We start from the raw sequence: 115343 nt of genomic DNA, 5'->3' as shown, positions 1-115343 counted from the left end.
GGCCCGCCTCGGCGGGGGTGCGGTCACCCTTGCGCTGGTTGCAGCCGGTGCAGGCCGCAACGGTGTTCTTCCAGGTGTTCCGGCCGCCGCGCGAGCGAGGCAGGATGTGATCGATGGTCGTGGCCTCGGCCCCGCAGTAGCCGCAGCGGCGGCCGTCGCGGGCATGGACGCCGGCGCGCGACCAGGCCGGCCCGCCGGTGAAGCGCCAGCGGGTGACGACGTAGGACACGAGCCGCACGACCCGCGGGAGCGGGTAGACCCCGATCGACCGGTCCGGCTCCGCCTCATGGATGACGGCCACCTCGCGCAGGATCATGCGGATAGCGTGGCGGAGAGTGACCCGGTGCAGGGGTCCGAGGTCGGCGTTGAGTACGAGAACCGCGGTCACCGGGCCTCCTCCCTTCATCTGCACATACGGTGAAACCGACATACGGAACCAAACGATCTTGCGTGCCGCGAGCGGGAGTCGAACCCGCACTGACCCTCTTTTGAAGGGGGCGCCTCTGCCTTTGGGCTACCACGGCGTGCTACCGATATGCATTTTTCAACGAACCAGTTCAATGCGCTGGGCACGGGAATGCACGGGCGGTAGGAATCGAACCCACAACCGCCGGATTTGGAGGCCGGTGCTCTGCCGATTGAGCTACACCCGTATGTGATTCGAGGACACGAAAAAGCCGCCCGGACGAGGCCCGGGCGGCTGGCGAGACTGGGAAACCCTAGCCTCGCCACCTACCCGAAGACTCCGACAAGCCGCTGAGCAGCCAGGACCGAGCTCCGGCGGACAGCATGGCGCGACGGCGCGCGCTTGGCGTGTCCAGCGCTTCCAGTCGCGACTCGCGGTGCCCGTTCATCGTCCGATCCCTTCGTTGCCGCCTTGACGTATTCAAAGATAGGCGCGCCACACAGAGGGCGCAAGAGATTAAATAGGGGCCGTGTAATGCGCGAGGTAGAGGTTCATCTCGTCGGTCGACTCGTCGCCCTCGTTGACGCTGAACCACAACGAGTTCTCCAGCCAGAAGCGGTGGATGAACTGCTCGAATCCGTCGGCGGCGCGGACCATGTTGGCGATCAGCGTGTCGCGGTCGACCTCCTCCAGGCCGACGATCTCCAGCAGCCACGGCGAGGCGATCACGAACGGCTGGCCGCCGGGGCGCAGGTAGAGGTACCAGATGACGGCGTCCTGCTGGTCGCGCAGGAACCGCACGAGCTGGGCGCCGGGCTCCACCGGGCTGGGGACCGGGCGCGGGGCCAGGTCGAAGTCGCAGCCGGTGCACGACGGGATGGCGTCCATCAGCACCTGACTGCTCATGAAGCGCTTGAACGGGGCCGGCAGCGCGACGTGCTCAGCGAGGGCGCCGACCTCCATCGCCCGCAGCGGGTCGTGCGGGGCGTCGGAGACCAGCCAGGAGAAGGAGCCGTCGAAGCGTGACTCGTCCACTACCGGCAGGCTCTCGGTGGGGTAGAGCTCGTAGGTGCCCACGCTGGCCCGGGCGGCGCCCAGGTCCGTACCCCACCAGCCGTTCGGGAAGTCGATCGTCATGTGTCGCACGGTAGTTCGGCGTCTGGGGTTCTTCCGTCGCCTATCGGACCAAGAACATTGCGTTTCAGGTCAGGATCCCAGATCAGGCAACTCACGGCGTGCTCCGCGCCGGCGAGTTGGACCAGTCCCGGATACGTCAGCTTGTCGACGATTGCCTCCACTGTGAACGGTTTGATCACATACTCGCGCGCCCTGGCTGTCAGGGCTCGCACGATCTGTCCGTGATCATCGCTCGGAGGGACCTCGATCCACCGTGGCGTCCACTGTGGAGACGGCCCTCGCCGGCTCGCGGCGATGGAGCGGACAGCGGAAACGGCCCGCAAAATAGGGAGACCGGCATCCACGGGGGAAGACGCCGGTCTCGTTGAGAACTGTAGAGCCCTCCGCCGATTTCCGCCAGCGGTGGAGGGGGTCAATCCACCGGAACGGGTCCCGGATTTCCGGCCATGACGTTCGTTGATCCTCCCGGCCGCTCTGCTGCGCAACCGCGCGGTGACGGTGCGCGCCGTTCGGGCCGCCAGCGGCGCCACGGGGCGTCCTGCACGTGGCGGGCCGGTATGGTGTCGTGCCAGGCGGTCATTGGGAGGAGGCGGATGTCGACCCTGTTCGTGGCCGGGCTCGGCATCGTCGGCCTGGTGCTGCTGACCGTCGGCGCCGACCAGCTCGTGGTGGGTGCCGGACGGCTCGCCACGGTGCTGCGCGTGGCGCCGGTGATCGTAGGGGTCGTGGTCATCGGGCTGGGCACGAGCGCGCCCGAGTTCGTGCTCTCGGGGACCGCCGCGGTGCAGGGCAATGCGGGGCTGGCGCTGGGCAACCTCGTCGGTTCGAACATCCTCAACGTCACGCTGATCCTGGGCGTGGTCGCGGTCGTGTCGCCGGTGCTCGTGCGCTCCTCGGTGCCGGTGCGCGAGGCGCCCCTGATGGTTGCCGGGGTCGCCGTGTTCGGGGCGTTCGCCCTGGTCGGGCTCAAGTTCGTGGCCGGTGTACTGCTGGCCGCGCTGAGTATCGGGGCACTGGCGCTGCTGGTGCGGCTGTCCCGGGTACCGCCGGATGATCCCCTGCCGGACGACGTCGCCGCGTTCGTCGAGCCGCCACCCCGGCCCGGCCGCTGGTGGGTGGAGGTGACGCGGACCGGGCTCGGGCTGGCCGCGACGCTCGGCGGGGCGCAGCTGGTCGTCGACAACGCCTCGACGCTGGCGCACCGGTGGGGCGTCAGCGACACGGTCATCGGCTTCACGCTGGTCGCCGGCGGCGCCGCGCTGCCGGAGCTCATGACGTCGGTCCAGGCGCAGCGGCGCGGCGAGGGCGACCTGATGGTGGGCAACCTGCTGGGTAGCAACCTCTTCAACAGCCTCATCGGCGGGGCGGTGGTGGGGCTCGCGGCCGGCCGGGAGACCATCGCGCCGTTCGGCTTCGCCGCGGTCAGCGCGATGGTCGGCGCCGGGGTGCTCGCGTGGCTGCTGCTCAAGCGGGGCAACCGAATCACCCGCCCGGAGGCGTGCGTGCTGCTGTGCGCCTACGCGCTCATGCTGCCGTTGTTGATCTCGGCCAACCCGTGACGTTTCCTGGCTCGCGGGCTGGGTACGCGAGCCGGATGGGCGACGCGATGGTCCGGACACACCGCTCCGGTGACGTTCCGGGCGGCACGATCGTGGTGGAAGTGCTGGGGCCGCTGGAGGCGACGACCGTGGGAGCGCTCCGTTCCGTGGTGCTGGACGCCGTGGAGACATACCGTCCCCGGGTGCTGACCGTCGACCTGCGCCGGGTGCCGTTCATGGACTCCATCGGCATCGGGACGCTCGTCGCCGTCGACAACAAGGCGCGCGAGGTGGGCGGAATGATGGAGGTGAGCAGCCCGTCGCCGTTCGTGCACCGGCTGTTGCAGATCACCGGACTGACGGAGCTGTTCGGGCTGCCGGACATGCCCGAGGACGCCCCGGTGTCGGGCGCGCCCGCGGATCTCGGTCGTCCCCGCAAGTGCTGATCGTTCGCACCGCCCGTTGCCCGCTACGGCATTGTGCGCACGCTCCAAGAGAACGCACCCACGGCGACGACGAGGCACGGTGCGGATCGTTCGCGGTCTCGCGGCACACAACGACGCAAGCCTATGAAACCAAGGACCGGGGCCGCCGCCACGGGGGAAGCGGCGGCCCAGGCCGTCCTTGGGTTGCAGGAAATGTACTCCCCCGGCGCGCCACTGCACACCCCCCAATTCGTGCCGTCTTCCCCCGACCGTGTGAATCCGTCCAATGTGGAGCACAGGACCACACACGATCGCACAAGCCGTTGCGTCGCCAGGGTTTCCGGCCGCCGCCGTCTCGAAATTCGCCGGCCGACGCCGCCCGCGATCGCGGCCGGCCGGGGTGGTGGGTCAGCTCAGCTGGGCGGCTCGGTGACCGGCCTCGGAAGGGGTCAGCAGTTCGCCGTCGAGGACCACGGCCCAGAACGCCTCCAGCGGGATGCGCTCGAACAGGGGCGAGCCGAGGCCCTCGAACACGTCCTCCGGCACGAGCTTCAGCGACGTCGTGACGACGATCGTCGGGATGCTGGCGGCCAAGGCCAGGGTGCCCTTGATGTTGAGGACCCGCGTGGGGCTGATCGCGTCGGCACCGGCCAGGCCGGTGACGGGCTCCAGGCCCTCGGTGCCGGGAGCGTCCACGGTACCGGCGGGCAGGCCCGCGACCGTGGCCTTCACCAGGGCGCTGCTCGGGGCGGTACGCACCCAGCCGCCGCGCTGTTGCAGGACGCGCGTGGCCACGGACACCGAGCGTTCGACGTCCTGGTCGAGCTGCTCCCGGATCGCACGCAGGGCGGGGCCCTGGTCGGGGCCGTTGGCCGCTCGGGCGATGTGCCACATCGACGCATATCCGGGCAGGAGTCCCGGCAGCGGCGCCACCATCGCGCGCAGGGTCGCCGGGTCGTGCACGAACTCGGCCAGGCCGTCGAGCACCTGCCGGGCCACGCCGGTGGCACCGGACGTGCGGTCCTGCACTGCCGCGATCAGTAGCGGCGACAACGTTGGCGCGCTCATGCTGCTCCGAATGCTCCCTGTCAAAAACGGACAACGACCCCAGACGGCCTCATGTATGAGACAGCTGGGGTCGATCTCCGTCAAGTAGACAAACGAGCAAGAACCGCTCCGCGCAGCGGGTCTTTACCGAGCCGAAATCGGGGTGTAATCCCGGGCGCCGTAGCCGGTGTAGACCTGCCGGGGACGACCGATCTTGGTCTCCGGGTCCTTGATCATCTCGCGCCACTGGGCGATCCAGCCGGGCAGCCGGCCGAGCGCGAACAGGACCGTGAACATGGTGGTCGGGAAGCCCATGGCCTTGTAGATCAGGCCCGTGTAGAAGTCGACGTTCGGGTACAGCCTGCGGGAGACGAAGAAGTCGTCCGCGAGCGCGATCTCCTCGAGCTGCATCGCCAGGTCAAGCAGCGGGTCGGGCTGCGACATGCGGCCCAGGACCTCCTGGGCGGCCTTCTTGACCAGCGCGGCGCGCGGGTCGTAGTTCTTGTAGACCCGGTGCCCGAAGCCCATGAGCCGGACGCCGTCCTCCTTGTTCTTGACCTTGCGTACGAACGAGTTGACGTCGCCGCCGTCTGCCTGGATCTGCTGCAGCATCTCGAGCACGGCCTGGTTGGCGCCGCCGTGCAGCGGGCCGAACAGCGCGTTGACCCCGGCCGACACCGAGGCGAAGAGGTTGGCGTGGCTGGAGCCGACGAGGCGGACCGTGGAGGTCGAGCAGTTCTGCTCGTGGTCGGCGTGCAGCAGCAGGAGCATGTCGAGGACCTTGACCGCGACGGGGTCGATCTCGTAAGGCGTGGCGGGCACACCGAAGGTCATGCGCAGGAAGTTCTCGACGTAGCCCAGGGAGTTGTCCGGGTACAGCATGGGCTGGCCGATGGCCTTCTTGTACGCGTACGACGCGATGGTCGGCACCTTCGCCAGGAGCCGGATGGTGGAGATCTCCACCTGCTCCTCGTCGAACGGGTTGAGGCTGTCCTGGTAGAACGTCGACAGCGCGCTGACCGCGGAGGAGAGCACCGCCATCGGGTGCGCGTCGCGCGGGAAGCCGTCGAAGAACCGGCGCATCTCCTCGTGCAGGAGCGTGTGGTGCTGGATGCGGGTGGTGAACTGTTCGAGCTGCGTCGGGCTGGGCAGCTCGCCATGGATGAGCAGGTAGGAGGTCTCGAGGAAGGACGAGCCCTCGGCGAGCTGCTCGATCGGGTAGCCGCGGTAGCGCAGAATACCCTCGTCGCCGTCGATATAGGTGATCGACGAGACGCATGAGGCCGTGTTCACGAAGCCTGTGTCGAGTGTGACGTGACCGGTCTTGTTGAGCAGTGAACCGATCTCCAGCCCTGACGGTCCCTCGGTCGCCTTGCGAACCTTGAGCTCGAGCTCACCGTCCGGGTATGTGATGTTGTACTCACTCATGCGCGTCGTTCCCGTCTCGTCCCGCAGTCCGGCTCCTGGCCGCGGCCCCATTGCCCGCGACCGGCGCTTATGGCGCCCCCGGGCAGGATTTCAGATGAGCGCGCCCGACAGGGAGCCGGGGCGCGTCACTGCGACATTTCCAACTCGTAAGAGCCCTGTTCCAACGGTTGCACCCCGAATACGGCCGCTGGGATTGGTCGCCCTGGGTGGGTGTGCGGCTTTCACCCGGGTTTCCGGTGAGATGTACGACATGCAGACTCTCCTCGCTGCGCTCGGCGCCGTCGTCCTCGCCCCTTCGGCCGGCCCGAGCGGCGCGGTCACGCCGAGCACCGTCACGCCGGGCAGCCCGGTCACGTTCAGCGTCGTCTGCGCCGACGGCGTGCGCTCGGCCGACGTGGCCGGCACGGCGCTGGGCCTGGCGGAGCGCATCCCGATGGAACCGGGGAAGACCTCGGGCGCCTTCTCCGTGACGGTCAACATCCCAACCAGCACGCAGGAGGGGACATTCAACGTCAGCATCGACTGCGGGGACGGCACGTCGACGGTCGTGCAGTTGGTGGTCTCGCCGTCGGGCGGGGTGCCCACCGGCGGTGGCGCCACGGCGCACGATCCCAACCACATGCTCATGGCCGCCGGCGGTGGGCTCCTCGTCATCGGCGCCACGGGCGCGTTGCTGCTGCGGCGCCGGCCGGCTTGAGGTTTCTCGTCCGGCCGGACGGCCGGTGGCACGGGCTGCCCGCGCTGCTCATCATCGCACTGGTCGTCGCCGGGGTGTGGATGATCGGCAGCTCGCTCGGCTCGTCGCCGCCGTTCGTGCCGGCCGGGTCCGGATTCTCCGGGGTACCGGGGGCCTACATGACCCGATCGTCGCCGCCGGTCCGGGTGTCCATCGGGACGATCGGGGTCGACGCGCCCGTGAAGCGCGTCGACGTGAACGTCGACGGCATACTCGAGCCGCCGTCGCTGAAAGAGCCGAAGATCGTCGGCTGGTACGGCAGGGGGCCGAGCCCCGGCGAGCGCGGGAACTCGGTGCTCGTCGGGCACGTCGACACCGCCGCCACCGGCCCGGCGGTCTTCTACGAGCTTGGCCGGCTCAAACCCGGCGACGCGGTGACGGTGGCCCGGGAGGACGGTTCGTCGGCCACGTTCCGGGTCGACGCGGTGCAGTTGTTCGACAAGACGGCCTTTCCGGCCGGGCAGGTGTACGGACCGGTCCCCGACGCCCGCCTGGAGCTGGTGACCTGCGGGGGCACGTTCGACCGGCAGCGCGGCGGATACCTCGGCAACACCGTCGTCACCGCCTCGCTGCTCTCGGCTACGCCGAGCTGACCGGCTCCGGCGCGGAGCGGGTCGCCGTCGCCGCCCCACGGGTCCGGCCTACGCCCTGGTCCCATCTATCCGGATAAATGCACTCTTCACCCGGTACCAAAAATGTCGTACGCGGCTCGTAGAGTGCCGTGCATGTCGTTGGATCTGCTGGAGCTCCTCCCCGCCGCCTGGCGTGACGTGATGAAGCCGCACCTCGACCTCGAGGTGGTGCAACGCCTGCAGACGTTCGTGGAGGGCGAATATGCGGCCGGCCCCGTCTATCCGCCGCTGCCCGACCTCTTCACCGCGTTCCGGCTGTGCCCGCCGGACCAGGCCCGGGTGCTCATCCTGGGCCAGGACCCCTACTTCAAGGAGGGCCAGGCCCACGGGCTGAGTTTCTCCGTGCGCCCCGGCGTGTCCGTGCCGCCGTCGCTGCGCAACGTCTACAAGGAGCTGCGCGACGACCTCGGCGTCACCCCGCCCGCCAACGGCGACCTCACGCCGTGGGCGGCCGACGGCGTGCTGCTGCTCAACGCGGTGCTCACGGTGCGCGCCGGCAAGGCCGCCTCACACGCCGGGCGCGGCTGGGAGCACTTCACCGACGCCGCCATCCACGCCCTCAACTCCTTCGAGCGGCGGGTCGTGTTCGTGCTCTGGGGCGGATATGCGCGCAAGAAGGCCGGACTGGTCACCAACCCGCAGCACCGGGTGATCGAGGCCGGCCACCCCAGCCCGATGAACCCGGCCGGCTTCCTGGGCTCCCGCCCGTTCAGCAAGATCGACGCGGCGCTCGACGAGGCCGGCCTGCCCCCGGTGCACTGGGTCTGACATGGTCCGCGGGGGCGAGCGGGACACGGTGCCGGGCCTGGAGGGCCCACTGTGGCGGGCGCTGATGGTCTTCCGCATCACCGCGCTCGGCTACGCCGCCGCCCTGATGATCAACAACTTCCGCCACTACGCGTGGCCCTTGGGCGGTTGGCTGATCATCGGCGTCATGGTCGTCTGGACGGCGGTGAGCAGCCTCGCCTACGCGCGCCCCGAGCGCCGCGGCTGGCCGCTGCTCACCGCCGACCTCGCGGTCGCGGCCGGCTGCCTGCTCGCCTCCCGCTGGATCGTCAACCCCGACGGCCTGGGCGTCGGCGCCCCCACCCTGCCGATGGCCTGGGTCGCCAGCCCGGTGGTGGCCTGGGCCATCTCCGGTGGCCGCCGCCGCGGCGCGATCGCCGCGATCCTGCTCAGCGCGGCCGACGTGGTCGTGCGCGACGGCCTGAGCCAGGCCACCGCCAATGGCCCGGTCCTAATGATCCTGGCCGGCATCGGCGTGGGCCACATCGCCCGCCTGGCCATCGACGCCGAGTCCCGCATGCAGCGGGCGATCGAGCTGGAGGCCGCCACCCGCGAGCGCGAACGCCTGGCCCGTGGTATCCACGACTCGGTCCTGCAGGTCCTGGCCCTGCTCCAGCGCCGCGGCGCGGAGCTGGGCGGCGAGGCCGCCGACCTGGGCCGCCTGGCCGGCGAGCAGGAGGCCGTGCTCCGCGCTCTGGTCACGTCGGCACCCCCACCGCTACGCCGGCCAACCCACACCCCCATCGCGACGCTCTCCCAGACCCCGTCGCCATCCCCCGCCCCATCGCCCGACCCGGCCGGGTTCCCGGGCGCCCCCGCGTCCACCGACGTGGCCGGAGCCGCAGGCGCCGACCGGCCGGTCGATCCGGCGGGATTCGCCGGCCGCACAGCGCCCGATTCGCCGGTCTCGGGTCCGACCCGGGCCGCCGGCGCCGGCCGCCGCGGAGCTCGCTCGGGCCGGCTGGTCGCGTTGCGCTGGGGTGGCCGGGGCGCCGTTTCCCGCACGGCTCCCGCTCCCTCGCCGCCGGACCTCGTCGACCTGCGCACGCTGCTCGACGCGCACGCCTCGACCGCGGTCACGATCGCCTCACCGGCGACCCCGGTGCTGCTCCCCGCGCCGGTCGCCGCCGAGATCGCCGCCGCCGTCGCCGCGGCCATGGACAACGTCGCCCGCCACGCCGGCCCCGAGGCCCAGGCCTGGCTACTGCTGGAGGAGCTGGACGACGCCGTCACGGTCACGGTGCGCGACGACGGCCCCGGCATCCCGGACGGCCGCCTGGTGGAGGCGGAGCGCGCCGGCCGCCTCGGCGTCGCCCAGTCGATCCGCGGCCGCATGCGCGACCTGGGCGGCACGGTCACCGTCACGTCGAGCCCGACCGCCGGCACAGAGGTGGAACTGCAGATCCCTCGCTGATCCCTCGATGATCCCGGCCTGTCCCGCCGTGGACCGCCGCGAGCCGGGAGCTGTGGTCGCGGGGCTCAGTGAGCGGGCGCTCTCGCCGCGTTTATGGTGCTTGGGTGGACATCGGGGCGAAGCTGCGGGTGATGGTGGTCGATGACCATCCAATGTGGCGCGAGGGAGTTGCCCGCGACCTCGCCGAGGGTGGATACGAAGTGGTCGCGGCCGTCGGGGAAGGGGCTCAGGCGGTGCGGATCGCCGGATCGGTCCGGCCCGATGTCGTGGTGCTCGACCTGCAGCTGCCGGACCGGTCCGGGGTCGAGGTCATCCAGGGCATTCTCGCCTCCTGCCCGGACGCGCGCATTCTCATGCTGTCCGCGAGCGGCGAGCGGCAGGACGTGCTCGACGCCGTCAAGGCGGGGGCCACGGGCTATCTGGTTAAGTCGGCGGCCCGGGCGGAGTTCCTCGCGGCCGTGCGGCGGACCGCGGATGGTGATCCGGTCTTCACGCCGGGGCTGGCGGGGCTCGTTCTCGGCGAGTTCCGGCGGCTGGCGAGCGTCACGCGGGCCGAGGACCCCGGCGCGCCGCGGCTGACCGAGCGCGAAACCGAGGTGCTACGGCTGGTGGCGAAGGGTGTGACGTACAAGGAGATCGCCGAGCGGCTGGTGCTGTCCCACCGCACGGTGCAAAACCACGTGCAGAACACGCTCGGCAAGTTGCAGCTGCACAGCCGGGTCGACCTGGTGCGGTACGCGATCGAGCGCGGGCTCGACGAGTGACCGGTTACCCGGAAGAAAGGCCGCCGGTACTCAGACGGGGTTGAGTAGCCCACCCGATTCGCCTGGTCACAGCCAGGCGTCATGCTGTGCGGCATGGTGAGCTATCCCTGCCCGTTCTGCGGCGCGCCCGCCGGGCTCGAGGCCGGCTGCAGCGGCTGCGGCCGGCCGCCCTTCCCCGACGCCGCCGAGGTCGTGCGACTCAACGAGCGCACCGTCGAGTTGTACGCCGAGGTCGAGGCGGCCCGCACCCGCTACGGCGCCGCCGTGCAGCGGTTCAACGCCGTCCAGTCGCAGCGCAACATGCTCGCCGCCCGGGTGAAGGCCGCCGTCGCCGCCGTGGGCCCGACGAAACCGCGAATTCCGGCAATAGCGCCTGATATCGCGAAATTTCCGGTCTATGGGACCGGCGTCGCGCCGACGCCGGCGGCAGGACCTAGCACCGCGCCCGCACCAGCGGCGACCACCGGCGCCGCGTCGGCAAAGACCGCGGGGACAAGCAACGCGCCCGAACCAGGGCCGGCGGCGACCGGCTCCGCTTCGGCAAAGACGGCGAGGAGAAGCAACGCGCCCACAGCAGGGCCGGCGGGGACCGGGCCCGCTCCGGCGAAGGCAGCCGGGGCCGGCGTCGCGCAGACGCCGGCGGCGGTGGGGAGCCCGGCCGGGCCGGTTCCGCCTGGCGAGACGATCCTCGGGCAGCGGCCCGAGGCCGCCCCGCGCACCGTCCAGAACATCCTGTTCATCCTCGGCGGCCTGCTGCTGGGCAGCGCCGCCATCGTCTTCACCGCCGTCGCCTGGGCCAGCTTCGGCGTCCTCGGCCGCGCCGCCATCCTCGCCGTCGTCACGCTCATCACGCTCGCCGTGCCGCCGGTCGCGCTCGCCCGGCGGCTGCGGGCCACCGCGGAGACGTTCGCCGCGCTCGGGGTGCTGCTGGTGCTCCTCGACGGGTACGCCGCCTGGTACGTCGACCTCGCCGGCCTCGCGCGGGCCGCGACCCCGACCGCGTACGCGGGGCTGACCTTCGCGTTCGCCGCGGCCGTCGCCGGCGGGTACGCAGCCCTCACTCACCTGCGCGCGCCGCGCCTGGCCGCCGTCGCGGCGCTCCAGCCCGTGCTGCCGCTGCTCGCGGTGCACCGCGGCTTCGGGGCGGCCGGCTGGACGCTCGTGTTCGTGTGCGTGGCGGCGATCGGCGTGCTGCTGGGCCGTACCGTGGAGAAGGTCGCCTGGATCCCGGCGGGCCTCGCGGTCCTGTCGGCGCTGCCTCCCGCGCTACACGCGCTGGCCACTGCGGACGGTGTGCCCGCGGCCGCGCGCGCCGCGGGGGCCATGGTGCTGCTCGCCGCGCTGGTCGTGGTGGCGGGGCTGTCCCATGAGCGCACCGCACAGGTGGGTGCCGGAATGGCGACGGGCATCGTCGCGGTGGCCGGGGCGCGGCTGGCCGCGGAGGTGTTCCCGCACCAGCGCTACGCCGCGTTCGCCGCGCTCGCGCTGCTCGTCGCCGCGGCCGCGATCGTCGTGCCGCAGCGGGTCCGCCGCGGTGTCCGGGTGGGCGCCCTGGTGGTGGCCGGCGGGTTCGCCGCGCCGTACGCGTACTTCGCCGTCCTCGCCGCCGTCCAGACCGCCGCCCGCGCGCTGCCGGCGTGGCGCCCGCAGGAGGCGCCGCTCGGGGGCCTGCTGTCGCAACGCCTGTTCGACTGGCAGGAGCCGGTCGCGCTGGTCCTGCTCGCCGTCGCGCTCTGGCTGCCGCTGCGCCACCGCGCGGTCGCGTTGACGGCCGCCGTGCTGGTCGCCTTCGCCGCCCCCGCGGCGCTCCCGGCCCCCAGCACCGCCCTGGTGTCCATTGTGGATGCCGTGGCACTGGTGGCGCTGGCCGCGATCGCGCTCACGTCCGCCCGCGGGGCCGCCGCGGCGATCCCGTTCGTGGCCGCGCATCTGGCGCTCGCCGGCCTCGCCACCCCGCTCGCCACCCTGTTGGTGTACGCCGTCCTCGGTGGAGTGTCCACAGTGGTCGCCGTCCGAGCGGCCGAGCGTCGCCTGAGCCTCCCGGCCGCCGTCGTGGCCCTGCTCTGCCTGCCCGTCACGGCCGCCGCCGCATTCCGCCTGCTCCACCTCGGTACCGCGGAATCGGGCCTCCTCCCGCCCGCCCTCCTCGGCGCCACGGCCGGCCTGGCGGCGCTGATCGTCGCGGTCTTGCTGCTGGGCAACCGCGCCCGCGTCCCCGGCACGGTCGCCACCGCCACGGCGGGCGCCGGCGTGACGCTCGCGGCGACGTTGTTGTCGGCGGGCAACGACGGCACAACGTGGTTCGGCACGTACGCGGCGGTCGCCCTCGCCGGCACCTGGCTCGCCGCCCGCGGATTCCGCTCACCACTGACGGCGGCCACCACCGACGAGACCGTGGTGCCACTGCCCGCCACACCACCGCGGGCCGCCGCCGATGCCACCAGAACACCGCCCACCGGCGACGCGGCCTGGACGCCACCGATCGGCGATCCGGCCCGGACACCACCGACCGCCAGCGACGCCCAACCGCCGCCCGGCATGACGCCACCTACCGGCGACCCGGGCCGGGCGCTGCCGGCCGGCAGTGCGGTCGGACCGTCTGTCGCCGGTGACAGGGGCGCCGAGCCCTCGCCCGGCGAGACGCCGCCGCTCGCCGGGGACGGCCGCGGGGCGGTGCGGCTCGGTCACGCGGCTCCCGCGCTGGTGCCGGTGGTGCTGGCGGTGCTCTCGCTGCTCCCCGCAGCCGCTCAGGCGCTGCTACGACCGCTGGCCTGGCTCGGTGCCATCTGGCATGGCGCACCGGCGGGCGTGGGGCTGAGCCCCAGCAGCAACGAATGGTGGGCCGACACCCCGGCAGCCTTCGGCCCGGCCGCGGCGGCCGCCACCCTCGCGGTGCTGGCCGTGCTGGCGGTGCCGGTCGCCCGGCGGGTCGGCGCGGCGGCCTGGAACCTCGCGGCGCCGCCGGCCGCCCTCGGCCTGGTCCTGGCGTGCGTGGCGGCCGGGGCGCCGTGGCCCGTGGTGCCGGCGGTCACCCTCGCCGCGGGCCTGGCCACCGCGCTCGCCGCGGCCCTGCGCCGCCCCTCCCCGGGCGCCGCGCTCGGCGCCGTGACGTGCTGGTCCGGCATCGTGGCCGGCCTGGCCGGCTGCCTGGCCGCGCCGGCGACGACACTGTCCGCCCTCGGCGCGGTCGTCGCCGCCGCGGTGCTCGCCGGCCTGCTCGGGCGCACCACCGTCGCCCGTGTCCTGGCCTGGCCGGTCGCCGGCGTGAGCGGCGCGTGGCTGGCGTTCGCCGCCGCGCGGGCCGCGGACCTGCCGTTGCGCGCGTCGGCGTACTGGGTGTTGCTCGCCGCCGCGATCGCCCTCGCCGCGGGCCGGCTGTTGCGGGGCCGCCCGCTGCCGGCCGGGTCCGTAGACGGGCGCGGCGCGTGGACGACGGGGGTCGAGGGGCGCCTGCTCGACGCCGTCGCGCACGCCACGGCCCTGGTGGCGGCGCTGCTCACGACCGGCGACGCGGCCGCGGCGGCCGGGGTCGCCGGGCTGTGGGGCGTGGCGCTCGGCCTGCGGGCGCTCGCCGGCGTGGCGCGGACCGCGTACACGGCGGCGGCGATCGTGGCCGAGCTGCTCGCGTACGAGCTGGTGCTCGTCGCCGGGGACGTGTCCCTGACCGAGGCGTACACGGCGCCGTTGGGGGCGGTCGCCGTGGCCGCCGGATGGTTCGCCGCGCGGCGCAACCCGGCGCTGACCAGCTGGTCGGCGTTCGGGCCGGGGCTGCTCGCCGGGTTCGTGCCCAGCCTGGCCCTGGTGCTCGTCACGCCGGGCGATCCGGGACGGCGGCTGCTGCTCGGGACGGCCGCGATCGGCGTGGTGCTGGCCGGCGCGCGACTTCGGTTGAAGGCGCCGATCGGGGTCGGCGGGGTCGTGCTCGCGGTGCTCGTCGGCCACGAGATCCGGTTGTACTGGGACTACCTGCCCCGGTGGGCACCGCTCGCGATCGGGGGTGCGCTGCTGGTCGGGTTCGCGGTGACCTACGAGCGCCGCCTGCGCGACCTGGCCCGCCTGCGCGCCACGATCGGCCGGATGCGGTGAGGCGGCTCACCCGTCCACATCACCCTTGTCGATCTTGCAGTTGTGGTGCCGAGACGCTCCCTGAATGTCCGGTTTGGCAGGCACCACAACTGCAAGATCGACGCCGCTACTAGACCGCGACGATCGTCGACGTGCTGCGTGCCTTCTCGGCGGCGGCGAGGATGCGCACCACCTGCGCGCCGAAGGCGGCGTCACACACGTGCGGCACGCCGGTCGTGGCCGAGTCGAGCAGGGCCGACACCGCGGCCCCGAACGCCTCGACCTGGGTGATGTCCGACTCGGGCAGGGTCGTGGCGCCGTGCTCGCCGAAGTACGAGAAGCCGAAGCTGGTGGCGTCCAGCGCGGCGTCGAGGGTGAGGGAGAGCGTGCTCGCCGCCCCGCCCTCGTGGCGCAGCAGCAGGTGGACGGTGTCGCGCGGCCCCTCGGCGGCGGAGAGGTCGACCACGGGCCCGAGCAGCGGCAGTATCACGGACAGCGCGTGCGGGCCGAGGTCCCACAGGCCGCCGTGCTGCTTGCGCCAGACCGACCCGGCGTAGGGGTTGCCGGGCTGGAAGATCGAGGTGTAGATCGTGCCGTGGGCCGCATACCAGCCGCCGAGGGCCGCGTTGTCGCGCAGGAACGCGTCGATCGACGGCACGAAGCGGTTGGTGAAGAACACGACGGAGGCGACCCCCGCCTCCTTGGCGGCGGCGACGACCTGGTCGGCGGCGGCCGGGTCGAGGGCGAGCGGCTTGTCGAGCAGCAGGTGCTTGCCGGCCTTGGCGGCACGCACGGCGAGCGGCGCCTGCACGTCCGGCGGCAGCGCGATCGCGACGGCGTCGACGTCGCGCAACAGCGCGTCGACGTCGTCATACGCGGGCACCCCGTATCGCGACGCCAGGTCGGCCGTCTTGTCAGGGCTGCGGCCCCAGACGCCGGCGAGTGTCGCCGAGGGGTGTGTCGAGAGCCCGGCCGCCTGCGTGACCGTCGCCCAGTGTCCCGTGCCCAAAACGCCGAATCGCATCAGACCATTGTCCCCCATGCCGCAGCGCCGCCGATCACCACCCGCGATGATCTCCGGCGGCCCCCTTCGGCCTCCGGCGGCGCGGCCCGGCGGATCGTCCCGGGCCTCACCTCGGGCCCGGCTTGCGGCGGGCGCGCTGGGCCGGCGAGGTGGTCGCGACGTAGCCGGTCGGCGGGCCCGGCTGGCCGGTGCGGTGGCCCGGGTCATTCGGGTCGCCGCCGGGCGGCGGGCCGGGGTTGTTCGGGTCGCCGCCCGGCGGCGGGCCCGGATTGTTCGGGTCGCCGCCGGGCGGGCCCGGCTGGTTGGTCGGCGGGCGCGACCGCTCCACCGGCGCGTCGACGATCTCGGTGATCGCCGGGAGCGAGTCCTGCGGCCCGCGATGGGCGGTGCGCTGGTCGCAGGGGACGTCGTTGAGCACGAAGTCGCTCGGTGGGCGCGGGGCGCCGCCGTGGCCCCATAAACCGAAGGTGACCGCCTTGCCGGGCGGCAACGGCACCAGCCCGGTGACCACCTGGCCGCCGACTCCGGGCTGATACTGGCTGACGCCCTCGACGCGGTCGACCGTCTGGCCGCCGCGGAAGACGAAGCGCAGCGTCCACGGGTCCACGGTGCGGTTGCCGACGTTGGCGACGGTGACCCGGGCCTCGAACGGCTTGTCGACCTTTGGGGCGAACTGCGGGTGGATGTAGAAGTCGACGTTGCACCCGGGCTTGGGCGCCCACGGCTTCCACGCGATCATGCCGGTGGTGGCGCCGGCCGCGGCCATGGTCGCCGCGATGGCCACCCACGTGCGGCGGGCGTTGTCGCGGCCGCGGCGTGGCCGGCGGGGACCGGGCAGCGCCCACCGGGACTCGGGATCGACCGGCCCGTGCACCTCCTGCGTGGAGGAGCCGTCCGCGCCGGGCAGCACGACGTGGATCCCGGTCGCCGCGGCCAGCACCCGGGCCACCTCGACCGCGGGCGGCCGGGCGTCGGGGTCCTTGGCCAGGCAGCGGCCGACCAGGCGGGCCACCTCGGGCGGCAGGCCGGGGATCTCCGGCAGCGGGTGCGGCGGCTCGTACACGTGGTTGGCGATCATCTGCGTCGGCGTGTCCGCGTGCCAGGGCAGCCGGTCGGTCAGGCAGCGGTAGGCCAGCAGCCCGACGGTGTACACGTCGGTGGCCGGGATGACGCCGCCGCCGAGCAGCCGCTCCGGGGCGAGGTACGCGGGCGTGCCGAAGACGGTGCCGTCGCGCTCGTCGTCGGGGTCGAAGGAGCCGGTGAGCCCGGCGACGCCGAAGTCGAGGATCTTCGCGCCGGCGGGGGTGAGCATGACGTTGCTGGGCTTGATGTCGCGGTGCACGACCCCGCGCTCGTGCGCGGCGGCGAGCCCGGCGGCGACCTGCGCACAGATCTGGGTGGCGCGGCGCCACGACATCGGCCCGGAGCGCAGCCGATCGGAGAGCAGTTCGCCCTCCAGCAGTTCCATGACCACATACGGGCGACGGCCGTTGCGCCCGCCGGCGAGGTCGCCGGCCTCGCCGTAGTCGTGCACGGCCGTGATGTTGGGGTGCTGCAGCCGGGCGACCACCTGGGCCTCGGCGCGGATCCGCTCGCGGTTGCCGGCCTTGCTCGCCAGCTCCCCGGCGAGCAGCTTGACGGCGACGTCACGGTCGAGCACGAGATCTCGGGCCCGCCACACCACAGCCATGCCGCCGGTGCCGACGGGTGCGATCAGCCGGTACCTGTTGCCGAGTACCTCATCAGCGCTGCCGCTCAACCCAGTTGCCGTCCTGATCGACTCCGGTCGCTGTACCTGGGAAACCGTACCGGGGAAGCAACGCCGTGGCGAGACCCGAAAAGCGAAATATGCGACCGGCCCCGGCGAATCGCATCACCGGGGCCGTCAGAAATTCGATCCGTCGCCGCTCGGTCACAGCGTCAGGAGATTACCCTCCGGTACGACGATCTGCGGCCGGCCGTGCTCGAGGAACGCGGCGGCCTGCTTCGCCGCGAAGCCGGGCGCCTCGGTGATCGCTGTGGTGTACACGTCGGCGGTGTTGTTCGCGATCGTCGACCAGCCGTAGCGCTCGCTGACCATCGAGCGCGCCCGCTTGGCGACCCGGCGCGCGAACGACTCGTCCTCCAGCAGGGTGCCGACGGACGCGGCCAGCGCGTCGGGGCTCTTGGCCGGGAACGTCACGCCGGTGACGCCGGGCTCGACGATCTCGGCGAGCCCGCCGGTGGCCGCGACGGCGAGCGGCGCGCCCGCGGAGGCGCCCTCCAGCGCGACCATGCCGAACGGCTCGTAGATGCTCGGCACGACGAGGGCGTCGGTGGCGGCCATGAGCGCGGGCAGTTCGCCCTCGCCCATGAAGCCGGCGAAGCTGACCGCGCGCTGCAGCCGCAGCCGGCGCACCTCCTCCTGCAGCTCGCCGCGGTGCGGACCGTCGCCGGCGATGACGACCCGCAGGCCGTTGTGCCGGGCGCGCAGCTCCGGCAGCGCGGCGATGAGGTCCTGCACGCCCTTCTCGTAGACCAGCCGCCCGGCGTACCCCAGCAGGGGCCCGTCGGCGGCGAACCGCGCCCGGGCCGCATTGACTGCCCGGGACGGCGCCCGCCAGACGCTCGCGTCCACGCCGTTGGCCACCACCGACACCCGCGCCGGCGCGAGGTCGAGCAGCCGCGTGACCTCCCAGCGCATGTACTCGGAGCAGACGACGACGCGGCACGCCTCGTGTCCGAGCCACCACTCGACGGAGTGGATGCACTTGTTCATCTCGTCGGGCAGCCAGCCCTGGTGCCGCCCGGCCTCGGTGGCGTGGATGGTCGCCACCAGCGGCAGGTCGAGGGACTCCTTGAGGGTCACCGCGGTGTGCGTGACCAGCCAGTCGTGGGCGTGGACCACGTCGTACTCACCGGTGGACGCGGCGCGCAGCGCGGCCCGCGTCAGCGTGTGGTTGAACGCCATGGTCCAGGCCAGCAGCGTCGAGGTCGTCAGCGGGAACAGCGGCGGGTCCTCGGCGGCCCGCACGATCCGCACGCCCTCGGCGTACTCCTCCAGCGGTGCGCCGGGCGCGTGCCGAGTCACGACCGTCACCTCGTGTCCCGCCGTCACCAGGGACGTCGCCAGGGCGTGGACGTGGCGGCCCAGGCCACCCACGACCACCGGCGGGTATTCCCACGAGAGCATCAGAATGCGCAACGGTTGTCGATTCCCGGTCCCGATGGTCTCACTCACGTGGCCGCCCCCACAGATCGTTGATCAAAACGCTCGCCTAGATACCCACGCACGGCAGCGGGTACACACGCGGTCTCGCCCCCGCGTGTGAGCTGTTGGGTGGGTTGAATCTCATCCTGCCCGGCGAGGGTTACCGCGGTGGCAAATCTGATTTCTTTGGTGTAACGGTCAGCCGACATTCCGCCGTACGGGCGGGGTGTTCCTTCGCACCCGAAGAGTCTCCGCGACCGACCAGGCCTGGAACGGACAGCCCGTCGCCCGGTGCGGCGGGTCCCCGTCCGCCGTCTCGCTGACCGAACCGACACCCCACTCCCACAGGTGCGCCTCGAGGCCCCGCAGGAGTTCGCCGTGCTGCCGCGCGGACGGGGCCGGGTGGGCATCCGCGTACGGGCCGATCATCCAGGGCCACACCGTGCCCTGGTGGTAGGCGGCGTCGCGCTGCGCCGGCCCGCCCGCGTGGGCACCCACGTACGCCGGGTCCGACGGCGCGAGGCTGCGCGGCCCGAGCGGCGTGAGCAGGGCCGACGCGGCCCCGGGCGCGGGCCGGCCACGCATCGGGCCGCGGGGCAGGCTCCACGCCAGCAACTGGTTGGGGCGCAGCGAGGGGTCGTCGCCCGCCGGGCCGTCGACGACGTCGTACAGCCGCGCCCCCCGATCCAGCGGGAAGCGCCGCTCGAAGCTCTCCCGCGCCCGGCGCAGCAGCGCGAGGGTGTCGCCGGCGTCCTGGCCGAGGCGCTCCCGCAGCGCCGCGACCGCGCCGAGCCCGTTGATCCACAGCGCGTTCACCTCGACCGGCTTGCCGGCCCGCGGCGTGATCGGGACCCCGTCGACCCGGGCGTCCATCCAGGTGAGCGCGACGCCCGGGGCACCCTGCGTGATCAGGGCGTCGGCGTCGGCCCGGATGCCGTAGCGGGTGCCCCGCAGGTGGGCGGCGACCACCTCGTCGAGCGCGGGGAGGATCTCCGCGGCCAGGTCGTCGTCGCCGCTGCCGGCCACGTGCCGCTCGACGGCGTGCAGGAACCACAGGGTGGCGTCGACGGTGTTGTGCTCGGTGCGGCCGGTGTCGGCGGTGTTGGCGAGCATGCCGTCGTCGAGCGTGGCGGCGTAGGCGCGCAGCAGCTCGCGGCCCTCGTCGTGCCGCCCGGTGGACAGGAAGAGGCCCTCGTAGGACGTCATCGTGTCGCGCGACCACGTGCCGAACCACGGATACCCGGCGATGACGTCGGGCGCGCCCGTGGCGCCGGCGACCACGAACGCGTCGGCGGCGAGCACCAGGGCGCGGTCCACCTCGTCGGCGGCGTCGTGGGTCAGCGCCTGGGCGCGCCGCCGGGCCCGCTCGACGATGCGTTGCGCGCCGAGCGCCGCGTCCGTCCCGGCCCAGGCCTCGACCTCGACGCTCTCCCCCGGCTCCAGCCGCGCGGTGAACTGCCCGGCGCACCACAGGTCCTCCTGCGCCGCCAGCCCGCGCTCCTGCTCCAGGCGGGCGTGCGCCCCGCGGTACCACTGCCCGATCCCGGTGAACCCGGGGCCGGCGAGGCTGAAGGAGCGCTCGATCACCGCCCCGGCGTCGTGCGCCTCGACGTGCGGGGCGGGGCCGCCGGCGGTGCGCTCGCCGTGCACGTCGCGCCAGGTGACCAGCGCCTTGAGGGCGAGCGTGACCGGGCCCGGCGCGCTGACGAGCCGGTGCACGACGCCGAGGTGCGCCCGGCCGTGCACCATGGCCAGCTCGCGCTCGATCACCACCGGGCCGATCCGCCAGCGCCAGCGGGGCAGCCCGTCGACGAGGTCGAAGCGCTCCAGCAGGGTGTGCCCGGCTGGGCCGATCGCTCCGCCGGCCCACTCGTGCACCGCGAGCTCGACGGTGGCGCCGGAGGGCAGGGTGAGCACCGGGTCGAGCGCGGCCAGGCCGAGGTGGCGCCGGGCGGGCTGCCCGGGCTCGGCGACGATGAGCAGCCCGTGGTACCGCCGGGTCCGCAGCCCCGGCACGGTGCCCATCGCGTAGCCGCCGGCCCCATCCGGGACAAGCCACTCACGCGTCGCTCCAAACGCCAAATCACCACATATCTGGGCACCGAAGACCACCATGTGCACAATCTTGGTGGCTGGGGGTGGCGACCGGCGAGCGGTTCGCCACAAAATTATCGATCAAGGGGCGGCTTGGTGTACTAACAAAAGCCACGTAAGGGGTGAAGGGGCCGGGCCACCACTTGACCGAAACATGAACGACGGAGAATGGGCCCGTGAGGAGAACAGGCGCGTGATCGAGGACGACGGGAACGCCGAGCGCCGGCGGCTGGCCGAAGCCGACAGCGGGGAGCGCCCATGGCGGGGCTGGGGGCCCTACCTGTCCGAGCGTGCCTGGGGCACCGTCCGCGAGGACTACAGCGCGCACGGCAACGCCTGGGACCACTTCCCGCACGACCACGCGCGGTCCCGGGTGTACCGGTGGAACGAGGACGGCATGGCCGGCATCTGCGACGACCGGCAGACGTTCTGCTTCGCCCTCGCCCTGTGGAACGGCAAGGACGCGATCCTCAAGGAGCGGATGTTCGGCCTCGGCGGCGACCTCGGCAACCACGGCGAGGACGTCAAGGAGTACTGGTGGTATCTGGACTCCACGCCGACGCACTCGTGGATGAAGTGGCGCTACCACTACCCGCAGCAGGCGTTCCCGTACGACGACCTGGTCGCGGAGAACTGCCGCCGCGGGCGTGCCGAGCCGGAGTACGAGCTCGTCGACACCGGCATCTTCGACGAGGACCGGTACTGGGCGGTCGAGGTCGACTACGCCAAGGCCGGTCCGACCGACATGTGCATCCGGATCCACATCCGCAACATGGGGCCCGACCCGGCCACCCTGCACCTCCTGCCGACGCTGTGGTTCCGCAACACCTGGTCGTGGGGGCTGCCCGGCCGCGACTACATACCTGAGATCCGCGCCAAGGACAACGGCCTGCTGGCCGAGCACCGGCTGCTCGGCCGCCTCGCGCTCACCGGCGACGGGGCGCCGCGCCCGCTGTTCTGCAACAACGAGACCAACGGGCAGCGGATCTGGGGCAAGCCCGGCCGCGAGTACCCCAAGGACGGTATCGGCGACCACATCATCCACGGCGCCGACAGTGTCAACCCCGCCGGCGTCGGGACCAAGGCCGCGCTGCACTACCAGATCTCGGTGCCCGCCGGCGGCTCGCACGAGATCCGGCTGCGGCTCAACCTCAACGCCCCCGGCGCCAAGGACCTCGCCCCGGCCGACCTGAAGGCCGGCTTCGAGTCCGCGATGTCGAGGCGGGAGACCGAGGCCGACGCGTATTTCGACGCGCTGGTGCCCGCCGCGGCCAGCGCTGAGGAGAAGATGATCGTCCGGCAGGCGGTCGCCGGGCTCATGTGGGGCAAGCAGTTCTTCCACTTCGACGTGGCACGCTGGCTGCAGGGCGACCCGGTCTCCGAGCCGCCGCCGGACAGCCGCCGCTACGGGCGCAACAGCCACTGGTGGCACATGAACAGCTGCGACGTGCTGTCCATGCCCGATCCGTGGGAGTACCCCTGGTATGCCGCCTGGGACCTGGCCTTCCACTGCGTGGCGATCGCCCGCGTCGACCCCGGCTTCGCCAAGGAGCAGCTGCTGCTGCTCCTGCGCGAGTGGTACATGCACCCCAACGGGCAGATCCCGGCCTACGAGTGGGCGTTCGGCGACGTCAACCCGCCCGTGCACGCCTGGGCCGCGTTGCGGGTGTTCGTCCTGGACGGCTCGCGCGACTTCGACTTCCTCGCCCGGGTGCTGCACAAGCTGCTGCTGAACTTCACCTGGTGGGTCAACCGCAAGGACGCGGAGGGCAACAACGTCTTCGAGGGCGGCTTCCTCGGCCTGGACAACGTCGGGCCGTTCGACCGCTCCGCCGCGCTGCCGGTCGGCGGCCGGCTCGAGCAGAGCGACGGCACCGCCTGGATGGCGATGTACGCCCTCAACCTGCTCGACATGTCGCTCACCCTCGCCGTGCACGACCGGGTGTACGAGGACATCGCCGCCAAGTTCCTCGAGCACTTCGCCTACATCGCCGACGCCGCCTACGAGTTCGGGCTGTGGGACGAGGAGGAGGCGTTCTTCTACGACGTGCTGCGCACCGCCGACGGGCGGCAGATCCCGCTCAAGGTGCGCTCCGTCGTCGGTCTCCTGCCGCTGACCGCGACCACGATCATCAGCTCCACGACGCTGCGCCGGCTGCCCGACGTGGCCGCCCGGCTGCGCTGGTTCCTGACCAACAAGCCCGAGTACGGCGACGTGGTCGGGGCGAAGAAGAGCCGCGGCGGCCAGCAGCTGCGACTGTTGTCGATGGTCGGGCCGGACCAGCTGATCCGCATCCTGCAGCGGATGCTGGACGAGGAGGAGTTCCTCTCGCCGTACGGGCTGCGCACCCTCTCCCGGGCGCACAAGGACGAGCCCTTCACGGTGCAGCTCGGCGACCACGCCTACACCGTCGGCTACGAGCCCGGCGAGTCCACGAGCGGCCTCTTCGGCGGCAACTCGAACTGGCGGGGCCCGATCTGGATGCCGGTCAACTACATCCTGATCGAGGCGGTGCGCCGCTTCGCCGAGTTCTTCGGCGACGACCTGCAGGTGGAGTATCCGGCGAACAGCGGCCGGATGGCGACCCTCGCCGCGGTGGCCGACGACCTGTCCCGCCGCCTGGTCCGGCTGTTCCTCGACGACGAGCACGGCCACCGCCCCGTCTTCGGCGACGTGGAACTGTTCCAGAACCACCCGGAGTGGCACGACCTGCTGCTGTTCTACGAGTACTTCCACGGCGACACCGGGGCGGGACTGGGCGCGGCGCACCAGACGGGCTGGACGGCGCTCGTGCTGGACCTGATCCTGACGCTGCGCACGCCGCCCCCCGACGACGCCCGGGCCTGAGCCGCCCCCGTCGCGGCTCGGCGCTGCCGAAGGGGCGTGCCGCTACAGCAGCGGGATGCGGTGGTGCTCCAGGTAGGCCTCGACGTGCTCGGCGTGGTCCGGCGGGCTGATCAGGAAGCCCTGGCCGAGGGGGCAGCCCGCGGCGCGTACCACGTCGACGTGCGACTCGGTCTCCAGGCCGCACGCGATCACGTCGATGCCCAGGCGCCGCGCCAGCCCCACGACCACGTCCACGATCGGCGTGGCCGGGCCGCGGCGGCCGGCGGGCTCGCTGAACAGCGCCTGGTCGATCTTCAGCACGTCGATCGGCAGGCGGCGCAGGTGGGCCAGGGCCGTCGGGCCGGTGCCGAAGTGGTCGAGGGCGGTCCGCACGCCGAGGGCGCGCAGGCCGGCCAGCGCCTCGACCGCGAACGCGTCGTCGGGCAGCGCCGCCTCGGCCACCTCGACGACGAGCGCCTCGGCGGGCACGCAGTGGGTGTCCACGGCGGTGGCGACCGCGGCCAGCCAGCCGTCGCCGGTGAGCTGGCGGGCCGTGACGTTCACCGAGATCCACAGCTCCCGGCCGTCGCGGCGCCAGCGGGACAGCTGCCGGCACGCGCTGTGCAGCACCCACTCCCCGATCTCGTCGGCGATGCCGGCGCCGAGCTCCTCGGCGATCGGCAGGAACTCGGCCGGCGGGATCGAGCCCAGCCGCGGGTGCCGCCAGCGCAGCAGCGCCTCCACGCCGACCGGCTGGCGGGTGGCGAGGTCGGCGACGGGCTGGAAGACCAGGTCCAGCTCGCCGCGGCCGATCATGCCGGGTAGCTGCTGCTCGATCTCGGTGCGGCGCACCAGCGCGGTCTCGAACGACTCGTCGTAGCACTCGACCCGGCCGCCGCCACGGCCCCGGGCGAGCTGGCGAGCCCGGCGGCGGGCCACGTCGGCGTGGCGCAGCGCCTCCTCCGCGCTGCCGGCGCCGAGCAGGTCGGCGACGCCGACGTCGGCGGCGAGGTGCACGGTGTGGCCGGGCAGGTGGAACGGCTCGGCCAGGGCCGTGGCCAGCCGGGTGGCGAGGGCGAAGGCGTGTACCAGCGGCGCCTCCGTCAGCACCGCGAACGCCGCCGTGCCGAGCCGGGCCGGCAGATCGTCGCGGGCGGCCACGGCGCGCAGCCGGCGGGCGGCCTCGATGAGCACCGCGCCCGCGACCGCCGGGCCGTGCAGATCGGCGACGCTCTCGAAGCGCTCCAGCTCCAGCGCGAGCAGCGAGCCGTTGCGCCCGCCGGCGCGGGCCTCGCTCGCGGCGGTGACGAACCTGCGCCGGTTGGCCAGGCCCGTCTGGTCGTCGGTCCAGGTGACCTCGTCCAGGCTGCGCTGCAGCTGGGCGCGGTCGCCGATGTCCCGCACGTGTACCACGAGCCCGCCCACCTCCGGCGCGCCACGCTGGTCGCTGACCGTGGACTCGGTGTCCCGCCAGCGGCCGAAGCCGTCGCGCAGCCGGGCCCGGATCAGCGCGTGCTGGTGGCCATCAAGGACCACCGCCCGCAGAACCGCGGCGGCGGGCGCGGCGTCGGCTGGGTGCAGCAGGTCGGTCAGGGGCCGGCCGAGCGTGTCCTGGTCGGACAGGCCGAACTGGCGGGCGGCGGCCGGCGACTGCCAGCGCACGACGAGGTCCGCGTCCAGCACGATCGCCACGTCCGTCGACCCGGAGACGAGGGTGCGGAAGCGCGCCTCGCGGCCGGCGAGGGTGTGCGCGTAGCGCCGGATGTCCCGCGCGGCGAGGAACTCCCGCACCGCGAGCGCGGCGAAGGCGGCGCTGCCCAGGGCCACCGACGTGTTGTCGAAGTGCCCCCCGGTGAGCAGGTGGAACACGGACACCGCGACGGCGAGCAGGGCCGGGCCGATGAACAGCGGATAGCCGGCGAACGACCCGCCCTCGTCGGCGGCGTGCGGCCTCGTGGGCTCGTCGTCGGCGCGGCGGGCGCCGGCCGCGATGAGGAAGGGGCCGGCGACCATCGCCAGCCCCGCGACGACCAGCCCGGCGCTGACCACGCCCGGCGCCTGCGGCCAGGCGCGGTGGTGGCCGAGCAGCAGCAGGGCGTACACGTCGACGCCGACGATCGACAGGGCCGCGCCGCCGCTACAGCCCAGAGCCGCCCGGGGGTGGCGCACCGCGCGCAAACCGGTGCAGACGGCGACCGCGACGGCGACGCACCCGGTCAGCGCGACCGCCAGTCGCAGCGGCGCGGCGGCCGGCGCCGAGCGGCCCAGCGCCAAGACCCAGGCGCAGTAGAACAGGCTGACGCCGATGCCGGCGCCGTCGAGCAGGCGGCGCAGCCGGGCGCCGAGGCTCGGCGCGGCGCCCGGAAGCAGCAGCAGGCCCAGCAGGTACGCCGGGACGGCGGTCAGCGCCGTCCCGGCGGCGACCGGTCCCGGGTCGAACCACGGCAGGCCGGTGACGCTCACCCCGGCGCCGGTGAACAGCGCGCCCAGACCGAGGAACCCGGCACCGCGGCACGGCCCGAAGCCGCCCCGCCCGCGGTGGATGCGTAACGCCAGCCGGATCAGGCCCCCGGCGCACACCAGCGCGACCGAGCCCGCGACCGCGGCGACGGTGACCAGGCCGAGGACGGGGTCGATGGCGGCCGCGGCGGCGAGTGCCGCCGCCGTGGTGAGCAGAACGATCCAGAACCTGCGGGGGTTGCTGACCACTACGGTGCCGCTTTCGCGAGGGGAGCGCTGGGGATGTGCTCATCGTGCTCAACGACCGGAGCCGCCCGGGGTTATTCGCCGGTCACCACGATCCGGCCGATCGCGGCGAGCCGTTCGCGGCGCTCCTCGGCGGTGACGATACCGCGCGTCAGCTCGTCCAGCAGCAGCCCGTCGATCAGCCCGATCATGAGCCGCCCCTTGGCCCGCGAGCCGGTGAGCCGCTCGACCCGCTCGACGAACCCGTCCGCCAGCCGCGCCGCCGCCTCGCCCAGCTCGCGGCGCGCCTGCGGGTCGAGCATCAGCATGAATCGCGCCCGGGTGCGGGGCGAGCCCGCCCAACGCCGCAGCACCGCGGCGAGGTCGTGCCCCTCCGACTCGGCCAGGTCAAGCTCGGCGATGCGCTCGAGCGCTGCGGTGAGCAGCGCGTTGCGGGTCGGAAAGTGGTAGCTGCACGTGCCCTGCGGCAGCCCGGCCCGCGCGTCGACGGCCCGGTGGGTGAGCGCCCGCATCCCGTCGTTGCCGAGCACGTCGATGGCGGCGTCGGCAAGCCGACCCTTGCGATCCGTGTCCCGATCCTTCACAGCCGCGATGCTACAGGTGTAGCGTCATTGCTACACCTGTAGTGGAACAGCTGCATTCTCATAAAGGAGTATCGATGCGTGCGATCATCGTCGGTGGCGGGATCGGCGGGCTGGCCACGGCCCGCGGGCTGGGTCTGCGCGGCTGGGAGGTGACCGTCCTGGAGCGCCAGCCCCGGCTTGAGGCGGCTGGTGCCGGCCTGTCGCTGTGGCCCAACGCCCTGCGCGCCCTGGACTGGCTCGGCATCGGCGAGGCCGTGCGCGCGGCCGGCGCACCGATCACCGGCGGCGGCCTGCGCGCCGCCGGTGGCGCCTGGCTGACCCGCACAGGCGTCTCGGGCCCGATCGGGGTGCACCGCGCCGACCTGCACGAGATCCTCGCCGAGGGCCTGAGCGTGCGCACCGGCACGGCGGTGACCGACCCACACTCGCTGGACGCCGACCTGATCGTCGGCGCGGACGGCATCCGTAGCGCGGTGCGCGCGGCGTACGCCCCGCAGATCCAGCTCCGCGACAGCGGCCAGGTCTCGTGGCGCTCGGTCGTCCCGGCCGACGCCCTGGGCGACGACCGCGGGGGCGGCGAGACGATGGGGCCGGGCGGCCTGCGGTTCGGATACGTGCCCGTGGGTCTGCGGGGCGTCTACTGGTATGTGGCCGCGCCCGCCCCGCTGCGCACCACCGCGCCCGCCGAGCAGCTGGCCGAGCTGCGCGCCGCGTTCGAGGGTTGGCACGAGCCGATCCCCCGGCTGCTGGCCGCGACCGACCCCGGCGCGCTGCTGCACCACCCGCTGCTCGACCTGCACCCGGTCGCGCCGATGCGGTTCGGCGAGCGCGTGGCGCTGGTCGGCGACGCGGCGCACGCGATGACCCCGAACCTCGGGCAGGGCGCCTGCCAGGCCCTCGAGGACGCGGTGACGCTCGCCGCCCTGGTCCCCGGTGGCCGCGACGGCGGGAGCGTGCAGGAGGCACTGCGGGAGTACGACGAAATACGCCGCCCCCGGGTGGCGATGGTGGCGCGCCGGTCGTGGCAGGTGGGCCGGGTCGCGGGCGCGCGGGGCGCCGTGACGGGCAGGCTGGTGCGGGCCCTGGCCCGGCTGACCCCGGCGAGCGCCACCATCCGCAGCGCCGAACGCGTCGCCGCCTGGGAGCCCCCAACGGCGACGCCGGCGCTCACGCGGGCAGGCGGGCGCCGCTGAACTCGTCGCGGCCCAGCCAGGAGCGCAGCCGGCCGCGCAGGCCCTTGCGCTCGGGCACATCGTCGCCGACGATGTCCGCGACCACGGCGGTGATGTTGTCCGGGCCGCCCGCGCGCAGCGCGAGGTCGACGAGGCGCTCGACGCACTCGTCGACGTCGGCGTATTCGCGCAGGACATCCTCCATGGTCTCCGCCCGCAGCACGCCGGACAGGCCGTCGCTGCACAGCAGATAGCGGTCACCGGCGCGGGCGGCGGTCACGGAATACACCGGATCGGTCGGCTGCCCCTGCAGCACCCGGCTGACCAGGGAGCGCTGCGGATGGGTCGCCGCCTCATCGAGCGTGATGCGGCCCTCGTCGACGAGCATCTGCACGTAGGTGTCGTCGCGCGTGATCTGGCCGAACTCCTCGCCGCGAAGCAGATAGGCCCGGGAGTCTCCGATGTGGACCATCCCGATGCGGTCGCCGGAGAACAGCACCGCGGTGAGCGTCGTGCCCATGCCGAGCTTCTCCGGGTCGGCCTCGACCTCGTCGCGGATGCGCCGGTTGGCGTCGGACACCGCCGTGCGCAACGCGGTCAGCAGATCGTTGCCGGCGAACTCCTCGTCCAGCGGGCTCATCGCCTCGATGGCGAGCCGGCTGGCGACGTCACCGGCCGCCATGCCGCCCATCCCGTCGGCGACGGCGAGCAGCCGGTCGCCCGCGAACACCGAGTCCTGGTTGGTGCCGCGCACCAGCCCCACGTCGGTGCGCGCCGCCCAATGCAGTGCGAGCGGATGATGTCCCCCGTCGATCACGCCCTCTGCGACACCCTCTGCCATGCCGAACAGCGTGCCGTATGAGGTCGGCAGACGTCTCTACGCACTTGTGCGTATCGTGGCCGCATGCCAACCGCCCCCTTCATCGGCCGAGCCGCGCAGCTCGCCGAGATCGCGGAGGTTTGGGCGGCCCGCCGGCCAGGCATCATATTGATCACCGGGGAGGCCGGCAGCGGCAAGAGCCGCCTCGTCGCTGAGGCCCTGGACCGGCTCGACCGAGCCGCGGCCACCGTGCTGCGCGGCGCGGCGCGCTCGCTGGGCGCCGCACCGCACGACTGGCTGGCCTCGGTGCTCAGCGGCCACCCGGCGGTTGGCCTGCCGGTCGAGGAGTCGCTGCTGAACCGCTTGGCCCAGCGCACCGCGGACGGCACCCCGGCCGCCGCCGCCGGACCGCGCCTGGCACCGGCCACCACCCTGCGCGCCGCCGTCGACGTGGTCCGCGCCCTGCTCCGGGCGGCCCCGGCGCCCACCGCCGGCACGGTCGCGACCGCGACGCCGGGCGGCGGTCCCGGCGACGAGGCGACGGAGTCCGGGTCCCACCCGGTCCGGCTTTTCACGCGATCGCGCGCCGCCGAGCCGGACGGCGGGGCCGATCCAGCCCGGGGCGGAGCCGATCCCGCCCGGGATGCCCCGGGCATCATCGTCGTGGAGGACCTGCACGACCTCGACCCGGCCAGCCTGGCGCTCGTCGCCGAGCTCGCCGCCGTCGCGGAGACACTCCCGGCGCTGCTGCTGGTGACGAGCCGGCCGCCGCAGGAGGCCGTGTTCGCCCCGGCCGCGGCGCGCACGCTGCGCCGCCTCGGCGGCGGGCCGTCCGTGCTGCGCCTGCACGTGGCCCCGTTCACCGCGAGGGAGACCGCCGAGCTCATCGAGGCCGTGTACGGCAGCGCCCCCGCACCGGAGGCCGTCCGCGGCGCGCTGCGGCGCACCGGCGGCAACCCGTTCTGGCTGACCGAGCTGCTCGCCGCGTACGACACCGCCGAGGACCTGAGCGCCGCGCCGCTCCCCGCGCACGTCGTCGGCCTGCTCGTCGAGCCGCTGGCGGACGAGCCGGCGCTCGTCGGGCGGGTGGCCCGGGCCGCCGCCCTGCTCGGCGACCCGGTCGAGCACGACGTGCTGTTCCACGTGTGCGGCGGGGACGTCGAGCCCGCCCTGCGCCGCCTGCTCGACCTGGGCATGCTGCTCATCGCCCCCGACCTGGCCCCGGCCGGCTCGCTGCGCTTCCGCCACCCGCTGCTGCGCGAGGCCCTCGCCGCCGGCGCCGTGCCGCGCGAGCGCACCCGGGTGCACACCCTGGCCCGCGGGCTCGCCGTCGAACTCGGCGACGACGCGGCGCTCGCCCGCCACGCCGCCGCGCTCGGGCGCACCGCCGAGGCGCGCGCTGCCGCGGCCCGGGGCGCGGCCGCGAGCCTCGCCGGAGGCCTGCCGGAGGCCGCGCTGGACCTGGTCGCGCTCGGCCTGAGCCTCCAGCCTCGGCCCGCACCGGCGCCGGAGGACGTGCCCGGCCAGCGCCGGGCCCTCGCCGCGGTCGGGGCGGCGGCCGGGTTCGTCGGCGGGCGGTTCGGGCTCGCGGCGGAGCACGCCGCCGACTGGCTGAACGAGGCACAGCGGCGCGACGACGCCGACGAGACCGCCGACGCGCACCGGCAGCTCGCCGCCGTGCGGTGGTGCCTCGGGGACCAGGACGGGCATCGGCGCTCGCTCGACCGGGCCGCGGCCGTCGGCGGTTCGGCGGCGTCGCTCGCGCGGCAGCGGACCGCGGAGGCCGAGAGCGCGCTGCGCCTCGAGGACGCCGCGACGGCCCTGCCGCTGGCCGAGGCCGCACTCGCCGCGGCGCAGCGCGCCGGGGCCGGGATCGGGTCGGCCTCGGTGACGCTCGGCACCGCGCTGGCGCTGACCGGCGCCTTCGAGCGCGGCGTGGCGATGCTGCGGGCGGCCCGGCAGCTGGCCGTGCGGGAGCAGGATCCGGTCACGATCGGGCGCGCGGTGCACAACCTGGTCGCGATCAGCCTGCCGCGGCTGGGCGAGGTGACCGGCTGGCGGCTGTTCGACGAGGCGATGGCCACGATCGCCCGCTACGGGCTGGAGTTCTGCGCCGGCCGTACCACGAGCCTCGGCGTCGCCCACGCGGTGCGCGCCGGGGATCTGGCCCGGGCCGAGGCGCTGGTGTGGTCGCGCCTGCCGATCGAGGGCGACCCGGTCGAGCTGGTGCGCTTCACCGCCCGCGCCGGGCTGCTCGCCCTGGAGCGCGGCGACGACCCGCTCGCGGTGCGGATGCTGGCCCGCGCCGACGCCGAGGACCGCGACTCCGGCCTGGTCCGGGTGCTGCGCGTGGCCGTGGCTGCGCGGGGAGTACACCCTGTCGACCCCGCCGAGGCGCTGCGCGACTGCGTTGGCCGGTGCAGCCCGGCGCTGCTGGCCGAGGCGGCGCGCTGGGCCCTGCACGGCGGCGTGCCCGTCGCCGTCGTCGAGGAGCACGTCGCGGAGCCCCCGCCGCGGCTGCTGTTGCTGCTGGCGGTCGCCGCGGGCCGCGATCCGGAGGCCGTGGCCCTGCTGCCGGCCGCGCTCGGCCTCGGCACGATCGACGCCGCGCCCGGCGTCGCGGCGTCCCGTCACGGCGGCACCGCGCAGGGCTTCGGCGGCACCGCTGACCGGCCCGCCGGCCGTCGCGGCGGCTCGCGCGCGGCCCGGCGGCGGGCCGGTTACGAGGACGGCGCCAGGGCCGGCACGGGACCGGCCGGCGGCGACTCGGGCGGCCGCGCCGAGGAGGCGGCGGTGCACACCGCGGTCGCGCACGCCCTCTCCCGGCTGGGCCGGGCCGGCGAGGCGCGGCGGCACGCGGAGCGCGCGGTAGCACTGCTGGCCCACTGGCCGGGATGGCGGCACGCGGAGGCCGAGACGCTGCTGCACAGCCTGCGGGCCGGCGGTGACCTGACCGCCCGGGAGCTCGAGGTGCTCGGCTGCCTCGCCGCGGGGATGACCAACCAGCAGGTGGCGAGCTCGCTGGGCATCTCCATCCGGACCGTGACCGTGCACGTGTCCAACCTGCTGCGCAAGACCGGGGCCGCGTCGCGCACCGAGGCCGCGCTCTGGGCGGTGCGCCACCGCCTGGCCCCCGGGCGCTGAGCGCGGCACCACGGGTTACCGCAAGGTCAACTATCGGTTTCGATCACCCGTAAGGTCGCTGCAATTCGCCCTAAACCGCACCATGTCGAGCGCTCCAGGGCTACCGCAAGCCCGGCCGAATAGGGAATAGTCGACGATTGTGTCCGGGATCGAGGTTGGCCGCAGGGTGCTCGACCGTTACCTGCTGGTCCGCCCGATCGCCCGGGGCGGGATGTCGCTGGTCTACGAGGCGGTCGATCTCGAACAGCTCCGCCCGGCCGCGGTGAAGGTCCTGGCGCCGGCCTTCGCCAGCAACACGCGCGCCTGTCACGCGGCCCGGCGCGAGCCTCACCTCATGCATCGGATGCGACACCCTGCCGTGCCGAAGGTGTTCGCGCACGGCGACATCGAGGCCGACGGGGTGTCCGTGCCGGCGGTCGCCATGGAGCTGCTCAACGGGGTGCCGCTGGCGTCCCGCCTGGCCGATGGGCCGCTGCCCTGGCAGCGGGCGGTGGAGATCGCCGCCTCGATCGCGGAGTTGCTCGCGGTCGCGCATCGCCGGGGCGTGGCGCACCGCGACCTGACCGCCGACAACGTCATGCTCACCACCGCCGGGGTGAAGATCATCGACTTCGGGCTGGCGGTGCCGTTCGCGCACCCGGCGGCCCGGATCGAGCACGCGCCGGCCTGGGACGTGTACGCGCTGGGCGCGCTGCTGTACCACATGCTCACCGGCCGGTCCCCGCACGCGCCGGGCGCCCGGCTGCTGCAGGCGGCGCCGACGCCGGTGGTGCTCACGCCCGGGCTGCCGCGCTCGGTGGCTGAGCTGTGCCGGCAGTGCATGGCCAAGCGCCCGGACGAGCGGCCGCAGAGCGCGGCGGTCGCGCTGTCGCTGTGGGCCGAGTTCGCAACCGACTGGCCACAGCCCGGCCTCACTCCTGCCCGAGCAGCAGGTGGGGCATCAGGCGCTGCACGGCGTCAAGGTCATACACCCGGCGGATCTCGGTGATCAGGCCGGACTCGTTCACCGTCAGGAACTCGGCCAGGCGGAACGTCTCGCCGGACAGGGCGCAGTCGTAGATCAGCGCGGCGCGGCGGTCGATCACCGTGCGGGAGAAGACCGCGATCGATTTCAGGGCCGCGGCATACGCCGTGAGCAGCTCGATGAAGTCGCCGTCCGGGTCGAGGTTGGACTCGATCTCCGGCGCGGCCGCGAGCAGCCGGAACAGGTCCGCCGTGCGCCCCGTGGTCCAGGCCGCGACCCAGCGGCCGGCGACGTCCTCCACCGCGATATCCATCGCGGCATATCCTCGCATGCCACCCGCGCCCCGGCGCGTGCCCGGGTCAGGGTTTCAGGAAAGGGCTTTCCTCGGTAGCATCCGGGGCATGTTGCGGATCGACGAGGGCCTCACGGCCAAGGCGTTGCGGCCCGCTGTGGAGCGGATGTGGCAGCTGTCCGCCGGCAAGATCCTGGCGCTGGACCCGGACGGGCACGGCGGGTCACCGGTGTTCACGGTCGACGGGCGATACACGGCCCGCGGCTGGACCGAGTGGACGCAGGGCTTCCAGGTCGGCTCGGCGCTGCTGCAGTTCGACGCCACGGACGAGCGGCGCTTCCTCGACCTCGGCCGCGTGCAGACCGAGCGGCTGATGGCCCCGCACGTCAGCCACGTCGGCGTGCACGACCACGGGTTCAACAACGTCAGCACGTATGGCGCACTGCTGCGCCTCGCCCGCGAGGGGCGCGTCGACGAGCGGGACCGGGCCGCGGCGGAGCTGGCACTGAAGGTCAGCGGCGCGGTGCAGGCGGCCCGCTGGCAGCGCGTCGAGGACGGCACCGGCTACATCTACTCGTTCAACGGGCCCCAGTCGCTGTTCGTCGACACGATCCGCTCGTGCCGCTCGCTCGCGTTGGCGCACGCGCTCGGCCACGTGCTCATGGGCGAGCACGACGAGCGCGTCGACCTGCTCGATCGGCTGCGGCAGCACGCGCACAACACCGCGCGGTACAACGTCTACTTCGGCACCGGGCGCGACGCCTACGACGTGCGGGGCCGCACCGCGCACGAGGCGCTGTTCAACGTCAACGACGGGCGGTTCCGGGCGCCGAGCACGCAGCAGGGGTATTCCCCGTTCTCCACCTGGACGCGCGGGCTGTCGTGGGCGATGCTCGGCTTCGCGGAGCTGCTCGAGTTCCACGAGGACGCCACGTTCGCCGAGGCGGCCCGCGCGACCTGCGACTTCTACATCGGGCACGCCGCCGCCGACGGGGTGCCGTATTGGGACACCGGCGCACCGGGCGTCGCACACCTCGACCTCGACGCGCCCGCCGACCCGTTCAACGACTTCGAGCCGGTCGACTCCAGCGCGGCGGCGATCGGTGCGCAGGGGCTGCTACGGCTGGGGCGGCACCTCGGCGAGGCGCGATACCTGTCTGCTGGGCTCACGGTCGCGCGGACGCTGCTCGCCGAGCCGTACCTGTCGGCGGACCCGGGCCACCAGGGGCTGCTGCTGCACTCCGTCTACCACCGGCCGAACGGCTGGGACCGGGTCCACGAGGGGCAGCGGGTGCCCAACGGCGAGTCCAGCATGTGGGGCGACTACCACCTGCGCGAGCTCGGGCTGTATCTCATGCGCCTCGACGAGGGGCCGTACTACACCTTCTTCGGCGGCCTTCCCGCGGTGACGGCATGACCGCGGCGCTCGTCACCGGGGCGTCGCGGGGCATCGGCCGGGGCATCGCGCTCGCCCTGGCGAGGGCCGGGCTCGACGTCGTGGTCAACTACGCGAGCAACGCCGCCGCCGCGCGGGAGGTCGCCGCGGAGGTCGAAAAAGCAGGGACGAGAGCCGCGGTCGTACGCGCTGACATCGCGCAGTCCGCCGACCGCGCCCGGCTCGTGGCCGAGGCGTACGAGGCGTTCGGGGACATCGGGCTGCTCGTCAACAACGCGGGTGTCGCGCCGGCGGTGCGCGCGGACATCCTCGATGCCGGCGAGGAGTCGTTCGACCGGCTCGTCGGCATCAACCTCAAGGGTCCGTACTTCCTGACCCAGTTGGTCGCGCGCCGCATGGTCGCGGCAGGCACGGCGGGCCGGATCGTGACGATCTCGTCGATGAGCGCCTACACGGCGAGCGTGAACCGCGGCGACTACTGCGTCACCAAGGCCGGCCTGTCGATGCTGACCAAGCTCTACGCCGCCCGTCTGGCCGAGCACGGCATCAACGTCTACGAGGTGCGCCCGGGCATCATCGCGACCGACATGACGGACGGTGTGAAGGAGAAGTACGACCGGCTGATCCACGCCGACGGCATCACCCCGATCCGCCGCTGGGGCACCCCGGACGACGTGGGGCGCGCGGTGGCGGCGATCGCCACGGACCTGCTGCCGTTCTCGACCGGTCAGGTGATCGACGTCGACGGGGGCTTCCACCTCCGCACGCTCTGAGGCCTGTGCGGCCCTGAAGCGAAGCCGCCGATTGGTTGTCATCGGTGCCGGTGGCATTTTTCACGTGCCACCGGCGCCGCGGTCGGGTATGCCTTTCAGGGTGCGTCGACACGTTGCCCTGAAGGCCCTCGCGTCCCTGTTACTCTGCGGGCTGTTCGCGGGGGTGGTGGTCGCCGCGGCGGTCTTCCCCGGCGTCGCCGCCTCCGGGCTCCTAGCCAAGGGCGGGGCCGACACATTCGAGGAACTGCCCACCTCGCTCGACGTGCTGCCGTCGCCGCAGATCTCCTACATCTACGCCAGCGACCGCACGACGCTGCTCGCGATGATGTACGACGAGAACCGGCGCGACGTGCCGATCGCCGAGGTGTCGCCGTACGTGGCGCAGGCCATCGTGGCGGCCGAAGACACGCGCTTCTACAAGCACCACGGGGTCGACCTCAAGGGCGCGGCCCGCGCGTTCGTGAACAACGAGAACGGCGGGGACCAGCAGGGCGCCTCGACGCTGACGATGCAGTACGTGCGGCAGGTGACCGCGTACTCGGCGAAGACGCCGCAGGAGGTCGTCGACGCGACCGCGAAGACGCCAGGTCGCAAGCTGCGCGAGGTGAAGCTCGCCATGGCGCTGGAGGAGAAGCTCACCAAGCAGCAGATCCTCGAGCGGTACCTCAACATCTCCTCGTTCGGCCACGGCGCGTACGGCATCTACGCCGCCGCGCACGTCTACTTCGGCAAGGACCCCAAGGACCTGACGCTGTCCGAGTCGGCGCTCCTCGCGGGTCTGGTGAAGGCGCCGTCGACGAACGACCCGGCGACCGCCGAAGGGCTGCCGAAGGCGGTCACCCGCGAGGGGTACGTGCTGGACCAGATGGTGGCGATGCACTACATCACGCCGCAGCAGCGCGCCGAGGCGGCGGCCGCGAAGCTCACCATCGTCGGGCAGCGCACGCCGGAGGGGTGCGGGTCGGTGCAGCGCTCCGACCTCGGTGCCGGGTTCCTGTGCGACTACGTGCGCCGGTGGTGGCGCGACCAGCCCGCGTTCGGCGCGGACGCGTACGAGCGGGAGAACCGGCTGAGCTCCGGCGGATACACGATCGTCAGCTCGCTGAACATCCAGACGCAGGCGGCGGCGTTCAAGTACGCCAAGGATCAGCCGTACGTCGGTGGCGAGAAGGTCGGCATGAGCAACCCGGAGGCGGTCATGGTCGCCGCGGTCGAGCCGGGCACCGGGCGGGTGCAGGCCCTCGCGACCAACCGCAACTTCAGCAACGACCAGAGCGCCAACGGGCCGAGCACCAACCCGTCGCGGAAGGGCCAGAAGGGCAACTACCCCAACACGACGGTGCCGTTCATCACCGGCGGGCCGGGTGTGCCCGGCTACCAGGCCGGCTCCTCGTTCAAGATCTTCACGGCGATAGCGGCGCTGGAGGCCGGGCTGCCGCTGAGCCACACCGAGGACGTGCAGGCGCAGTTCGTCTCGGACTACCCGATCTCGGCCAGCAGCCCCGCGGCCTGCAACGGCACGCACTACTGCCCGAAGAACTCCGGCGGCGACCCCACCGGCACGTTCAACATGTGGCAGAGCTTCGGCATGTCGCTCAACACCTATTTCGTACCGCTGCAGCAGCGCGTCGGCGCCGACAAGGTGGTCGACGTGGCGAAGCGGCTGGGCATCCAGTTCCGCTCGCCGAACGACGCGGCGTTCGCCAAAGACGCCAAGCAGTGGGGCGCGTTCACCCTCGGTGTGTCGGACACGACGCCGCTGGACCTGGCCAACGCCTACGCGACCCTCGCCGCCGACGGCCTCTACTGCGCCCCGACCCCGGTGGTGGAGATCAAGGACCTCAACGGCCACAAGATCGACGCCGGCGACCCGAAGTGCCACACGGTGGTCGAGCCCGACGTCGCCCGCGCCGCGGTGGACATGGCGCGGTGCCCGGTCGGCGACCAGTCCGCGTTCAACGCCTGCCCCAACGGCGGCACGGCGACCGGCGTGCACGGCGATGTCGGCCGCCCGGTCGCCGGCAAGACCGGCACCACCGACAGCGAGAAGAGCGCGACGTTCGTGGCGATGACCAGGCAGCTCGCGGTCGCCGGGATCCTCACCGACCCGGACAACCCGCAGACCGACCGGACGATGTCGCACCCGGTCGTCAACAACGCGGTCGCCTACACGCTGAAGGCGGCCCTGCAGGGCCAGCCGGTGGTGGACTTCACGCCGCCGAGCCGCCTCCGGGCGTTGGGCTCGAACTGATCCGGCCGGTCCGGCCCGCGGGCGACCCGGTGGCCTCGGCGGCGGCGCGCGCCCGCAGCAGCGCGCGCACGTCCTCGATGTCCCGGGGCGCCGTGCGCGACGCCCGCCAGTACATGAAACCGGTCGGCACGAAGAACAGCTGGAACGCCGCCAGGCCGATGGCCAGGTTCGCCGGCGGCGGGAAGCTGCGCGCCAGCGCCGCGAAGACCGCCCCGACCAGGCCGTTGCCGGCCGCGCGGCCGGCGCCGTTGACGAGGTTGCCCAGGGAGTACACCGTGCCGCGGTGCTCCGGCGGGTTGACATCGGCGATGAGCGCGAACCAGTTCGGCGAGTTCGCCGAGGTCAGCCCGAGCGCGACCAGCGCCAGCAGAAACGCGCCGAGCAGGCTCGGCGAGGTGAACAGCGAGCCGAGCACCAGCGCCGCGGCCGGCCCGGTCGCGGTCTCGGGGGCCGGCAGGTGCAGCGGGGCGAAGAACAGCAGCACGTACAGCGGGACGCCGGCCAGGATGCCGATCGCCGCCACCTTCGCCCGCCCGCCCGGGTCGCGCCGCTGCAGCCGGTCGCCGATCAGCCCGCCGACGATCGACAGCACGCCGCCGAGCTGGAACAGCGTCGTCAGCAGCCCGCCGATCTCGATCGCGGCCCGCTCGTCGTATCCCTGAGCCTCCACCCGGGCCTGGAACAGCCGCGGCAGCCAGACCAGCGAGCCGAACGCCGCCTGGGCCGTCAGCCCCTGCAGGATCAGCCAGACGTTGGTCCGCCGGGCCGCGATGCGCGGGAGGTCGGTGCGGGAGATGCGGTGCTCGTACTCCTCGCCCGCCGCGAACACCGCGGCCAGGTCGGGCTCGCTCTGCCCGCGCCGAATGTCGGCGGTGGTGAAGTACGCGATGGCGGCCACGACCCCGAGCCCGGCCAGCACGGAGAACGGGGTGCGCCAGTCGGCGCCGCCGAGCTGGCTGGCGACGAGGACGCCGGCCAGCGTCCCCACCCCCTGCGACAGCCCCCACAGGCTCATCACCAGCCCGCGCCGCCGGGGCGAGATGAGATCGCTGACCACGGAGAACCCGACGGACCCGACGGCGCCGATGCCGACGGCGGCGAACAGCTGCGCGGCGAGGAACCCCCAGTATCCGCCGACCCACACGGTGGCACCGGTGCCGGCGGCCCAGATCAGCGTGCCGATCATCAGCATGGGCTTGCGGCGGGTGCGGTCCCCCGCGTACGCCCACGCGACGGCGGCCACCGCGGTCACGAGGTAGCTGACGGCCGTGACGACGCCGAGGGCCCCTTCACCTACCCCGAGGGAGCGGCTGATCGGCGAGTACAGCGGCGGCACCAGGCCGATGGCCACATTGTCGAGCGAGGCCAGGATGATGAACACGACCACGCTGTAGACCCGACGCACGCTCACACTCAACCATCGCTGACCTGCTCTTGGCCACCTGACCCCGCCGTCGGCAAACATGTGTACCGCGCGTGTCGATTTCCTATCGGCCCCGTTCGTAGAGTCCTCGTGCCCTCCGATCAGGGCGCTGGGGCCCGCACCTACGGGGAGGCGCCGCCGCGGATCCCACCGCGACGGCGCCAGGTTCGGGCCCCTGCCCAAGGCTCAGCCGGTCTCGCCGGCGACCGAGAGGGTGCGCAGCCGCTGGATCGCGTAGGCGGTCGAGGCGATGATGAACACGCCGGCCATGACGCAGCTCAGTGGGACCGACACGTTGCCGTGCAGCAGTTCGGTCGGGGCCAGCCAGTCGACGATCGCCTGGACGTACTGCTGGATCGACAGCTTCTGCGTGCCGGAGAGGATGTTGCCCAGCGTGCCCTCCCAGAGCACGACGTAGGCGAGGCCGACGAGCACCGGGCGGCGGGTCACGACGCTGATGAGCAGGAACAGCGAGCAGTACGCCAGTGCGCCGATCACCGCGCCCACGACCAGGGCGAACGCCAGCGCCTGCTCGCCCGCGATGAGGCCGACGAGGAACAGCGGCACGCCGGCGAAAAGGCCGGTGACGCCGGTGGCGACGCCGAGCTTGGTGAGGATGATCTCCGAGCGCGGCAGGGGCTTGGCCAGGATGTGCGTGATCGTGCCGTCGTCGATCTCGGAGCCCAGCACACCGGTGCCGACGATGAGGGCGATCACCGGCAGTACCGCCGTGAAGCCCAGGCCCCCGATGATGCCCTCGCCCCATTCGGCCGGCGCGGGGCCGAACGCGCGGGCGAGGATCGCCAGGCCGATGAGCATCAGCGGCAGCGGTACGAGCAGCCAGATCCGGCGCCGGCCGAGCAGGCCGCGGGCCGTGATCATCGCGATTGTGGCGTTCATCGGGCACCCACCAGGTAGGAGAACACGCTTTCCAGGGACTCGTCGGCCGGCAGCAGGCGGCGCACCCGCACGCCCTCCTTGAGCGCGATGCGCGGCAGGACCCGGGTGAACGTGCCGTAGTCGGACGCGCGGACCTGCAGGCCGGTCGCGTCGATGTCGACGCCGGCGACCGAGTCCTGGGCCATGAGCGCGACCGCGAGGCGCCGGTCGTCGCTGGAGCGGATGGTGAACACGTGCGGGCGGTTGGTCATCAGCCGCCGGATGGTGCGGAACTCGCCGGATGCGGCGAGCCGGCCGGCGACCATGACCTGGACGGTGCCGGAGACCTGCTCGACCTCCTCCAGGATGTGCGAGGAGAACAGCACGGTCCGCCCGTCGTCGCCCATCGTGTGCAGCAGGTCCATCATGTGGAAGCGCTGCCGCGGGTCCATGCCGTTGAAGGGCTCGTCGAGCAGCAGCACGCTCGGCTCGTGGACCAGGGCGGCGGCGACCCGGATGCGCTGGCGCATGCCCTTGCTGTACGTCTCGATCCGCCGGTCCTGGGCCGCCTCCATCTCCACGAGGGCGATCGCCCGGCGGGCGGCCTCCTCGGGGTTGGTCAGGCGGAACAGCTTGGCGCTGGCGACCACGAACTCCTTGCCGGTGAGGAACCCGTGCACGGACTCGCGCTCGCTGACCAGCCCGAGGGTGCGGTACACGTCGGGGTTGCGCCACGTCGGCGCGCCGTCGACGGTGAGCGTGCCCCGCGACGGGGCGAGGAACCCGGACATCATGTGCAGCAGGGTGGTCTTGCCGGCCCCGTTCGGGCCCAGCAGGCCGGTGACGCCCGGCCCGAGGCTCATGGTGACGTCGTTGACGGCCACCACGTTGCCGTACCACCGGGAAACGTGCTGCAGGTCGACGGTGCTCATCTCAGGCGGCCACCTTCCGGTAACGCTGCAGCAGGAGCCCGACGGATCCGCCGAGCAGGATCAGCGCGCCGAGGCCGTACACCGGGCCGAAGTCGCCGATCGGCAGCCGGTTGTTGGCGTCCATGCCGAACATCCACTGTTCCAGTCCGAGCATGAGGAACATCGGGTTGGCCAGGAACGCCAGGCTCCCGACGGTCTCGTTGCCGAGCACCCCGAGGATGACGACGATCGGCGAGGTCACGAGGAAGACGCCGACGATGAACGCCGCGGCGAACGCGCGCCGGCCGGTCAGCGAGGCGATCAGCAGCGAGAGCGAGGCGAGGACCAGGGCGCGCACGAGCGCGGCGCCGAGCCCCGGGCCGAGGTCGCCGAGCTCGTCCCAGGCGCCGTGGAAGCCGTCGGTGCGGGTGAACACGGCGCCGATGTAGATGAGCAGCTGGGGCACGCCGAGCAGCAGGAACACGGCGGTGACCAGCGCGGCGTACTTCGACAGCGCGTAGTCGGTGCGGGCCAGCGGCCGGGAGAAGTACAGCGGCAGCGTGCGGTCGCGCAGGTCGCGGGAGACCAGCTCGGGCGCGACGATCGCCAGGAACAGCATCACCGGGTAGCTCAGCCCTGCGGCGTACTGCCGGTAGGTCATCAGCGTCTGGCCGCTGATCGACCGGACCGCGATGGCGACCACGGCGACGAGCAGCACGATGCCGATGATCAGCCAGGGGAAGATCTTCGCCTTGGCGCCCCGCCCGATGCCGAACGCGCTGCGCACGCTGTGCTCGTAGAGGGAGCGGTTGGCATACCACCGGCCCAGGCGCGGTCCCGTGTACCGCTGGTAGCCGATGTCGTGGATGACACTAGTCTGCGGCGCCACGGCCGGCCTCCTGAGCGACGCTGAGCGCTGGTGCGGTGACGGTTGGTGGTTGGAAGAGCTCGGCGACCCGGTGCCGGCGCTGGTCGAGCCGGTGCAGCGGCAGGTCGAGCTCGGCGACCGCGATGAGGATCCGGTCGTAGACGTCCTCGCCGTCCAGCGGCACGCTGAGCGCGGCACCGTCGCGGGTGGCCGGGATGCCAAGCTCCGCCAGGCGCGCGGTGAGCTGCTCGACGCCCTCGCTGACCTCGACGGTGAGCACGTCGCGGCTGGTGGTCATGTCCTCGACCGTCGCGGAGCGCAGCAGCCGCCCGCCGTCGATGGCGATGATCGAGTCGCAGATGCGCTCGACCTCGCCGAGCAGGTGGGAGCACACGACGACCGAGATGCCGAACTCGCTGCCGATGCGGTGCACCAGCTCCAGCATCGCGTCGCGGCCGGCCGGGTCGAGGCCGTTGGTCGGCTCGTCGAGCAGCAGCAGGTCGGGGTCATGCGCGAGCGCCTGGGCCAGCTTGACCCGCTGCTTCATGCCGGTCGAGTAGCCGCCGATCTGGCGATACCGCTCCTCGTAGAGCCCGACGTGGCGCAGCGCCTCGGAGGCGCGCTCGCGGGCCGCGGTGGCGGGCAGGCCGCTCATGCGGGCCAGGTGCGTCACGAACTCCGCGGCGGACACCTCGCTCGGCAGGCAGTCGTGCTCCGGCATGTACCCGACGCGGGCACGCACCTCCTCCGCGTGTTGCGTCGGATCGAGCCCGAGGACCCGCAGATCACCGGAGGTCGGCGCCAGCAGGCCGAGCATGATCTTGATGAACGTGGACTTTCCGGCGCCGTTGGCCCCGACGAGCCCGATGATCCCCGGCTCTACGGCCAGGGTCAGATCCGCAAGGGCGGTGACGCCACCCCCGTAGCGCTTCGTCAGCGCACGCGTCTCGATGAGTGTCACGACGCCGAGACTACGGAACGTGCACGGCCCGGACCATCCGGAACGCACCTGAGAGTGGTTCCTTAGGGGTTCCACCTGTGATTCTTCTCAGGTTCGGGCTACATCCGCTCGCGGTCGACTCCGGGGCGTCACCCCACCAGCCCGGCCAGCCCCAGCAGCAACGACCTGACCTCGGTGGCCCGGACCCGCTCGGGCGCGACGGCGGGATCGTCACACAGCCACACCGGCCCGTCCTCGTCCGCCGTCGGCAACAGCCCGTGCGACCCGCGCACGGCCCGGGCACCGGCGTCCAGGCCGACGACGCTCATGAGGTACCGCATGCCGGTCTTCTTGCGCAGCAGGGCGAGGCCGGCCCGGCCCTTGGCCGCCCCCGGCCCGGCCGGGTCGAAGAACAGCTCGGCGGGGTCGTAGCCGGGCTTGCGGTGGATCTCCACGAGGTTGGCGAAGTCGGGACGCCGGGCGTCGTCGAGCCAGTAGTAGTACGTGAACCAGGCGTCGGGCTCGGCCAGCAGCACGATCTCGCCGGAGCGCTCGTGGTCCAGGCCGTGGCGGGCCTTGCCGGCCTCGTCCAGCACCTCGGCGACGCCGGGCAGGGCGGCACACAGCTTGCGCACCACGGCGACGTCTTGCGCATCGCGCACGTAGACGTGCGCGATCTGATGGTCGGCGACGGCGAACGCGCGCGACGTCCACGGGTCGAGGTACTCCATCCCGTCCTGGGTGTGGACGTTGAGCAGCCCCTCGGCGCGCAGCAGGCGGTTGACGTCGACGGGCCGGCTCGCCTCGGTGATGCCGTACTCCGACAGCGCCACCGTGGTCGCCCCGCGCGCCCGCGCCGCGTCGAGCAGCGGGCCCAGGACCGCGTCGAGCTCGGCCGCGGCCGCCGCCGCGCGCGGGTCCGACGGGCCGTAGCGCTGCAGGTCGTAGTCCAGGTGCGGTAGGTACACCAGGGTCAGGTCGGGGTTCTTATCGGCCATGATCTGCTGCGCGGCCCGCGCGATCCACGCCGAGGATGCGATGCCGGCGTTCGGCCCCCAGTACGTGAACAGCGGGAACGGGCCGAGCCGGGCGGTGAGCTCGTCGTGCAGCGCCGGCGGGTAGGTGTAGCAGTCGGGCTCCTTGCGCCCGTCGGCGTAGTAGATCGGCCGCGGGGTGACGGTCCAGTCGACGTCGGCGCCCATCGCGTACCACCAGCAGACGTTCGCCACCGTGTAGCCGGGCTGGGCGCGGCGGGCGGCGTGCCACAGCTTGTCACCGCCGACGAGCGCGTTGTGCTGCCGCCAGAGCAGCACCTCGCCGAGGTCACGGAAGTACCAGCCGTTGCCGACGATGCCGTGCCCGGCCGGCGGCTCGCCGGTCAGGAACGTCGACTGCACCGAGCAGGTGACGGCGGGCAGCACCGGCTCGAGCGGCACCGCGGCGCCCAGCCGCGACAGGTTGGGCATGTGCGGCAGCAGCCGCGGGGTCAGCCCGACGACGTCCAGTACCACCAGCGGCTTGCTCATCTAGGCTCCAAGGTCTTGAGGCCGAGGTCCTGCAGGGTGTCCCGGGCGTAGGCGAGCTCGGCGGCCATGCCGTCGGCGAGGGCCTGCGGGCCGGCCGGGCGCTGCTCCGGGGGCAGGACGTTCCAGGTGTACGTCTCGACCTCGAGGTGGTCGCAGGCGGCGATCGGCCCGCCGACGAGCGCGCCGAGGCCGGCCCGCAGCACGCCGGTGGTCGCGCGCAGCGGCGGCTCGGGCTCGGCGTGCAGCGGCACGTGGTAGTGGACCCGCCACGGCCCGTCCGGCCAGATCGAGGGCCCAGCCTCAAGCGCCTCGTCGAGGTCGTCGAACTCGTGCCGGCAGCCGGCGGTGCGGGTCTGGTGCAGGAACCTCGGCTCGGCGTAGCGCCGCACGACCTCGCGGGCGCCACTGGGATCGGCGACCTCCAGCGCGGCCGACACCTGAATCTTCACCACCGGCAGCCCGGCACGGGCGAGGCGCTGCACCGCGGCGACCGGGTCCTCCCACGCGCACGCCAGGTGCGCCAGGTCGACGCAGACGCCCACCCACTGCCGGTCCACCCGGGACAGGTGCACGGTGGCCTGCAGCGTGTTCTCGATGACGCAGCCGGGCTCAGGTTCGAAGGCGACGCGGACGGTACGGCCGGTGAGCACCTCCAGCGCCGCGAGCCCCTGGGCCAGCGCGTCCAGCGCGCGCCAGACCCGGGCGACCCGCCGGCCGTCCCACGGGTCGCGCCAGCCCAGCGGCAGGGTCGAGATCGAGCCGCGCACCGCGTCGTCGGGCAGCAGGTCGACCAGGATCCGCGCCAGGTCGAGGGTGTAGCGCAGCCGGGCCGGGTCGGTCCAGTCCGGCAGGTACACGGCACGCTTGACGACCGGGGCGTGGAACTCGCGGTACGGGAAGCCGTTGAGCGTCACCACCTCCAGGCCGCGGGTGTCGAGCTCATGGCGCAGCCGGCGGCGCAGGGCCGGCTCGGCGGCGAGCTCGGCGGCCACGCCGGCGCCGAGCCACAGCCCGAGGCCGAGCACGTCCGTGCCGAGCCGCTCGCGCATCGGCGTCGCGTACGTGTCGAGCTGGGCGAGGATCCCGCGCAGGTCCTCGGCCGGGTGGACGTTGGTGCCGTACGCCAGATGCACCAGCTGCCCGTCGGGGTGCCGCAGCCGCATCAGGATCCCCCGCGCAGGATCGAGTTGCCCTCGAACGTCATCGGCCCCGCGTCCACCGCGGACGGGTCCAGTCGCTTCGACTGCCCGTAGAACTCCACCGGGTTGCGCCACAGCACCCGGTCCACGTCGTCGTCGCTGAACCCGGCCGCCAGCATCTCCTCGCCGGTACGCCGGGTCAGCAGCGGATCCGAGCGTCCCCAGTCGGCGGCGGAGTTCACCAGCATCCGGTCCAGGCCGTACTCGCGCAGGATGTGCACCATCCGCGCGGCGGTCATCTTCGTGTCGGGGTAGATGGAGAAGCCCATCCAGCAGCCGCTGCCGGCGACCGCGCCGACGGTGACCTCGTTGAGGTGGTCCACGGCGACCAGGCCCGGATCGATGCCGGACTCGCGCACGACGGCGAGGGTGCGCTCGGTGCCGCGGGCCTTGTCCCGGTGCGGGGTGTGCACCAGCGCGGGCAGCTCGTGCTCGACGGCGAGGGCGAGCTGCGCGGCGAACGCCTCGTCCTCCTCCGGGGTCATCGAGTCGTACCCGATCTCGCCGACCGCGACGACGCCGTCCTTCTCCAGGTACCGCGGCAGCACGCCCAGCACCTCGCGGCAGCGCGGGTCGTTGGCCTCCTTCGGGTTGAGCGCGATCGTGGCGTGGTGCCGGATGCCGAACTGGGCGGCCCGGAACGGCTCCCAGCCGACGAGCGAGTCGAAGTAGTCGGTGAACGAGCCGACGTTCGTGCGCGGCTGGCCCAGCCAGAACGCGGGCTCGACCAGCGCGCGCACCCCGGCGGCGGCCATCCGCTCGTAGTCGTCGGTGGTCCGGGACGTCATGTGGATGTGGGGGTCGAAGATGCGCATCACGAGACCCTCTCCTGAAGTCGGTGCAGCAGCTCGGTCGCGTCGGCGGCCATGGTTCGCCCCGCGGCCTGCCGCTCCCGCACCAGACCGCTGAGCATGGTGGCGAGCTCGGCGTCCGCGCGCTCGTCGAGGTCGGCGACGCCCGCCAGCGGCAGCTGCATGAACACGGCCTTGAGCACGCCCTGGCGCCAGGCGGCGGCGTCCAGGTGCCGCGCGGCCGGGCCGAGCGCGGCGGTGACGAGCCGGGTGTCGTTGGTGCGCAGCGCGTCCAGCAGCAGCGGTTCCACGACGGACGGGGGCAGGTCCAGCAGCGGCAGGGCGCGCAGCACGGCGCGTTTCTCGGCGGCGTCGCCGTAGCGGTACAGCGGCTCGACCTCGGCGGCGGCCGACTCGCGCGGCAGCCGGGCCAGCAGCAGTACCCGGGCGGCGTCCTCAATGCTCCAGCCCGGCGGGATCCGGCCGTCGTCGGGCAGCATCCCGCGGCCGCACCGGCGCCCGGCCGCGGGGAACAGCCGCCCGATCGCCGCCGGCTGCCGCGCCACCGTCTCCAGCGCGGTGTCGAGCCAGGCGGTGTCGGCGAGCTCGGCGATCAGTTCCGCGTGCAGGTCCTCGGTCCTCATGGCACCTCCTGGAAGCGATCCAGCGACCGTTGCTCGGCGGCGCGCAGGAACGCCAGCGAGTCGCGGGCCACGCTCGGCGCGGCGTGGCTGTGGCGGGGCAGCTCGACGGCGACGAGGCCGCCGTAGTCGATGTCGGCCAGCGCGCGCAGTACGGACGGGAAGTCGACCTCGCCCGCGCCGAACTCCAGGTGCTCGTGCACGCCCCGGCGCATGTCGTCGATCTGCACGTTGACCAGCGAGCCGGCCGCCCGGCGCACGCACTCGTCGGCCGGCACCGGCTCCAGGCACCGGCAGTGACCGATGTCGAGGGTCAGCCCGAAGTGCACGGGCGCGCCCAGGTCGGCCCGCAGCCGCTCCCAGTCAGCCATCGACTCGACCAGCATGCCCGGCTCCGGCTCGAACCCGAGCATCATCTCCGCGCCCTCGGCCGCGGCGAGCACCTCGGCGCAGCCACCCACCAGCCGCCGCCAGGCCTGGTCCGGATCGAGCCCGGGCGGGCGCACCCCGGCCCAGAAGCTCACCGCCTCCGCGCCGAGGTCGGCGCCGATGCGCACGGCCCGGCGCAGGAACTCCAGCCGCGGCCCCGGCTCGTCGTCCTGCAGCGTCGGGGCGTGCTTGTGCCACTTGTCCAGCAGGTACCGCGCACCGGTCTCGATCACCACGCCCAGGCCGAGCTCGCGCAGCCGGTTGGCCACGGCGCGCACGTGCCGGGACAGGTGCGCGTCGAACGGGTCCAGGTGGTGATGGTCGAGGGTGAGCGCGACACCCTCGTACCCGAGCCCGGCGATGACGTCGAGCGCGTCGTCGAGCCGGTGGTTGCTGAAGCCGTTGGTCCCGTACCCGAACCGCAGTCCACCACTCATGCCGCCACCACCACCCAGGTCTCTACGCTTCGCTCCGAGCCGCTCACGTCGGCGACACCCTCCGGGAGAGCAGGCGGGCCAGCGGGGCCGCGGCGGCGACGGCGAGCCCGGCCAGCGGGCGTCCCGCCCTGGCGGTCAGTGCGCCCTGCAGCGCGGGCAGGTTGAGGATCCCGGCCCCCACCGACGCCCGTACCCGGGCCGCGTCGGGGTTGCGGAGGGCGGCGACCTGCGGCGCCCCGTACCGCACCGCGTACACCGCGGCGAGCGCCGCCGGCACCGGCGCCCGCGCGCCAACCGCCGCCGCGGCCGCGACCGCCGCGGTCCCGGCGAGCGTGGCGGCCGGCAGCGCGGGCGTGGCCCCCGCCACCTCCGACCGGGACAGGGCGGTCACCGTGTACGTGTGGGCGAACACCGTCGCCGCGGGCCACGCGGCCCGGCGCAGCCGCCCGCCGGACGCACCCAGCAGCACGTCGAGGGCCCGGCAGGCGGCCATCGCGGCCGGCCCGGCGGGGGTGGCCTTGAGCCCCAGGTCATACGCCCACACCGCCCCGGCCAGCGGCACCGCGACGGCGAGCGCACGCCGCCCGCCGGCGAGTCCCGCGGCGGCGACCCCGGCCGCGGTGAGGCCCACGGCCACGCCGAGCGCGGTCTCCGGCCGGATCCGCCCGGACGGGATCGGCCGTTCGGGCCGCTCGACGGCGTCCACATCGCGGTCGGCCCAGTCGTTGGCGGCCATGCCGGCCCAGTACAGCAGCACGCCCGCCCCGGCGAGCCCGGCCGTGCGCGGCCCGAGCCGCCCCGCCGCCGCGGCCCCCGCGATGACGTCACCGGGCACCGACAGCGCCGCGGGCGCCCGGACCAGTTCCACGAGATCCCGCCAGCTCGGATGCGACCCGGTGGAGGCCAGGCCCCGCCGGGTCGCATGCGACCCGGCCGCACTGTCGCTCATCGCAGGCTCGCCGTGAAGGCTACGAGGGCCTCGAACTGCGCGGCCAGGCCGTGCTCGGCGTCGCCGAGCGGGTCCTTGAAGAAGAAGGCCAGCTCGGGCAGCGGCCCCACCCGGCCGCTACGGTGCGCGGCGGCCGTGAGGCGGGCTAGGTCGAGCACCAGCGGGGCCGCGAGCGCGGAGTCGCAGCCGTGCCAGGTGAACTCCATGCGCATCGGCGTGCCCAGGAACCCGGCGAACGTGATCAGGTCCCAGGCGGTCTTGAAGTCGCCGATGTCCGGCACGTACTCGATGCGGGTGTGCCCGTCCGGGACATACCCGAGGGTCTCGCCGAGCACGCGCTGCTTGCTCGCCGACTTGGCCGCGTTGGCCGCCGGTTCGGAGAGCGTCGCGCCGTCGCCGCCGCCGAGCAGGTTGATGCCCGACCAGGAGCGCACGCTGAGCCGGCGCATCGCGAACATCGGGGCGAGCGCCGACTTGAGCAGGGTCTCGCCGGTCTTGCCGTCATGGCCCGTGTACGGCAGGCGCTGCCGCTGCGCCAGTTCGTGCAGCGCCGGCAGGCGGGCGCCGGTCGACGGGGTGAAGTCGACGTAGGCGCAGCCCGCGGTCAGCGCGGCATACGCGACGAGGGAGCTCGGCGGGAGTACGACATCCGGGGTCTGCAACGCCTCGCGCAGCGCCTCGAGCGAGGCGTGCGCCGGATGCGGGACCGGGGCCGCCTCGGTGGACGCCACGTTGACGACGACCACGCGCTCCAGCCCGTGCCGCTCACGGAACGCGGCCAGGTCGGCCACGATCGCCTCGGCGACGCCGCCCTGGGTCTCGGCGTGCGGCAGCGGCCGGATCTCCTCGTCCACCGCGGACAGTTCACTGTGGAGCGCGGCGACCAGCCGCGCCGGCACGACACCGGCGGCGGCCAGCGCCTCGGCCCGCTTGAGCAGCCCGGTCGTGGCGATGTCGTGGCCGCCGAACACGAGGTCAGCGAACCCGGGTAACGCCCCGCCGCGCAGGGCGGGATGCTCGGTGACACATCCGATGGGCTCGGTCAGCCCGGCCCGCAGCGCCGCGGCGCCGACAATGCTGGTGACGGCAACGGATCCGCGCGCGCCAACCAGCCACACACCCGTACGCACGGGCTCCTCCTAGCGGTGAGGAATCGTGTGACGATGGGGGTCATGGTGGGGTGCGACATCGCCGATTGTCGCTGGAATACGAGCCTAGATCCCCTCCACCTCCTTCCGCCAGAGTCGATCGAACTTTTATACAAACCAAAAAAACTTTGGCGTCGTACCCCTAAAGCCTGCTCATCGCCGCCGAGCCCGCCGTCTTTTCCCCCCGCCTTTGCGCCCCGGCTCCGCGGCGCTCCGCCCCGCACTCCCCGCGCCCTTCCGCCTCGACCCGTCGGCTTTCGGCCCCGGCTCCGCAAGACCCCGCCCACTCCCGCCGTTGTTGCGGCCCGGGCCACCCACGTCGGACTGCGGCCCGCCGGCTTTCCGTCCGGCTCCACCGGTTCGCGGTTCCAGCTCCCCGGTCGGCGGCCGGCGGAACACCCACCGCTCCGCAGCCGTCCAGACACCGGTCGTAACGAGGTAGAGCCCGGCGGCGAGCGGCGCGAACGGAGCGAAGAGGACGGTCCCGAACGACAGCGCCCGAACGAACCTGGGCGACCCCTCGGGCAGCTGCCGTACGTTCCACAGCGCGATCCCGCCGAGCGCGGCGACAACGAGCCACCCGGCCAGGAGCGCGGGGTGCGTGACGAGCCGGGCGGTGAGGTCGGCGCCGAGCAGCGTGTGCCCCTGCATGGCGGTCCCGGTGAACTCCCGGTACAACAGCCAGACGAACGGCGCCTGGGCGAGCTGGGGCAGCAGCCCGGCAAAAGGTCCGGACCCTGCACCACGCATCAGCGCGGTGCTCCGCTCGGCGAGGACGACGGGCTCGTGCGAGTGCCGCTCGCGCAGCTCGGCGATTTGCGGCGCAAGCCGGGCCCGAGCCCGCTCGGCGCGGTAGACCCGCAGGCTCAGCGGCAGCAGCAAGGCCCGCAGCAGGAGGGTGGCGACGACGATGGCCGCCGGCACAGACCCGAGCAGCCCAGCCAGCACGACAAGAACATGACCAACCACGGAACGTGACCCTTCTCGGTCAACGAAGCAATCGGACGCGCCCCGACGGCGCGTTTGATGAGCCCGGCCACGACCCGCGCGGATGGATCAGCGCAGGGCAACGAAGTTCGGCTCAGGCAGACGCATCTCTTGCGTCGAGGGACCGCGGGTGAAACCTCACGTCCTGCGGCACCGCCGTGCACCGCACGTCACGTCGCGCCCAGACACCGCACTCGCCCCACAGCACCAGCACGCCCATCGCGCACACCGGCACACGGCAGCGCAACACGTGGTGCATGCCCATCGCGAAACCCTCACGTGGCAGCACGACACCCACACGCCTATCGGGAAGCCCGCACGCGGCAGCGCAACACGTGGACGCCCGAAACCCGCACGTGACAGGTGACAGCGCGGTACCCGCGCATCGAGGTGCGAAATCCATTCCTGGCATCGCCGCGTCGCAGGGCACGTCGCCTTACCGCAGGCACCCGAAGCCTGGCAGGTGCGCGGTTCGGCATCGCGCGGCGCGGTTCACCGCACCGTGGGACGTGCGGCGGGTCAGATTCCAGGTGCGCGGGGACGCGGCCGACCGGCCGCGTCCGGGTCGACCGAGCGGATGGAGTGGCCGCGGGCGGCACGGGCGCGCGCCGGGACGGCGCACAGCTGTGCGGGCGCGGCCGGCGCCCCGGCGACAAGCCTCGCGGCGAGGACGACGGCGACCGCAGCCAGCACCGCCGCCGCGACAGCGACGACGTCGGCCGGCGTGACGACCGAGGCCCACGCGGCGAACAGGGTGGTCAGCGACCACGACATGCATCCGATGCTACGCGGCCCGGGCAACCACCCGCGCCGTCGGCGACCACCCGCCCGGTCGCCGCCCGGCCCTTATCACGGCCCAACCCTGCTATCACAGCCCAACCCTGCGAAGCGGGCACCGATCCCGGCCCGGCCTGGCCGCGTGAGGCCGCCGCGGCGAACGCGGGTCAGGAGGCTGCGGCGCGCGATTTCACCCAGGCGGCGATCTGGGTGCGGGACTCCAGGTCGAGCTTGTTGAGGCGCAGCGCGTCGGCGGTGTCGCCGGCGGCCTCGGCGATCTGGGCGTCGGCGAGCCAGCGGTACGCGTCGTCGAACAGCGGGTGGTCGATGGCGGTCGCGATCGGGCGCAGCTCGTCGGCGGTCAGGCCCGCGGACAGGCCGGCGGAGATCAGGTCGTGGGCGAAGTCGCGCCCGGTGACGCCGGTGGCGCGGACCGCGTCGACGACGGTGTGCAGCAGCTCTCGGGCCTGCTCGCCGCGGCCGAGCCGGCAGGCGACGTGGAACTGCAGGCCGGGAACCGAAGTCTGGGTGAGCATCGGATAGGCGGCGGTGGAGTGCTCGATGAGGCCTCGGATGACGATGTCGACCTTGTCGAGCTCGCCGGCCTCCAGCAGCAGGCCGGCGAAGAGCACGCCGTGGTAGTCGCTGCCGTTGCGGGTGCGCAGCAGGCCCCGGTCGCGGCGCCGGGCGGCCTCCAGCTCGGCGAGGGCGACGCCGAGGTTGCCCGCCTGGACGGCGAGCCGGGCTCGGCCCTGAAAGTACGCGGCGACGGCCAGTGACTCGAACCCGGCCCGCTCCGCGAACGTGCGCATCCGCTCGAGCGCCGCGGCCCAGTCGGCGGGCCCGCCGGGCAGCAGGTTGTAGAGATTGTTGAGCGACCGGGCGGCCAGCAGCCACTCGCCGGCCTCCTCGGCCTCCTGGTGCACCGGCCACGACGGACGCGACCTGCGCCACCACGGACGACGCTCGTCGCGGAAGACCCGGCAACCGGCGCGGCCCCGGCGTGCCGTGCGGACCACCAGGAGGGTGTGGTCCGCACGGCGCACCGGGGCTGTGCTCCCCCGCGGTTCGGGTCGTGCGGGTCTCGGGCCGCCGGTCAGGCGGCTACGCCGCCACGCCACGCTCGGCGTCGCAGCTTCACGCGGCTTGACCAGTGCTTGGCCTCGTCGAGCATGTGCAGCCGGCGCTGGCGGACGAGCTCGGTGAGCAGACCGTCGTGAACGTTCATCTCCAGATCCCCTTCAGCCTTGTACTGCAAGCGTGTCGAAGTAGGGCCTGCGTTTCATCGGTAGCGCTGACGTAATCCAGCCGGGCCGGCATACGTAGTCGGCCACTCGACGCGTCTACGCATCCCTAGGCCCGCCTAGTCATCCCGCATCGGCGCAGGTTACGGCCGTCCGCGCCGGGGAACGGGTCCGTACGTGATGCGTATCGGCACCTCCGGCTGGCAGTACAAGGACTGGCGTGGCCGCTTCTACCCGCACGACGTGCCGCACCGTCTGTGGCTGGAGCACTACGCGGCGGCGTTCGACACCGTCGAGGTGAACAACGCGTTCTACCGGCTGCCTGAGCGCTCCACGTTCGAGGACTGGCGCACGCGCACGCCCGCGGACTTCGTGGTCACGGTCAAGGGGAGCCGGTACCTCACCCACATCAAGCGCCTGCACGAGCCACGAGAGCCGGTCGCCCGCCTGCTCGATCGGGCCGCCGGCCTGGGCCGCAAGCTCGGGCCGGTCCTGCTGCAGTTGCCGCCGACGCTGCCGGCCGACCCGGCCGCGCTCGACACCACCCTGGACGCCTTCCCGCGTGACGTCCGCGTGGCCGTCGAGCCACGCCACGACTCCTGGTGGAACGGCGAGATCCGCGACGTTCTGCGGTCACACGACGCCGCTCTGTGCTGGTCGGACCGCAAGGCCCGCCCGCAGTCCCCGCTGTGGCGCACCGCCGGCTGGGGCTACCTGCGCCTGCACGAGGGCCGCGGCGCACCCTGGCCCCGATACGGCCGCGCGGCGCTGGACACCTGGACCGGCCGCCTCGCCGAGTCTTTCCAGGAACATTCCACCTACGTGTACTTCAACAACGACCAAGGCTGCGCGGCCGTCGCCGACGCCGCGGCCTTCGCCCACCTGGCCGAGCGGCGAGGGCTCACGGTCGGCCGCGCCCCGGCCCGCTTGCCCCGCTGGTCGTAGTCTTCGACCGTGGCCAAGTTCTGCTGCGCGATCTTCCTGATCGCCGCGTTCCTCGCGCTCCTGGTGTGGCAACGCCGCCGGCTGCTCAACCGCGGCCCCGAAGACCGGCCCCGCTGACCGCGGCCACGACACCCCGCCGAACGCCGCGGCTCGCCCTGACCGCGCGCGCCGAGGGCACGTCCGACTACGGAGCGCCACCGCGAACCGGCAGAAACAGCGGCAGAAGCACCGGCAGATCCGGCGGGGCACCCCCGCCGGATGGACCTCGCGCGCGGGAGGACACCACGAACGGGGCCGCCGACCGCAGGGCCGGCAACGGTGCCCTCAGCGGGCGGGGACGTGGGCGTCGGGCGACGCGACCCACGCCATGGCGGGTGGGACCGATGTATCAGGCGAGACCCGCCCCGACTCTTCTCCGGTGAGGACGGAGGAGCACCGCGGCCGTCCACAACCCAGGACGCATGCCGACCAGTCTCCCAAGAATCATAAAAAGTTTCATTTCATCGTATATCCGGCAGAACAGCCGGACAAAGGCGGTAAATACCCCAAAAGCATACCCGGAGGGTCGCCGGAAGATCGCCCACCGTGATCATGGGACAACGGAACCGGCACGTTCCCGATATTCTGTGTGTTCGATGTGGGACCGGAGGGGGGCCGCCCATATGGGCAAGCACGGGGTTGTGTCGGCTCGCGCACGATGGCGCACGACGCTGTGACCGCAACGGTGGGCCGGGACGGCGGCGCGTTCACCGGGGCAACCGAGGCCGTGCTGCACCTGCATCGCGCCGCCAATGCCGTGCGCCAGCACGTCGAGCAGGAGGTGCTGCGGCCGCGGCAGCTCACCTGGACCGGCTTCGTGGTGCTCCGCACGGTCTGGGTGGCGCGGAGGATCGAGACCCGGCACGTCGCCGAGCAGGCCGGCATCTCGAAGGCGACGCTCACGGGCGTGGTCGACACGCTGTCCGGGCGCGGCCTGATGCGGCGCGTCGGCCACCCCGACGACGGACGCCTGGTCCTGCTGCAGCTCACGCGGAAAGGGCACCGACTGATCCGCGAGCTGCTGCCGGAGTCGCAGACCGCCGAGACGTTCGCGCTGTCCTACCTGGAGCCGGCTCAGCTCGCCCTGGTCACGGCTGCGCTGCGTGGACTCGTCGATCACCTTGAGCAATCACGCTAGCCGCGCGTTGTCCAAATGGCCCCGTTACGGGGAGAAGCGTCATTTCGTGGCGCCGCACTCGTTGGTAAAAGAGGCAGAACAGTGCCATAACAGGTGTGACCTCCGGCGCGGACGAACGGCTTTTCCTGGACTACTGTCGGGGCAGCGACGAGGGCGTGCCACAGCGCACAATGGTGTCCTAACGGACACAAGGGTCGCATCCAGCACGGTCTTTTCATCTCGGGGTGAAAAGGCCAGACTGCACGTGAACAGCGATCCGGACCGCCTGAGACGCACCGCACCCCCTTGACAGCAACGAAAGACCGTGGAAGGACCCCCCGATGACCGAGGCAGGCAATCACGACGACGCCGGCAAGTCCGGCACGCCGGAGCTGCCGCCGCTGCGCTCGGCCGCGCCCGCCAAGCGCGCCACCGTGGGCGACCTCACCCACAACGACCCGGTCCGCATCGACGAATACCGGCTGCTCGGCCAGCTGGGTGTCGGCGGCATGGGCACGGTCTACCTGGCGCAGTCCCCGGAGGGCACCCGGGTCGCGGTCAAGCTGGTGCACGCCCACCTGGCCCGCGACCCCCGCTTCCGGGTGCGCTTCGCCGGTGAGGTGCGCGCCGCGCAGCGGGTGCCGGGGTTCTGCACGGCCCGGGTGCTCGACTCCGGCATGCACGAGGAGCGCCCCTACCTCGTCACCGAATACCTGGAGGGCATCCCGCTGTCCCGGCTCGTCGCCGACGACGGCCCGCTCGACCCGGCGATGCTGCACAGCGTGGCGCTCGGCGTCGCGGCCTCGCTCGCCGCGATTCACAACGTCGGTCTCGTGCACCGGGATCTGAAGCCCAGCAACCTCATGGTCACGCTCGGCGGTGTCCGGATCATCGACTTCGGCATCGCCCGGGCGCTCGACGCCGCCAGCGACATCACCGGCACCGGCAACATCGTCGGCAGCCTCGGCTGGGCCTCTCCCGAGCAGCTGCGCGCCGAGGAGCCCACGGCGGCGATGGACATCTTCGGCTGGGGCTGCCTGGTCGCCTTCGCCGCCACCGGCCGCCACCCGTATGGCGGGGAGGAGGCGGCCACCCGCGCCTGGAAGATCCTCGAGGGCGACCCCGACCTCAGCGGCGTGCCCGACCCGGTGCACGACCTCGTCGCCGCCGCCCTGAGCCGCGACCCGGCCGAGCGTCCCGACGCCCGCCAGCTGCTGCTCGGCCTCGCGATCGACGACCTCGAGTCCGTCACGGTCCCGGTGCAGCGCCGCTGGCTGCGCGGCCCGTCGCAGATGTCACGCCGGCGCGTGACGTCGATGGCGATCGCGGTGCCGATGGCGCTGGCCCTTGTCTTCGCGGCCGCCGAGGCCACCACGGAACTGAGGGGTGGCAGCTCAGGCACCGACTCCCACCACGGCACCACGGGCGGCGACAAGGTCGCCACCAATCTGTCCCCGCAGCCCGGCCCGCACGCGACCGTGGGCGGTGGCGGCGGCCGGCCGGGCGGCGGCGCGACCCAGACGCTGATCGCCATCCCGACCAACGCGGCGGAGACGCCGACCCCGTCCCAGACGACCCACGACACCGTGGCGACGCCGACGGCGACGCCGAGCCCGTCGGCCTCCACCACGCCAACGGACGCGGTGCCGACGCAGACCACCACGCCGCCGACGACCCCGCCGACGACGGAGAGCCCCGCCCCGCCGGCCGGAAACATACAGCCGCTCAGTTAGCAGCGCTCAGGCGACGTGCTCCAGGTATCGGCGAATGGTCTCCTGGAGCACTTCCTCACCGGGACGTGACCAGACGTCCTCGTGGAACACCTCGACCTCGATCGGCCCGGCGTAGCCGGCCGCGTCGACGGCCTCGCGAAACCGGCGCAGCTGCACACAGCCGGTGCCCGGCAGCCCGCGGCCGAGCAGGACCCCCGCCGGCAGCGGCGTGATCCAGTCGGCGACCTGGAAGCACGCGATCCGCCCGGCCGCGCCGGCCCGGGCGAGCTGCGCCCAGATCTGGTCGTCCCACCACAGGTGGTAAGTATCGACGGCGACGCCGACCGTCTGTGCCGGATACGGCTCGGCGATGTCGAGGGCATTGCCGAGCGTGGCGATCACGCAACGGTCCGACGCGAACATCGGATGCAGAGGTTCGATCGCCAGTCGTACCCCGGCCGCGCGGGCGTGCGGCACGAGCTCACCGATCGCGTCGGCGATGCGCCGTCGCGCCCCGTCGACGTCCCGGCTACCCTCCGGCAGGCCGCCGCTGACGAGCACGAGCACCGGCGCGCCGAGTGCGACGGCCTCGTCGATGGCGCGCAGGTTGTCGTCGCGCCAGTCGTCGGCGGTGAAGAAGCCGCCCCGGCACAGCGTGGTGACGTCGAGGCCGGCGGCGCGCACGAGGCCGGCGGTGCGCTCGACGCCGTACGCGGCGACCTGGTCGCGCCACAGTCCGATGCCGGGCACGCCGGCCGCGACGCAGCCCTTGACCGTGTCCGGCATCGGCCATCGCTTGGTGGTCGCCTGGTTCAGCGAGAACCGCGACAGGTCACTCACGAAGCCTCCTGGCCGAACTCGCCGAATGCCGGGCGCGGCATCACAGATCGAGGGCCGGGATCGCGATGCGCCGGCCGGTGCGGGCCGACTCCAGGCCGAGCTCGACCAGCTGCACGCCCCGCGCGCCGGCCGCGAAGTCCCACGGGAAGGCGGTGCCGTCGACGACGTGGTGAAGGTACCGCTCCCACTGGACCTTGAAGCCGTTGTCGAACGTCTCGTTGTCGGGCACGAGCTGCCACTGCTCGCGGAAGCGCTCGGTCGCCGGCAGGTCCGGGTTCCACACCGGCTTCGGGGTGGCGCCGCGGTGCTGGATGCGGCACTCGCGAAGGCCCGCCACCGCGCTGCCGTGCGTGCCGTCGACCTGAAACTCCACGAGCTCGTCGCGGTGCACGCGAACGGCCCAGCTCGAGTTGATCTGCGCCACGATGCCGCCCTCGAGCTCAAACGTGCCGTATGCGGCGTCGTCGGCGGTCGCCTCGTAGGTGATGCCGGACTCGTCCACGCGCGACGGGATGTGGGTGGCCACCGTCGCCTGCACCGAGCGGATCGGGCCGAACAGGCGCTCCAGCACGTATTGCCAGTGCGGGAACATGTCGACCACGATCCCGCCACCGTCGGCGGCCCGGTAGTTCCACGACGGGCGCTGCGCGGCCTGCCAGTCGCCCTCGAAGACCCAGTAGCCGAACTCACCGCGCACCGAGAGGATGCGGCCGAAGAAACCGCCCTCGACGAGGCGCCGCAGCTTGCGCAGGCCGGGCAGGAAGAGCTTGTCCTGTACCACACCGTGCTTGACGCCGGCGGCGCGCGCGGCCCGGTACAGGTCGACGGCGGCGGCGGTGTCGTCGGCGAGGGGTTTCTCGGTGTAGACGTCCTTGCCGGCCTCGATCGCGGCGCGGATCGCCTTCTCGCGCTGCTGGGTCACCTGCGCGTCGAAGTAGATCCGCACGTCGTCGCGGGCCAGCACGCCGTCGAGGTCGGTCGTCCAGTCGGTGAGGCCGTGCCGTTCGGCGATCTCCCGCAGCTTGGCCGGGTTGCGGCCCACCAGGATCGGCTCCGGCCAGATGCGCCGGCCGTCGGCGGCGGGCAGGCCGCCCTCGTCGCGGATGGCCAGCAGCGAGCGGACGAGGTGCTGGCGATACCCCATACGGCCGGTCACGCCGTTGAGCGCGATGCCGATCGGAACGCGGTTCACGAGTCTCCTCACACAGCCGGGACGTAGGTCTCGAGCAGGCCGCACATGCCGTGCCTGCCCCGCTCGGTGGGCTCGGACAGCACGGACACACCGCCGTGCGCCAGGTACGAGATCTCCGATCGCTCCAGGGCGTCCAGCTGCCGCCCGGTCTCCAGGGCGACCTCGAGCGCGCTGGCCTCCCAGCGCCGCCGCCAGTCCGCCAGCCGGGGTGCGACGAGCGCGGCGGCGGCACGGCAGAAGTCCTCGAACGCGCCGGGTCCGGCCGCGCGCATCGCCAGGAAGCCGGTGACGGCCAGGTCGCGGCGGCGGTAGGCGGGCGCCAGGTCCGGCCCGCCGGGCAGCGTGGCCGCCGCCTGATACACCTCCGGGTCGCCGAGGATGCCGGCCGGGAACGTCAGCACCGCGTCACCGACCTCGGGCAGCCCGCTGTTCTGCATCAGCACCACCAGTTTCAGGCCGCCGTCGTTGACAAGCCGGTGGATGGTGCCCGGCCGGAACCAGGCGAGTGTTCCCGGCGTCAGCGAGGTCTCGCGGTATCCCTCACCCGACAGGGTCTGGACGTGCCCCGAGCCGGCCAGCACGACATAGCCCTCCGAGCACGTCAGGTGCATGTGCGGCGTGCCCCCGTGCAGCCCGTCGGGCGCGGTGGTGTCATACACCGACAGCCGCGACACACCGACAGCGCCGGGCAGATGGGACCTCATGGCAACCCCCGGGGTTCAGGAAACCGCTTTCCTGAGGCTAGCCGGTACGCTGAGCGCGGGTCAATGCAGAGGAGTGCACGATGGCGACGCTCGCCGATGTCGCCCGCCGCGCGGGCGTGTCACCGGCCACCGCATCCCGGATCATCAGCGGCAGCACGAAGCTGGTCACCGACGAGCTCCGCGCGCGGGTGCTGCGGGCCGTGGACGAGCTGCAATACGTGCCGAACGCGCATGCCCAGCTGCTGGCGCGGGCGCAGCGAACCGCGGTGGGTGTGATCGTGCACGACGTCTCCGACCCCTACTTCGCCGAGATCACCCGCGGGTTGCAGCAGGTGGCGACCGCGCACGGACGGCTCGTGATCATCTGCAACAGCTACCGCAACCCGGCGCGCGAGCTGGAGTACGTGGAGCTGCTGCGCGCACAGCAGGTCGCCGCGATCGTGCTGGCCGGCTCGGGCTACCACGACGCGGCGTTCACCAAGGCGCTCAAGGGCAAGCTCGCCGCGTACACGCGCACCGGCGGCCGGGTCAGCGTCATCGGCCGGCACGAGCTGCCCGGCGACGCGGTCATGCCGGCCAACGAGGAGGGCGGGTATCTCGCCGGCGCCGAACTGTTCGGCGGCGGGCACCGCAAGGTCGGGGTGATCGCCGGCCCGCGGGTGCTGACCACGACCACGGACCGCCTCGCCGGGCTGCGCCGCGCGGCCCGCGAGTTCGGCCGGACGGTGCCGGCACGGCGCATCGTGTACGCCGGGTTCGACCGCGACGGCGGCGCCGAGGCCACCGCCGCGCTGCTGGACGCCTCCCCCGACCTGACCGCGATCGTGGCGCTCAACGACTCGATGGCCGTCGGCGCGCTGAGCACGCTGCGGGAGCGCGGGATCGCCGTACCGGAGCGGATCTCGCTGATCGGGTTCGACGACATGCCGATCGCTCGCGACGTCACACCGGCGCTGAGCACCGTGCGGCTGCCGCTGGCCGAGATGGGCGCCCGCGCGATGTCCCTAGCCCTCGACAACGGCGGCGGCGGGGCCTCGCGCACCGAGCCGGTCCCGGCCGTCCTGGTGCGCCGGGCCAGCATTCAGCCGGCGCTCAGCCGTTGACCTCAGACGTGCTCGGGGCGAAGACCGACCCCGATGACCCTGGCCGGGATCGCGCCCAGCGTCGGATAGCGATCCAGCAGGCGCACCGGCAGCGGTGGGGTCGTCGGGCGCCCGGTCAGCGCCTGCGACAGCATGGCCCGCTGCAGGGCACGCTGGACCAGCTGGGTGCCGGCGGTCGGCAGCGACCGGCGCCGCTGCACGGTCGCCAGCTCCCGCTCCGTCGGTGGACGGCCCCTCTCGAACGCCGCGCCGATGACCCGGGCCGCGGCGACCGCGTCCTGGATCGCCAGGTTGATGCCCACGCCGCCGACCGGGGACATCGCGTGCGCCGCGTCGCCGATCAGCAGGGCGCCGGGGACGTGCCAGCGGAAGAGCCGGTCCATCCGCACGGTCAGCGTCCGCACCTCGTCCCAGTCCTGGATGTCGGCGACGCGGCCGGCCAGATAGGGCACGCTGTCCGCGATCGCGGCCCGGAAGGCGGGCAGGCCGGCCGCGCGGACCTGCTCGTCGCCGCCCTTGGGCACCACGAAGCCCATCTGCCAGTAGTCGCCGCGGTCGATGCCGATGAACAGGCGTCCCTCATCGACGCGGCCGGCCAGGCCCTCGGGGTCGCCGGGCTCGCGGGGCAGCCGGAACCACAGCACGTCCATCGGCGTGCCGTAGACCTTCGACTTGAGGCCGAGCTCCCGGCGTACCGTCGAATTTCTTCCGTCGCAGGCGACGGTCAGCGGGGCGTCCACCTTGACCGGGCCCTGCTCGGTCCGGGCGGTCACCCCGACCACCCGGCGGTCCCGGCGGCGCACCTCGACGACGTCGGCGCCGCGGTAGAGGGCGAAGTTGCCGTGCTCGGCCAGCAGCTCCAGGAAGTCCGACTGCGGCAGCATCATGACGTACGGGTGCGGCGCCCGCAGCCGCGCGAAGTCGACCGGCCGGAACGTCCCGCCGTCGTAGGTGACCTGGATCTGGCGCAGGATTCGGTGCGGCAGGCGCTCCAGCTCCTCGCCGAGACCGAGCTCGTCCATGAGCTGCAGCGTCGAGGGGTGCACGGTGTCCCCGCGGAAGTCGCGCAGAAACGTCTCGTGCTTCTCCAGCACCACGGCGTCCACGCCCCGGCGGCCCAGCAGCAGCGCCAGGACCAGCCCGGCCGGCCCGCCGCCCACGATGCACACGTCGGCCTTGACGATCATCGGTTCAGCCCTCCAACAGTGCGCAGCCCCTCCAGATGGTCTACCACGCGGCCTCGCTCGACGCCCCGCTTCGAGGTGAGAATGCGCAGGGCCGCTCATCGGGAGCGCAGGGTCGCGGGGTCGGTGTTCGCCCCGCACAGCACAACCACGGCCGTGCCGGGGTCCGCCACGAGATCGAGCCCGGCGAAGGCGGCCGCGGCGCCGTGCTCCACAGCCAGGCGGTGCTCGTGCCACAGCCGACGGCGGGCCTCGACGATCGCCTCGTCGGACACGAGCAGGCTTTCCACCCGGTGGCGTACGGCGAGATCGAACGCGATCGTGCCGATCCGCCGGGCACCGAGGGAGTCCGCGGCGACGCTGTCGACGGGCACGTCCACCGGCTGGCCGGCGGCGAGCGCGGCGTGCAGGGTGGGGACGCCGGCCGGCTCGGCCGCCACGATCCGCGCCCGGTCGCCCGCGGCGGCCGCGATTCCCCCGATGAGCCCGCCGCCGCCGACCGCGACGATCACGGTGTCGGCGGCCGGCAGCTCCAGCCCGAGGGTGCCCTGCCCGGCGACGATCTCGGGCTGGTCGTAGGCGTGCACGACCAGCGCGCCGGTCTGCGCGGCGTGGATCGCCGACGCGGCGCTCGCCTCGGCGTACTCCCGGCCGTGCTGGTGCACCTCGGCCCCGTACTCACGCAGTTTCGCCACCTTCGTCGCGGGGGCGGTCAGCGGCACGAAGACCTCGGCCCGCACCCCGAGCCGGGCGGCCGCGTAGGCGACGCCGAGCCCGGCGTTGCCACCGGACGCGACGACGACCCCGGCCTCGGGCAGCGCGCCAGCCTCGGCCGCGGCGAGGATCCGGTTGAACGCGCCGCGCGCCTTGAACGACCCGCTGTGCTGCAGCAGTTCCAGCTTGAACCACAGGCCCGGGCGCACCTCGTACGACGGGGTGTGCCGGATGTAGCCGGCGATGCGCGCCGCGGCCGCCTCGATGTCGCTCCTGTCCACCACGCCGATCAGCGTAGTCCGGCGCCGTGGCGCCCCTCGCCGGCCGCGAACCGGGCCGCGCCCTCGCGCGCCGCCAGCCAGGGAGCATGCGACATCGCCGCACGCGGTGTCGCAGGCTGGGCAGCAGTCAGCCTGCCAAACGCGGCGTGACACGTGCAGCCGGCACGGACACGACCGCAAGCTTGGCTCTTCCGGGCCGAGAAGGAGACCTTCTCCCGGCTGCCGCTCGCCGTTGCGCTCAAATAGGTGTAGGTAGGACAGGAGGCGTTTCCGGCAGCGTGTAGGAACTTGTCGGGTGAGGGCCGGCGAGGCGAGATGTGGCGCGGCGAGATAGTCCATGAGAGCCAACGGACGCGTGTCGCGCGCCTCGCCTCGACCGGGGACCCCGTTGTGCGCAAGGAGCCGTTGGGGCCGAATGCTTCGCGGCGGCTACGGCACGAGCTGGCGATCCTTGAGCGGTTGCGCGGTGTCGACGGGGTGGCGCGGCTGATGGAGGCGCCGCGCTATCCGGGGTCGATCGTGTTGGCGGATGCCGGTGACACGACCGTCGCGGGGCTGGCGAAGCCGCTGGCGGTTGACGATCTGATCGGGCTGGCGGTGGAGTTGGCCCGGGCGGTGGCGGGGATGCACCGGCGGGGTGTGTTGCACCGGGACATCGCCCCGGCGAACGTCGTGGTCTCCCGGGACGGCGCGCCGTGCCTGGTGGACTTCGCGTTGGCGACGTCGCTGGCCGAGATTCGTCCCGAGTTCACCCACCACACCGAGATCGTCGGCACGCTGGCGTACCTGGCGCCGGAGCAGACCGGGCGCACCGGCCGGCCGGTGGATCAACGGGCCGACCTGTACTCGTTGGGCGCGACGCTGTACGAGCTGGCCACTGGTGCGCCGCCGTTCGGTTCCGGCGACCCGCTGCGGCTCACGCACGACCATCTGGCTCGGGTGCCGGTGCCGCCGGCGGAGGTCAACCCGGCCGTGCCGGGGCTGTTGTCCGACATCATCATGCATCTGCTGGAGAAGGAACCGGACAACCGCTACCAGACCGCCGACGGCGTGGTCCACGACCTCGAGCGGTTGCGCGACGCGGGTCCGCGAGCGGCGGCTGAGCTGCGGGTGGGTGAGCGCGACGTTCCGCCGCGGTTGTCGCCGCCGTCGCGGCTGGCGGGTCGCGACGCGGAGGTGGCGGCGCTGCGTGCGGCGTTCGAGGACGCGTTGGCGGGCCGGTGTCGCGGGGTGCTCGTCGGCGGAGCGGCGGGGGTGGGCAAGACGTCTCTGGTCAATGAGCTGCGGCTGGTGGTGACGGGCCGGGACGGCTGGTTCGTGGTGGGTAAGTTCGACCAGTACCGGCGGGATCTGGAGTCCGACGCGTTGCATCAGGCGTTTCGCGCGCTGGGCCGGCTGTTACTGGCCGAGCCGGAGCATGAGCTGGCCAAGATACGTGGGCGGATCCTGGAGGCGGTCGGGCCGAACGCTGGCCTGCTGACCGCGGTGGTGCCGGAGTTCGCGGCGCTGCTCGAGGTGCCGCCGCACCCGGGGGATCCGCTGACCGCGCAGGTGCGCACGCAGCGCTCGGCGATGCAGGTGCTGCGCGCGATCGCCTCGCCGCGACGACCGGTGGTGGTGTTCGTCGACGACCTGCAGTGGGCGGGTCGCACGCCGCTGGGCTTCGTCGATGTAGCGCTCAGCGAGGAGCCGATCGAAGGTCTGTTGCTGGTGGGTGCCTACCGCCAGGAGGACGCGGACGCGGTCCCTTCACTGGCGGCGGCGCTGTCGCGGTGGCGGGAACAGCCCGCGACGCGGCACCTTCGGCTGGGCAACCTGCCGGTGCCGGATCTCGTCACCATGGTTGCCGAGATGCTGCACGTGGACAAGACCGCGGCGGCGGACCTGGCCGGGATGATCGGTCCGCACACGTCCGGGAACCCGTACGAGACGGTGGAACTGCTCAACGCGCTGCGCCGCGACGGCGCGCTGACGGCGGCGGCCGGCGGATGGCGATGGGACGCGGCGGCCGTGCGCGCTTACCTGGCCCGGCCGGAGGTGGCCGGGTTGCTGGGGGCTGGGGTGGGAGCTGGGGTTGAGCCCGTCCCAGCACCGTCGCGGCAGCTGGTGGAGGCGATGGCGTGTCTTGGCGGTCGAACCGATCTTCGGCTGCTGGGGGCCGCGACCGCCCTGCCGGCGAACGTGGTGGAACAGCGGCTGGCGCCCGCCCTCGACGAGGGCCTGCTGTTGGTCGAGGCCGGAGCGCGGCAGGCGGTGCGGTTTCGCCACGACCGGATCCGCGAGGCGGTCCTGCGCGGGCTGGACCGGCAGCGACGCCGCGGCCTGCAGCTGGCCATGGCGCGGCGGCTGGCCGAGGTGCCGAAGTGGTTCGCGGTCGCGGCGGAGCAGTACCTGCCGGTGGTCGACGCGGTCCACGACCCGGCGGAGCGGCGCCAGGTGGTGCCGCTGCTGCGGCGCGCCGTCGATCAGGCGGCGTTGATCGGGGACCACGCACTGGTGGACGCGCTGCTGGCCGCGGCGCTGCGGCTCATCGACCCAGGCGAGACCGCCACGCTGATCGAGGTGCACACCGGCCGGCACGCCGCGCTGTACGGCCTGGGCCGCCTGGACGAGGCAGACCAGGAGTACCACACGATCACTGGGTTGTGTGCCAACGCCACCGACCGGGTCGACGCCACGGTGGTGCAAATACGCAGCCTGACGCACCGCAACCGGCTCGCGGAGGCGATCGGGCTCGGTATGGAGTCGCTTCGGGAGCTCGGGATCACCGTGCCGGCGGCGGACCGGCTCCAGGCCGAACTCGATCACCGCCTCGATCGTTCGCTCCGCCATCTGCACCGCTGGCTGGACGACACCGACAGCACCGACGAGATGGACCCGGAGATCACCGATCCGACGCTGCTCGCCACGGCCCGTCTGCTCAACACGATCCTGCCGGCGGCCTACGTCGCCCCTGACTTCGCCATGTGCCGCTGGCTGAGCCTGGAAGCGCTGGAGATCTGGCTCAATCATGGCCTGTGCCCCACCCTGCTCGCGACCGCCAGCCACGCCGTCTCCGAGGTCGTGATGCTGGGCGACTACGCTGCCGGGTATCGGGCGTTGCGGCGGAGCCTGGCGCTGGCCGAGGCCCGTGGCTACGAGCCCGACACTTCGCAGGTGGGCTACCGGTTCGCTTACGCCTGTTGCTGGTTCGAACCGGTCGAAAACGTCATCCGAGCAGGCCGGCGTGCCCGGGAGGGGCTGATCGCGGCGGGTGACCTGGGCCGCGCCGCCTACACCTACTACACGGTCGCGGTCAGCCTGCTGGACAGCACGCCGACACTGGACAGCTTCGTCGCCGAGGTGGAGACCGGGCTGGCCTTCGTGCGGCGTACCGGCAGCGAGCGGGTTGGTCAGTGGCTGGACACCTACCGATGGCTGGCCGGTGTGCTGCGCGGCGAAGGTGCGGCGGAGGCCGACGAGGCGGCAGCCAACGGGCGCGTGGACCCGTTCGCGCTGTTCCACGCGCATGTCAACCATGCGTTCGCCGCCGCCGTCCTCGATGACCCGGTCGCCCTGGCCCGGCACACCGCGGCGGCGATGCCGCTGCTGCCGACGGCCCTGGGCCTCTACCCGACCGCCCTGGCCCACCTGTTGCGCGGCCTGGCCCTCGCCGCGCAGGCCCGGGACAGCCACGGTGACGAACGCGACGATCTGCTGTGCGAACTGGAGGAGGCAACGCGGTGGCTGGCCGCCCGCGCCGCGGACGCGCCGGCGAACTTCCAGCCCCTGCTGCGGCTGCTCGAGGCCGAGCGGGCCTGGGCGGTCGGCGACTTCCGCGCCGCCGCCCTCGCCTTCGACGCCGCCCGGCGCGAGGCCGCCCAGCACCAGCGGCCCTGGCACCGGGCCCTGATCACCGAACGCGCGGCCCGCTGCTATCTCGCCCACGGCCTCGAATACGGCGGCTACGGCCTGCTCATGGAAGCGCGCGAGGAGTATCTCGCCTGGGGCGCGACCGCGAAAGTTCGCCAACTCGACTGGGCCTACCCGACCCTGCGGCCACAAACCGAGGCGACCACTGTGCCGGGCGGCGACCAGAGCGGCGACCAGCCCGATGATGTGTGGCAGCAACGGGCCACCGTCACCACCGGAACACTCGACCTGCTCGGCATTCTGTCCGCGTCGCAGGCACTGAGCTCCGAGACCAACATCGAACGGCTGCACACCCGCGTGGCCCAGTTGCTCAGCGCGATGACCGGCGCCACCGCCGTCCACCTGCCGCTGTGGAGCGACGAACGGCAGCACTGGCTACTGCTGGCCCCGGGCAGCGACGGCACCGCCCGGCGCTGCGTAACGGGCCAAGAACCCGCGGTCCCGATGTCCGTGCTGCGATACGCCCAGCGAATGCGCGAACCGCTCGTCGTGCCCGACGCCACCCGCGACGACCGCTTCGCCCGCGACCCCTATTTCACCGGCGTCACCTGCTGCTCGCTGCTGGCCGTGCCCATCCTCAGCCGCGGCACGCTGCAGGCGATGCTGCTGCTGGAGAACCGGCTCATCCGCGGCGCCTTCACGACCGAACGGCTCGACGGTGTCAAGCTCATCGCCGGCCAGCTCGCCGTCTCCCTCGACAACGCCCAGCTCTACGCCGAGTTCCGCCGGATCGCCGATGAGCAGGCGGCGTTGCGGCGGGTGGCGACCCTGGTCGCCCGCGGGGTAGGTCCAGATCCGATGTTCGCCACGGTGGCCGAAGAGGTCGCCACGCTCTTCGACGCCGGCGGTACGGCGATCGCGCGGTTCGAGCCCGACGGCGACGCGACGGTGATGGGAGATTACGGGTTCGAGCACAGCCAACCGGGGGCACGCGGCAAGCCCGATCCCGGCTCGGCCATGGCGGCGGTCCAGGCCACCGGCCGTGCGGCTCGCCGCGACGTGGACGACCCGGCGTCGCACGGCCCGCCCGACGCCGTCCTCCCGGGACTGTGCTCCTCGGTCGCCAGCCCGATCCTGGTCGAGGGCCGGGTCTGGGGCGCCATGGACGTCGGGTCTCGCCGCGAACGGCTGCCCCAGGACACCGAGCAACGGCTGGCCGACTTCACCGAGCTCATCGCGACCGCCATCGCCAACGCCGAAAGCCAGGCCGAACTCACCACCTCCCGCGCGCGGCTCGTCGCCACCGCCGACCAGATCCGCCGGCGCATCGAGCGGGACCTGCACGACGGCGCCCAGCAGCGGCTGGTCGCACTGGCGCTGCAACTGCGCGCGGCGCAGGCGGCGCTGCCACCGGAGCTCGACGCGCTCGCCATCGAGCTCGACCGCGCCGTCACCGGGGCAGCCGGCGCCCTGGACGAGCTCCGCGAGATCTCGCGCGGCATCCACCCGGCCATCCTGTCCGAAGGCGGTCTCGGCCCGGCGCTGCGTTCCCTTGCCCGCCGCTCACCGATCCCGGTCGACCTCGACGTGCGCGCGGAGCGGCGGCTGCCCGAGCAGGTCGAGGTCAGCGCGTACTACGTCGTCGCCGAGGCGCTGACCAACGCGGCCAAACACGCGCACGCCTCGGCCGCCACGGTCACCGTCGAAGCCGGCACCGCCGGTACCGCCGACACCGTGCTGCGCCTCGCGATCCGCGACGACGGCGTCGGCGGCGCCGACTTCGCCCGCGGCACCGGCCTGGTCGGCCTCAAGGACCGCGTCGAGGCGCTCGGCGGCCGGATCGTGCTGCAGAGCCCCCGCGGGGCGGGCACCAGCCTATGCGTGGAACTCCCGCTCACCGCCACGAACTTCCGCAGTCGATAGCGACCGGCGGAGCACCGGCTTGCCACAGGCAGTACCTTCTTCGCATGGCCACGGTGCTGCTGGTTGAGGACGACCACGTCGTGCGGGGCGCCCTGCTGCGCTCCCTGACCGACCGTGGTCACACGGTGCACGCGGTCGGCACGGCCCTGGAGGCGCTGCGCCGCTTCGCCGCCGAGACCCCCGACCTGGTCGTGCTCGATCTCGGACTGCCCGACCTGGACGGCGCCGACGCGCTGCGCATGTTGCGCGGCATCGCGGACACGCCCATCATCATCGCCACCGCCCGCGACGACGAGGCGGAGATCGTCCGGCTGCTCAAGGCGGGCGCCGACGACTACATGATCAAGCCGTTCACCTCGGCCCACCTGGATGCCCGGATGACCTCCGTGCTGCGCCGCACCGGACGGGCGAGCCGCGAGGAGCCCACCACCATCGAGGTGGGAGGCTTGCGGGTGGACATCGGCCAGCGTCAGGCCTATCTGCACGGCGAGCCGCTGACCCTGACCCGCAAGGAGTTCGACCTGCTGGCGTACCTCGCCGCCCGTCCCGGCCGGGTGGTCTCACGCCGTGAGCTGTTGGAGGAGGTATGGCGGCAACCCTCAGTGGGCGAGGACCAGACGATCGACGTGCATCTGTACTGGCTACGCCGGAAACTTGGCGAGAGCGCGTCAGCGCCCAGATACCTGCACACCGTGCGGGGCGTGGGCTTCAGGTTCGCCGCGCCGGGCTGAGGCGGACCCTCGCCTACGTCTCCGCGGCGGTCACCACGATGGTGGCGCTCGCCTTCCTGTTCCCGCTGGGCCTCGTCGTCCAGCAACTCGCCCGTGAGCGCGCGCTCGCCGACGCCGAACGCCAGACCGCCGTGGTCGTGGCGGTCCTCACCGTGACCACCGACCCGCTGAGCATCGAGCGGGCGGTCGCCAGCACCGGCGGCCCGGCGGTCACGCGCGTCGCCGTGCACAACCTCGGCGACGACGGCACCGAGATCGGCACCGGTCACGCCGCGCCCGGCGACCTCAGCCGCACCGCCGACCAGGCCGCACCGGTCATCGCCGACGTGCCCGGCGGCCAGTCGTACCTGGAGCCGGTCGACCTCGGCTCCGGGCGCACCGCCGTGGTCGAGGTGTTCATCCCGACCTCCGAGCTGGAGAACGGGGTCAGCGGCGCGTGGTGGGCGCTCGGCGCGGTCGCGCTCGGCCTGGTCATCGCCTCCGTCTGGGTCGCCGACCGGCTGGCGGCGAGGATCATCCTGTCGGCGCGGCAGCTGGCCGGGGCAGCGGGCGCGCTCAGCGAGGGGTACCTCGACGTACGCATCGATCCGCAGGGCCCCCGGGAGCTGTCCGAGGCGAGTTTCGCGCTCAACGTCATGGCGGACCGGATCATGGCGCTGCTGTCCAACGAGCGCGAGCTGGTCGCCGACCTCTCGCACCGGCTGCGCACCCCGTTGACCGCGCTACGGCTGGACGCGGAGACGCTCGACGACTCCCAGGACGCCGAGCGCATCCGCGACGCGATCACCGCGCTCGAAGTCGAGATCGACAAGCTGATCCGGGCGATGCGCGAGCCGATCGACGCGCACTCCCCCACCCCGGATCGCGGCGAGCGGGCCGACGGCGCGGCCGCCTCGACCGGCGAGGAGGGCTGCGACGTGGCCGAGATCGTACGGGACCGGATGATGTTCTGGTCCGCGGTCGCCAGCGACCAGGAGCGCGAGTGCAAGGCGCTCGGCGTCGACCAGCCCGCCCCGGTCACGGTGCCCAAGAGCGAGCTGGCCGCGGCGCTGGACGCGCTGATCGGCAACGTCATCCGGTACACGCCGCAGGGCGTGCCGTTCGAGGTGGCGGTGACCCGGCGCGAGGACGGTTACGTGGTGCTGCGCGTCGAGGACGGCGGCCCCGGCATCCCCGACCCGGAGCGGGCCCTGCAGCGCGGCGAGAGCGACCAGGGCTCGACCGGCCTCGGGCTGGACATCGTGCGCCGGGTCGCGATCGCGGGCAACGGCACCGTCAACATCGGCACCGGCGCCCTCGGCGGGGCCAGCGTGGTGATCGTCATGGCCGACGCCGACCCCGCCCCGCAAGAGGCTCCGCCGACGAGCCGATGGCTGGTCGGCCGGCTGTCGCGCGAGCCCAGCGAGCGGCGCTCGCGCCGCGGGAAGGCCCCGGCGGACGGGCACGCATAGCGCCGGAACAAGTCTCGATTAGAACTGCCTTAACTGGGCCGTTCCCCCTGGAACGGACACCCGGCGGATGGCTATGGTCAGGGCGTTCCCACGTGGACGCCCGGCCGTCACCCGCCACCCCCTCTGAGGCCGGCGTCCCGCGCGCGGCGAGGGCGGTACCTCTGCCCTGTGCCAGCCCTCGCCGCGCGCCCCCTCCCGGACGAAGCGAGCGCGCCCCGTCGCCTGCCACGCACTGTCTCTTTACCGATAAAGACTTGACCGGTACAGCGCTCGCGCTTACTGTACCGGTATAGGTTCTTGTACCGGTACAGACGGAGGAGATCCCGATGAGCACGTTCCCGTTCGCCCTGGTCGTGTCGCAGTCGGCGCTGTCGGAGAAGTTCGGCGCCAGCTGGAACCGCGAGCGGTTCGAGTACGCGAGCGCCCTGCCCGACGCCCCGGTCGTCGACCACGATGCGCCGGTACGCCCGCCGCGGGGGTACCGCACTCGAACGGCCCTGGCCGCGACCCTGCGCCGCGCGGCGGAGGCGGTCGCCCCCGCCCCGGCGGTGCGCTCAAAGCTGGCGCGTTAAGGTCACGAGGAAGATCCGACGACATGGGAGGCGTTGCGGTGGGGAGGGTGACCCTGCAGACGATCGCCGACCGGGTCGGCGTGAGCCGGATGACGGTCTCCAACGCGTTCTCCCGGCCCGACCAGCTCTCGCCCACGCTGCGCGACCGGATCCTGGCGGTCGCGGACGAACTCGGCTACGTGGGGCCCGACCCGGCCGCCAGGGCCCTGGCCCGGGGCAGCTCCGGCGCCGTGGGCATCCTGCTCACCGAGTCACTGAGCGGCGCCTTCGCCGACGAGGTCGCCACCACCTTCCTCGGCGCGATCGCCGATGAGCTCGCCCCGACCGGCCTGGGCCTGACGCTGCTGAGCACCGACACCGCGGGCGGCGTCGTCCCGGCCCGCGACGTGGCGATGGACGGCGCGCTGGTGTATTCCTGCGACCCTGAGTCCACGGCCGTGGACTGGCTGCTGCGCCGCAAGATGCCGCTCGTCTTCATCGACCAGGTCCCGGCCGACGGCGTGCCGGCCGTCAACGTCGCCGACCGCGCAGGCGCCCGCGCCGCCGCACAGCACCTCATCGACCTCGGCCACCGCCGCGTCGGCATCGTCACCTCCGGCGTCCGCGGCCGCCACGGCATGGTCAGCCCGGGCGACATGATCGACGGCTACGTCGGCTCACAGCGCCTCTCCGGCTGGCTGGACGCACTGACCCCGGCCGGCGTCTCCCCCACGATCGCCCGCGAGCCGCACGGCGACCCCGAGTCCGGATACCAGGCGGCCCGCCTGCTGCTGTCCGCCCCCGAGCCGCCGACGGCGGTCCTGTGCTTCTCGGACGCCCTGGCCCAGGGCGTCGTGTCGGCGGCGGTGGACGCGGGCCTGCGCGTGCCGGAGGACCTGTCGGTGGTCGGCTTCGACGACAGCCCGGCGGCGGCCCGGATGCGCCCGCCGTTGACGACCGTGCGCCAGGACATCCACGCGAAGGGTCATGCCGCGGCGGCGGCGCTGACCCAGGCCATGGAGGCGGCGAAGGCGGGCACGCCGGGCCCGGCGGAGCACCTGTGCCTGCCAGCGGAGCTGATCGTCCGCGCGAGCACCGCGCCGCCGCACGTCTGATCCGCTCTCCGGGCAGGCCATCGCCGGCGTCAGCCGCGGCGCGTGACACGTCGTGTCGCGCGCGGCCGCACGACGCCGACGTCAGCCGCCCGGCGCGAACGCCAAGACCCTTCCGGGAAAAATGATGCCGCCGAGCAGGACGAGCCCGGCCAGCGACAGGCGCGACCAACTACGTGCTGTGCGTCCGCGCCTTCATGCCCGCGCCCCTTCACGTCCCCGCGCCTCAGTCGCCTAGCCCCCGTTTGTCATGATCACGGAGAGTTTTGGTAGTGCTCGGCTACGATTTCTCTCCGTGATCATACCGCCCAGCGGCTCGATGAGCCGGCACGGGCGACGCGGGCGACATGGCCGTCCGGTCAACCCCAGCGCGCACGGCGTGACCCGCAATGGATCCAGATCGACCTCGGCCACCCCCTGCTCCAACCCTCCGTCCGAACCCGGGGCGGGGGCACGCGGGCTCGGGCGAGAACGCCCGAGGACCTTGCCGACGTGATTGTTGACTTGCGGAATACTTGCTTGGCAAGTACCGTTACAGCAGGCGACAAGTTCGGCCGACAACGCACCACTGGAGGCTCCGATGCCCGCGATCACCGTCGAAAACGTTCTCGCGCTTCCGCGCGTGTCCACGCCCGACCCCGTCGTGGCGCTGCCGCGGCCGGTGGTCTCCGTGACCACGGCGCCGAAGGGGTATGAGGGCGAGGGCTTCCCGGTCCGGCGCGCCTTCGCCGGGGTGGACCTGCGCGCGCTCGACCCGTTCATCCACATGGACCAGATGGGCGAGGTGGAGTATGGACCGGGCGAGCCGAAGGGCACCCCGTGGCACCCGCACCGCGGCTTCGAGACCGTCACGTACATCATCGATGGCGAGTTCGTCCACCAGGACTCCAACGGCGGCGGTGGCGTCATCACCAACGGCGACACCCAGTGGATGACTGCCGGAAGCGGTTTGCTGCACATCGAGACGCCGCCGGAGCACCTGGTGGTCAGCGGCGGGCTGTTCCACGGCATCCAGCTGTGGGTGAACCTGCCGCGGGCCGACAAGCTCGCCCAGCCGCGCTACCAGGACATCCGCGCCGGGCAGGTGTCGCTGCTGACCTCGCCCGATGGGGGTGCCCTGCTGCGGGTCATCGCGGGCGAGCTCGACGGGCACGCCGGCCCTGGCATCACCTACACGCCGATCACCCTCGTGCACGCGACCGTCTCTCCCGGCGCCTCGCTCACGCTGCCCTGGCGCAAGGACTTCAACGCGCTGGCATACGTGCTGGCCGGCAACGGCACCGTCGGGGTGAAGGGGCGCCCGCTCGACAGCGGGCAGCTGGCCGTGTTCGGGGAAGGGGACAGCATCACGGTGACCGCCGACGCGAAGCAGGACCCGCGTCACCCGACGATGGACGTGCTGTTCCTGGGCGGAGCGCCGATCCGCGAGCCCGTCGTGGCGTATGGTCCGTTCGTCATGAACACCAAGGCCGAGGTCATGCAGGCGTTCGAGGACTACCAGGCCGGCCGGCTCGGCAGCGTCCCCGCGGCGCACGCGGACGTTCGGGGAGAGGCGTCCTGAGTGGACTTCGAGGTCGTTGACAACGCGGACCAGCACCGGTTCGAGATCCGGGTCGACGGCGAGGCGGCGGGGGCGGCGTATTACCGCCTGCACCCCGCCGACGCCGGCGAGCCGGAGCGGATCGTCTTCACGCACACCGAGGTCGAGCCGCGGTTCGAGGGCAAGGGCGTGGGCGGCCGGCTGGCCGGCGGGGCGCTGACCCTGGCCAAGGACCGGGGGCTGCGGATCGTCGCGCAGTGCCCGTTCATCGCCGCCTATCTCAAGAAGCATCCCGAGCTGGCAACGGATTCCTAGGCAGACCGATCCAGTTCGGATAGAACGGCAGCACCTCGAAGACCCGGGCCGCGATCGGGCGGAGCAGCTTGGCGCACCGCTCGGTCGCGTCGGGTCCGAGTGCCTGCCACGGGCGGGCGGCCAGCTGATCGGTGATTTCCTCGATCGTTCGGTACGCCGCGATCGCCTTCTCCGTCGCCCCGCCCTCGCCGTCGAGGAAGCCCCGCTGGCGCAGCCGTTGGCGGGCGGCGTCCCACTCCTCGTCGCTCCAGCCGCGGCCCGCCTGTGCCATCTCGCGCCCGCGCCCCTTGTTCACCGCGATCCGCCAGACCATCGACTCGCAGCCCTCGATGCCCTCGACCAGCAGCGCCGCGACGTGCCCGTCGCCGCGGTGCTCGCGCAGCACGGTAGCAGCCTGCCACAGCACGTCGAGCGGGTCCTCCGGCCACGGAAGCGCGGCGTTGGCGGCGCCGAGCACCCGGCCGTAACACTCGGTCTCCTGAGCGGCCTGCTTGAGCAGGGCGGCGGCCTCCTCGACGCCATCCAGGCCCTCGACATCTTCCAGCACCCGGCGCGCGCCCGAGCGGCGGACCTCCAGCGCCGCCTGCGGGGTGATACGGGTCCAGACGTCGGGCAGGGCCCGGGTGACCATGCTGGGGGCGAAGCCGTAGAACGCGGCGATGACCGGCGCGGGGCCGACGGCGCCGAGCGGAGCGCTGCGGCCGGCGAAGTAGGCGCGCCAGAACCCGCGCAGGCCCGCCTCCTCGAACGCCTGCAGCGCCGGCGGGGCGAAGTAGGTGATGGCGTGCACGGGCTCGTAGAGCGACCACATGTACCGCTCGGTCGACAGCTCAGTCATGAACCTGACGATAGGACGAAGCTGACCTGGGTAGTGCGAAGGAAGCTGCCCTGAGCAGTGCAACTTCTTACAGCGGCGGGTGTGGCGCCCCTCACACAAAAGGTATACGGAACCGTTTCGTTTCGTATCTCGGGCTGAGCTAGTTTCGAGACGAAACGGTTCCGTACACTTATCGCGGAGAGGGTCACCATGGCGACGACCAAGCCGAACCGTCGCGAGGCGATCTGCGAAGCGGTCTTCGAGCTGCTCGGCGAGGTGGGTTACGACCGGATGTCGATGGACGCCGTGGCGGCGCGGGCCCGCGCCAGCAAGGCGACCATCTACCGGGGCTGGCCCAGCAAGCCCGAGCTGGTGATGGAGGCGATCGAGCATCGCTATGGCGGGCGCGCCGAACCGCCCGACACCGGCTCGCTGCGCGGCGACCTCTACGCCCAGCTGACCACCGTGTGCACGGTGGCCGACGGGGCGGACGGGGCGATCATCACGGGGCTTCTGACGGCGGCCACGCACAACGCGGAGCTGTCCGAGGTCATGTACCGCAACGTCTACGAGACGAAGCACGACATGTACGAGTCAATGATCAAGCGTGCGGTCGAGCGCGGCGAGCTACCTGAGGGCGCCAGCGCCGAGCTGCTGCACGAGGTGCTGCACGCCATGGTGATGAGCCGGCGGCTGTGGCAGACCGGCCCGCTCGACGATGCCTTCGTCGAACGGCTGGTCGACGGCGTCCTGCTGCCGATCCTGCGGCAGGGCTGCTGACGCCGCGTCTGCCGCCCGGCGGCAACCGAACGAATCAGAAAGTGTCGTACCCCGTCCGTAGTGTGCGGACGGGAAGGTTCCCCATGCCCTGGAGGCTGGCACATGGCGAACGACGCGGTCGTCGCGCCCGACATATCAGTTACATCATCTTCTGCCGTTCCCCCTGATCCCCGGCGCTGGCTCGCCCTCGCCGTCATCGCCGTCGCGCAGCTCATGGTGGTGCTCGATGCCACGATCGTGAACATCGCGCTGCCCTCGGCCCAGGAGGCGCTGGACATCTCCACCGCCGACCGGCAGTGGATCGTCACCGCCTACACGCTCACCTTCGGCGGCCTGCTGCTGCTCGGCGGGCGCATCGCCGACTACTTCGGCCGCAAGCGCACCCTCCTCATCGGCCTGCTGGGCTTCGCCGGCGCCTCGGCGCTGGGCGGCGCCGCGGTCAACGCCGGCACCCTGTTCGCCGCCCGCGGCCTGCAGGGCGTCTTCGGCGCCCTGCTCGCCCCGGCCGCCCTCTCCCTGATCACGGTGACGTTCACCGAGGCCAGGGAGCGCGCGAAGGCGTTCGGCGTGTTCGGCGCCATCTCCGGCGGCGGTGCGGCCATCGGCCTGCTGGCCGGCGGAGTGCTGACGGAATACGCGGACTGGCGCTGGTGCCTGCTGGTGAACATTCCGATCGCGGTCCTCGCGTTCGCCGCGGCCGTCCCGCTGGTGCGCGAGAGCAAGGCGCAGGGCGACACCCGCTACGACATCCCGGGTGCGGTGCTGGCGACCGCGGGCCAGGTGGCCCTGGTCTACGGCTTCACCAAGGCGGCCACCGACGGCTGGAGCTCGGCCGTCACCATCACCTGGCTGGCCTCGGCGGTCGTGCTCCTGGGCGTGTTCGGGGTCTGGGAGTCGCGCACCTCCCACCCGCTGCTGCCGCTGCGTGTGCTGTTCGACCGCAACCGCGGCGTGTCCTATCTGGTCTCGATCCTGCTCGGCGCGGGCATGCTCGGCATGTTCCTGTTCATGACGTTCTACCTGCAGCAGACGCTCGGCTGGTCGGCGATGAAGAGCGGCGTGGCCTACATGCCGTTCTCGGCCGGCATCATCGCGGCCGCGGTCATCGCCTCCCGGCTGCTGCCGCGCACCGGCCCGAAGCTGCTGATGTCGATCGGCGGCGTCCTCGCCACCGCGTCGATGATCTACCTGACCCGGCTCGACCTCGACTCGTCGTACGCGACGGACATCATGCCGTCGTTCATCGCGATGAGCCTCGGCATGGGCCTGGTCTTCGTCCCGCTGAGCAGCCTGGCGCTGTCCGGCGTGGCCAACCACGACGCCGGCGTGGCCAGCGCCATGGTCAACGCGACCCAGCAGGTCGGCGGCTCGCTCGGCACGGCCCTGCTCAACACCATCTTCACCACGGCCGTCGCCGGCTACGTGACCGGCCACGCGATCGAGGCCTCACGCGGCCCGGCCGCCGGCCAGCTCATGCAGGCGCACGCCGCGATCCATGGGTACAACGTGGCCTTCACGGCGAGCGCCGTGCTGATGGCCGTGGCGACGATCCTGATCATCGCGCTGGTCCGCAACACCACCACCGATCGCACCACGTCGTCGACCACCTCACCGGCCGAGGCCGCCCCGGTCCACTTCGGCTGAGGCGACCCTCCACGAGGCGAACCCACCACGGAGGGTCGCCCGGGCATCCGCCCGGGCGACCCTCCGCCCCCGTCACGAACGACCCGGCGACCGGAAGCGTCAGCCCTGGCCGCCGGAAGCGTCGGCCCGCACGGCGAGCACGATCTTGCCGGTGGTGGTGCGCCGCTCGCCGAGCTCGTGGGCCTTCGCCGCGTCCTCCAGCGGCAGTACCGTGTCCAGCGTCGCGCGCAGCAGGCCGCGCTCGACCAGGTCCGCGACCGCGAGCATGCCGGCCTGGTCGGCCTCGACGATCATGAACAGCGCCCGTTTGCCCTGCGCCCGCGCCACCGGCGTCAGCGCGGCCTCGGCCGGCGAGGCGAGCGACACGACGATGCCGCCGGGGCGCAGGGTGCGCAGCGAGCGCGGGCCGTAGTCCCCGCCGATGGTGTCCAGCACGACGTCGACGTCCAACACGACCTCGGCGAAGTCCTCGGCGGTGTGGTCCACGACCCGGTCGGCGCCCAGCGCGCGGACGAACCCGTGCTTGGCGGCGCGCGCCGTGCCGATGACCTCCGCGCCGAGGGCCTTCGCGATCTGTACCGCGACGTGCCCGACGCCGCCGGCCGCCGCGTGCACGAGGACCCGCTGCCCGGCCTCGATCCGGGCCACGTCGACGAGCGCCTGCCACGCCGTCAGCGACACCAGCGGCAGCGCGGCCGCCTCGGCGTGGGAGATCCCGGCCGGCTTGCGGGCGAGGTGGCGAGCCGGCGCGACGAGGTACTCCGCATAGGCCCCGGCCGGCTCCGGCTGCCGCGGCATGCCGAACACCTCGTCGCCGGGCGCGAACAGCGTGACGCCGGGCCCGACCGCCTCGACCACGCCGGATACGTCCCAGCCCAGCGGCACGATGCGGCCCTGCGAGCCGCCGCCGGCCCGGTGCCAGAAGTCGGTCGGGTTCACGCCCGCCGCGTGGACGCGCACGAGCACCTGCCCGAACCGGGGCTCGGGCCGGTCGATCTCGGTCAGTCGCAATACCTCGGGGCCGCCGAAGACATCCTGGGTGATGGCTCTCATGTGCTCGATCCTGCGGTGCGGCCATCGATGATACGAGTGGCTGGATCGACAACATGTGGAAGGATCTGGCCATGGCAGCGCCCCGGCACCGCGTGGTCGTCCTGGCACTCGACGGGGTGTATCCCTTCGAGCTAAGCATCCCCGTGCGCATCTTCGGCACCGCGGAGGGCCCGGGCGGCGAGCCGCTGTACGAGGTGCTGACCTGCAGCCTCGACGGCGGCCCGGTGACCACCAACGCCGACTTCGCCGTGGCCGTCGCGCACGGCCCGGAGCTGCTGGCCACCGCCGGCACGGTGGTGATCCCGCCGTTCATGACCTGCGTGGACGAATCCGGCCCCGGGTGGCTGCCCGAGCGCCTCGCCGCGGCGCTGCGCACCGTGCGGCCCGGCACCCGGATCGTGTCGCTGTGCACGGCGGCCTTCACGCTGGCCGCCGCCGGCCTGCTCGACGGCCGCCCGGCGACCACGCACTGGAACCGCTCCGAGGAGTTCCGCCGCGCGTTCCCGGCGGTGGAGCTGCGCCCGGACGTGCTGTTCGTGGACGACGGTGAGGTGCTGACGTCGGCCGGCGTCGCCGCGGGCGTGGACCTGTGCCTGCACCTGATGCGCCGCGACCACGGCAGCGAGATCGCCAACCGGGTGGCCCGGCTGTGCATCGTCCCGCCGTGGCGCGACGGCGGTCAGGCCCAGTACGTCGAGCGCCCGGTCCCGCCGCAGGTCGGGGCGAACACCGCCGCGGTGCGGGCCTGGGCGCTGGAGCGGCTGCACGAGCCGCTGTCGCTGGCCGCGCTGGCCGCGCGGGGCCGGATGAGCGTGCGTACGTTCAATCGCCGCTTCCGGGACGAGACGGGCATGACGCCGCTGCAGTGGCTGACCCGCCAGCGGGTCGAGCACGCGCGCCGCCTGCTGGAGACGACCGACCTCCCGGTGGACCGCGTCGCGACGGCGGCGGGCTTCGGCACGGGCGCGACGCTGCGCCAGCACCTGGCGGCGGCGCTCGGCGTCTCCCCGATCGCGTACCGCAACAGGTTCCGCCTGGGCTCGTCCGCGTCAGCCGGCGCCGGCCGATAGCCGCGGACACGGCCGCCGGGGTCGCGGGAGAGGATCTCAGGTCAGCCCGATGTCGTGGTCGTCCTGCACGTGGCTGTCGTCGCGCAGCGGGACATACGGCTCGTCGGCCGGGCGCTGGCCGTCCGCGATCGCGCGGCCGCGCTCCAGTTCGGCGTCGAGCTCCGCGCCCAGCAGGATCGCGATGTTGGAAATCCACAGCCAGACGAGGAAGGCGATGATGCCGCCGAGTGTGCCGTAAATCCTGTTGTAGGAACTGAAGTTGGACACGTAGAGCGCGAAGCCCGCCGACGCGACCAGCCAGATGAACACCGCCACGGCCCCGCCGGGGGTGATCCAGCGGAAGCCGTGCAGGCGGGCGTTCGGCGCCGCCCAGTACAGGACGGCCAGGATCAGCATCGCGACGAGCAGCAGCACCGGCCACTTGACGATGTCGAAGATCGCCACCGCCTGTTTCGACAGGCCGATCCAGCCGCCCGCCTGCTGCGCGAGCCGGCCCGTGAAGACGATGCTGAGCGCGGCGATGGAGATGAGGGTGCCGACCGCGATCGTGATGCCGAGGCGGATCGGCAGCACCTTCCAGATCGGGCGGCCCTCCCGCACGTCGTAGATGGCGTTCGACGCGCGCATGAACGCTCCGACGTACCCCGACGCCGTCCACACCGCGCCGAGCAGGCCGACGATGGCTAGCAGGCCCGCCGCGTGCGAGCTCCTCTTGAGGTCGTCGACGGCGCCGCTGACCGGGCCCGCGATCGAGGCCGGGAACAGCTGCTGGACGTTGCTGAGTACCGCGTCCTGCGTGGTGTCCGTGAGCAGCATCCCGGAGACCGACAGCAGCACCAGGATGCCCGGGAAGATGGACAGCACCCCGTAGTACGTCAGCGCGGCGGCCCAGTCGGTGAGGTTGTCGTTGTTGAACTTCTTGACCGTCCGCTTGAGCACGTCGATCCAGGACCGCTTGCTCGGGCTGCCGGGACCGCCGTCGGCCGGGTCGCCGGGCGATGAGGCCGCGAAGTCCGGGGGGTGTGCTGAAGTCATCGCGCCACCTCACGTCCGCCGGGTTCGGGTACGGACCGTATGCCCCCGCAACGCTGCCCGTTAACGCTCCGGGGCGACCCTTCCGGCCCTGATCAGCGCCGTCTGCACGGTGTCGACCAGCGCGGTGGCCCGCAACGGCTTGGCGATGACGGAGTCCTGCGGCCCGAGCTCGATGACGGCGGAATCGAAGTACGGCAGCCCGGACATATACATGATCATCGCGTCGGGGCTGCTGGCGCGTACCGCCCCGGCGACCTGCACGCCGGAGCCGTCGTTGAGCCTCAGGTCGGTGATCGCCAGGTCGATGCCGCCGGGGTGCTCCGCGCAGCACCGCCGCGCCCCCGTGAGCCCGGACGCGGTCAGCACCTCGGCGCCGGCGAAGCGCAGCACCCCGCGCACGATCTCGCACAGATCCGGCTCGTCGTCGACGACCAGGATGCGCAGGTGCTCGAACATGCCCCCACGATATGCCGCATATGGGCCGCTACGGCCTGGCCAGGTCGCGGGTGTCGCCCTCCGCGTAGAATTTGATCTTGCTCTCGATCAGCTCCAGGTCGGTCCGCAGCCCCGCGATGCGCTCCAGCACCTGCTGCCGGTGCTCCTCCAGCAGCAGTCGCCGCGCCTCGAACGTCGCCGAGCCGGTGCGGCACAGCTCCGCGTACCGCCGCATCTCCGCGATCGACATCCGGGTGGCCTTCAGCCGGGTGAGGATGCGCAGCATCCCCAGATCCACGTCCGAGTAGCGGCGGTGGCCGTTGGTGCCGCGCTCGGGCGGACTCAGCAGGCCGGCCCGCTCGTAGTACCGCAGCGTGTGCGCGGTCAGCCCGGTGCGCTCGGCGACCTCGGCGATCGTGTACCCGTCGTCCATGTCACGCCAGTCTATTTGACTTCGAGCGCGCTCAAAGGGGGAACCTGGAGGCCATGCGAACGAGAAACCTCGGTGCACTGACCACATCCGCACTCGGCCTCGGCTGCATGGGGATGAGCGAGTTCTACGGCCCCGGCGACGACGCCGAGTCCATCGCCACCATCCACCGTGCCCTCGACCTGGGGGTGACGCTGCTGGACACCGCCGACATGTACGGCCCCTTCACCAACGAGCGGCTCGTCGGCCGCGCGATCGCCGGGCGGCGCGACGAGGTGGTGCTCGCCACGAAGTTCGGCATCCAGCGCGAGGGCGGCACCCGGCGGATCAACGGCAGCCCGCAGTACGTCCGGCAGGCCGTCGACGCGTCGCTGGAGCGGCTCGGCGTCGACCACATCGACCTGTACTACCAGCACCGTGTCGACCCGTCGGTGCCGATCGAGGAGACCTGGGGCGCACTGTCCGACGTCGTCGCCGCCGGCAAGGTGCGCCACCTCGGCATCTCCGAGGCCGCCCCGGCGACCGTGCGCCGCGCGCACGCCGTGCACCCGGTGACCGCCGGGCAGTACGAGTACTCGCTGTGGACCCGCGACCTCGAGGACGAGATCCTCCCATTGTTCCGCGAGCTCGGCATCGGCCTGGTCGCCTACAGCCCGCTCGGCCGCGGCTTCCTCAGTGGCGAGATCACCAGCCCCGACCAGTTCGCGCCCGGCGACTTCCGGGCCGGCAACCCGCGCTTCCAGGGCGAGAACTTCGGCAAGAACCTGGACCTCGTCGGCGAGGTCCGCAAGCTGGCCGAGGCCAAGGGGGTCACCCCGGCGCAGCTCGCGCTCGCCTGGGTGCTCGCCCAGGGCGACGACGTGGTGCCGATCCCGGGCACCAAGCGGCGCGGATACCTCGAGCAGAACGTCGCCGCACTGGACGTCGAGCTCGCCGCCGACGACCTCGCCACGATCGAGAAGCTCTCCATCGGCCGCGACGTCGCCGGCGACCGCTACGCCGAGATGGGCTCCTTGAACAGGTAAGCGCGAGTCCCCGCCGGTGTCTTGGCGCCGGCGGGGATCTCACGTACGCTCTGCTGCGTGTGTTCGCGAATGAACAGCATGTGGTGGCCCGCCTGACGAGGCGGCCCACTTCCGCGTGACACACAAAACCGCGGCCGCCCTACGAGGCGGCCGTTCTGCTTCCCGGGCATGACCGGGGCCGCCTCGCGAGCGCGGCACCCGAACCCGAAGGGGAAGCCATGCTGATCGACCCGAAAGCCCCGTTCGCCCTGCTGCGCCGCGAGGGCCGCGACGCCGTCGAGGTGCTCACCGGCCCGGTGTCCACGGTGGACACCCTGGCCGCCGTCCCGGACGACTGCCTCGCACTCGTGCCGTTCCGCCAGGTCCGCGAGCGCGGCTTCGACTGCGTCGACGACGGCACGCCGCTGTCCGTGCTGCGCATCGAGCGACGCCGCGAGCTGGCCGTCGACGACGTCCTCGCCGCGCTGCCCGAGACGCCGATCGAGCTGTCCGGCGCCGGCTTCGACGTGGACGACGAGGAGTACGCGTCTATTGTGGACACCGTGCTGCGCGAGGAGATCGGGCGCGGCGAGGGCTCGAACTTCGTGATCCACCGCGTGTTCGAGGCCGACCTCGGCGGCGACCCGGTCGCGGCCGCGCTCACCGTGTTCCGCCGGCTGCTCACCCGGGAGCGCGGCGCGTACTGGACGTTCGTCGTGCACACGGGCGAGCGCACCCTCGTCGGGGCCACGCCCGAGCGGCACGTCAGCGTCAACGACGGGCTCGTGATGATGAACCCGATCAGCGGCACGCTGCGCGGCGCACCGACGAAGGCGGGCGTGCTCGAGTTCCTCGCCGACCGCAAGGAGATCGACGAATTGTCGATGGTGCTCGACGAGGAGCTCAAGATGATGGCCACCGTCGCCGACCTCGGCGGCCAGGTCCTCGGCCCGTACCTCAAGGAGATGGCGCACCTCGTGCACACCGAGTACCTGCTGGCCGGGCGCGGCTCACGGGACGTGCGCGACGTGCTGCGCGAGACCATGTTCGCGCCGACCGTGGTCGGCAGCCCGATCGAGAACGCCTGCCGGGTCATCGCCCGGCACGAACGGCGCGGCCGCGGCTACTACGGCGCGGTCCTCGCCCTCGTCGGCCGCGACGCGCGGGGCCGGCAGACGCTGGACGCGCCGATCCTCATCCGCACCGCCGACATCGACCGCGACGGCCGGCTGCGCGTGCCGGTGGGCGCCACGCTGGTGCGCCATTCCACGCCCGCCGGCGAGGTGCTCGAGACCCACACGAAGGCGGCCGCGGTACTGCGGGCGCTCGGCCTCGGCCCGCAGACCACGACGGAGGCCGCGGCGGCCGCGACCGACGTGCGGCTCGCCGCCGACCCCGAGGTGCAGGCCGCGCTCGTCGCGCGCAACGCCACGCTGGCGCCGTTCTGGCTGCGGCCGCGCGACGGGCTGGCCGCCGACCCGGCGCTCGCCGGTCGGCGCGCGCTCGTGGTGGACGCCGAGGACACGTTCACCGGCATGCTCGTCCATCAGCTGCGGGTGCTGGGGCTGTCGACCACGCTCGTGCGGTACGACGGCGACATCGAGACCGACGGGTTCGATCTGGTGGTGCCGGGACCCGGCCCGGGCGACCCGCGGCGGCTGGACGACCCGAAGATCGCCCGCATGCGCGGTATCGTCGCGGGCCTGCTGGACTCGGGCGCGCCGATGCTCGCCATCTGCCTGAGCCACCAGTTGCTCGCCGGGCTGCTGGGGCTGCCGCTGCGGCGCAAGGCATCGCCGTACCAGGGCATGCAGCGCGACGTCGACCTCTTCGGCCGCCCGGCGAAGGTCGGTTTCTACTCGACGTTCACGGCCACGCACGACGGCCCGGTGCTCGACACGCCGCATGGCCCGGTCGAGCTCGCCCGGGATCCGGCCAACGACGACGTCCACGCGCTGCGCGGGCGGACCTTCGCCGGCCTGCAGTTCCACCCCGAGTCCGTGCTCAGCCAGGACGGCATCGGCGTGCTGCGCGACCTGCTGGCCGTGCTGCTCGACGCCCCGGTGGGCAGCGCCTCGCAGTGATCGCCGAGCGCTCGCCGGGCCTGGCCGGGCCCGGCGAGCGCCATAAAGGCCCTCTTGCGTTCCGCCGCGCGCTCGACAATGCTTCCGAAAGAATTTCACTTCTCTTCATCGAGGAGCCGGCCAGTGGATCAACGTGACCGCCGGGCACGTGTCGCCGTCGCCGGCGCCTACTTCGTCCAGGGCTTCTGCTTCGCGGGCCTCCTCACGCAGGTCGCCGCCCTGCAGCGAAAGTTCGGCTTCGACGACACCCAGCTTTCCCTGGTCCTGCTGGCCGTGCCCGTCGTCGCCGGCGTCGGCAGTGTGGTGGCGGGCCTGCTCAGCGCCCGGCTCGGCAGCTCACCGGTGCTGCGCGCCGGCGGCCCGGGCGTGTGCCTGGCGATCACCCTCGCCGGCTTCGCCGCGCAGCGGTGGCAGTTGTACGTCGCGCTGGCCTTCGTCGGCCTCATGCTCGGCCTCGTCGACGCGACCATGAACATGCAGGGCGTCGGCGTCGAGCGCCGCTACCGCCGCCCGGTGCTCAACTCCTTCCACGCCGCATGGAGCGCGGGCGCGATCCTCGGCGCCCTGGCGACCTCCGGCACCGCGCACCTCGGCTGGTCGATCGGCGCGTCGCTGGGCGCGGTCGCCGCCACGGGCGTCGTGCTGGCCCTGCTCGTGGGCCCCGGCCAGCTGCGCCGCGCCGAGGAGGCCCTCCAGACGCCGGCCGCCACCCAGGCCGCCACCGAGACCCAGATCCCGTGGCGGCCGATCATCCTGGTCGGTGTCGCGATGATGCTCATGTTCGTCGCCGACTCGGCCGTGTCGAACTGGAGCTCCGTCTTCATCGAGAAGGCCCTGCACGCGAGCACGAGCGTGGCCGCACTGGGCCTGGCCGCGTACCAGACCACCATGCTCCTGGGCCGCACCGCCGGCGACCGCCTGGTGAGCCGCTTCAGCCCCACCGCCGTCGTCTCCGTCGGCGGCGTGGTCGGCGGCCTGGGCCTGATCCTGGTGGCCGCCTCCGGCACCCCGGCGCTGAGCATCGCGGGCTTCGCCGTCGTGGGCCTGGGCCTGTCGCTGGTCGTGCCGCAGTCGTTCTCGGCCGCCGGCCGCCTGGACCCGGCCGGCACGGGCATCGCGATCGCCCGCGTCAACCTCTTCAACTACGTGGGCTTCGTGGTGGGTGCCGGCATGATCGGCGCGGTGGCGGAGAGCCTGTCGCTACGCTGGGCGTTCGTGATCCCGGCGGTGCTCGTCGCGGGCATCGTGGCGCTCGCGCCGGCCTTCCGCACCCACGCCCCCGAGGCGCCCACCCTGTCTCCCTCCCCGGCATCGTCGGCCCCGGCCGGCTGACACCGGCTGATCCCAGACCGGATGCGTCCCGGCGGGGTCAGCGCGTGGACGGGGTCAGCGCGGCGCCCACCTGATCGACCAGGGCGGACATCTCGAACGCCACCTGGCCCACGTCGCAGCCGGGCTGCACCATCGCGGCCAAGCTCGCCAGCGTGTCACCCTCGCCGAGCGCCATCACGAACAGCAGGCTGCGGCCCATCTCCACGATGGTGCGCAGCACCGGGCCGGCCTCGGTACACGCCGAAACGCCCTGCGCCAGCGACACCACGCCGGCCACCATCGCGGCGAGCTGGTCGGCCCGCTCCGGGGGCAGCTCGTTCGACGAGGCCACGAGCAGGCCGTCGCCCGAGACGGCGACCGTGTGCCGTACGCCGACGACTCGTTGCGTGAAGCCGCTCAGCAGCCAGTCCAGCCCCGTGGTCGATGTCATGTCGAAGGACGTCCTTCCGTATTGGTCGCCGCGCTCACCGGGTGCTGGGTGATCGCGTGCCGGTAGCCGGTCAGAAACTCCCGGACGGCCTCGGGCTCGACGTCCACCGTAGGCCCGTCCGAGGTCCGCACGGCACCCGGGATGACCGGGAAGAGGGTCGAGCGTGGGTGCGGGATGTCGACCGGCTCGGCACCGGGCAACGCGGGGCTGCGCTCGATCGGCCGTGGGATCAGGCGGCGTACCACCGGGGGATCCTCGCCACCGGGAGCGGCCGGGCCGGCGAGGACGATCTCGGCGGGCAGCCGCACCTGCGCGCGCAGGCCTTCGCCGCACGGCGGGACCCGCAGGGCCACCGCGAGGCCGTGCCGGGCGGCGAGGCGGGCCACGACCAGGAGGCCGGTGCGGGGCGTGCCGGCGGTGTCCGGCGCGCGTGCGGTGGCGAGCCCGGCGAGGCGGGCGTTGAGCTCCGAGAGCCGCGCCGGGTCGAGTCCCGGACCGCGGTCGGTGACCTCCACGACGACGCCGTCGCCGGCCCGGCGGCCCTCGACGAGCACCTGGCCGTCGGGCGGGCAGTTGCGGGCGGCGTTGTCGAAGAGCTCGGCGAGCAGGTGCGCGACGCCGTCGACGGCCTGGGGGACGATACGCACGTCGGGGGCGATCCGGCCGTACTCGATGCGGCGGTAGTCCTCGATCCGCGACTGGGCCGCGCGCAGCAGGTCCAGCAGCGTCGCCGGCTCGCGGCGGCCGGGGGCGGCATCGACGCCGGCGAGCACGAGCAGGCTCTGGTTGTCGTGGCGCATCCGGGTCGCGAGGTGGTCGAAGGCGAACAGCTGCGCGAGGCGGTCGGGGTCGGCCTCGTCGCGCTCGACGGCGTCGAGGCGCTGCAGCAGGGTGTCGGCCAGGCGCTGGTTGCGCCGGGCTCGACCGGCGAACAGGCCGGCGAGCGCGGCCGTCGTGTCGACGGGCGCGGTCTGCGTCGGCACCTCCTCGCGACGCCGCCTCGACGAGTCCGGCACGACCCGCGCCGCCAGGGCGACGGAGCCGGCCACGAGGGCGAGCAGCAGCGCCAGGCCCGCGACGATCGTGCGCTGCCGCGTGTCCCGGGCGGTGGCGGCCAGCGCGATCTCCTCGGCGCCGTCGGCGGCGGCGAGCGCGGTGAGGGCGTCGAGGGCGGGCTGAGCGTCGCCGCCGACGCCGGAGGGAACCCGGCTCACGCGGTCCCGCCATGCCGGCGGGGCGGCGTCGGTGAAGCGGCGCAGCGCCTCGAGGTGGGCGGCCCGGTGCCCGGCGAGGCTCTCCCGGCCGGCCGGTGTGTCGGCCCCGCGCAGGTCGAGCAGCTGCACCTGGGCCAGCTCCTCGCGGGCCACGGCGAGCCAGCCCGACGCGCCGGCGGCGTCGGCCACCGCCCCGGATCCGGCGGACCCGGCGACGGCCTGCCGCAGCCGCACGAGGTCGCTCACGATTTGGGTGTACCGCATGAGGTACTCCCCCGCCGCGCCCTCCTGCGGGCCCGCGGCCGCCCCGGCACGCAGCGATCCCAGCCTGTCCAGGCCGGTGGAGAGTGCCGGGGTGAGCAGCCCGGCGCGCGCGGCCTTGGTGCGCAGCGCGCGCACCGCCGGATCGGCCCCCGCGGCGCGGACGTCGAGCGCGATGCGGGCCGTGTGCTGGTCCAGGTCGGTGCCGGAGAGCAGGAGCCCGGCGGCGGCGTAGCGCTCCCCGCTCAGCTCGGCGGCGGCCCGGTCGGCGGCGACACCGGCCGCGACCGCAGCGCGCAGGTCGCCGGTCAGTTCGTCCTGCCTGCCGTATCCGTACGCGACGACACCGGCCAGCCCGAGCAGGCCGAGCAGCGGGATGAGCAGCACGAGGCCGACCTTGGCGCCGACGGGGCGATCGGCGAGGCGGCGCCGGTGGACGAGCGCAGGATCGATCACAACCGTTACCCCCTGCCCTCGGCCGGTCACCTAATACCTACACCTTGAGCGCACTGTGCGGAAGAGATGACTTTTGGTAACCGGCATCGAAGCCGGTAAACGCGTCGGTTTTCGACCGTTTCACGAAGAAGGCCGCTGGCTTAAGCCAGAAGAAAGACAAAGTTGAAGCCCCCTCGCGCGGCCCGGCTTGAGGGGCGATCGTCGGCTCACTAGATTCCGATGCGTGCCTGAACGGCTCTTCTCGGACGACCCGGGCGACGCGCCCAAGAAGGTGCAAGGCGCGTTCTTCGCGGACTACACCGGCGAGTTCCCGATGCCGCGGGTGCTGCAGTCCGCACGGGACGTCGCCGGCGGCACCGGCTCGGAGCCCGCCCCGGGCGCGCCCGCCGCCCGCCGCAAGGCCGGCGGCCCGGTGCCCGCGTGGCTGCGCACCGGCCGGCCCGCCCTGCACGAGCTGACGCGCAACCGCCGCCAGGCACTCATGGCCCTCGGCGGCGGCGCCGCCGCCCTCGGCGCGCTCGGCTCCGGCGCGGCGGCCATGTTCGGCCCGCCGGCGGTCGACCCCGACGAGTTCGTCAAGACCGGCAGCGGCGGCGGCAACGTCTCGCCGCGCGAGGCGGGCTCGTTCTCCAACCGCGACTCGAGCTACACCAGCGGCCAGGGCGACCTCAACGACCTGGGCGCCTCCGGCACCGCCGACACGCCCTCGGCCGCCGCCGTCGCCGCGATGCGCGCCACGGCGCGCTTCCCCACGCCGCTCAACCGCGACCCGGTGCTGCACCTGCTGCGCCGCGCCACCTTCGGGCCGACCCCGGCCGACGTCGCGCTGGTGAAGCGGATCGGCATCGACGCGTGGATCGACCAGCAGCTGGAGCCCGACAAGATCGAGGACCCGGTCGCCGACGCGGCGCTGAAGGCGGTGCCGACCGCGACGATGTCCACCGCGGACATCCGCGCCGCCGTCAAGGACGGCGACGACAAGCCGATGCACGAGCTGACCCGCGCCGTGCTCGCCCGCCAGATGTGGAGCAGCCGGCAGCTGTTCGAGATGATGGTCGACTTCTGGAACAACCACCTCAACGTGACCAGCCCGTTCGACGGCGGCTGGGACGTGCGCGGGCCGTACGACGTGGGCGTCATCCGCAAGCACGCGCTGGGCAGGTTCTCCGACATGCTCATCGCGTCCGCGCGCGATCCGGCCATGATGCGATACCTCGACAACACCTCCTCCGACATGCGCAACGTCAACGAGAACTACGGGCGCGAGCTGCTGGAGCTGCACACCGTCGGCATCGACGGCGGGTACAACGAGAAGGACGTGCGCAACTCGGCCTACCTGATGACCGGGCGCACCGCGACGCGCGACGGCACGTTCCGCTACGAACGGAACAAGCACTGGACGGGCGCGGTGAAGGTGCTGGGGTTCCAGCACGCCAACAAGTCCGCCGGCGACGGCCTGGCCGTCGGCGACGCCTACCTGCTGTACCTGGCCACCCACCCGTCGACCGCGCGCTACGTGGCCCGCAAGCTCTGCGTCCGGTTCGTGTGCGACACCCCGCCGCAGGGGCTCGTGGACCGGCTGGCCAAGACCTACCAGGAGAGCGGCTCGGCGATCGTGCCCGTGCTCAAGGTGCTGTTCCGGTCGCTGGAGTTCTGGATCGCCACGGGCCTCAAGACGCGCCGGCCGCTGGAGAACTTCGTGGCCACGGCGCGGGTGGTCGGCACCAAACCCGGCTCCGACACCGCCAAGGCGCTCGAGGAGCTCCACAACTTCACCAACAAGCTCGGCCAGCCGCCGCTGGGCTGGGGGCCGCCGGACGGCTACCCCGACGTGGCCACGGCGTGGAGCTCGGCCGCCGGCATGCTGGAGTCCTGGAACGCGCATCGGGCGTTCGTCCAGGGGCAGTGGAAGGGCCTGGACAACCCCAAGGCCGACACGCTGGTCACGCAGCCGGCCGCGACGCTCGGCACATACCTCGACGTGCTGGCCAACCGGCTGGTCTTCCAGCCGATGCGGCAGCCCGAGAAGGACGCGCTCATCACGTTTCTGGGCGCCAAGGCCGACACCCGCGTCACCGACAGCAACCTCGGCGGCAAACTGCCCCTGCTGGCGCCGCTGATCCTCGACTCCGTCTACCACGCGCTGCGGTGAGCCATGAGCGACTTTCCCGACGAAACCGGTAGGGGCCGCGCCGATGCCCTGCCGCCCGGCGAGCGGCGGCCGGCCGACCTCGGCGAGCTGCGGCGCCACGGCCCCAACCTGTGCGAGGCCGCCGTCCGCGTGCACGCGGAGCAGGTCACCGACGAACTCGCCGCCGAGCGCGACAAGTGGAGCAAGGGCTTCACCCGCCGCCGGCTCGTGCGGGGCGCGGGCCTCGTCGGCGTCGCCGCGCTCGGCACGCAGCTGGTGACCAGCCGCGTCTCGTTCGCCGCGCCCGAGGACAACACGAACACGCTCATCGTCATCTTCCTGCGCGGCGGGATGGACGGGCTGTCCGTCGTGGCACCCGGTGACGACCCGAACTACAAGCAGCTGCGGCCCAACATCGCGGTACCGATGGCGGCGATGCTGCCGGCCGGGCGCGGCTTCGGCCTCAACCCGGCGATGACCGCCCTCTATCCGCTCTGGCAGTCCGGCAAGATGGCCGCGGTCCACGCCGTCGCCTCGCCCGACGCCAGCCGCAGCCACTTCCAGGCCCAGGACGCGCTGGAGCGCGGCGCCGCCTCGGTCGCGGTGCGCACCGGCTGGCTCGACCGGGTGCTCGCGCGGATGGGACCCGGCACGACGTTCCGCGCCATCGCGCAGGGCTCGGCGCTGCCCCGCTCGCTCGTCGGCGGCGAGCAGGCCATCGTGCTCAACGGCATGCGCGACTTCCGCATCGACAACGACAGCATGCGCTCGCAGACGATGGAGGCGCTCAAGACGCTGTACACCGGGCTGGACCACCCGCTGGCCACCACGGCGGCGAGCACGCTGCGAGCCATCAGCACGGCGCAGAAGCTCGCCACGACGCAGTACCGGCCGGCCGAGGGCGCGCAGTACCCCGGCGGCGGCCTCGCCGACCGTCTCAAGGACATCGCCCAGCTGCTCAAGGCCGGCGTCGGCCTGCGCGTCGCCGCCCTCGACGTCGGCGGCTGGGACATGCACACCAACCTGGGCCGCGTCGACGCCGGCGACATGAAGAACTCGCTCACCAACCTCTCCGACGCGATCGGCGCGTTCTGCACCGACATCGGCCCGCTGCTGGAGAACACGACCGTCGTCACGATGAGCGAGTTCGGCCGCCGCGTGCAGGAGAACGGCAACGTCGGCGTCGACCACGGCCACGGCAACGCGATGCTGCTCTTCGGCGGCGGCCTGAGCGGCGGCAAGGTGCACGGCAACTGGCCGGGCCTGGCCCCGTCCGCCCTCGACCAGGGCGACGTGGCGGGCGCCAACGACTACCGCGACGTCCTGGCCGAGATGCTCAAGAAGCGGTTCGGCGTCGGCGACTCCGCGGCCATCTTCCCCAACCACGCCTTCAAGACGCTGGGCGTCTTCAAAGGCTGAGCATTCATCCGGTACCCCTGAGGCGGATTCTGTCGCGTACGGACCCCATTGATCGATGTGTGGGATTAGGGTGCAGACACGAAACTCCTTACTGGGAGGTGCCCCGTGACGCAGGAAGTGCGGGCCCAGAAGCTCGTCGCCGGGCTGCTCAGGGTGGCCGTGATGGCCCCAGCCGACGGCCCGGAGCCCGACTATGGGCTGCCCCCGGCCTACCGCCAGGTCATGCTCCTGCTGGGCCGCCGCGACCGCGAGTATCGCCTCTCCGACCTGGCCGGCGAACTGGGCTCCTCGGTCGCCGCCACGATGGCGCTGCTCTCCCCGCTGATCGCGGAGGGCCTGGTCGAGATGCGCCCCGCCCCGTCGTATGCCGCACGCGACATGCGCGTCGCCGCCACCGACCGTGGCCTGTCCACCACGCCGGCCCCGGCCAACTGGGCCGACGAGCTGCTGTCCGAGGTCGAAACCCTGAGCGACAACCAGCAGGCGCGCCTGCTGCGCATGGTCACCGCGAAGATCGGCCTGATGCAGCGGCAGGGCAGCATCCCGGCCACCCGGATGTGCCTGTCGTGCCGCTTCTTCGACGGGTACCGCCACCCGGGCACGGACACCCCCCACCACTGCTGGTTCGTCGACGCCCCGTTCGGCCACCGCGAGCTGCGCCTGCACTGTCCCGACCACATCCCCGGCGACCCGCCTCCGGGCGAGGCATAGTGCGCATCCTCTCGCGCACCCGCCGGTGACCCTGGGCACACTGCCCGCTGCGCCCCGCCCGAAGTGCTCTTATGCTGTTCGCGTGACCAGCTGGGATACGCCATGACCATGTCGGTGACGACCAACGTCACGATGGACGGATCGACGGTGCTGTCCGTGCGAGGCGAGATCGACCACAGCAACGCGGCCACGCTGCGCCAGGAGATCGTCTCCGCCGCCACCGAGCGCCGCCCGAGGGTGCTGCGGGTGGACCTCGGCCTGGTCACGTTCCTGGACTCGGCCGCGGTCGGAGCCCTGGTCGGCGCGCAGCGCGAGTCCGGCACCGAGGGCGTGCACATGGTGATCTGGCGGGCCAGCCCCTTCGTCCACCGCCAGCTGCGCATCGCCGGCGTCCACGAGATGCTCGGCGCCCCGGCCGAATACGACACCGGCCACATCGTGTTCTGACCCGCCGTCGGCGCCGCGAAGCGAATACGCCCGAAATTTCGGAAAAATCCGGTGCGAGCGCCGGATGACAGGTCGGATCAGCCGTTCGGCTTACGGGAACGGGGATCGCCGGGAAGTTCGCGCCGTGCCGAGGGTGTGACGGGGACGGCGGCTCAGGCGCCGGTCGAGTCGGTCGCCACCGGGGCCGGGACCGCGGCCTGGGTGGGGACCTCGTGGCGCTTCGGGGCGGGGCGGACGTCGTCGTGCGGGAACACCCACACGCGGTAGGCCCACAGGCGGAAGACCATCGCGAGGGCCACGCCGATCACCATGCCGAAGATGAAGTCGGAGACCTCCTCGACCGCGCGGCTCACGTTCGGCACGTGCAGGCCGAAGACATACTGCGCGATCCACAGCGGCGCCGAGTTCACGGCCACGCCGATGCCGTTCACCACGGAGTACAGCAGCATCTCGTGGTGGCGACGCCGGCCGCCGCGGGTGCGGAAGGACCATTCGCGGTTGAGGAAGTACGACACCACCGTCGCGATGACATTGGCGATCGTGAGCGCGGTGACCGGCTTCGTATCGAGCACCGTCAGGCGCAGCGTGTAGTTGAAAACCAGGCTTACCACGTAGCAGAGGCCGCCGACGATGACGAACTTCACCGTCTCACGGTACTTACGCAGCAGCTCCGCCACGGGCGGCGGTAGTCGGTTGAGAGTCCGGTCGGTAAAACGCATCGGCCGGACTATACCCGGCGAACCTTGAGATATGCCGAGCCTGGTCACGGAAAATCGGCGGGTGGCCATCGGCCGGAACTCTCAGCGATCGCCCGTGCACACCGACGTGGCGGGCGTGAGCGCGACCGCCTCGTCGACCGGGCCCACGACGACGCAGTACGGCACCCCGGGATCCACGCCGCGGATCACATACCGCGCGGTGCCCGGCGGCACGGTGGTGACCACCACGGCGGGGGCTTCGGCGCGGGACAGCGCGACGACCACGGTCACCGGCAGCGCCGTCCAGGTGACGGTGAGCTCCGTGCGGCCGTCCCGCAGCCGCAGATCACGCACCACGACAGCGGCCGGCGACGACGGCGGGGAGGCGACCGCCACGGAGGACGACGGCGGCGAGGCGACCGCCGCCGGCAGCGTGCCCGCGGCGCCGGTCGCCGCCGGCGAGGACACCGCGGTGCCGCCGGCCGCCGGGGAGTTCGCGGCCTGCGGCGACGGCGCCCGAGCGGGCCGGTGCCACACGAGGAGCACGGCGAGTACCGCCGCGCCCAGGACGACGACCACCACGGACAGCAGCGGCCACACGGACCGCACCGGCCGCGGCGGCCTCGAATCGGGCGGCGGGGGCTCAGGCGGCACCGACGGCTCGGGAGAGATCTGATCGACGACCGGATCGACGGCCGAATCAACGACGGTGGGCGCCGAATCCCTGACGGGTGGTGACGACACCGGCGCGGAGGGCATCGGCGGCTCGACGGCCGCCAGCTCCCACTCGACGGCCTTGGTGAACGGGTGCCGCGTGCCCAGGCGCGCCCGCGCCGCGGCGTGCGCCAGCGTGAACAGGCGCCGGGCGGCGACGACGTCACCCTCGGCGTGCTGCAGCGCGGCCAGCTCCGCCGCGATCCTGATGGTGTCGAGGTCGTCCGCGCCATACTCGCGGCGGTGCAGGACGTATGCGGCGTTGAGCATGCTCAGCGCGAGCGCCGTCTCGCCGCGGTCGCGCTGCAGCAGGGCGAGGTTGACCCGGGCAAGGCGCACCGCGCGGCACACCGGCTCGGCGCCGTCCTCGTCGATGCCGCTGTCCAGCACCCGATGGTAGAGCCGCTCGGCCTCGTCCCACTCGTCGTGGTCGTGGCGCACCGCGGCCAGCACCGCGACGGCGTGCACGGTCGAGCGGTGCGCCGGGCCGTAGCGCCGCTCCGCCTGTGCGGCGACGGCGTCTGCCAGGTCATACGCCGCGTCGAGCTCGCCGAGCTCGCGCAGCACCTCGGCGAGCAGGCGCCGGGCGGTGAGCCGGTCGTCGTCGGAGAGGCCGGGCTCGTCCAGCAGCCGCTGGGCCGCGTCGCGGGCACCCGGGAAGTCCCAGCCCACGATGCGGCGCCCGATCTCGTCCAGCCGGTCAGTGACATCGACAGCGCCCAAAGTTCCCCTCCGCCCTGCGAGCTTAGGGATGCCGATGACGCAACGCCAGCCTTTGGTGACGCAAGGGAGCGGGATTCAGCCGACGATTCGCCGGTACAGGTGCAGATAGTCGTCCACCATGCGCTCGGCGGAGAAGCGTTCGAGCGCACGGGTGCGGACCCGGACGCGGTCGAGCTTGAGCGCGTCGTCGAGCGCGCCGGCCGCCTCGGCGGCGTTCGCCACGAGGTAGCCGGTGACGCCCTCGTCGACGACCTCAGGCATCGAGCCCAGCGCATAGGCGATCACGGGCGTGCCGCAGGCCATCGCCTCCACGACGGACAGCCCGAAGGGCTCGGCGAACCCGATCGGGTGCAGTAGCGCGGCCGCGCCGCCGAGGACCTCGGCGCGCTGCGCGGGGCCGATGTTGCCGGCGTAGACGATCTGCTCGCCGTCGACGTGCGGCATGACCTCGTCCGCGTGGTACCGCTCGTCGTGCACCGGCCCGCAGATGAGCAGCCGCCGGCCGGCCGCGCGGGCGATCCGGATCGCCTCCGCGGTGCCCTTGTCGGGGTGGATGCGGCCGAACGCGACCAGTGACTCCCCCGGCTCGGCGCGGAACGGGAACTGCCGTGCGTCGATGCCGTGATAGATGGTCGCGGCGTAGTCGAGGCCCGGGCCGCGGTCGGCATCGGAGATGGACACGTACGCCGAGCGTGCCCGCTGGTAGGCCGGCAGGATCGACGTCGAGCAGAACCCGTGCACGGTGGTGAGCAGGCGGGTGCGGCAGAACTCGCTCATCGCCAGCGGCAGCCAGTCAAGGTTGTTGTGCACCAGGTCGAACTCGCCGCTGCGGGAGTAGCAGTGCGCGACGTGGATGGCCTCCCAGACCCGGCCGTCGTAGCTCGCGTCCTCGTTGTACGGGCGCTCCACGACGCCGTCGAGGCGGGCGGAGGTGATCGAGTCGAGGCTGGCGAAGAGGGTGACGTCCACGCCGCGGGCGACGAGGCCCTCGGCGAGCAGGGACACGACCTGTTCCCACGGCCCGTACGCCCGCGGCGGCGTGCGCCAGGCGATCGGGCCGAGCAGTGCGACCTTCATCGGTGCCCCCTACCCACGCGCCAGCGCGCGAATCCCCTCCCATCATGGTGCCGGGCTGCCGACGAGAGGTCAGCCGATTCAGCGATTCTGCGGGGCTACGCCTTGCGCAGCAGCCGGTACGCCTCAGCGCCTCCTCGCACGGCCGATTGTCTGGTAGGACGACAGGTATGCCTATCAAGACGCAAGGCGTGGTCGCGCTGGGTAAGGGCCGCCCAGTCAGCCTCGAGACCGTCGTCGTACCCGAGCCCGGCCCCGGCGAGGCCCGGGTCGAGGTCCAGGCGTGCGGCGTCTGCCACACCGACCTGCACTACCGCGAGGGCGGTATCAGCGACGACTTCCCGTTCCTGCTCGGCCACGAGGCGGCGGGCATCGTGGAGTCCGTCGGCCCGGGTGTCACCGAGGTGGCCCCCGGCGACTTCGTGATCCTCAACTGGCGCGCCGTGTGCGGCCAGTGCCGGGCGTGCGTGCGCGGGCGCCCGTGGTACTGCTTCAACACCCACAACGCGAAACAGAAGATGACGCTCGCCGACGGCACCCCGCTCTCCCCCGCCCTGGGCATCGGCGCGTTTCTCAAGCACACGCTGGTCGCCGCCGGGCAGTGCACCAAGGTCGACCCGCAGGCCCCCGCCACGGTCGCCGGCCTGCTCGGTTGCGGCGTGATGGCCGGCATCGGCGCCGCCGTGAACACCGGCAACGTCACCCGCGGCGACTCCGTGGCCGTCTTCGGCTGCGGCGGCGTCGGCAACGCGGCCATCGCCGGTGCGCACCTGGCCGGCGCGACCACGATCATCGGCGTCGACGTGGACGCGCGCAAGCTGGCTTGGGCCAGCGAATTCGGTGCCACCCACGTCGTCAACTCCCGCGAGACCGACCCAGTCGAGGCGATCCGCGCCCTGACCGGCGGCTTCGGCGCCGACGTGGTCATCGAGGCGGTGGGCCTGCCGCAGGTCTACGAGCAGGCGTTCTACGCTCGCGACCTGGCCGGCACGGTCGTGCTCGTCGGCGTGCCCCGCCCGGAGATGCGGCTGACGCTGCCGTTCCTGGAGGTCTTCGGCCGCGGCGGCGCGCTCAAGTCCAGCTGGTACGGCGACTGCCTGCCCAGTCGCGACTTTCCGATGCTCATCGACCTGCACCTGCGGGGCCGCCTGCCGCTGGAGAGGTTCGTGACGGAGACCGGCTCACTCGGCGACGTGGAGGAGGCCTTCCACAAGATGGAGCGCGGCGAGGTGCTCCGCTCGGTCATCGTCCTGAGCTGACCGCACTCCTTCGTGGCGCGCCCGTCCTCACCGACGCGGCGCGCCACGGCGTTTTCCGCGCCCGTTTCGAGCCGAACCCCCGGTGAGCCGATTATCGGAAGAGGGTTGTCGGCGATAGGTTCCCGATATATCGTCGAACTATCAGATGACGGTTCGACGGATAGGGGATGCGATCATGAGGTCGCGACACGGGTTCTTTGAGGCCGGAACGTGGCAACGCGGGTTCGGCAGCTTCATCCCGCCGTTTCCGCCCGGGGGCGGGCGCGGCTGGGGTCACCACGGGCACGGAAGGGGGCCGGGGCGCTCACGCGGCGGCCGGCCGAACGTGCGCCAGGCCGTCCTCGCACTGCTACACGAGCGGCCCATGCACGGATACGAGATGATCCAGGAGCTCGAGCAGCGCACCGGTGGCATCTGGCGGCCCAGCCCCGGGTCGGTCTACCCGACCCTGCAGATGCTCGAGGACGAGGGGCTCATCTCCGCCGAGGAGAGCGGGGGGCGCAAGCGGTTCGTGCTCACCGAGACCGGGCGTCCCGAGGCCGAGGCCGCGGCGCAGAACGCGCCCTGGCAGGAGTATGGCGACGAGAACGTCTCGCAGGCGCAGGAGTTCCGCGACGCCGCGTTCGGGATCATGGACGCACTGCGGCAGGTCGGTTTCAACGGCACGAACGAGCAGCGCGCACAGGCGCTCGAGGTGCTGACCGAGACCCGCCGCAAGCTGTACGCCATCTTGGCCGACTGACAACCCACAGACGCGGTCCCGGGGCGTGCGGCCCCGGGGCCGGCCGCGCAGAAGGAAGCAGAAGGCACCCGCCATGCGTTGGTGGACCATCCGCCCCGCGCCGCCGCCGGCGCCACCCGGGACCGAGGCCGGCCCGCGGCAGGCTACGGCCGCCGCGCCGGATCCTCGTTCCGGCCGCCCAGCGCCGCCCAGACCTGGTTGACGGTCTCGAACACCACCTGCTCCGGCAGCGCCTCCAGGGCATCAAGCACCTCGTCCGGCGCGTTCATCTCCGACGCGCCGGCGATCAGGTCGTCGCGGTCGCCCGGCAGGCTCGCCTTCGGGATGTACCGGCCCAGATTGCTACGCGCGTCCACCTCGTCGGCGGTCATGCCGGGCGGCGCGCCGCCCGGACGCGCCCCCTCACCCCCCAGGTCGACCTGACGGGCCTCGAGCTTCGCCTCGTGCCGCAGCCGGTCGTCAAGGACCGCTCCATGCTTGGTGCTTCCTCGCTGCACGGCATCCATGCAGCCGCAGTTACCCGGCCACGGCTCCCCCAAACGGTTCACCCGGACGCAGAACCGTGTCTGACGTGGCTGTGCCGGGTGAACTGGTGCCGCCGGTAGCTCGCGGTCAGCAGGTCCAGACGGTGGCGCCCGTCGTCGAACCGCGTCCACTGCGCCGACTCGCCCATGCGCGCAAACGTAACCCGGCCGGGCCCGCGGCCGAAACGCTCACCGGGCGGCGACCCGCAGCACGTGATCGGTCAGCGACGGGTCGGCGCGCAGCTCGTCCGCGGTGTGCGTGCCGGCCACGACTCCCTCGGCGAGCAGGGCGACCCGGTCCGCCACGGCCAGCGCATGCTCGGGCTGCTGCTCCACGAGCAGCACGGTGAGCCCGCCGCGGGCCAGCTCGGCGACGACCGCGCGGACCCGCTGGGCCAGGTCGGCCGCCAGCCCCTCGCACGGCTCGTCGAGCAGCAGCAGCCGCGGCTGGGTCAGCAGCGCCCGGGCGATGGCGAGCATCTGCGCTTCGCCGCCGGAGAGCTGGTCGCCGCGGTTGCGCCGGCGCTCGCCGAGGCGGGGTAGGAGCTCCAGGACGCGCGCTGCCGTCCACTCCCCCCGCCGCCGCGACAGCCGCAGGTGCTCGGCGACGGTCAGGCTCGAAAACACCCGGCGGCCCTGAGGCACCAGCGCCACCCCGGCGCGGGCCACCCGGTGTGCGGGCCGCCCCGCGAACTCCTCCCCGTCGAGGCGCACGCTGCCGCCCTTCGGCTTGAGCAGCCCGCAGACGGTGTGCACGAGCGTGGTCTTGCCGGCCCCGTTGCGCCCCAGCACGGCCAGTGCCGTGCCGGCCGGCACGGTGAGGTCGACGCCGTGCAGCACGGTCCCGCCGCCATACCCGGCCCGCAGCCCCTCCACCACCAGCGTCACGGCCGCACCCCCGCGTAGGCGGCGGCGACCTCGGGCGAGCGCCGCGTCTCGGCCACGGTGCCGGTGTGGACGTGGCGGCCGGAGTGCAGGACCGTCACGTGGTCGGCGAACCCGTACACCAGGTCCAGGTGGTGCTCCACCAGCAGCACGGCGACCCCGTCCGGCAGTTCGGCGAGCAGCCCGGCCAGCAGCTCGACCTCCGGCGGGGCGAGGCCCGCGGCCGGCTCGTCGAGCAGCAGCAGCGACGGCTCGCCGGCCAGGGCCATCGCGAGCTCCAGCTGCCGGCGCCGGCCGTGCGACAGCGCGCCGGCCGGCACGCCCGCCAGGTCGGCGAGCCCGGCCGCGGCGAGGCGATCGCGGGCGCCCGCGCGCAGCCGTCCCCACGGCCGGCGGGCCGCGACGAGCACGTTGTCGAGGGCGGACAGCGTCGGCCAGACGGCGGGGTGCTGGTGGGTGCGCCCGATACCCAGCCGCGCCCGGCGCGCTGGGGACATGCGGGTGACGTCGCGCCCGGCGAAGTGGATCCGCCCGGCGGTCGGGCGCAGGGCGCCGGCGACGAGGTTGAGCAGCGTCGTCTTGCCGGCGCCGTTCGGGCCGATCAGGGCCCGTCGCTCGCCCGGCGCGAGCTCCAGGCCGACGCCGTCGAGGGCGGCCAGGTCGCCGTAGCTGCGGCCGAGGCCCTCCACCCGCAGGATCATCGCGCCGCCCTGTCTTCGGAGATCTGCTCGGAGATGGCGGCGGCGTCGCGGGACGGAGGTGCCGCGGGCCGGCGCGTGCGGAGCCGCAACAGCGCCGCGCGGTCGCCGAGCAGGCCGTTGGGCAGCAGGTACACGCAGACGATGAAGAGGCAGCCCAGCAGCAGCGGCGCGTGGCCGGCGCCCGCCAGCCAGTCCCGGGTGGCCACCACCAGGCCCGCGCCGACCAGTGCGCCGATCATGGACGTGGCGCCGCCGATGACGACCGCCAGAAGGATCAGCGCGGCCACGTCGAAGCCGCCGTCGTTCGGGGAGATGTACGACTGCACGGTCACCAGCAGGGCGCCGGCCACGCCGGCCAGGGCACCCGCGACGACATAGGCGGCCGTGAGGTATCCGGCGACCGGGTGCCCGCTGGCCCGCATCCGGCGCGCGTCGTCGCGGGTGGCTCGCAGCAGGGCGCCCGCGGGCGAGCGCAGCGCGAGCAGCAGCGCGGTGACGAGGACGGTCACCACGGCGAGGGTGTAGAGGTACACCGCGCCGTCCGTGTCCAGGGCGGCCAGGCCCGGCAGCGGTACCACCCGCCCGAGCGCGAGCATGCCGTCGGTGCCGTGGGTGACGGACTTCCAGCGCCCGGCGACGGTCGTGGTGAGCTCGCCGAGCGCGAGGGTGATCATGAGGACCACGGTGCCACGGGCGTAGACCACCAGCGGCGCGGTGAGCAGCGCGAAGAGCGCGCCGGCCGCGGCCGCACCGAGCAGCTGCACGATGCCGAGGTCGACGTCGTGGTGCACGAGGATGGCGGTGGTGTACGCGCCGATCAGATAGGGTGCGGTCTGGCCCAGCGTGGGCAGGCCGGCCACGCCGGTCAGCAGCGCGACGCTCACCGCGAGCAGGCCGACGATGAGGATCCGGGCGAGCATCTGGTTCGCGTAGTCGTTCAGCGTCCACGCGAACGAGATCAGCAGCGCCAGCAGGGCCGCCGTCGCGGGGTACAGGATCCATCTCATGTGGGTCGCCCGGACGGCAGCAGGCCCCGGGCCCGCACGGCGAGCGCGATCGCCATGGCGCCGAAGAGCGCGAACGGGGCAACGGCCGGGAAGTTCGCGACGCCGACGGTCTGGATCTCGCCGACCGCGATGGCCGCCACGAGGGCGCCGGCGATCGAGCCCATGCCGCCGAGCACCACCACGACGAGCGACAGCATGAGCACCGTGTCGGCGGTGCGCGGGCCGGGGCCGATGATCGGGGCGCCGAGCGCGCCGGCCAGGCCGGCCAGGGCGCCCGCGCCGGCGAGGACGCCGGTGCGCACCGCGAACGGGGAGATGCCGAGCATGGCGACCATGTCCCGGTCGTCAACGGTGGCCCGCACCAGGCCGCCGACCCGGGTCCGGGTCACCAGCAGCGCGAGCCCGGCGGCGATGAGCGCGGCGACGCCGATCAGCGCCAGCCGGTACCCCGGGTAGCTGTGCCCGGCCAGGCGCACGGTCCGGTCGAGCGCGGCCGGCACGACCACGCCGAGGTCGTCCTTGCCGAACAGCGCGATGAGCCGGTCGCCGGCCACCAGCGCGATGCCGAACGTGAGCAACGCCTGCGCGAGGTGCCCGCGGCCGGCCAGCGGCACGAGCATGACCGACAGCAGCGCGCCGCCAGCGCCCGCGGTCGCGGCCCCGACGAGCGCCGCGAGCGCGAGCGAGCCCCAGCTACCGTCGCTGATCTCGGCGGCGGCGTACGCACCGAACGCGTACAGCGTCCCGTGCGCCAGGTTGAGCACGTCGCCCACGCCGAAGGCGAGGGTGAGCCCGGCGGCGACGACGAACAGCAGCAGGCCGTAGGCCACGCCGTCGACCGCCGGGATCAGGTATTCGTCCAACGGGCTAGGCGCCGACCGTCGCGAGGTCCTGCACCAGCACGTTGGCCAGCGCGCGGCCGTCGCTGCGGACCTGACGCAGGTACCACTTCTGGATCGGCGCGTGGTTCTTGCCGAACTGCCACTGCCCGCGCGGGCTGGAGATCTGGCCCAGCTTGGCGAGCTGCTCGTTGATCGACTGCGAGGTCGGGCTGGGCCCGGCCGCGCCGATGGCCCGGTCGAGCACGGCCGCGGCGTCGTAGGAGGCCATCGCGTACGTGGTCGGGGTCGCGTTCGGGTAGGCCTGGCGCCACGCGGCGACGAACTTGCGGTTCTCCTCGTTGTCGAGGTCGGGCGAGTAGTTGCAGACGGTGTAGACGTCCTTGGCGGCGTCGCCCTCGGCCTGCAGCACGCTGCCCTCGGTGACGAACGCGGCGTACAGCGGGATGTCCTTCACGTCGGACTGCTTGTACTGCTTCACGAAGTCGATCGCGGCCTTACCGGCGTAGAAGGTGTAGACCGCCTTGGCGCCGCTGGACTTGATCTGGCTGAAGTACGGCAGGAAGTTGTTCGTCTGCGGGAACGGCGTCCACACGGTCTTGCCGTTGGGGTTGGCCAGCGCGCCGCCGATCTTGGTGAACTCGTTGGTGAAGCCGCCGACCTCGTCGTAGCCACCCTGGTAGTCCGGGCCGATCGCGAAGACCGGTCCATCGACCTTGTCCTTGATGTACTGGGCGATACCCTGGCCCGGGTCGGAGGACATGAAGCTCGTGGTCCACACGCCACTGAGGTCCTTGAGCTCGGGGCGGCCGTTGGAGCCGATCAGCGGGATCTTCGCCTCGCTCAGCAGCGGCGCCACGGCGGCGACGGAGCCACCGCCGACGATGCCGGTCACGGCGATGACGCCGTCGTCCTTGATGAGCTTGGTCGCGGCCGGGACCGCGGTCTGCGCGCCGTCGCCCTCGTCACCGATCTTGAGGTCGATCGGGTGCCCGCCGAGCTTGTTGTCGTGCAACTTGAGGTACAGCTCGAAACCGTTCTTCAGGTCGGTGCCGACCGCCTGGTAGGTGCCGCTCAGCGAGCCGAGGAAACCGATCTTGAGGGTGGAGGCCGCACCGGCGCCGCCGGACTTCGCATCGTCCTTGGCGCACCCGGCGCCCGCGAGCACCAGGCCGGTGGCCAGCGCGACGCTGACCAGACGTCGTTGCAGGGACATTGTTCTCCTTGAGGGTTATCGGCGAGCGCCGGCGCGCTGCGCGAGGGCGTGCTCGGTCACGGCGACGAGAATCTGCTTGGCCGACGCCCTCGACCGCACGTCGGCGTCGAGCATCGGGACACCGCGGTGGACGGCCAGCGCGTCACGGATGTCCTCGACGTGGTAACGCGCCGCGCCTTCGAAGTTGTTGACGGCGATGACGTAGGGCAGGTGGCGGTTCTCGAAGTAGTCGATGGCGCCAAAGCAGTCCGCCAAGCGCCGGGTGTCGGCGATGACGACCGCGCCGATCGCGCCCCGGCACAGCTCGTCCCACATGAACCAGAACCGCTTCTGGCCCGGGGTGCCGAAGAGGTATAGGACGAGGTCGGAGGCGAGCGTGATGCGGCCGAAGTCCATCGCCACCGTGGTGCTGCCCTTGTCCGGCACCAGGGTGCTGTCGTCGTGCCCGACACTGGCGGAGGTCATCACGGCCTCGGTCGTCACCGGCGGGATCTCGGAGATCGCGCCGACGAGCGTGGTCTTGCCCGCACCGAAGCCGCCCGCAACGATGATCTTGACTGCGGTCGGGTGCCCCGTGCGCCGGTACGGATCGGTCACGACGGGCCCCGCACGGCTGGGGTCAGCGCGTCACCGATGCGGTTGGCCAGCTCGGTCATCTCATACGAGACCTTGCCGACGTCGGCGTCGGGCGAGGCGAGCACGAGCAGCGACGCACCGTCGCTGAACGCCATGCAGAACATGAACCCGCCGTCGAGCTGGGTCACGTTGGAGATGACCTGGCCGGCGTCGAAGAAGCGGGCGGCGCCGGCGAGGAGCGCGACGAGACCGCTGCCGGTGGCGGCGAGCTGGTCGGCCCGGTCCCGGGGTAGTGCCCGGGTGTGCGCCAGCACGAGGCCATCGGTCGAGATCGCCAGCGCATGGCTGACATCGGGTGTGCGGCTCGCGAAGTTATCCAGCAGCCAACCGAGATTACTCGGGTCGGTCACAGACGTGGTCCTCTCCAGCTGTCGCAGGTACATCCAACGGTTCCCCCCAAGCCAGGCTCAGCCTTGCGGGCGTCGGTTCACGACGCCGCGCGCGTACGCCGACATGGCCGCCGCGACCCGGGAGGGATCGCGCTTCGGCGTGCTCGGCAGGACCGCGACGCCGGGCCGGGCTGCCGGCTCGGCCGCGCCCGGCACGAGGTGGCGCCCCGCCGCGCGAACCGGCAGACCCGCGGCGGTCGTGGAGCTCACCTCCGGCGTGGCGGCCGCGGCCGCGGCCTGCCATCCGGCGTCGGCGCCGGACTCCCAGTTCGACGGCTCGCTGATCGTCTCGAGGTCGGGCGGCGTCTCGTTCTGGAACCAGCCGTTGACCGACTGGAAGATCCGCAGTTCGATCGCGTCGTCGGCGACGGCCAGGATCGCCGGCACCTCCGGCTCGGGCAGCGGCGGCCACATGCCGGGGCCGGGCGGGGCCGTCTGCGGGGCGGGCTGCGCCGACGGTACCGAGGCCAGTTCCTGCGTCGAGCACTGCCGCTCCGGCACCTCGAACAGGTCGGGCTCGGCGGGCCGCTGCGGCGTGAACAGGTCGCCCGCCGGGCGGCCTCCGTTGCCGACGTGCTCGGCGGTGACGGTGACCGGCGGCTGCGGGGCCGCTCGGAACACTTCTGCCGGGATGACGATCTCGGCCAGCGTCCCGCCGGGCTGGCCGGGGCGCAGCTGGACCTCGATGTCATACCTCGCGGCGATGTGCCCGACCACGGTGAGACCCATGGCGCGCACGGCGGCGATGTCGATCGTGGGCGGGTGCGCCAGCAGCTGGTTGAGCTGCTCCCGCCGCGACGAGGACAGGCCCACGCCGGTGTCCACGATCCGCACGATGACCTGGTCGCCCAGCGCCTGGCCGGTGACCCAGACCTCCGACTCCGGCGGCGAGTACGTGGTCGCGTTGTCCAGCAGCTCGGCGAGCAGGTGCACGATCTCATCGACCGCCTCGGCGACGACCACCACGTCGTCGACGCTGCCGAAGCGGACCCGCACGTAGTGCTCGATCTGGGAGATGGCGGCCTGCAGCACCTTGCCCAGCGGCGCGTCCTCGCGCCGCACGCGGGCGGCGCCGGAGCCGCCCAGCACCAGCAGGCTCAGGTTGATCCGAGCCATCCGCGTGGCCAGGTGGTCCAGCTGGTACAGCTCCTGCAGCCGGTCGGGATCGGTCTCGTCCCGCTCGACCTTGTCAACCTGGGCCAGGACCGCGTCGACCAGCCGCTGCTCGCGGCGGGACAGATGGACGAAGATCTCGGCGACGTTGGAGCGCATGACGGCCTGCTCACCAGCGATCCGGACCGCCTCGCGGTGCACGGCCCGGAAGGCCTGGGCCACGTCCGCGACCTCGTCGGCGCCGCCGACCACCAGGGTCGAGGACGCCTGGGCGGCGACCTCGTCGGGGTCGACCGTGCCGGGCGCGGCGGCGCGCAGGTCCGCCACGATGGAGGGCAGCTGCTCGTAGGCGACGGTCCGGGCGGCGTCGTGCAGATACCGCAGCCGCCGGGTCAGGCGCCGGGCGACGACACCGGTGAGCGCGATCGCGACGAGCAGCACGATCGCCACCCCGGCGCTCTGCAGCACGGCGCGGGTCACCTGGTCGTCGTGGAGCACGGCGACGGACTGCTCGACGCTCTCGTCGACCTGCTGCTCGACCTGGTACAGCAGGCCCTCCCAGCCGGACATCGCGTTGATCCAGCCGGCGGAGTCAAGCTCGATCGGCGAGCCGGTCGCGGTGCGCCCGACCTGATCCTGCAGGCGCTGCGCGGCGACGACCTGCTCGCCCATGCCGGCCTGCTCGTACCAGCTGCGCCACCGCGCCGGGGCGAGCTGGTTGAACGAGACCGTCGCCTCGATGAAGCTCGTGCGGGTCGCGGTGATCTCCTGCTGCAGCGCGGGCGTGAGCTGCCCGGCGGCGATCGCCCGCAGCACGGCGGCCTGCTGCTGGCCGACGGCCTCGGCGGCGCGGGAGAGCGCGGCCGCGGCGCGGATCTCGTCGGCGAGGTCGGTCGGGGCGCCGGAGCGGGCCACCGACTCGCGGTAGGCCAGCAGGTCGGCGATGACGATGCGGTAGCTGAACGCGACGGCGGACACCGAGGCCCGCTTGTCGTTGCGGACCTGATCGCGCAGCCCGGTGATGGCGTTGACACCGGTGTCGATGCGCGACAGCCTCTCCGAGCCCCTGCCGGCGAGGCTGCGGCGGCGCTGCTGGTAGACCCGGACCGCGTCGTCGGTCAGCGTCGTCTGCTGCTGGTAGGCCTCCGCCAGCGCCGCGTCGTTGCTGAGCACGACGTTGACGGCCGCGGCCCGCTCGCGCTGCAGCGCGTGGGCGAGGCCGCCGGCGTTGGTGGCGAGCGCGGCGAGGTCCTGCAGGGTGCTCGCCCGGTTCACCTCCTGGACGGTGGAGACGAACGCGACGCCCGCGAAGACGACGACGGCGACGAGCGGGACAGCGACGATGAGGCGGAGCTGGTCGACGATGCGCCGGCCGGCACGTTGCCGGCGCGGCTGCTCTTCGCCGCGGTGCGGCGGCTGCTCGCGACGGGTGAGCGCGGCGGTGTGACGGGCGGACCGGTGCTCGGGGCTCTGCCGCGGGTCGCGACCGTGCCGTTGGGCGGGCACGGGCAGCGAGCTCTGGCTTTGGGTCACGAAAAGTCCCCGCAGGCATCCGAGATTGACAATGCGTGTCGGACGCGGGCCAAGCCGGCGCAGGCGCTCTGGCACCCAATGTCCCGGAACTCGCATCGACGTTGTGCACGATCACAGCTCGGCCGATCCATGTCAATACCGATGTACGCGATCGAGCGCCGATCGCCTCATTCCTACTCATCCGTTCGCCCGGTTCTTGGCCAACACGTACGGACCCAAACGGCTGTACTCGCGGTATTTTTAACTGACATCTTCCGATGTGAACAGCCCCGACGCGACGCGAACTTTACGCTGCCGTAACAACACGGAATGAAGTTTGAAGATTACGACGGGTCACTTATTGTCATACCCGGATATCTTCTTCCGACAATGTTTCCGCCGCGGCGAATATCTCAGCCGCCCACGCCGACTGCCCGGGGCCCGGCGCACGGGCGACCGCCGAAGCCGAGCCGGGCCGGCACCGCCGTGGACTCCGCGAACCGGTCCGGATCAGGGCATTCATCCGCCCGACCGGCAGGCCGACCACCTCCCCGGCCCCGGCGATGGCGACGCCGGACGGGGCACTGTGCGCACTCTGGGCGAACCGGTTCGCCCATTCCGCCACGCCGCTGCCCGCGACGCGGGACCGTGGAAGGGACGCACATAGGAGGAAACCATGGCTTCCGACGCCGTCACACTCATCACGAACGACCACCGGGTCATGGAGCGGCTCTTCGAGCGCCTGCGCTCCGGCCGCGGCGACCGCCAGCTGCTGCTGGACGAGTGCGCCGCCCGCCTCACCGCGCACAGCCACGCGGAGGAGCAGAAGGTGTACCCCGTGCTGGCCGGCCTCGACGCGCACGCCCGCGAGGAGGCGCACACCGGCGCCGACGAGCACCACGAGGCCGAGCGGCTGCTGCACGACCTGCAGCGCATCTCGCCCGAGGGACCGGGCTTCGACGACACCCTCGAGAACTTCATCGCGACCGTGGCGCGGCACGTGGTGCACGAGGAGGACGAACTGCTGCCCACGCTGCGCGAGGCGCTGAGCGAGGAGCGGCTCGCGGAGGTGGGCGCCGCGTTCGAGGAGGTCCGCATCGCCGAGCTGGCGGTGGCCGGCATCCGGGTGTAGGCCTGCCGCAGGGCGATTGCCGGGTGATCCAGCGGTTGCCGATCGGCCCACCTTCGGTACAGTCGGGCTGGTCATGGTCAGTTTCGGCCTCACCGGTGATCCCGTCAGCGCGGCGCGGCTTAGCGACCTGCCGATCGGGCGCTGCGCCGTGCGGACCGCGGACCACGTCGTGATCCTGGTCAGCGCCGGTCAGGGCACGCATGAGCTGGACTTCGTGACGTACGCCTGCCGCCCCGGCACCCTGTTGTGGGGCCGCCCGGGCCAGGTGCACCGGTTCGGCGGGCAGACGGGCTTCGACGCGACCGTGCTGACGTTCTCGCCGTCGCTGCTGCCCGAGCTGCCGCTGCCGGAACTCGTCGCCGACCCGTTCGCGCCCGCCTGCTGGCAGCCCGCGGGCGAGGACGAGGAGGCCATCGTCGCCGAGATCGCCCAGATCGGTGTCGACCAGATCCGCTACGGCGGCACCCCGTTCGGCGAGACGCTGCTGGCCCACTCGGTGGCGGTGCTGCTCATGCGCATCGCCGCCCTGGCGCCCGCGCCCCGGCGCGGCCCGGCCGACCTGCTCATCGGCCTGCTGCGCGCCGAGCTGGAGCGCGAGGTGCGGCACCGGCGCGTCGAGGACTACGCCGAGCAGTTGCGCTGCTCCGTGCGCACGCTCACCCGGGCCAGCCTCGCGGTCACCGGCCGCAGCGCCAAGCAGCTCATCGACGAGCGGGTGGCGCTGGAGGCCAAGCGGCTGCTGGCCACGAGCGGGCTGCCGGTCGCCGACGTGGGGCGGCGGCTGGGCTTCGAGGAGCCGACCAACTTCGGCCGCTTCTTCGCCCGCGAGACGGGCCAGTCGCCCGGCACGTTCCGGGCCGTCCTGCGCCGCTCCCCCGCGCCGCGGGTGCCGCACCAGCGCTCGGCCCTGCCCGGCCGGTTGACGCCGCGCACCGTCCTGACCTGATTTCGGTAGGCGCGCGCGGCGCACCCGGACCATCCACACAGCGGCTGGCCACCCAATCCGCCTTCATACGGAATATCGGATATATCCGGGCAGCCGTCGAAGACGGAACCGGCCGCAGGCACATGCTGCACGAACTTACTTACCCGAGATATCGGATAAGTCCGGCCCTCTCGCCACCGAGCCGTCAAGGGGTGATCCGGCATTGCGCCGGCTTGCCGGACGCCGGCCCCTTCGGGGGCGTACTCAGCTCCAGCGCGTAGAAGGCCGGGCGGGTCACGCCCGCGGCGCGGCAGATGTCGCTGACCGTCGCGTTGGCGTAGCCCTTCTCGGCCACCGTGTGCACGAGCGCGTCGTAGAGCCGCTCGCGCTGGTTGGCCGCGACGACCTCGGGCGGCACGCGGCTGGGGCCGCGCTTGATGGCCCGGGACGGGTCGCGGCCCTCCCGCGCGCCGGGCAGCGGGCTCAGCGATTCTTTCGCCATCTGACAAGTATTGATCGCAGGCCCGACCCGGCCCCGGCGAAGCACGCCGCCACGGGCTCGTCACACAATGTCCGCCCCAACGGGTGGCGCCCCGGGAGGTGGACAGGGCACAGTATCCGCGTGTCCTCGTCCGCCCAGTTGGCCAACGCCGTGCAAGGTGCCCGGGCGATCGCCGCCCAGGGCGACAAACGGGGCGCGCTGACGCTGCTCAGCCGGGCGCTCGCCGCCGCCGCCTCGACGCTCGGGCCGGACGATCCCGACGTGCTGGCCACGATGGGCCAGCTGGCGCGGCACCACGTCGAGCTCGGCGACCTCGGCGACGCGCGCCGGGTGCTCGAGGAGGCGTTGGCCGCGGGCCACCACCGCCTCGGCGACGGGCACGCGGTGATGCTCGGCCTGTCCTACGAGCTGGCCCGGATCGCCGACGAGCTCGGCAACGTGTTCGAGGCCAAGCGCCGCTACGGCCAGCTGGCCAGACTCGGGCCGCAGGCACTCGGCGACGGGCACCCGAGCGTGCGCGCGGCCCGGCGGTATCTGGGCCTGCCCGAGCCGGCGGGAGCGGTGCACGTGCCGCAGCGCCCGCCGCCGACGTTCGACCCGGTGACGCCGCCGCCATCACACGCCACCGTCCCACCGGCCCCGCCGCTACCTCCGCCGCCACCGCAGCCGGTGTCCGCACCACCCGCCGACGAACGGCCGGTCTCTCAGCCGGAGGCGTGGGACGTCGACCGGCCGGCGATGTCGCCGCGGACCGTCCAGGCATCCGGGTATGCCGCGCAGGCCGGTGATCCGGAAGATCCAGATGAGCTGGATGAACTGGACGAGGACGACTACCACCCGGCGCCGTGGCAGCGGGTCGCGCCCGGGGTGCTGCGGCGCCCCGGCCACGAGCCGATGTCCGGCCCGTCCTGGCAGGCCGCCCCGGTGCCGACGGCGGCGGCGACCGCACCGCCACTGCCGTCCGACGGCTCCCCTCGGCGGCGCCGCTCACCGCTGGTCGCCATCCTCGTCATCGTCGTCGTCGCGGTCCTCGGCGGCGGGATCGCCACGGCCGTCACGTACTTCGCGGCGAGCCGGGACGAGACCGCCGCGCCGCCGTCGACCGGGCCGCCCTCGTCCGTCCCGCCGTCCGCGGCGCCGGGCGCCGGGCCGGCCGGCAACCCGCGGGCCCCGGGCGGCCTGAAGCTCAGGGACGACAAGTCCAGTGTCACGCTGACGTGGAAGGACCCGAGCGGCGGCAGCGTGCCGTTCGTGGTGGCCGGCGGGGCGCAGGGCGCGATGCGCGAGCTGCAGGGCCTGCCGGCGGGCAGCACGCAGGTCACCATCAACGGCTTGAATCCGAAGCTCGAGTACTGCTTCACCGTCGCCGCGGTCTACGGCACGCAGGACGTTCAGCTCTCCGACCTGGCGTGCACCTCGCGAAAATGAACGCCACACCACCGTGCGTGTCAACAAAGGTACTGAGCGCACCCTACGGGTATCCACCACACATCGACGGGAATATGATGGGCGCCGGTTTTCGGGAGGGGGCCGGGATGGTGGGGCAATGCGGCTGAACCTGCGCTCGCGCAAGTTCGGCGGGCTGGTGACACTCGGCACCGTCGTGGCCCTGGTCTCGGTGCTCGGGCTGACGTTGTTCGGCACCGGATCGGCCAACCACGCGGTGGCGAGCTTCGACGTGAGCGCCTGGCTGTGGAGCACCGACAAGGGCGAGCTCGCCCGGGTCAACGGGGTCACCGGCAAGGTCGACACGCGCACCAAGATCACCGATGCGCAGGGCCACACGATGCAGGTGTCCCAGAGCGACCGGTTCGTCATCCTCCGGGACCTCAACACCGGCAAGATCAGCGTGCTGGACCTGTCCAGCCTCAGCATCGGCGCGACCACACAGTCGATGCCGGGCCTGGGCGTGACCGTGGCCGTGCAGGAGGACAGGGCGTTCGTCGTCGACACCGTGCAGGGCCAGGTCCGCCAGCTCGACCCGGCGACGCTGCTGCCGGTCGGCGAGACCCTGAGCTTCCCGCCGGGCATCTCCGGCGGCGCGTTCGACGACAGTGGCCGGCTGTGGCTGCTGGTGCCGTCCGAGGGCACGGTCGTGGCGATCGAGCCCGCCCCGGCGAAGAAGGCCTCCCCCTCCGGCGGCCAGGGCGGCGGGTTCGCCGGCAACCCGGTGAAGGTGAAGACCGTCGGCGTCGCCGACCCCAGCCACGACCTGACGCTGTCGATCCTCGACTCCGGCGTGGCCGTGCTCGACAAGACCGCCACGGCCCTGACCACGCTGCGCGGCGACGCCGTGAAGAAGGTGCCGCTGCACCTCGACGGCGAGAGCGCGATGCCCGGGCGCACGGTCGGCGGCGATGTGCCGGTCACCATCATCGACGGCAGCCACGTGTATGTCGTCAACAACGACGCGGTCCACGACTTCGCCGTGCCCGGCGACAGCCCGAAGCTGCAGCCGTGTGTGGCCTGGGCGGGCCGGCTGTATTGCGCCGACGACGCCACCGGGACCGTCTACGTGCTGGACACGCAGGGCAAGGCGCTCGAGCCGATCCGGATCCAGGCCGGCGGCAAGCCGCTGGAGATCGAGGTCCGCGAGGACCGCATGTTCATCAACGCGCCCGGCGGCTCGACCGCGCGGGTCGTGGACAGCAAGAACCACGTGACCACCGTCGACAAATACGCCAACGACGTCCTCGGCGGCGACGCACCGCCCGCTCCGCCGCCCCCGCCGGCGACGAAGCCGCCGGTCGGCCCGCCGGGCGCGCCGAGCCGGGTCAGCGCGGTGGCGGGCAACGCGACCGCGCGGGTGACGTGGACCGCCGCCCCGCCCAACGGCAGCGCCGTGACGAAGTATGTGGTCGAGGGCGACGGGCAGCCGCCGCACGAGGTGGGCGCCAGCCAGCGCTCGCTGGACCTCGCCGGGCTGACCAACGGCCAGACGTACAAGTTCACCGTCTACGCGGTCAACGCCAAGGGCAACGGGCCGAAGAAGGCCGCCAACCCGGTGGTGCCGACCCGCGAGGTGCCCGATCCGCCGGCAAGTGTCGCCGCGACCGCCAACCCGGACGGGACGGTCACCGTGACCTGGCCGGCCGCGAACGGGCAGGGCCACAAGATCCCCAAGTATGTCGTGACCAGCGTATCCACCGCGGAGTCGAAGACCTACGAGTCCGCCCAGCCGTCGCTGACGGTGCCGGCCGGCGACCTGCCGTACGGCACGCAGGTCGCGTTCAGGGTGGCCGCGATCAACGACATCGGCGCGAGCTCGGAGCAGTCGCCGCTGAGCCCGTCCGTGGTGCCGTTCAACAAGCCGGGCACGCCGGGCTCGCTGACCGTGAAGGCGGTGGTCGACAAGCGCGGCGCGGTCGTGGCGTCGTGGAGGGCGCCGCAGGACAACGGCACGCCGATCACCGGATACGAGGCGACGGTCAACGGCACCAAGATCAGCATCGACACCACACTCACCCACGAGTTCGGCGGGTTCAAGGACGCCGAGCACGTCACGATCCAGCTGCGGGCGATCAACAAAGCGGGGATGGGCGCCGCGGCCTCCGGCGCCGCTGACACCCTCGCCCAGCCGACGATGACCGTCGACGACGGCGGCGACACCGCCGCGCTCAACTCGATCACGGCCCGCTTCACCGCCACCGACGGAGGTGGCGCGCCGGCCACCTGCCGGCTCGACGTGGCCGGCGCCGGCGGCGTGCAGGGCAACTGCTCAGGCTCGCTGACCATGAACGGGCTGTGGCCTGGCACCGACTACAGCTACACCGTGACGATCACGAACACGGCCGGCATGACCGCGAGCGGCAGCGGGTCGATCAGCACCCCGGTGTACAAGGGAACCGTCGTGTGCACCGTCAACAGCTACTGCGGCCGCGGCGCCAGCAACGGCGGCATCTGGGTATACAAGACCCCGTCGCAGAACGGCACCGTGGTCGGGGACGTCTACGCCCCGGACAGCTACGTCGCCATCTGTCAGACGAACACCAACGTGAGCGTCAACGCCGAGCCCTACGGCGGCAAGAAGAGCACGCAGTGGATCAAGATCCAATTCCAGGGCGAGAATTACATCCCCTACGCCTGGTTCAATCTGCCCAGCGGCACGGGGCCGCTGAAGCAATGCTGATGGAGCATCGTGATCTCGCCTGAACAGTCCGCGGAATCTGGTCAACCCGCCAACGAGGAGGTGGTCGCGGCGGCCGAGCTGGTCGGCCGCCTCGCGCGCAACATCGAGTCGATCGTGCTGGGCAAGCCCCAGGTGGTGCGGCTGACCATGACCGCGCTGCTGGCCGAGGGGCACGTGCTGCTCGAGGACGTGCCGGGCGTCGGCAAGACCACGCTCGCCCGGGCGATGGCGGCCAGCGTGCAGGGCCAGTGGCGGCGCATCCAGTTCACGCCCGACCTGCTGCCCTCCGACGTCACCGGCGTGACGATCTTCAACCAGGCGACCCGCGGCTTCGAGTTCCACCCCGGGCCGGTGTTCGCCAACATCGTCATCGCCGACGAGATCAACCGGGCCTCGCCCAAGACGCAGTCGGCACTGCTGGAGGTCATGGAGGAGCGCTACGTCACCGTCGACGGCGTGCGGCACGGGGTTCCCCGGCCGTTCCTCGTGGTCGCGACCCAGAACCCGATCGAGATGGACGGCACATACCGGCTGCCCGAGGCGCAGCTGGACCGGTTCCTGATGAAGCTCGCCGTCGGCTACCCCAGCGAGGCGGTCGAGATCGAGGTGCTGCGCGGCGCGGTGACCCGCTCCCCCGAGGCACTGGACCCGGTCACCGACACGCAGGCCGTCGCCCAGCTGGTGCGGCTGGCCCGGCGCGTGCACATCGCCGATCCGCTGCTGGGATACGCCGTGAGGCTGGGCAACGCGACCCGCTCGCACCCGCAGGTCCGCATCGGGGTCAGCCCGCGCGGCGTGATCGCGCTGACCCGCGCGGCGTGCGCCTACGCGCTCACCGACGGGCGCGGCTACGTCGTGCCCGAGGACGTCAAGGCTCTCGCGGAGCCGGTGTTCGCGCACCGGCTGGTGCTCTCGCCGGACGCGCAGGTGCGCGGCGTGGCGCAGGCCCACGTCGTCCGCGAGGTGCTCGACGCGGTGTCCGTGCCGTCTCCCGTCGCGGCCTGAGCCGATGCGCCTCACCGCCCGCGGGGCCGGGCTGTGTGCGGCGGCCGCGGTGCTGCTCGGCGTCGGGCTGGTCTTCGGCTACCCGCATCTCGTCGTGCTCGGCACCGCCGCCGTCGCCGCGCTCGCCTTCGCCGTCGCCTACATCTGGTGGCATGCCCGGCTGACCGTCTCCCGCGGCGTCGAGCCGGACCGGGTCATGCGCGGCGAGTCGAGCACGGTCACGCTGCGGGTCGGCAACACCAGCCGGCTGCGGGGCGCCACCCTGGTCGCGCACGACCGCTGCGGGGAGGCCTCCGTGCCGGTACCGCTGCTGCGCCTCAAGGCGGGGGGCGAGACGACGGCGCAGTACCCGGTGCCGACCGCCCGCCGCGGCGTGGTGGCGATCGGCCCGCTGCGCGTGGTGCGCGGCGACCCGCTCGGCCTGCTGTCGCTCGCCCGCGGCTACGGCGGGACGGCGCGGGTGTGGGTCTACCCGCGGGTGCACCGGCTCTCCGCCGTGCCGACGGGTGTCACGCGCTCCCTGGACGGGCGCGACGACCGGGTGCCGCACGGCACGATCACGTTCGACACGCTGCGGGAGTACGTCGTCGGCGACGAGCTGCGGCGGGTGCACTGGCGCACGTCGGCCCGGGTCGGCGAGCTGATGGTGCGCGAGCAGCTGGACACCAGCCTGCCGCGCCTGGTCGTGCTGCTGGACGATCGCCGCGCCTCCTACGCCGACCCGCAGCTGTTCGAATCCGCGTGCGAGGCGGCGGCGTCGCTGGTGATGGCAGCCTTCCGCGAGGAGCTGCCGAT

Annotated in this window: 97 protein-coding genes, 2 tRNA genes and 1 pseudogene (2 of these 100 only partly in view); 44 read left to right on the top strand and 56 right to left on the bottom strand. The window is 72.8% G+C overall.

From position 1 onward, the window contains the following. The 4 genes from AB0367_RS10395 to AB0367_RS10380 all read right to left on the bottom strand — a co-directional run. Positions 1-388, bottom strand: the 5' portion of a protein-coding gene (locus tag AB0367_RS10395; protein ID WP_366225934.1) for an HNH endonuclease. It extends 56 nt beyond the left edge of the window; only the first 388 of its 444 coding nucleotides appear in the window; it begins with the start codon at positions 386-388; the stop codon falls past the left edge of the window. A 63-nt stretch (positions 389-451) separates the two neighbouring features. Further along, a tRNA-Leu gene (locus AB0367_RS10390) sits at positions 452-524 on the bottom strand. Between the two features lie 56 nt (positions 525-580). After that, positions 581-653, bottom strand: a tRNA-Trp gene (locus AB0367_RS10385). Between the two features lie 269 nt (positions 654-922). Continuing rightward, the gene (locus AB0367_RS10380; protein WP_366225933.1) at positions 923-1543 is read right to left on the bottom strand and encodes a hypothetical protein; all 621 of its coding nucleotides are present in this window, start codon (positions 1541-1543) and stop codon (positions 923-925) included. Between the two features lie 593 nt (positions 1544-2136). Here AB0367_RS10380 and AB0367_RS10375 point away from each other — a divergent pair. Both AB0367_RS10375 and AB0367_RS10370 read left to right on the top strand, forming a co-directional pair. After that, a complete protein-coding gene (locus AB0367_RS10375; protein WP_366225932.1) occupies positions 2137-3102 on the top strand; it encodes a sodium:calcium antiporter in 966 nt (321 codons plus the stop codon). Positions 3103-3137: 35 nt separating this feature from the next. After that, positions 3138-3527, top strand: a complete 390-nt coding sequence (locus tag AB0367_RS10370; RefSeq protein ID WP_366225931.1) for an STAS domain-containing protein — start codon at positions 3138-3140, stop codon at positions 3525-3527. Positions 3528-3914: 387 nt separating this feature from the next. Here AB0367_RS10370 and AB0367_RS10365 read toward each other — a convergent pair whose 3' ends face one another. Both AB0367_RS10365 and AB0367_RS10360 read right to left on the bottom strand, forming a co-directional pair. After that, positions 3915-4574 (bottom strand): hypothetical protein, encoded by a 660-nt coding sequence (locus AB0367_RS10365; RefSeq protein ID WP_366225929.1) that lies wholly within the window; start codon positions 4572-4574, stop codon positions 3915-3917. Between the two features lie 123 nt (positions 4575-4697). Next, a complete protein-coding gene (locus AB0367_RS10360) occupies positions 4698-5981 on the bottom strand; it encodes a citrate synthase (protein WP_366225928.1) in 1284 nt (427 codons plus the stop codon). A 250-nt stretch (positions 5982-6231) separates the two neighbouring features. On the opposite strand from AB0367_RS10360, the gene AB0367_RS10355 reads away from it, so the two are divergent. From AB0367_RS10355 to AB0367_RS10330, 6 genes are all read left to right on the top strand, one after another. Beyond that, positions 6232-6678, top strand: coding sequence for a hypothetical protein (locus AB0367_RS10355; protein WP_366225927.1), 447 nt, complete (start codon positions 6232-6234; stop codon positions 6676-6678). Further along, on the top strand, positions 6675-7310 hold the full coding sequence (locus AB0367_RS10350; protein ID WP_366225926.1) for a class F sortase: 636 nt from the start codon (positions 6675-6677) through the stop codon (positions 7308-7310). Before AB0367_RS10355 ends, AB0367_RS10350 begins: the two co-directional genes overlap by 4 nt. Positions 7311-7442: 132 nt before the next feature. Then, a complete protein-coding gene (gene ung, locus AB0367_RS10345) occupies positions 7443-8117 on the top strand; it encodes a uracil-DNA glycosylase (protein ID WP_366225925.1) in 675 nt (224 codons plus the stop codon). Between the two features lies 1 nt (position 8118). After that, positions 8119-9549, top strand: a complete 1431-nt coding sequence (locus AB0367_RS10340; protein ID WP_366225924.1) for a DUF5931 domain-containing protein — start codon at positions 8119-8121, stop codon at positions 9547-9549. Positions 9550-9680: 131 nt separating this feature from the next. Then, positions 9681-10313: a response regulator transcription factor gene (locus AB0367_RS10335; RefSeq protein ID WP_366226045.1), complete on the top strand. Its 633-nt coding sequence runs from the start codon at positions 9681-9683 to the stop codon at positions 10311-10313. A 93-nt stretch (positions 10314-10406) separates the two neighbouring features. Continuing rightward, positions 10407-14399 (top strand): hypothetical protein, encoded by a 3993-nt coding sequence (locus AB0367_RS10330; protein ID WP_366225923.1) that lies wholly within the window; start codon positions 10407-10409, stop codon positions 14397-14399. 109 nt (positions 14400-14508) lie between these two features. Here AB0367_RS10330 and AB0367_RS10325 read toward each other — a convergent pair whose 3' ends face one another. The 4 genes from AB0367_RS10325 to AB0367_RS10310 all read right to left on the bottom strand — a co-directional run bounded on the left by AB0367_RS10325 (position 14509) and on the right by AB0367_RS10310 (position 20713). Next, positions 14509-15405, bottom strand: coding sequence for a Gfo/Idh/MocA family oxidoreductase (locus AB0367_RS10325; RefSeq protein WP_366226044.1), 897 nt, complete (start codon positions 15403-15405; stop codon positions 14509-14511). 103 nt (positions 15406-15508) lie between these two features. Further along, positions 15509-17161 (bottom strand): protein kinase, encoded by a 1653-nt coding sequence (locus AB0367_RS10320; protein WP_366225922.1) that lies wholly within the window; start codon positions 17159-17161, stop codon positions 15509-15511. Positions 17162-17314: 153 nt separating this feature from the next. Then, positions 17315-18574, bottom strand: coding sequence for a glycosyltransferase family 4 protein (locus AB0367_RS10315; protein WP_366226043.1), 1260 nt, complete (start codon positions 18572-18574; stop codon positions 17315-17317). 216 nt (positions 18575-18790) lie between these two features. Further along, entirely contained in the window at positions 18791-20713 is a 1923-nt protein-coding gene (locus tag AB0367_RS10310) for an amylo-alpha-1,6-glucosidase (RefSeq protein ID WP_366225921.1), read from the bottom strand. Between the two features lie 166 nt (positions 20714-20879). On the opposite strand from AB0367_RS10310, the gene AB0367_RS10305 reads away from it, so the two are divergent. Further along, positions 20880-23534 carry a glucosidase gene (locus AB0367_RS10305; RefSeq protein WP_366225920.1) on the top strand — a complete coding sequence of 885 codons (2655 nt, stop codon included), beginning with the start codon at positions 20880-20882 and terminating at the stop codon, positions 23532-23534. Between the two features lie 42 nt (positions 23535-23576). On the opposite strand, the gene AB0367_RS10300 is transcribed toward AB0367_RS10305, so the two are convergent. Then, complete coding sequence (locus AB0367_RS10300; protein WP_366225919.1) at positions 23577-26222, bottom strand: EAL domain-containing protein; 2646 nt, start codon at positions 26220-26222, stop codon at positions 23577-23579. Between the two features lie 71 nt (positions 26223-26293). Next, complete coding sequence (locus AB0367_RS10295) at positions 26294-26803, bottom strand: TetR family transcriptional regulator (protein ID WP_366225918.1); 510 nt, start codon at positions 26801-26803, stop codon at positions 26294-26296. 74 nt (positions 26804-26877) lie between these two features. Between AB0367_RS10295 and AB0367_RS10290 the strand changes: the two genes are divergently transcribed. Then, positions 26878-27996 (top strand): FAD-dependent oxidoreductase, encoded by a 1119-nt coding sequence (locus AB0367_RS10290; RefSeq protein ID WP_366225916.1) that lies wholly within the window; start codon positions 26878-26880, stop codon positions 27994-27996. 73 nt (positions 27997-28069) lie between these two features. Here the strand turns inward: AB0367_RS10290 and AB0367_RS10285 are convergent. Further along, positions 28070-28816, bottom strand: a pseudogene (locus AB0367_RS10285) (protein phosphatase 2C domain-containing protein); the annotation flags it as partial. 63 nt (positions 28817-28879) lie between these two features. Here AB0367_RS10285 and AB0367_RS10280 point away from each other — a divergent pair. Continuing rightward, on the top strand, positions 28880-31939 hold the full coding sequence (locus AB0367_RS10280; protein ID WP_366225915.1) for a LuxR C-terminal-related transcriptional regulator: 3060 nt from the start codon (positions 28880-28882) through the stop codon (positions 31937-31939). Between the two features lie 139 nt (positions 31940-32078). Next, the gene (locus AB0367_RS10275; protein WP_366225914.1) at positions 32079-32927 is read left to right on the top strand and encodes a serine/threonine-protein kinase; all 849 of its coding nucleotides are present in this window, start codon (positions 32079-32081) and stop codon (positions 32925-32927) included. On the opposite strand, the gene AB0367_RS10270 is transcribed toward AB0367_RS10275, so the two are convergent. Then, positions 32851-33216, bottom strand: a complete 366-nt coding sequence (locus tag AB0367_RS10270; protein ID WP_366225913.1) for a hypothetical protein — start codon at positions 33214-33216, stop codon at positions 32851-32853. The two genes, AB0367_RS10275 and AB0367_RS10270, sit on opposite strands and share 77 nt — an antisense overlap. 88 nt (positions 33217-33304) lie before the next feature. On the opposite strand from AB0367_RS10270, the gene AB0367_RS10265 reads away from it, so the two are divergent. The 3 genes from AB0367_RS10265 to AB0367_RS10255 all read left to right on the top strand — a co-directional run bounded on the left by AB0367_RS10265 (position 33305) and on the right by AB0367_RS10255 (position 37615). Continuing rightward, positions 33305-34612 (top strand): hypothetical protein, encoded by a 1308-nt coding sequence (locus tag AB0367_RS10265; RefSeq protein ID WP_366225912.1) that lies wholly within the window; start codon positions 33305-33307, stop codon positions 34610-34612. Next, entirely contained in the window at positions 34609-35364 is a 756-nt protein-coding gene (locus tag AB0367_RS10260; RefSeq protein ID WP_366225911.1) for a 3-ketoacyl-ACP reductase, read from the top strand. Before AB0367_RS10265 ends, AB0367_RS10260 begins: the two co-directional genes overlap by 4 nt. 100 nt (positions 35365-35464) lie before the next feature. Continuing rightward, on the top strand, positions 35465-37615 hold the full coding sequence (locus tag AB0367_RS10255) for a transglycosylase domain-containing protein (protein ID WP_366225910.1): 2151 nt from the start codon (positions 35465-35467) through the stop codon (positions 37613-37615). Here the strand turns inward: AB0367_RS10255 and AB0367_RS10250 are convergent. The 16 genes from AB0367_RS10250 to AB0367_RS10175 all read right to left on the bottom strand — a co-directional run bounded on the left by AB0367_RS10250 (position 37575) and on the right by AB0367_RS10175 (position 52748). Further along, positions 37575-39026: an MFS transporter gene (locus tag AB0367_RS10250; protein WP_366225909.1), complete on the bottom strand. Its 1452-nt coding sequence runs from the start codon at positions 39024-39026 to the stop codon at positions 37575-37577. The two genes, AB0367_RS10255 and AB0367_RS10250, sit on opposite strands and share 41 nt — an antisense overlap. Positions 39027-39224: 198 nt before the next feature. Further along, positions 39225-39938 (bottom strand): ABC transporter permease subunit, encoded by a 714-nt coding sequence (locus AB0367_RS10245; RefSeq protein ID WP_366225908.1) that lies wholly within the window; start codon positions 39936-39938, stop codon positions 39225-39227. Then, positions 39935-40849, bottom strand: coding sequence for an ABC transporter ATP-binding protein (locus AB0367_RS10240; RefSeq protein ID WP_366225907.1), 915 nt, complete (start codon positions 40847-40849; stop codon positions 39935-39937). Before AB0367_RS10240 ends, AB0367_RS10245 begins: the two co-directional genes overlap by 4 nt. Before the next feature lies 1 nt (position 40850). Beyond that, positions 40851-41717: an ABC transporter permease gene (locus tag AB0367_RS10235; protein WP_366225906.1), complete on the bottom strand. Its 867-nt coding sequence runs from the start codon at positions 41715-41717 to the stop codon at positions 40851-40853. Next, the gene (locus AB0367_RS10230; RefSeq protein WP_366225905.1) at positions 41701-42657 is read right to left on the bottom strand and encodes an ABC transporter ATP-binding protein; all 957 of its coding nucleotides are present in this window, start codon (positions 42655-42657) and stop codon (positions 41701-41703) included. The genes AB0367_RS10235 and AB0367_RS10230 overlap by 17 nt, the downstream gene beginning before the upstream one ends. A gap of 128 nt (positions 42658-42785) precedes the next feature. Continuing rightward, positions 42786-44162 (bottom strand): nucleotide pyrophosphatase/phosphodiesterase family protein, encoded by a 1377-nt coding sequence (locus AB0367_RS10225; RefSeq protein WP_366225904.1) that lies wholly within the window; start codon positions 44160-44162, stop codon positions 42786-42788. Then, positions 44159-45325 (bottom strand): metabolite traffic protein EboE, encoded by a 1167-nt coding sequence (gene eboE, locus AB0367_RS10220; protein WP_366225903.1) that lies wholly within the window; start codon positions 45323-45325, stop codon positions 44159-44161. Before eboE ends, AB0367_RS10225 begins: the two co-directional genes overlap by 4 nt. After that, positions 45325-46176 carry a TatD family hydrolase gene (locus AB0367_RS10215; protein ID WP_366225902.1) on the bottom strand — a complete coding sequence of 284 codons (852 nt, stop codon included), beginning with the start codon at positions 46174-46176 and terminating at the stop codon, positions 45325-45327. Before AB0367_RS10215 ends, eboE begins: the two co-directional genes overlap by 1 nt. Next, on the bottom strand, positions 46176-46796 hold the full coding sequence (locus AB0367_RS10210) for an EboA domain-containing protein (RefSeq protein WP_366225901.1): 621 nt from the start codon (positions 46794-46796) through the stop codon (positions 46176-46178). The genes AB0367_RS10215 and AB0367_RS10210 overlap by 1 nt, the downstream gene beginning before the upstream one ends. Beyond that, entirely contained in the window at positions 46793-47659 is an 867-nt protein-coding gene (locus AB0367_RS10205) for a sugar phosphate isomerase/epimerase family protein (protein WP_366225900.1), read from the bottom strand. The genes AB0367_RS10210 and AB0367_RS10205 overlap by 4 nt, the downstream gene beginning before the upstream one ends. Before the next feature lie 43 nt (positions 47660-47702). Beyond that, complete coding sequence (locus tag AB0367_RS10200) at positions 47703-48608, bottom strand: SCO3242 family prenyltransferase (protein WP_366225899.1); 906 nt, start codon at positions 48606-48608, stop codon at positions 47703-47705. Continuing rightward, complete coding sequence (locus tag AB0367_RS10195; protein ID WP_366225898.1) at positions 48605-49738, bottom strand: inositol-3-phosphate synthase; 1134 nt, start codon at positions 49736-49738, stop codon at positions 48605-48607. Before AB0367_RS10195 ends, AB0367_RS10200 begins: the two co-directional genes overlap by 4 nt. A gap of 171 nt (positions 49739-49909) precedes the next feature. Continuing rightward, positions 49910-50704 (bottom strand): YidC/Oxa1 family membrane protein insertase, encoded by a 795-nt coding sequence (locus tag AB0367_RS10190; protein ID WP_366225897.1) that lies wholly within the window; start codon positions 50702-50704, stop codon positions 49910-49912. A gap of 558 nt (positions 50705-51262) precedes the next feature. Then, positions 51263-51517, bottom strand: coding sequence for a DUF6412 domain-containing protein (locus tag AB0367_RS10185; protein WP_366225896.1), 255 nt, complete (start codon positions 51515-51517; stop codon positions 51263-51265). Positions 51518-51687: 170 nt separating this feature from the next. After that, positions 51688-52566 (bottom strand): hypothetical protein, encoded by an 879-nt coding sequence (locus AB0367_RS10180; RefSeq protein ID WP_366225895.1) that lies wholly within the window; start codon positions 52564-52566, stop codon positions 51688-51690. Between the two features lie 50 nt (positions 52567-52616). Beyond that, positions 52617-52748: a hypothetical protein gene (locus tag AB0367_RS10175; protein ID WP_366225894.1), complete on the bottom strand. Its 132-nt coding sequence runs from the start codon at positions 52746-52748 to the stop codon at positions 52617-52619. Positions 52749-52944: 196 nt separating this feature from the next. Here AB0367_RS10175 and AB0367_RS10170 point away from each other — a divergent pair, with 196 nt between their 5' ends. From AB0367_RS10170 to AB0367_RS10160, 3 genes are all read left to right on the top strand, one after another. Next, complete coding sequence (locus tag AB0367_RS10170) at positions 52945-53709, top strand: DUF72 domain-containing protein (protein WP_366225893.1); 765 nt, start codon at positions 52945-52947, stop codon at positions 53707-53709. A gap of 712 nt (positions 53710-54421) precedes the next feature. Next, on the top strand, positions 54422-54886 hold the full coding sequence (locus tag AB0367_RS10165) for a MarR family transcriptional regulator (RefSeq protein ID WP_366225892.1): 465 nt from the start codon (positions 54422-54424) through the stop codon (positions 54884-54886). 320 nt (positions 54887-55206) lie between these two features. After that, positions 55207-56598, top strand: a complete 1392-nt coding sequence (locus AB0367_RS10160) for a protein kinase (RefSeq protein WP_366225891.1) — start codon at positions 55207-55209, stop codon at positions 56596-56598. A gap of 6 nt (positions 56599-56604) precedes the next feature. Here AB0367_RS10160 and AB0367_RS10155 read toward each other — a convergent pair whose 3' ends face one another. From AB0367_RS10155 to AB0367_RS10145, 3 genes are read right to left on the bottom strand one after another with little or no spacing between them, the layout of a single operon-like run. After that, a complete protein-coding gene (locus AB0367_RS10155) occupies positions 56605-57408 on the bottom strand; it encodes a sugar phosphate isomerase/epimerase family protein (RefSeq protein WP_366226042.1) in 804 nt (267 codons plus the stop codon). Positions 57409-57457: 49 nt separating this feature from the next. Continuing rightward, positions 57458-58609, bottom strand: a complete 1152-nt coding sequence (locus tag AB0367_RS10150) for a Gfo/Idh/MocA family oxidoreductase (protein WP_366225890.1) — start codon at positions 58607-58609, stop codon at positions 57458-57460. A gap of 8 nt (positions 58610-58617) precedes the next feature. Beyond that, positions 58618-59313, bottom strand: a complete 696-nt coding sequence (locus tag AB0367_RS10145) for a cupin domain-containing protein (RefSeq protein WP_366225889.1) — start codon at positions 59311-59313, stop codon at positions 58618-58620. Positions 59314-59393: 80 nt separating this feature from the next. Here AB0367_RS10145 and AB0367_RS10140 point away from each other — a divergent pair, with 80 nt between their 5' ends. Beyond that, the gene (locus AB0367_RS10140; RefSeq protein ID WP_366225888.1) at positions 59394-60416 is read left to right on the top strand and encodes a LacI family DNA-binding transcriptional regulator; all 1023 of its coding nucleotides are present in this window, start codon (positions 59394-59396) and stop codon (positions 60414-60416) included. A 2-nt stretch (positions 60417-60418) separates the two neighbouring features. Here AB0367_RS10140 and AB0367_RS10135 read toward each other — a convergent pair whose 3' ends face one another. Beyond that, the gene (locus AB0367_RS10135) at positions 60419-61603 is read right to left on the bottom strand and encodes an FAD-dependent oxidoreductase (protein ID WP_366225887.1); all 1185 of its coding nucleotides are present in this window, start codon (positions 61601-61603) and stop codon (positions 60419-60421) included. A gap of 95 nt (positions 61604-61698) precedes the next feature. Continuing rightward, positions 61699-62598, bottom strand: coding sequence for a threonine/serine dehydratase (locus AB0367_RS10130; protein ID WP_366225886.1), 900 nt, complete (start codon positions 62596-62598; stop codon positions 61699-61701). Between the two features lie 387 nt (positions 62599-62985). On the opposite strand from AB0367_RS10130, the gene AB0367_RS10125 reads away from it, so the two are divergent. The 7 genes from AB0367_RS10125 to AB0367_RS10095 all read left to right on the top strand — a co-directional run bounded on the left by AB0367_RS10125 (position 62986) and on the right by AB0367_RS10095 (position 74070). After that, positions 62986-68370, top strand: coding sequence for an AAA family ATPase (locus AB0367_RS10125; protein WP_366225885.1), 5385 nt, complete (start codon positions 62986-62988; stop codon positions 68368-68370). Between the two features lie 44 nt (positions 68371-68414). Continuing rightward, complete coding sequence (locus AB0367_RS10120) at positions 68415-69101, top strand: response regulator transcription factor (RefSeq protein ID WP_366225884.1); 687 nt, start codon at positions 68415-68417, stop codon at positions 69099-69101. A gap of 38 nt (positions 69102-69139) precedes the next feature. Next, positions 69140-70552: a HAMP domain-containing sensor histidine kinase gene (locus AB0367_RS10115; RefSeq protein ID WP_366225883.1), complete on the top strand. Its 1413-nt coding sequence runs from the start codon at positions 69140-69142 to the stop codon at positions 70550-70552. A gap of 326 nt (positions 70553-70878) precedes the next feature. Beyond that, positions 70879-71124, top strand: a complete 246-nt coding sequence (locus AB0367_RS10110; protein ID WP_366225882.1) for a hypothetical protein — start codon at positions 70879-70881, stop codon at positions 71122-71124. A gap of 47 nt (positions 71125-71171) precedes the next feature. Next, a complete protein-coding gene (locus AB0367_RS10105) occupies positions 71172-72218 on the top strand; it encodes a LacI family DNA-binding transcriptional regulator (protein WP_366225881.1) in 1047 nt (348 codons plus the stop codon). A 577-nt stretch (positions 72219-72795) separates the two neighbouring features. Next, entirely contained in the window at positions 72796-73776 is a 981-nt protein-coding gene (locus AB0367_RS10100) for a pirin family protein (RefSeq protein WP_366225880.1), read from the top strand. Then, positions 73777-74070: a GNAT family N-acetyltransferase gene (locus AB0367_RS10095; RefSeq protein WP_366225879.1), complete on the top strand. Its 294-nt coding sequence runs from the start codon at positions 73777-73779 to the stop codon at positions 74068-74070. It begins immediately after the preceding gene. On the opposite strand, the gene AB0367_RS10090 is transcribed toward AB0367_RS10095, so the two are convergent. Beyond that, positions 74036-74908, bottom strand: a complete 873-nt coding sequence (locus tag AB0367_RS10090; RefSeq protein WP_366225878.1) for a hypothetical protein — start codon at positions 74906-74908, stop codon at positions 74036-74038. The two genes, AB0367_RS10095 and AB0367_RS10090, sit on opposite strands and share 35 nt — an antisense overlap. Before the next feature lie 189 nt (positions 74909-75097). Here AB0367_RS10090 and AB0367_RS10085 point away from each other — a divergent pair, with 189 nt between their 5' ends. Further along, the gene (locus AB0367_RS10085; RefSeq protein WP_366225877.1) at positions 75098-75667 is read left to right on the top strand and encodes a TetR/AcrR family transcriptional regulator; all 570 of its coding nucleotides are present in this window, start codon (positions 75098-75100) and stop codon (positions 75665-75667) included. Positions 75668-75769: 102 nt separating this feature from the next. Beyond that, positions 75770-77311 (top strand): MFS transporter, encoded by a 1542-nt coding sequence (locus AB0367_RS10080; protein WP_366225876.1) that lies wholly within the window; start codon positions 75770-75772, stop codon positions 77309-77311. 99 nt (positions 77312-77410) lie between these two features. Here the strand turns inward: AB0367_RS10080 and AB0367_RS10075 are convergent, their stop codons facing one another. Next, on the bottom strand, positions 77411-78364 hold the full coding sequence (locus AB0367_RS10075) for an NADP-dependent oxidoreductase (RefSeq protein ID WP_366225875.1): 954 nt from the start codon (positions 78362-78364) through the stop codon (positions 77411-77413). 71 nt (positions 78365-78435) lie between these two features. Here AB0367_RS10075 and AB0367_RS10070 point away from each other — a divergent pair, with 71 nt between their 5' ends. Further along, positions 78436-79434: a helix-turn-helix domain-containing protein gene (locus tag AB0367_RS10070; protein ID WP_366225874.1), complete on the top strand. Its 999-nt coding sequence runs from the start codon at positions 78436-78438 to the stop codon at positions 79432-79434. A 36-nt stretch (positions 79435-79470) separates the two neighbouring features. Here AB0367_RS10070 and AB0367_RS10065 read toward each other — a convergent pair whose 3' ends face one another. The 3 genes from AB0367_RS10065 to AB0367_RS10055 are packed head-to-tail and all read right to left on the bottom strand — an operon-like array spanning position 79471 to position 81337. After that, positions 79471-80469, bottom strand: a complete 999-nt coding sequence (locus AB0367_RS10065) for a YihY/virulence factor BrkB family protein (protein ID WP_366225873.1) — start codon at positions 80467-80469, stop codon at positions 79471-79473. A 60-nt stretch (positions 80470-80529) separates the two neighbouring features. Next, complete coding sequence (locus AB0367_RS10060) at positions 80530-80925, bottom strand: response regulator (protein ID WP_366225872.1); 396 nt, start codon at positions 80923-80925, stop codon at positions 80530-80532. A gap of 28 nt (positions 80926-80953) precedes the next feature. Next, positions 80954-81337, bottom strand: a complete 384-nt coding sequence (locus tag AB0367_RS10055) for a MerR family transcriptional regulator (RefSeq protein ID WP_366225871.1) — start codon at positions 81335-81337, stop codon at positions 80954-80956. Positions 81338-81390: 53 nt separating this feature from the next. Here AB0367_RS10055 and AB0367_RS10050 point away from each other — a divergent pair, with 53 nt between their 5' ends. From AB0367_RS10050 to AB0367_RS10040, 3 genes are all read left to right on the top strand, one after another. Further along, on the top strand, positions 81391-82359 hold the full coding sequence (locus AB0367_RS10050; protein ID WP_366225870.1) for an aldo/keto reductase: 969 nt from the start codon (positions 81391-81393) through the stop codon (positions 82357-82359). A gap of 218 nt (positions 82360-82577) precedes the next feature. Then, positions 82578-84422, top strand: a complete 1845-nt coding sequence (locus AB0367_RS10045) for an anthranilate synthase family protein (protein WP_366225869.1) — start codon at positions 82578-82580, stop codon at positions 84420-84422. A gap of 123 nt (positions 84423-84545) precedes the next feature. Beyond that, a complete protein-coding gene (locus AB0367_RS10040) occupies positions 84546-85754 on the top strand; it encodes an MFS transporter (RefSeq protein WP_366225868.1) in 1209 nt (402 codons plus the stop codon). 37 nt (positions 85755-85791) lie between these two features. Here AB0367_RS10040 and AB0367_RS10035 read toward each other — a convergent pair whose 3' ends face one another. Beyond that, positions 85792-86184, bottom strand: coding sequence for a roadblock/LC7 domain-containing protein (locus tag AB0367_RS10035; protein ID WP_366225867.1), 393 nt, complete (start codon positions 86182-86184; stop codon positions 85792-85794). After that, the gene (locus AB0367_RS10030) at positions 86181-88115 is read right to left on the bottom strand and encodes an ATP-binding protein (RefSeq protein WP_366225866.1); all 1935 of its coding nucleotides are present in this window, start codon (positions 88113-88115) and stop codon (positions 86181-86183) included. Before AB0367_RS10030 ends, AB0367_RS10035 begins: the two co-directional genes overlap by 4 nt. 223 nt (positions 88116-88338) lie before the next feature. On the opposite strand from AB0367_RS10030, the gene AB0367_RS10025 reads away from it, so the two are divergent. The 4 genes from AB0367_RS10025 (at position 88339) to AB0367_RS10010 (ending at position 92823) form a co-directional block, all read left to right on the top strand. Then, positions 88339-90267 carry a DUF1800 domain-containing protein gene (locus AB0367_RS10025; protein ID WP_366225865.1) on the top strand — a complete coding sequence of 643 codons (1929 nt, stop codon included), beginning with the start codon at positions 88339-88341 and terminating at the stop codon, positions 90265-90267. 3 nt (positions 90268-90270) lie between these two features. Beyond that, on the top strand, positions 90271-91665 hold the full coding sequence (locus tag AB0367_RS10020) for a DUF1501 domain-containing protein (protein WP_366225864.1): 1395 nt from the start codon (positions 90271-90273) through the stop codon (positions 91663-91665). 105 nt (positions 91666-91770) lie between these two features. Further along, entirely contained in the window at positions 91771-92376 is a 606-nt protein-coding gene (locus AB0367_RS10015; RefSeq protein ID WP_366225863.1) for a hypothetical protein, read from the top strand. Positions 92377-92478: 102 nt separating this feature from the next. Beyond that, positions 92479-92823, top strand: coding sequence for an STAS domain-containing protein (locus tag AB0367_RS10010; RefSeq protein ID WP_366225862.1), 345 nt, complete (start codon positions 92479-92481; stop codon positions 92821-92823). Between the two features lie 152 nt (positions 92824-92975). Here the strand turns inward: AB0367_RS10010 and AB0367_RS10005 are convergent, their stop codons facing one another. The 3 genes from AB0367_RS10005 to AB0367_RS09995 all read right to left on the bottom strand — a co-directional run bounded on the left by AB0367_RS10005 (position 92976) and on the right by AB0367_RS09995 (position 96035). Continuing rightward, complete coding sequence (locus AB0367_RS10005; RefSeq protein WP_366225861.1) at positions 92976-93542, bottom strand: GtrA family protein; 567 nt, start codon at positions 93540-93542, stop codon at positions 92976-92978. An 81-nt stretch (positions 93543-93623) separates the two neighbouring features. Continuing rightward, positions 93624-94958, bottom strand: a complete 1335-nt coding sequence (locus tag AB0367_RS10000; RefSeq protein WP_366225860.1) for a tetratricopeptide repeat protein — start codon at positions 94956-94958, stop codon at positions 93624-93626. Positions 94959-95033: 75 nt separating this feature from the next. Further along, positions 95034-96035: a glycosyltransferase family 4 protein gene (locus AB0367_RS09995; RefSeq protein WP_366225859.1), complete on the bottom strand. Its 1002-nt coding sequence runs from the start codon at positions 96033-96035 to the stop codon at positions 95034-95036. Positions 96036-96202: 167 nt separating this feature from the next. Between AB0367_RS09995 and AB0367_RS09990 the strand changes: the two genes are divergently transcribed. Together AB0367_RS09990 and AB0367_RS09985 are read left to right on the top strand one after the other, a co-directional pair. Continuing rightward, positions 96203-97291 (top strand): S-(hydroxymethyl)mycothiol dehydrogenase, encoded by a 1089-nt coding sequence (locus AB0367_RS09990; RefSeq protein WP_366225858.1) that lies wholly within the window; start codon positions 96203-96205, stop codon positions 97289-97291. 175 nt (positions 97292-97466) lie between these two features. Continuing rightward, complete coding sequence (locus tag AB0367_RS09985; RefSeq protein ID WP_366225857.1) at positions 97467-98033, top strand: PadR family transcriptional regulator; 567 nt, start codon at positions 97467-97469, stop codon at positions 98031-98033. A gap of 143 nt (positions 98034-98176) precedes the next feature. Here AB0367_RS09985 and AB0367_RS09980 read toward each other — a convergent pair whose 3' ends face one another. The 10 genes from AB0367_RS09980 to AB0367_RS09935 are packed head-to-tail and all read right to left on the bottom strand — an operon-like array spanning position 98177 to position 106876. After that, positions 98177-98539: a DUF2795 domain-containing protein gene (locus AB0367_RS09980; RefSeq protein ID WP_366225856.1), complete on the bottom strand. Its 363-nt coding sequence runs from the start codon at positions 98537-98539 to the stop codon at positions 98177-98179. 38 nt (positions 98540-98577) lie between these two features. Beyond that, positions 98578-98706 carry a hypothetical protein gene (locus tag AB0367_RS09975; protein ID WP_366225855.1) on the bottom strand — a complete coding sequence of 43 codons (129 nt, stop codon included), beginning with the start codon at positions 98704-98706 and terminating at the stop codon, positions 98578-98580. 40 nt (positions 98707-98746) lie between these two features. Next, the gene (locus AB0367_RS09970; protein WP_366225854.1) at positions 98747-99445 is read right to left on the bottom strand and encodes an ABC transporter ATP-binding protein; all 699 of its coding nucleotides are present in this window, start codon (positions 99443-99445) and stop codon (positions 98747-98749) included. After that, a complete protein-coding gene (locus tag AB0367_RS09965; protein ID WP_366225853.1) occupies positions 99442-100143 on the bottom strand; it encodes an ATP-binding cassette domain-containing protein in 702 nt (233 codons plus the stop codon). The genes AB0367_RS09970 and AB0367_RS09965 overlap by 4 nt, the downstream gene beginning before the upstream one ends. Then, entirely contained in the window at positions 100140-101150 is a 1011-nt protein-coding gene (locus AB0367_RS09960; RefSeq protein ID WP_366225852.1) for a branched-chain amino acid ABC transporter permease, read from the bottom strand. The genes AB0367_RS09965 and AB0367_RS09960 overlap by 4 nt, the downstream gene beginning before the upstream one ends. Next, positions 101147-102013, bottom strand: a complete 867-nt coding sequence (locus tag AB0367_RS09955; protein WP_366225851.1) for a branched-chain amino acid ABC transporter permease — start codon at positions 102011-102013, stop codon at positions 101147-101149. Before AB0367_RS09955 ends, AB0367_RS09960 begins: the two co-directional genes overlap by 4 nt. Before the next feature lie 4 nt (positions 102014-102017). After that, complete coding sequence (locus tag AB0367_RS09950; RefSeq protein WP_366225850.1) at positions 102018-103205, bottom strand: ABC transporter substrate-binding protein; 1188 nt, start codon at positions 103203-103205, stop codon at positions 102018-102020. Between the two features lie 15 nt (positions 103206-103220). Beyond that, the gene (locus AB0367_RS09945; RefSeq protein WP_366225849.1) at positions 103221-103802 is read right to left on the bottom strand and encodes an ATP/GTP-binding protein; all 582 of its coding nucleotides are present in this window, start codon (positions 103800-103802) and stop codon (positions 103221-103223) included. Further along, positions 103799-104191 carry a roadblock/LC7 domain-containing protein gene (locus AB0367_RS09940; RefSeq protein ID WP_366225848.1) on the bottom strand — a complete coding sequence of 131 codons (393 nt, stop codon included), beginning with the start codon at positions 104189-104191 and terminating at the stop codon, positions 103799-103801. The genes AB0367_RS09945 and AB0367_RS09940 overlap by 4 nt, the downstream gene beginning before the upstream one ends. 57 nt (positions 104192-104248) lie before the next feature. Continuing rightward, positions 104249-106876, bottom strand: coding sequence for a nitrate- and nitrite sensing domain-containing protein (locus AB0367_RS09935; RefSeq protein WP_366225847.1), 2628 nt, complete (start codon positions 106874-106876; stop codon positions 104249-104251). 655 nt (positions 106877-107531) lie between these two features. On the opposite strand from AB0367_RS09935, the gene AB0367_RS09930 reads away from it, so the two are divergent. Together AB0367_RS09930 and AB0367_RS09925 are read left to right on the top strand one after the other, a co-directional pair. Then, a complete protein-coding gene (locus AB0367_RS09930; RefSeq protein WP_366225846.1) occupies positions 107532-107987 on the top strand; it encodes a hemerythrin domain-containing protein in 456 nt (151 codons plus the stop codon). A 73-nt stretch (positions 107988-108060) separates the two neighbouring features. Further along, a complete protein-coding gene (locus tag AB0367_RS09925) occupies positions 108061-108933 on the top strand; it encodes an AraC family transcriptional regulator (protein ID WP_366225845.1) in 873 nt (290 codons plus the stop codon). Positions 108934-109117: 184 nt separating this feature from the next. Here AB0367_RS09925 and AB0367_RS09920 read toward each other — a convergent pair whose 3' ends face one another. Then, positions 109118-109414, bottom strand: coding sequence for a TetR/AcrR family transcriptional regulator (locus AB0367_RS09920; protein ID WP_366225843.1), 297 nt, complete (start codon positions 109412-109414; stop codon positions 109118-109120). Between the two features lie 120 nt (positions 109415-109534). Between AB0367_RS09920 and AB0367_RS09915 the strand changes: the two genes are divergently transcribed. The 4 genes from AB0367_RS09915 to AB0367_RS09900 form a co-directional block, all read left to right on the top strand. Beyond that, complete coding sequence (locus AB0367_RS09915) at positions 109535-110842, top strand: tetratricopeptide repeat protein (RefSeq protein WP_366225842.1); 1308 nt, start codon at positions 109535-109537, stop codon at positions 110840-110842. A 118-nt stretch (positions 110843-110960) separates the two neighbouring features. After that, complete coding sequence (locus tag AB0367_RS09910) at positions 110961-113543, top strand: fibronectin type III domain-containing protein (RefSeq protein WP_366225841.1); 2583 nt, start codon at positions 110961-110963, stop codon at positions 113541-113543. Between the two features lie 60 nt (positions 113544-113603). Beyond that, positions 113604-114548, top strand: a complete 945-nt coding sequence (locus AB0367_RS09905) for a MoxR family ATPase (RefSeq protein ID WP_366226041.1) — start codon at positions 113604-113606, stop codon at positions 114546-114548. Between the two features lie 4 nt (positions 114549-114552). Continuing rightward, positions 114553-115343, top strand: the 5' portion of a protein-coding gene (locus tag AB0367_RS09900) for a DUF58 domain-containing protein (RefSeq protein ID WP_366225840.1). It continues 349 nt past the right edge of the window; only the first 791 of its 1140 coding nucleotides appear in the window; it begins with the start codon at positions 114553-114555; its stop codon lies off the right edge, out of view.

It is taken from the genome of Dactylosporangium sp. NPDC051484 (genome assembly GCF_040689395.1).
In the GTDB taxonomy this organism is placed as follows: domain Bacteria; phylum Actinomycetota; class Actinomycetes; order Mycobacteriales; family Micromonosporaceae; genus Dactylosporangium.
This window is presented reverse-complemented; position numbering and strand designations above follow the sequence as displayed.

Coding starts and splice junctions, on each gene's coding strand:
- AB0367_RS10100 (WP_366225880.1), top strand. CDS start 72,796: ATGCCCGCGATCACCGTCGAAAACGTTCTCGCGCTTCCGCGCGTGTCC.
- AB0367_RS10055 (WP_366225871.1), bottom strand. CDS start 81,337: ATGGACGACGGGTACACGATCGCCGAGGTCGCCGAGCGCACCGGGCTG.
- AB0367_RS09950 (WP_366225850.1), bottom strand. CDS start 103,205: ATGTCCCTGCAACGACGTCTGGTCAGCGTCGCGCTGGCCACCGGCCTG.
- AB0367_RS09960 (WP_366225852.1), bottom strand. CDS start 101,150: ATGAGATGGATCCTGTACCCCGCGACGGCGGCCCTGCTGGCGCTGCTG.
- AB0367_RS10290 (WP_366225916.1), top strand. CDS start 26,878: ATGCGTGCGATCATCGTCGGTGGCGGGATCGGCGGGCTGGCCACGGCC.
- AB0367_RS10370 (WP_366225931.1), top strand. CDS start 3,138: ATGGGCGACGCGATGGTCCGGACACACCGCTCCGGTGACGTTCCGGGC.
- AB0367_RS09975 (WP_366225855.1), bottom strand. CDS start 98,706: ATGGGCGAGTCGGCGCAGTGGACGCGGTTCGACGACGGGCGCCACCGT.
- AB0367_RS10185 (WP_366225896.1), bottom strand. CDS start 51,517: ATGTCGTGGTCGCTGACCACCCTGTTCGCCGCGTGGGCCTCGGTCGTC.
- AB0367_RS10260 (WP_366225911.1), top strand. CDS start 34,609: ATGACCGCGGCGCTCGTCACCGGGGCGTCGCGGGGCATCGGCCGGGGC.
- AB0367_RS10245 (WP_366225908.1), bottom strand. CDS start 39,938: ATGAACGCCACAATCGCGATGATCACGGCCCGCGGCCTGCTCGGCCGG.
- AB0367_RS10085 (WP_366225877.1), top strand. CDS start 75,098: ATGGCGACGACCAAGCCGAACCGTCGCGAGGCGATCTGCGAAGCGGTC.
- AB0367_RS10140 (WP_366225888.1), top strand. CDS start 59,394: ATGGCGACGCTCGCCGATGTCGCCCGCCGCGCGGGCGTGTCACCGGCC.
- AB0367_RS09990 (WP_366225858.1), top strand. CDS start 96,203: ATGCCTATCAAGACGCAAGGCGTGGTCGCGCTGGGTAAGGGCCGCCCA.
- AB0367_RS10270 (WP_366225913.1), bottom strand. CDS start 33,216: ATGGATATCGCGGTGGAGGACGTCGCCGGCCGCTGGGTCGCGGCCTGG.
- AB0367_RS10020 (WP_366225864.1), top strand. CDS start 90,271: ATGAGCGACTTTCCCGACGAAACCGGTAGGGGCCGCGCCGATGCCCTG.
- AB0367_RS09910 (WP_366225841.1), top strand. CDS start 110,961: ATGCGGCTGAACCTGCGCTCGCGCAAGTTCGGCGGGCTGGTGACACTC.
- AB0367_RS10225 (WP_366225904.1), bottom strand. CDS start 44,162: ATGAGCAAGCCGCTGGTGGTACTGGACGTCGTCGGGCTGACCCCGCGG.
- AB0367_RS10045 (WP_366225869.1), top strand. CDS start 82,578: ATGCTGATCGACCCGAAAGCCCCGTTCGCCCTGCTGCGCCGCGAGGGC.
- AB0367_RS10170 (WP_366225893.1), top strand. CDS start 52,945: ATGCGTATCGGCACCTCCGGCTGGCAGTACAAGGACTGGCGTGGCCGC.
- AB0367_RS10005 (WP_366225861.1), bottom strand. CDS start 93,542: ATGCGTTTTACCGACCGGACTCTCAACCGACTACCGCCGCCCGTGGCG.
- AB0367_RS10365 (WP_366225929.1), bottom strand. CDS start 4,574: ATGAGCGCGCCAACGTTGTCGCCGCTACTGATCGCGGCAGTGCAGGAC.
- AB0367_RS10355 (WP_366225927.1), top strand. CDS start 6,232: ATGCAGACTCTCCTCGCTGCGCTCGGCGCCGTCGTCCTCGCCCCTTCG.
- AB0367_RS09980 (WP_366225856.1), bottom strand. CDS start 98,539: ATGGATGCCGTGCAGCGAGGAAGCACCAAGCATGGAGCGGTCCTTGAC.
- AB0367_RS10050 (WP_366225870.1), top strand. CDS start 81,391: ATGCGAACGAGAAACCTCGGTGCACTGACCACATCCGCACTCGGCCTC.
- AB0367_RS09965 (WP_366225853.1), bottom strand. CDS start 100,143: ATGATCCTGCGGGTGGAGGGCCTCGGCCGCAGCTACGGCGACCTGGCC.
- AB0367_RS10090 (WP_366225878.1), bottom strand. CDS start 74,908: ATGACTGAGCTGTCGACCGAGCGGTACATGTGGTCGCTCTACGAGCCC.
- AB0367_RS10215 (WP_366225902.1), bottom strand. CDS start 46,176: ATGCGCATCTTCGACCCCCACATCCACATGACGTCCCGGACCACCGAC.
- AB0367_RS10135 (WP_366225887.1), bottom strand. CDS start 61,603: ATGATCGTCAAGGCCGACGTGTGCATCGTGGGCGGCGGGCCGGCCGGG.
- AB0367_RS10060 (WP_366225872.1), bottom strand. CDS start 80,925: ATGTTCGAGCACCTGCGCATCCTGGTCGTCGACGACGAGCCGGATCTG.
- AB0367_RS09925 (WP_366225845.1), top strand. CDS start 108,061: ATGGTCAGTTTCGGCCTCACCGGTGATCCCGTCAGCGCGGCGCGGCTT.
- AB0367_RS10375 (WP_366225932.1), top strand. CDS start 2,137: ATGTCGACCCTGTTCGTGGCCGGGCTCGGCATCGTCGGCCTGGTGCTG.
- ung (WP_366225925.1), top strand. CDS start 7,443: ATGTCGTTGGATCTGCTGGAGCTCCTCCCCGCCGCCTGGCGTGACGTG.
- AB0367_RS09995 (WP_366225859.1), bottom strand. CDS start 96,035: ATGAAGGTCGCACTGCTCGGCCCGATCGCCTGGCGCACGCCGCCGCGG.
- AB0367_RS10070 (WP_366225874.1), top strand. CDS start 78,436: ATGGCAGCGCCCCGGCACCGCGTGGTCGTCCTGGCACTCGACGGGGTG.
- AB0367_RS09920 (WP_366225843.1), bottom strand. CDS start 109,414: ATGGCGAAAGAATCGCTGAGCCCGCTGCCCGGCGCGCGGGAGGGCCGC.
- AB0367_RS10200 (WP_366225899.1), bottom strand. CDS start 48,608: ATGAGCGACAGTGCGGCCGGGTCGCATGCGACCCGGCGGGGCCTGGCC.
- AB0367_RS10210 (WP_366225901.1), bottom strand. CDS start 46,796: ATGAGGACCGAGGACCTGCACGCGGAACTGATCGCCGAGCTCGCCGAC.
- AB0367_RS10065 (WP_366225873.1), bottom strand. CDS start 80,469: ATGACTTCAGCACACCCCCCGGACTTCGCGGCCTCATCGCCCGGCGAC.
- AB0367_RS10240 (WP_366225907.1), bottom strand. CDS start 40,849: ATGAGCACCGTCGACCTGCAGCACGTTTCCCGGTGGTACGGCAACGTG.
- AB0367_RS10120 (WP_366225884.1), top strand. CDS start 68,415: ATGGCCACGGTGCTGCTGGTTGAGGACGACCACGTCGTGCGGGGCGCC.
- AB0367_RS10175 (WP_366225894.1), bottom strand. CDS start 52,748: ATGAACGTTCACGACGGTCTGCTCACCGAGCTCGTCCGCCAGCGCCGG.
- AB0367_RS10145 (WP_366225889.1), bottom strand. CDS start 59,313: ATGAGGTCCCATCTGCCCGGCGCTGTCGGTGTGTCGCGGCTGTCGGTG.
- AB0367_RS10080 (WP_366225876.1), top strand. CDS start 75,770: ATGGCGAACGACGCGGTCGTCGCGCCCGACATATCAGTTACATCATCT.
- AB0367_RS10340 (WP_366225924.1), top strand. CDS start 8,119: ATGGTCCGCGGGGGCGAGCGGGACACGGTGCCGGGCCTGGAGGGCCCA.
- AB0367_RS10160 (WP_366225891.1), top strand. CDS start 55,207: ATGACCGAGGCAGGCAATCACGACGACGCCGGCAAGTCCGGCACGCCG.
- AB0367_RS10010 (WP_366225862.1), top strand. CDS start 92,479: ATGACCATGTCGGTGACGACCAACGTCACGATGGACGGATCGACGGTG.
- AB0367_RS09985 (WP_366225857.1), top strand. CDS start 97,467: ATGAGGTCGCGACACGGGTTCTTTGAGGCCGGAACGTGGCAACGCGGG.
- AB0367_RS10280 (WP_366225915.1), top strand. CDS start 28,880: ATGCCAACCGCCCCCTTCATCGGCCGAGCCGCGCAGCTCGCCGAGATC.
- AB0367_RS09930 (WP_366225846.1), top strand. CDS start 107,532: ATGGCTTCCGACGCCGTCACACTCATCACGAACGACCACCGGGTCATG.
- AB0367_RS10035 (WP_366225867.1), bottom strand. CDS start 86,184: ATGACATCGACCACGGGGCTGGACTGGCTGCTGAGCGGCTTCACGCAA.
- AB0367_RS10360 (WP_366225928.1), bottom strand. CDS start 5,981: ATGAGTGAGTACAACATCACATACCCGGACGGTGAGCTCGAGCTCAAG.
- AB0367_RS10265 (WP_366225912.1), top strand. CDS start 33,305: ATGTTGCGGATCGACGAGGGCCTCACGGCCAAGGCGTTGCGGCCCGCT.
- AB0367_RS10205 (WP_366225900.1), bottom strand. CDS start 47,659: ATGAGTGGTGGACTGCGGTTCGGGTACGGGACCAACGGCTTCAGCAAC.
- AB0367_RS10075 (WP_366225875.1), bottom strand. CDS start 78,364: ATGAGAGCCATCACCCAGGATGTCTTCGGCGGCCCCGAGGTATTGCGA.
- eboE (WP_366225903.1), bottom strand. CDS start 45,325: ATGCGGCTGCGGCACCCCGACGGGCAGCTGGTGCATCTGGCGTACGGC.
- AB0367_RS10115 (WP_366225883.1), top strand. CDS start 69,140: ATGGTGGCGCTCGCCTTCCTGTTCCCGCTGGGCCTCGTCGTCCAGCAA.
- AB0367_RS10315 (WP_366226043.1), bottom strand. CDS start 18,574: ATGCTCTCGTGGGAATACCCGCCGGTGGTCGTGGGTGGCCTGGGCCGC.
- AB0367_RS10110 (WP_366225882.1), top strand. CDS start 70,879: ATGAGCACGTTCCCGTTCGCCCTGGTCGTGTCGCAGTCGGCGCTGTCG.
- AB0367_RS10380 (WP_366225933.1), bottom strand. CDS start 1,543: ATGACGATCGACTTCCCGAACGGCTGGTGGGGTACGGACCTGGGCGCC.
- AB0367_RS10335 (WP_366226045.1), top strand. CDS start 9,681: ATGGTGGTCGATGACCATCCAATGTGGCGCGAGGGAGTTGCCCGCGAC.
- AB0367_RS10330 (WP_366225923.1), top strand. CDS start 10,407: ATGGTGAGCTATCCCTGCCCGTTCTGCGGCGCGCCCGCCGGGCTCGAG.